Below are 113,524 nucleotides of genomic sequence, written 5' to 3'. Positions count from 1 at the left end.
GTAGTAGGTGTACCGCTTGCCAGCCTCGGCCGTCGTGTCCACCCAGGACTGGGTCCGGGTGTCCGCGTCGGCGCGGACCGTGTCGACCAGGTGCGCGGCGTCGGCGAAGTCGCACCGGCCGGCCAGGCCGGTCCCGTCGAAGCGGTAGATCGCGTACGAGGTGGCGGTGCCGAGCGGGCCCACGCCGTCGGCCGGCTGGAGCCAGCTCAGGCGGACCCCGTCGTCCTGCCGCGCGGCCTTGGTGACCACCGGCATGAGCAGCGGCTTCTTCGGCAGGTGCGTCATGGTCGGGACCAGCGCCGGGCGGGAGTAGTGCTCGGCGGCGTAGATGTCGGTCGCGCCGAGCCGGTTGGCCCGCACCTGAACGGCCGAGAAGTGGACGTTGCCCAGGACCTCCGGGTACTGCCGGTTGAGCGTCAGGTGGTTCGACAGCTCCTGCGGGTTCATCCAGAACGAGCCGTAGACCGGGTCACCGCTCTTGTAGTCGGCCTGCCCGATGTAGAGCTGCACCCGGGTGCCCTTGACCACGTCCGCCCACCACGGCACCAGCCGGGTGTAGTCGGCGGCCGGGTACTGGCCCATGTACCAGTAGAGCTGCGGCACGATGTAGTCGATCCACTCCTCCTTGACCCACTTGCGGGTGTCGGCGGAGATGATGTCGTATGACTGGCTGCCGGTGGTGTCCGAGCCCAGCGGGTCGGCCGACTGGTTGCGCCAGATGCCGAACGGGCTGACGCCGAACTTCACCCACGGCTTCTCGGCCTTGATCTTGGCGTTCATCTCCTGGACCAGCAGGTTGATGTTGTCCCGCCGCCAGTCGGCCTTGTTGGTGAAGCCCCGGTTGTGCGCCGCGAAGGTGGCGTCGTCGGGCACCTGGTGGGTGCCGCTCGGGTAGGGGTAGAAGTAGTCGTCGAAGTGCACGCCGTCGACGTCGTACCGCTTGACCGCGTCCATCATCGCGGTCTGCACGAACTCGCGGACCTCCGGGATGCCGGGGTTGTAGTAGAGCCGGCTGCCGGCGACCCCGGCCGGCGGGTAGGCGAAGGTCCACTCCGGGTGCTCGCGCACCGGGTGGTTGGGCGCGAGCTGGTTGATGTCGGCGCCGGCACCGCCCGGGGCGGGCATGGAGATGCGGTACGGGTTGAACCAGGCGTGGAACTCGAGGTTGCGCTTGTGCGCCTCGGAGACCACGAACTTCAGCGGGTCCCAGCCCGGGTTCTCGCCACGCACCCCGGTCAGGTACTCCGACCAGGGCTCGTGGGGCGACGGCCAGAGCGCGTCGGCGGTCGGCCGGACCTGGACGACCACGGCGTTGTGGTTGAGCCGCTCGGCGAGGTCGAGCAGCTGGCGGTACTCGGCCTGCTGCGCGGCGATGCGGTCGGGTGCGGTCTGGGACGCCTTGCTCGGCCAGTCGATGTTGACGACCGAGGAGATCCACATGGCCCGGAACTGCCGCTTCGGGGTGGCCGGGTCGGTGACGCAGGTGGTGGTGGAGGCGGCGGTGGTCGCCGCGTCGGGCGCCGCGCTCGCCGGGGTGGCGGCGACGAGCGCGCCGAGCAGTGCGGCGGCCAGCCCGGCGGCTCCGAGCCGAGTTGCCTTCATGCGGTGTGTCCCTTCGTTGGGGCTCCCGTGTCAGGGGTTCATCGCGGCGCAGACGGCAAGATTCGCCGTTGACAATCTGCCGCTGGTAGGAAATTTTCACACCTCACGGCTCTGCGCAAGAGTCTGGACGGGATCGATCCGTCCGTCCACGTCCGCTCGTCCCTGTGGCCGGGGCCACGGCGCGCAGGGTACTGGACCGCACACTGCGGGTGCCGGACCGATTAGCCCGAGATCGTCAGGATTGAGGAGGTTCCACGCTGGGTAGCGTCGCCGGTCACCGGCCGCCACGGGGGTGGTCCGGACGGTGGGAGGGGTGTCGGCCGCCGCGGTTCGGTCGCGCTTCCCCTGGTGTACGCCGACAGCGCGGCACCCGATCGGCAGGTGCCGCGCTGTCGCTGCCTCCGGGGCGTGCGTGCGGTGCTCCGGGCTGGCCGCCTTCCGGAAGGTCCCCGGTCAGGGCAGCCGCTGGGGCTCCCCCGTGGGGCCCTTGACCACCGGCTTGCCGTCGGTCCAGACGACCTCGTCGAGCCAGACCTGGCGGCCCGGGTCCACCGTGCCCTCCTGGCCCGGCGGCCAGGCGTGGTAGAGCAGCCAGGTGCGCCCGTCCTTGACCACCATCGAGGCGTGCCCCGGCCCGGACGCGACCTCGTTGGTCTTCAGGATGGGGTTCTCCGGGGCCTTCACGCACGGCCCGGCCGGCGACTCGCAGATCGCGTAGCCCTCCGCGTACTCGGCCCGGTCGTAGGCGTTCGCGGCGAAGAACAGGAACAGCCTGCCGTCGTGGCGGTGCAGGAATGGGCCCTCGATCAGGGTGCCCTCCCACGGCTCGGTCTGCTTCAGCAGCTTCGTCGGCTCGCCGACCAGGCGCAGCCCGTCGTCCGAGAGGCGCTGCGACCAGATCCAGGTGTCCACCCCGATGGCGTTGCCGTCGTTCTTCCACAGCAGCCAGAGGCTGCCGTCGGCGTCCCGGAACGGGCTGGCGTCGATCGCTCCGCCCAGCTCCGCCTGGCAGATCAGCGGACCGGTCGAGTCGTCCCGGTACGGCCCCTGCGGGGCGCCCGCCACGGCCCGTCCCACACACTGCCGCCCCGACTCGCGCCCGGCGACGGTGTAGTAGAGCGCGAACCGGTCCGGGGCCAGTTCGATCGCCTCGGGCGCCCAGGTCTTCCCGGCGTCCGCCCACCCCGGCAGGCCCGGCAGCGCGTCCCCGGCCGGCGTCCAGTCGACCAGGTCCGCCGAGGTGAGCACCGGGACGTTGCGGCCACCGGCGTTCGTGTGGAACAGGTACCAGGTGTCGCCCACCCGGATCGCCTGCGGGTCGGGCGCGTCGGTGCGTACGACCGGGTTGGTGAACATGCGTGCGTCGTCTCCCGTGTTCGAGGGTTCTTCTCCACCACCGCAACCGGCGGCGAACAGCGCGGCGGCGAGCACCGCCGCCGCGCCGCGCCGCCGGCTGGTTCCGACCGTCATCCCTTCAGCCCGCTGCGGGAGACGCCCTGGATGATGTGCCGCTGCGCGAGCACGAAGAGGACCAGCACCGGCACGCTGGCCAGCACCGCCCCCGCCATGATCACGGGGTAGTCGGTGACGTAGGCGCCCTGGAGCAGGCCCAGGCCCGGCGGCAGGGTGAGCGTCTCGGGGCTGAACAGCACGAAGATCGGCCAGAGGAAGTCGTTCCAGTTCGTGAGGAACGACAGCACCGCCAGGGTGGCCAGCGCCGGCCGGGACAGCGGCAGCACCACCCGCCAGAAGATCTGCCACTGGTTGGCCCCGTCCAGCACCGCGGCCTCCTCCAACTCCCGGGGGAGGGAGAGGAAGAACTGCCGCAGGAAGAACACCCCGAACGCGCTCGCCGCCCCGGGGACGATCACCACGGTCAGGGTGTCGATCCAGTTCAGCTCGTCGACGATCAGGAAGTTCGGGATGATCAGCGAGGTCGGCGGGATGAACAGCGTCCCGACGATCAGCGCGAAGAACACCCCGCGGCCGCGGAAGCGCATCCGGGCCAGGGCGTACGCGGCCATCGAGGCCGTCGCCAGCACCAGCAGCGCGTGCGCGGTGGCAGCCAGCATGCTGTTGGCGAACCAGCGCAGCACGGGGTTGGCCGAGTTGTTCAGGATCTGCTCGTAGCCGTACCCGGAGATCGGCTCCGGCAGCCAGGTCGGCGGGATCTGCTGGGCCCCGGTGTAGGTCTTCAGCGAGGTGATGACCATCCACACCAGCGGCAGCAGGAAGACCAGGGCGAGCACGACCAGGATGGCGTAGAGCGCGGTCCGGCGCAGCGCGGTGCCCGGTGCGCGCCCGGCCGCCGGGACACCGGCCCGGCCCGGCTCGGGGGCGCGCGTGGTGCGCGTGGGCGTCGTCATGGCGGTCCCCTCAGTCTTCCCGGTAACGGAAGAGGCGGAAGTTGGCGATGCTCACGACCGCCAGCATCAGGGCGAACACGATGCTCATCGCGGCGGCGCGGCCGGCGTCGTTGTCCCGCAGCCCCTCCTCGACGATGAACCAGACCACCGTGCGGGTCTCCGTGCCCGGCGCACCCTGGGTGATCAGGAACGACTGGCCGAACACGTTCGCCGAGGCGAGCACGGTCGTGGTGATCACGAAGAGCAGCACGGGACGCAGCCCGGGGAGCGTGACGTGCCGGAACCGTTCCCAGGCGCTCGCGCCGTCCACCTTCGCCGCCTCGTACAGCTCCTGCGGGATGTCCTGGAGCCCGGCCAGGTAGATCACGGCGTTGAAGCCGGAGGTCCACCAGACGGTCACCCCCACCAGCGAGACCCACGCCCACGGCACGTCCGTCACCCACGGGGTGTCGGCCGGCAGCCCGACCATCCCGGCGAGCCGGTTCACCAGGCCCAGGTTGGCGTCGAGCAGGAACCGCCAGAGCAGGCCGATCACCGCCACGCCCAGCACGTACGGCGCGAAGTAGACCGCCCGGAAGAAGGTCCGGCCGGGGAACGACCGGTTCAGCAGCAGCGCCAGCCCGAGGGGTACGACCACCAGCAGCGGCACCGCGAAGACGGTGAAGATCCCGGTCGCCCGTACGCTCTGCCACCAGTCGCCGTAGACGGCCGATTCGCTGGAGAACAGCTCGGCGTAGTTGTCCAGCCCGACGAAGGGCCGGTTGGGCAGCTGGAAGTCCCACTGGTGCACGCTGAGCCAGAGACCGAGCAGGATCGGCAGCAGGCCGAAGACCCCGAACAGCAGCAGGTACGGCGCGAGGAACAGGTACGGCGTGGCCCGCCCGGCCCGGCCGGGCCGGGTGCTCCGGCGGGCGGCGCCAGCCGCCGGGGGCGGCGCGTCACCGCGCGCCGCCCCGACCTCGATCACGTCCGCCACGGGAACTCAGCTCCCGTACTTCTTGCGGTTGTCCTCCAGCTGCTTGTTCGCCTTGGCCACCCCGTCGTCCAGCGCCTGCTTCGGCGACTTCTTGCCCAGCGCCGCCTCGTTGAACGAGTTGTAGAAGGTCGTCATGACCTCGCCCAGGCCCGGGGCCGCCGGCGGGAAGGCCGCGTACTCCAGCTCGGGGGCGAGCGCGTTGACCTCGGTCAGCGCCTTGAAGTCGGCGCTGTCGCGGACGGCCTTGCGGGCCGGGACCTGGCCGCCCTTGGCCCAGTCCAGGGAGTGCTGGCTGAGCCAGTTGATGAACACCTTCGCCGCCGAGACCTTGTTGGCGTCGTTGGCCCGCTGCTTGACGATCGTGAAGTTGTGCGAGTTGGCCCAGGCGGCCGGCTGCGAGCCGATCTGCGGCAGGGGCGCGACGCCCCACTGGATCTCCGGGCTCTTCTTCAGGTCGTTGATCTGCCAGATGCCGTTCCAGTTGAAGGCGTTCTTGCCGCTCTTGAAGGCCAGGTAGTCGGCGTCCTGCCCGACGTTGGCGGGGGAGTGGCCCTGCTTGATCAGGTCGGTCAGCCAGGTGCAGGCCTCGACGGCCTGGTCGGAGTTGAAGGTGGCCTTGGTGGCCTCGGCGTCGAAGACGCTGCCGCCCCACTGGTGCAGCAGCGAGTAGAAGGTCATGCCGCCGGTGAACTGGAACGGGCTGACCCAGAAGCCCTGCACACCGGACTTCTTCAGCTCGGTCAGCGCGGCGGTGTAGTCGTCCTTCGTCGCCGGCGGCTTGTTCGGGTCGAGTCCGGCCTTCTGCATGACCCCCTTGTTGTAGTAGAAGCCGAGGGGGTGCATGTCCAGCGGGATGCCGTACCGCTTGGAGTTGTAGAGCCCGCCCTTCCAGACGGTGGGGGCGAAGTCGCCCTCGGACAGCTCCAGGGTCTTGGCGACGTCGTCCAGCTCGGTGATCACGCCGCGCGCGGCGAACGTGGCGAGCTGGTCCATGTGCATGACCGCGATGTCCGGGCCGGCGCCGCTGGAGGCCGCGCCGGGGAGCTTGTTGTAGTAGTCCTCCCACTGGTACGTGGCGATCGCGACGGCGATGTTCTGGTGCTCGGTGTTGAACTGGTTCACCAGCGCCTTGAAGATGTCGCCGTCGCCGCCGGTGAAACCGTTCCACAGCTTCAGGTCCACCTTCGGGCCGGTGTAGTCCTTGCCGCCGTTGCCGGCCGCCGGGCCCGAGCTGTCGTCGTCGCCGCCGCACCCGGCCAGGGTCAGCGAGGCCGCGGCGCCGAGCCCGAGGCCGAGGCCGAGCAGCCGCCGCCGGCTCATTTCGTTCTGCATCATGGGATTTTGCTCCTTGGGGGACGGGATGAATTGTGCCTGCTCAGGACAGGTGCGGTGTCAGCCGCCGACGGGGGAGAAGCGCAGCATGTTCCAGGAGACGGCCGGCAGGCGCACGGAGCACCGGCCGCCGTCGGTGGTGGTGGTGGGTAGCTGCCGAGGCGTCACCCGGTCGGGCTCGGCCTCGGTGTTCGTCGCCGTCGGGTCGGCCCCGGCGGCGAGGCTCACGTGCGACGAAGCGGATAGTCCTGCGAGACCGCGCAGGTCGAGGTGCAACTCCAGGTCCGTGTCGCCCCGGTTGACCGCGAACACGGTGAGCCCGCCGGTCTCCTCGTCGTGCACGGCGACCGTGTCGAGCACCGGCACCTCGCCGTACCGCTTCGTCTCGTACGTCGGGCCGACCGGCTCCGTACGCAGCACCGTGCCGCGGGCGTGCCGGGCGGTGAGCGCGAACGGGTGGAAGATGCTCTGCCGCCAGGCGGGGCCGCCGGTGCGGGTGCGGATCGGGGCGATCACGTTGGCGAGCTGGGCCTGGCAGGCCACCCCGACCCGGTCGGCGTGCCGGAGCAGGGTGATCAGCAGGTCGCCGACCACCACCGCGTCGACGGCGGTGAAGTCGTCTTCGATCAGTGCCGGTGCCTCCACCCAGCCGCGCCGGTCCAGGTCGGCCTGGAGACGCGACTGGTACCAGACGTTCCACTCGTCGAAGGAGATCTTCAGCTTCCGCCGGTGCCGCTGCTTCGCGGCCACGTGGTCGGCGGTGGCGACGACCTCGCGGATGAAGTTGTCCATATCCACGGCGGAGGCCAGGATGCTGGCCCGGTCGCCGTCGGACGGGTCGTAGTAGGTGTGCGCCGAGATGTAGTCGACGTGCTCGTAGGTGTGCTCCAGCACCGTCGCCTCCCAGGAGGCGAAGGTGGACATCGTGCGGTTGGAGCTGCCGCAGGCGACCAGGCTGATCGACGGGTCGATCATCTTCATGGCGCGGGCGGTCTCGGCGGCGAGCCGGCCGTACTCGTCGGCGGTCTTGTGGCCGACCTGCCACGGGCCGTCCAGCTCGTTGCCCAGGCACCAGAGCCGCACCCCGTACGGCTCCTCGGCGCCGTGCTTGCGGCGCAGGTCGGACAGGTGGGTCCCGCCGGGATGGTTCGTGTACTCCAGCAGGTCGCAGGCCTCCTGCACGCCCCGGGTGCCGAGGTTGACGGCCATCATCGGCTCGACGTCGGCCGTGGCGGCCCAGGTCATGAACTCGTCGAGCCCGAAGGCGTTGGTCTCGATCGTCTTCCAGGCCAGGTCGAGGCGGCGGGGGCGGTCACCGACCGGGCCGACGCCGTCCTCCCAGCGGTAGCCGGAGACGAAGTTGCCCCCGGGGTAGCGGACCACCGACACGCCCAGCTCACGGGTCAGCTCCAGCACGTCGCCGCGCAGCCCCCGCGAGTCCGCGGTCCGGTGCCCGGGCTCGTAGACCCCGCCGTAGACGCAGCGCCCCATGTGCTCGACGAAGGAGCCGAAGAGCCGCCGGTCGGCCGGTCCGACGGCGAAGGCCGGGTCGATGGTGAGCTGCGCGGTCCGCAAGGGTGCCACCTTTCCTGGTTGCCGGGTACCGGGTGACCACGGTCACCCGGTGCCCATGGTTCCTACAACGTTGTAAGCAACGTTGTAAAGAGCCGTCCACGAGGTAAAGTGCGCACCCATGGGGGGAGGCGGAGTGGTGCGGCACAGGCTCAAGGACGTGGCGGAGCGCGCCGGCGTGTCGGTGAAGACCGTCTCCAACGTGGTCAACGGCTACGTGCACGTGCGCCCCGACACCCGCGCCCGGGTCGAGGAGGCCATCGCCGAGCTGAACTACCGGCCCAACCTCTCCGCCCGCAACCTCCGCAAGGGGCGCACCGGCGTCATCGCGTTCGCGGTCCCCGAGCTGGACATCCCCTACTTCGCCGAGCTGGCCCGGCACGTCGTCACGGCGGCGGCCGAGCTGGGCTGGACGGTGCTGATCGACCAGACCGGCGGCGGCCACGAGCAGGAGCGGGTGGCCGCCTCGGGCATCACCGAGCACCTCATCGACGGGCTGATCTTCAGCCCGCTGGCGCTCACCGCCGAGGACCTCACCGGCCTGGCCGGCACTCCGATGGTGCTGCTCGGCGAGCGCGTCGACCACGGTCCCGCCGACCACGTCGGGATCGACAACGTGGGCGCCGCCCGGGCGATCACCGCTCACCTGGCCGGTCTCGGCCGGCGCCGGATCGCCGCCATCGGCTCGCAACGCACCCCGGAGGGGGTCAGCGCCCGGCTCCGGCTCGCCGGCTACACCGCCGCGCTCGCCGACGCCGGGCTCGCCTACGACGATCGGCTGGTGGCGCCCGCGACGGCCTGGCACCGCGCGGACGGCGCCGCCGCGATGCGCGGCCTGCTGACCTCCGGCGTACGCCCCGACGCCGTCTTCTGCTTCAACGACACCCTCGCCCTGGGCGCCCTACGCGCGCTGCACGAGGCGGGCCTGCGGGTGCCCGAGGACGTGGCGGTGGCGGGCTTCGACGACATCGAGGACGGCCGCTTCTCCGTGCCCACCCTGAGCACCATCGCGCCCGACAAGGAGCGCATCGCCCGGCTGGCGGTGGAGCTGCTGGCCGGCCGCCTCGACGGCGACCGGGCCGCCCCGCCCCGCGAACTCTCCGCCCCCTGGACCCTGACCCCCCGCGAAAGCACCCAGGGCCCCTGACCCCCGCCCCACCCCCACCCCACCCCACCCCCCGCTCCCGCCCCCACCCCGCTCCCGCCTCGTCGATCATGAGGTTGGCGGCGATTTTGATCTCCAGAACCGCCGCCAACCTCATGATCGACGAGGGCAGCCGGGGCCGGGGTGGGTGGGGTGGGTGGGGTGGGTGGGCGGTGGGTCAGTCGAAGAAGCGGGCCAGGTGGGCGGGGGTGGGACCGTCCGCGTCCGGGGGCAGCGGGGTGAGGTCGGCGAAGATCGAGGCACCGTCGCAGCCGACGTGCAGCGGATACCAGCGCGGGGTGCCCGGCGGGCGCTGGAGGCAGATGCCCTTGACCGTCTGCACGTCGAGCAGCCGTACGTGGGTCGGGTCGGCGACGGCGTTCACGTGCCGCCACCACGGGCTCATCACGTGCAGCACCCCGCCCGGCCGGAGTGCCCGGTGGCACTCGTCGACCAGCGGCAGGAAGTCGATCAGGTGCTCCAGGATGTGCACCGCGAAGAAGACGTCCACCGAGTCGTCGGCCAGCGGCAGCGAGCCGGAGAGGTCCGCCACCGCGTCCACCCCGGGGGCCGGGAAGATGTCCAGCCCCAGGTTGCCCGGCCACTGCTTGGTGGCGCCGCAGCCCAGGTCGACCACCACCGGGTCGCGCCCGCCGACGCGTACCCGGCACCAGACGCCGAGCACCCCGGCGAGCCGGCCGACCCGGTCCCGGACCAGCCGCAGCTCGTCCTGCCCGGCGACCTCGCCGCCGAGGTGGGCCACCCCCCGGTCGAAGCGCACCTCGACCGCGAGGTCGCGCAGCCGGTCGTCGTGCCGGGCCTGGTCGGCCCACGCCTCGGCGAGGAATCCGTCGATCGCCCGCAGCCGCTCGGCCGAGGGCGGATGCTGTGCCAGCGCGACCATCCGGGCCACCTCCCGCCGGCCCATACCCGGATCCCCGCCCGTTATGCCCAGGGCACCCGCCCGCCGCCGCATCAGCCGGGTGGCCGTGCGGCGGAATGGCCCGCGGGGTCAGCGCAATGGCCGTGCGGCGGAACGGCCCGCCGGGTCAGCCGGTGATCGTGCGGCGGGGGCGGGCGCCGCCGCGCATGCGCTGCCGGGGCTGCGGCGCGGCCGGCTTGGGCCGCTTCAGGTGGTAGCGGTGCAACTCGTTGTTGCCGGGCAGGGACGGGTCCTCGCTCATCGCCACCAGCTCCCAGCCCTGGTCGCCGGCCCGGTTCAGGTGCGCCAGCGCGGTGTCGCCGTAGGGCGTCACGTCGACCATGGAGCCGTCCGGGCCGTACCAGACGAAGACGATCTCCCAGCCGATGTCGGTGGTGGCCGCCTGACGGCGGCGGACCAGCAGCGCGTACTCCCACTTGAGCATGGAGTCATTCTCACCCGCCACCGACGGGTCGGCACGGATCAATCCTCGGCGATCCGTCCGGCGGCCACCCGCAGCCGCCGGTTGGTCGTCACGGCGTCCAGCATCCGCCGGTCGTGGGTGACCAGCAGCAGCGTGCCCGGGTAGCTGGCCAGCGCCGACTCCAACTGCTCGATGGCGGGCAGGTCCAGGTGGTTCGTCGGCTCGTCCAGCACCAGCAGGTTCACCCCGCGCCCCTGGAGCAGCGCCAGCGCCGCCCGGGTCCGTTCGCCCGGCGACAGGGTCGCCGCCGGCCGCAGCACGTGCCCCGCGCGAAGACCGAACTTGGCCAGCAGCGTCCGCGCGTCCGCTGGCGACAGCTGCGGTACGGCGGCACCGAACGCGTCGATCAGCGGCACGTCGCCGAGGAACAGGCCCCGGGCCTGGTCCACCTCGCCGACGACCACGCCCGGGCCGAGCGCGGCGTGCCCGGCGTCGAGGGGGAGCCGACCCAGCAGGGCGGCGAGCAGGGTGGACTTGCCGGAGCCGTTCGCCCCGGTCACCGCCACCTTGTCGGCCCAGTCGATCTGGAGGGTCACCGGGCCGAGGGTGAAGTCGCCCCGGCGTACGACGGCGTCGCGCAGCGAGGCCACGACGGCGCCGGCGCGGGGTGCGGCGGCGATCTCCATCCGCAGCTCCCACTCCTTGCGTGGCTCCTCGACCACCTCCATCCGTTCGATCAGCCGCTCGGTCTGCTTGGCCTTGGCCGCCTGCTTCTCGGTCGCCTCCGCGCGGAACTTGCGGCCGATCTTGTCGTTGTCGGTGGCCTTGCGGCGGGCGTTCTTCACGCCCTTCTCCATCCAGGCCCGCTGCGTGCGGGCGCGCGCCTCCAGCCCGGCCCGGGTGTCGGCGTACTCCTCGTAGTCCTCGCGGGCGTGCCGGCGGGCGACCTCGCGCTCCTCCAGGTAGCCCGCGTACCCGCCGCCGTAGTGCCGGACCTGCTGCTGGTGCAGGTCCAGCTCCAGCACCCGGGTCACCGTGCGGGCGAGGAACTCCCGGTCGTGGCTGACCAGCACCGTGCCGGCGCGCAGCCCGGTGACGAACTCCTCCAGCCGCTCCAGACCCGCCAGGTCCAGGTCGTTGGTCGGCTCGTCGAGCAGGAAGACGTCGTAGCGGCTGAGCAGCAGCGAGGCCAGGCCGGCCCGGGCCGCCTGGCCGCCGGAGAGACCGGTCATCGGGTGGTCGAGGTCGACCGTGAGGCCCAGCTCGGCGGCCACCTGCTCGGCCCGCTCCTCCAGGTCCGCGCCGCCGAGGGCGAGCCAGCGCTCCAGCGCCTCGGCGTAGGCGTCGTCGGCGCCGGGCGCGCCGTCGGTGAGCGCCGTCGTCGCCGCGTCCAGGGCCGCCTGCGCGGCGGTCACCCCGGTGCGCCGGGCCAGGAACTCCCGTACGCCCTCGTCGGGCCGCCGCTCCGGTTCCTGCGGCAGGTGCCCGACGCTCGCCGTGGGCGGGCTGAGCGTCACGCTGCCGGCCTCCACCGGCAGCAGCCCGGCGAGGGTACGCAGCAGCGTCGACTTGCCGGCCCCGTTCGGCCCGACCAGCCCCACCACGTCCCCCGGTGCGACCACCAGGTCCAGCCCGGCGAACAGCGCCCGGTCCCCGTGCCCCGCGGCCAGCCCCTTGACGATCATCGTCGCGCTCATCAGTGTCCGACCCTATCCGCCCGATCGCCCACCCTTGCTCCCCGGCCCGGCAGGCGCGCGGCACACTGCTCGGGTGGTGACCACTCTGGCGATCGACTGTGGCGGCGGCGGGATCAAGGCATCCGTGCTGGACGAGGCGGGCACGATGCGCGCCCGGCCGATACGGGTGCCCACCCCGTACCCCCTGCCGCCGGCGCTCTTCGTCAAGACGCTGCTGGACCTCGCCGGCCGGCTGCCCACGGCGGACCGGATCACCGTCGGCCTGCCGGGCATGATCCGGCACGGGGTGGTGGTCGCCACCCCGCACTACGTGACCCGCTCCGGGCCCCGGTCGAAGATCGACCCGGGCCTGGTCGCCCAGTGGTCCGGGTACGACGCGCGGACCGCGCTCGCCGAGGCGTTCGGGGTGCCCGCACTGGTGCTCAACGACGCCGAGGTGCACGGCGCCGGGGTGGTCGCCGGGACCGGCTGCGAGCTGGTGCTGACCCTCGGCACCGGGCTGGGCAGCGCGCTCTTCGACGGCGGGGTGCTCGCCCCGCACCTGGAGCTGTCCCACGCGCCGGTGCGCTGGAACACCACCTACGACACGTACGTGGGGGAGCCGGAGCGGCGCCGCCTCGGGGACGCGTTCTGGTCCCGCCGGATCCGGCAGGTCGTCGAGGGGTTGCGGCCGGTGTTCCGCTGGGACCGGCTCTACCTAGGCGGCGGCAACTCCCGGCTGATCCGCCCCGAGCAGCTCGCCCGGATGGGCGACGACGTGGTGGTGGTGCCCAACACCGCCGGCATCGTCGGCGGCGTACGCGCCTGGGAGCTGGCCGCCAACCGGCACGGCGCCGCCACCTGACGCTTCATCCGCCTTCCGCCCCGTCCCCGCCCTGTCCTGCCGCCGTCCCGCCGGCTCCGGCGGCGTCGCGATTCGCCGGCCGGCCCACGCGGTCCCCGGTCGGGAACAGTCGCGGTACGGCGGATGTTGTGCCAGCGTCGGGACAGTGGCGCGACACGAGGGGGTGGGTCGGATGGACCTTCTGGCCGAGTACCGGCGGGCGACCATGTTCTTCGAGGCCGGGGACCCGAACGGGGCGGCCCGGCTGCTCGAACCGATCGTCGAGGCCGAGCCCGGCAACGCCTCGGTACGGCAGCTGCTGGCCCGGGCGTACTTCCAGTCGGCGCAGCTCAACCGGGCCGAGGCGCAGCTGCGGGAGCTGGTCGACCGGGACCCCGCCGACCACTACGCCCACCACGTGCTGGGCCGCACGCTGGAGCGGCTCAACCGGCACGCCGACGCGCTGCGGCACCTGCGCATAGCGGCGGCCATGCACAGCGGCAACGACGACTACCGCGTCGCCCTGGACCGGGTGCAGACCCGGGTCGAGGGCACCCGCTGACGGCGGACGAGGGCGGGGCAGCTCCATCGAGCTGCCCCGCCCTCGTGCTCGTCACGGGGACGCGCAACGCCGAGCGCGGGGGTGATCAGGACGCCATGGACGTCAAAGTCGTCGGATGACGTCCATGGCGTCCTGATCACCGGGCATCGCGGCGGGCGCCGCGAGGCGCCTACCATCGGCGTCATGGGACGTGAGCTGCCGGCGGGTGCGCGATGAAGCTGAAGCTGGACCTGCACGACATCTTCAACAAGGGCCAGGACATCGACCGGGCCCTGCGCGGGATCATGGACGAGGCGGTGGCGAAGAAGGCCACCCTCGTTGAGATCATCCCCGGCAAGGGCTCCGGCCAGCTCAAGAAGCGGGTGCTGCGCTTCCTCGACCAGAAGGACGTCAAGCAGCTCTACCACCGCGTCGAGAAGGACTCGAAGAACTTCGGCCGCCTCTTCGTGCACTTCCGCTGGAAGTAAGACCCCCGGCCGCCCGACCTCCCGCGCGATACCTGGCACGGCGTCTGACCTGCTGAAATGCCTTCCGCTGGTTTCCGTCGTCTTCCGCCGTTACTCGCGCTCGGTTGTGCCGGATCTGTGCCCGGCCTGAACTCGTGGATCGTCGGCGACGCGTTCGCTGACGGCCTGGCAGGCTCCAGCGTTAGCCCGTAGCCTGACGCCTCGCTTAAAAGAACCGTGCGCTTCCTCTGCCTGCGTCTGCATCCGTCTCCCGCTTCCGCCGACCGCCCACGTGACGCCGGGCGTGGTCGTCTTTGTTCCGGCTCGTAGCTGTCACCGTTGCTGTCGAACAGCCCGCCCGAACCGAAGGTCACAATTCCCCGTCCGCCTGACGTTTGAGCAGCCGGGCCAATGCCAGCGCCGATGAGGTGATTTCATTCGATCATGATGCAGCCCATACGCCATGGCGCCTACCGGCTCTACGCCCGCCGCCTCCATGCCCAGCTGGCCGGGAAATCGCTGCCACGGCACGTAGCAATGGTGATGGACGGGAACCGTCGGTGGGCCAGGCAGGTGGGCTTCGATGACCCCGGGGTGGGCCACCGGTACGGCGCGGAACACGTCCACGAGGTACTGAGCTGGTGTGCCGACATGGGCATCCATCACGTCACTCTGTTCATCGCCTCCGTCGACAACATGCGTAAGCGGGCATCCGAAGAGGTGGAGAACCTGATGCGGATGATCGAGGAGGTCGTCGCGGAGCCACTCCTCCGCCCGGCCAATCCCTGGCAGCTTCACCTGGCCGGCCGCGCGGACGTCCTACCCGACTCGACACGCCACGCCCTGAAACTCGCGGAAGACGCCACCCGCGAACGCGGTGCCGAGTTCCATCTTACGGTCGCCATCGGCTACGACGGCCGCGAGGAAATCGTCAGTGCAGTTCGTTCCCTGTTGGAACAGGAGGCACGAGCGGGCACCGCACTCGACGACGTCGCACAGCGACTAACCGCCGACGCTCTCGCGGCGCACCTGTACACCGAAGGCCAACCCGACCCTGATCTGGTCATCCGCACGAGCGGAGAACGCCGCATGTCCGGGTTTCTGCTCTGGCAGGCCGCCTACTCCGAGCTGTACTTCTGCGACGTGTACTGGCCCGGCTTCCGGAAGATCGACTTTCTCCGCGCCCTGCGCTCCTACTCGGCCCGCAGTCGACGATTCGGAGCGTGACAACCACGTTCCCCCCCCGGCTCCCCGGTTCCGTGGCGCGACTGCAAGACCGGCGACCGTCAGACGTTGAAGCGGAACTTATACGGGCGATCGCGTGACCTGCGGCGACACGGCCGGGGCGCTGGTCACGCCCCTTCTTCGACACACGTCATTCGTCGCTTCTTGACGACTTTTCACACTGCCTTGTGCCCCGTGTGTGCCCCCGGACCTGACGCCGCCGACCGCCTCGGCGGTGCCTGGGGTCGGACTCGGCTTTCGTGTCGCGGACCGTGCCCCCGGCGGACATCGCCACAGCGGCGCATTTGACCTGACCGGAACAGGCTACGGGGGTCGGCTCCTGGGTGGCCGGCCCAACCACGGCGGCCACCACCCCCTCCCAGGTGCGGGTTTTGATCTGACCTGGACTGCGGTAGTGGCTGGCGTGGGGGTCGTCGGCTCGGGCACCGCGGTCACCGCCCCCATGCTTGGGGCTTGCCGCGCGAGCCTGGCGGGGCGTTCTCGGGAGCCGAGCTCGGGCCCGGGTGCCACCTCGGCGTGGACGGCGGGCGGGTCGAGGAGCGCCAGGAGGAAGCCGACCAACCGATCGCCGTGAGTCGGGCTACCGACGGACGTTCACCGATGCTTGCGACCGCGCGGCAACATCATGATCCATGGAACTTCTACGGTGGCCGCTCCGCGTCGCGACCGCGGCGCTGCTGTGCGGACCGCTGCTGGCGCTGTACTGGATGGATCCCTGGGAACTGGCCTGCCTCGCCGTCACCGGGGTCCTGCACGTCGAGGTGGGGCTGCGGCTGTGGCGGGAACGCCCCGACAACCGTGTAGGGCCGCTGCTGGTGGCCTGCGGCCTGGTGTGGCTGCTGGACGCCTGGGGGCGCGTCACCCTGCCTTCCCTGTTCGCCGCCGGCATGATGCTGAGCATCGTGCACGACCCGATGCACCTGCACGCCGGTCTCGTCGTGTCGTCGGGCCGGCTGCGGGGACGCTGGGAGCGGCTCATCGCCGCGGCCGGCTACGCGTACTGGCCGGTGATCGTCGCCGGGGCCGTGGTGGCCGGGACGCTGAGCACCGGTCTCCTGCTACACCTGCGGGCGTTGTCCTATCCGCTGGTCGGCGTGTTCCTCGCCGGGTTGTTCATCGTGCGGTACCGCCGGGCCGACCGCGCCGAACGGCACGTGTACGCCCCGTTCTGGGCCGCGTTGGCCGTCAACGGCCTGTGTACGGCGATGCTGAGCACCGTCACCTACGGTTCCGGGCACTGGCCGACCGCGCTGTACGCCCTCGGTGCGGCGCTGATCCCGGTCGGAGCCGCGCTCAGCATGCACCGCGTCGAGCGCCGCCACCTGCGCCGGGCTCGCGATCGGGAGCGCCGCCGGGTGGAGCGTGACGTGCACGACGGGGTGCAACAGCGGCTGCTCGCCGCCGCCATGATGCTGCGGCAGGACGATCCCGCGCTGGTCGCGCGCGGCGCGGCGGAGGTCGAGCAGGCGATCGCCGACCTGCGCGATCTCGTCCGGGGCATGAACCCGGCGGCCCTGGTGTGCCACGGCCTGTCCGGGGCGGTGGCCGCCATCGCCGAGCGGGCCGCGGTCCCGGTCCTGGTCGACGATCGGGTCAGCCACCTCACGCTGCCCGAACCGGTCGCGGTCGCCGCCTACTTCGTCACCATGGAGGCGGTCACGAACAGTCAGAAGCACGCCCGGGCGGGCCGGGTGTCCGTCACGCTCGCCGCCAGCGGGGGCCGGGTCGAGGTCACCGTCCACGACGACGGGATCGGCGGCGCGCTCGCGGTGCCGGGTGGAGGGCTGCACGGCCTGCGGGAGCGTGTCGAGTCGTGCGGCGGGACCCTGCGGGTGTCGAGCATCCGGGGGCGTGGCACGGCGGTACGCGCCGTCATGCCCCTCGCGGCGTCATGACCCGGGCCTTGACGGCCGCCGCTCGGGACGGTGGGGTGCGGGCGGTTCTGGCCGACGACTCCGTACTGCTGCGCAGCGGCCTGGCACTGTTGCTTCAGCGGCACGGCATCACCGTCGCGGCTGAGGTCGGCGACGGTGAGCAGTTGCTGGCCGCTGTCGCCCAGCATGAGCCGGACATCGCGATCGTCGACATCCGCATGCCGCCCAGTTTCACCGTGGAGGGCGTCCGCGCCGCGCTGGCCGTACGCCGTCGTCACCCCGGTGTCGCCGTGCTGCTGCTGTCCCAGCACCTGGAGCACCGGGAGGCTCTGGCCCTGCTCCAGGAGCCCGGCGGCGGGGTCGGCTATCTGCTCAAGGACCGGATCACCGACGTCGCCGGGTTCCTTCGGGACGTGCGCGAAGTCGCGGCGGCGGGCACGGCGATCGACCCGATCGTGGTCGAGCGGCTGTTGCGCCGCCCGCGCGTGTCGGGCGGCGTCGGCGTGTTGTCACCGCGTGAGCGGGAGATCCTGGCCCGGATGGCGGCAGGTCGGGCCAACCGGGGGATCTCCGCCGACCTGCACCTCTCCGAGCGCACCGTGGAGACCCACGTACGCAGCATCTTCGCCAAGCTCGGGCTGGCCGACGAGCCGGACACCCACCGGCGGGTGCTCGCGGTGCTGACCTTCCTGGCCGACTGACCGCGGACCGCCCCCGGGCCGACAGCGACGCCCCGGGGGCCGACAGCGACCCCCGGAGCCGACAGCGACGACGCCTGGCCGACATCAATTACGTGCTGGCACTGAGGCGCCCTGACCTCCGGATTCCTAGTGTTGATCTCCGTAACGGCAACCATTTGGAGGGGGACGACATGAGGTTCCAGACGGTATCGGCCCGGTTCGCGGTGGCGGCGGCCGTGGCGGGCAGCGCGCTGGTCGGTGTGACGCCGGCCCAGGCGGCGACCACCAGCACCGTCGTCTGCCAGGAGACCAAGCAGGTCGAGGAGGCGTCGTACGACGTCAACTCCGGCTGCTGGTTGCAGGACGGCGACCGGGTCCAGATCAGCGCCTACGGGTCGATCTGGTCCGGCGTGTGGTTCACCGGGAACAACGGGCCGCAGGGCTGGACGAACATGGCCGGCGACTCGAAGTTCCCGATGTCGAACGCCCGCGCCTTCTCGCTGCTGGCCAAGTCCAACGGCAACTACCGGTACGCCGGGACCGGCACGACGTTCACCTACTACGGCTCCGGCAGCGCGCTGTACCTGCGGATCAACGACGACGCGCCGGGCAACGGCAGCGGCGCCTTCACCGCCGAGGTCACGGTCACCCGCGGCTGAGCTGGACACCTGACAGGCGCGGGGGTGGCCCGGAAAACGACCGTTTCCCGAGCCACCCCCGCCGCCTGCCCCGGAGCGGAGCCGCCTGCCTTCAGGCGGAGGCGTCCACCCTAGAGCGGATAGGTGCGGGCCACGGCCAGCATCTCCGAGCTGTGCGAGCCCACGACGCCCACGCCGGGCGGGCGCGGCCGGAAGCCGGGCAGGGCGTCCAGGCCGTCGCTGGCGTCCATCGCGCGCAGCGCCACCTGCCCCGCCTTCGGCGTGACGGTCAGCGTCACCTCGATGCCCTCCGGTGGCGGGGCGTGGAAGACCAGGCCGAAGCCCCAGCGCCCCTCCCGGGCCTCCACCGGCACCGCGCGGCCGGCCACCTCCGCCCGGAGCACCGTCGCCGTGGCCGCGTCCACGTGCAGGGTGGTGAGGCGGACCTGGCGCTGCGGGACCAGCCGCAGGCGCAGGGTGCGCTCGGCGCCGGCGGTGGTGTCGGCGAGCACCTCCAGCTTCGGGGCGGGCAGGTTCGCCGCCTGCGCCGGGCCGGCGCGCAGTTCCGCGTCGCCCAGGCCCGGGAAGTCGGCGACCTCGGTCACCCCGTCGACGTAGCCGTCGGTCCAGGGCTGCGGATCCTCCTCGTGGCTGAGCCAGCGGGCCTGCCCGGTGCCGGCGTCGAGGGCGTACATCAGGTGGGTGGGCGCGGGATGCGCGGCGTCGAAGCGGTCGACGGCGAGCCCGACCCCGGCGAACACCGCCATGGCCAGCGCGGCGGCCCCGGCCGGCAGCGCGCCCAGCCGGCGCGCGCGCAGGGCGCCCATCGCCCGCTGCCCGCCGGCCTGCGGGTGCAGCAGGTCGACCACCGGCAGCGCGGCCAGGCCGAGCAGCACCGCCACCAGCGCCGCTACCCCGCCCATCGCCATGCCGAGCGCCGGGAAGAGCAGGACGACGGTGGGCAGCAGGACCACCACGGCCACCGCCGCGGCCAGGGTCGCCGCGGCCACCGGCCACGGGCCGTCGATCCGCACGCTCAGCGCGACCAGCCCGGCCAGCGCGCCGGCCAGGGCCGGCAGGGTGACGAGGTACGCCCCGCCGGGCACCAGCACGGCGAGCAGCACCCCGAGCACGGCCAGCCAGCCCAGCCCGCCGACGGCGAGCGCGGCCGGGCCGACCCGGCGGCGGGTGAGCGCGTACCAGGTGAACAGGACGGCGGCGGCGAGCGCCACCACGGCCAGCCGGTACCAGGTCGGCCGGTACGGGTCGAGCAGCTCGGCGTAGCCGGGCCGCAGTGCGGTGATCGCCGCCCAGAGCAGCTGCGCGCCGAGCGGGGCGAGTACGAGCGGCAGCAGCGCCAGCCCGAAGCCGGCGGCGAGCCGGCCCCCGGTGGTCCGGCCCCGCCGCAGGGCGAGCCAGCCGAGGGCGGTCACGGCGGCGAGCGCCAGCAGCGCCAGGGGCAGCACCAGCCAGCCGGGGTAGCGGACCAGCCCGCCCGGGACGGGGAAGTAGGTGGCGTCGTGCCCGGCGTCCAGGGCGGTCAGGTCGACCCGGCCGAACTCGCGGGCGAGGCCGAGGGCGTTGTCGCCGTGGTGCTGGAGGCTGGCCCGGTCCATGGCGGCGGGGGTGTCCAGCGGGGTGTGGTAGATCGCCCCGCCGTCGATGTACGCCGAGTTCAGCCCGACGAAGTCCTCGTCGAGGAAGGCGGTGAAGTCGGTGTCGTTGGGCAGTGCGCGGTAGATCTCCACGGCGAACGAGGTGCCCACGGGGTGCGGGGCGGCCCGGCCGAAGGCGTCCACCAGGGCGGCGTTGTCCCGCGACGTCTCGAACATGATCACGGGGCCGGTGGAGCCGCGCGCCTCCAGGTTGAGCACCACGCCGCCGTCGGCGGCCAGCGGGTGGCTGGACGCGAACGCCGCCGCCCCGCACAGGCACGCCTCCTCGGCGTCGGTGAGCACGAAGACGATGTCGTTGCGCGGCCGGGGGCCGGCGGCCAGCGCGCGGGCCACCTCCAGGATGGTCGAGGTGCCGGCGGCGTCGTCGTTGCCGCCCGGGCCGGACTGCACCGAGTCGTAGTGCGAGACGAGGAAGACCTTCCCGGTGGGGTCGGTGCCGGGCAGCCGGGCCACCACGTTGCGTACCCGGGCCAGGGTTGCCCCGCCGGCCGCCCCGCTGAGCTGGCCGGCCTCGGGTGCGACGGTGTCCTGCACCTCGGTCTCCAGGCCGAGGCCGCGCAGCACCCCCTCGACGTGCGCGCGGACCTGGTCGTTCGCCGGGCTGCCCGCCACGTGCGTACGGGCGGCGACGACCTCGACGTGTTCGTACGCCCGGGTGGCGCTGAACTCGCCCGGCGGCGCGTCGGCCGGGCGTGGCTCTGGGGTGCGCAGGTCGAGCAGGGTGCCGGCGCCCACGGCGGCGAGCGCGGCGAGCGCCGCCACGGCGGCGGCCAGCCGGCGACGGGGCCGGGCCAGCGCGCGGTCGGCGGGGCGGATGGGGGGTGCGCCCACGGGGGTCTCCTCGGGAGGGGTCTCAGGTGGGCACCATCCTGCACCCCGGCGGCCGTCGGCGGGACTCCCGGTGTGGACCAGGGGGCCCGCCCGTCCGCCACGTCCCCCGCCGCGTAGTGATCCGACCCATCCCCCGCGCATGCGGAGCCCGTCGTGTTGTGTGCGAACGTTGTCTAATACAGGATCAGCAGGGCACTCGGAAGGAGCCCGACATCACCAGCGATCTCCCGCGTCTCGCGGCGGTGACCCGGCCGTACCGGGGGACCGGCCTGGCCGGTTCCTCCGTCGCGCCGTACCCGCACGGCGGGATGGGACGTCATCCCAACCTGCCTCCCGGCGAGCGGCTGCGGGTGCTGCTGGTCGAGGACGACGAGGGTGACGCCTTCCTGGTCGGTGAGCTGCTCGCCGAGACCAATTCGATGATCGACCTGCTCGTGGCGACCAGCCTCAGCGAGGCCCGGCAGCGCGTGATGGGCGTCGACTGCGTCCTGCTCGACCTGGGCCTGCCCGACGCGCAGGGCCTCGACGGGCTGCGTCAGGTGCTGGAGATGTCCAGCGGCGCCGCCGTCTGCGTGCTGACCGGCCGCTCCGACGAGCACCTCGGCATCGTCGCGGTCGCCGAGGGTGCCCAGGACTACCTCGTCAAGGGCCAGGTCGACGGGGTGCTGCTGACCCGGGCGCTGCGGTACGCGGTGGAGCGCAAGCGCGCCGACGAGAACGCCCGGCGGCTGCGCGAGGTGGAGCTGCGCCAGGCCGAGTCCGCCCGCCTCGAACGTGGCCTGCTGCCCCAGCCGCTGATGACCACCGACATGGTCGCGGTGCACACCTTCTACCGGCCCGGCCGGCACGCCGCCCTGATCGGCGGCGACTTCTACGACGTGGTGCAGACCCGGCCCGACCGGCTCGACCTGATCGTCGGCGACGTCTGCGGGCACGGTGTGGACGAGGCGGCCCTGGGCGTCGAGCTGCGGGTCGCCTGGCGGGCGCTGATCCTCGCGGGCGTGCCCGACGACGAGGTGCTTCCGGCGCTGGAGCAGGTGCTGATGAGCGAGCGCCGGCTCCAGGAGATCTTCGCGACCGTCGCCACCGTGCGGCTGGACCTCGACGGCAACCGGGCCACCGTCCGGCTGGCCGGGCATCCGCCGCCGCTGCTGCTCGCCGGGGGCAAGGTGGTGCCGGTCCCGGCGCGCGGCGGTCTGCTGCTCGGCGTACGACCCCGCCGGCCCGTGGCCTACGACCTGGAGTTCGACACCGATGACTGGTCCCTGTTGATGTACACCGACGGCCTGATCGAGGGCCGGACCGGCGAGGGCGACGAGCGCCTCGACGTGCCCGGCCTCAGCGGCCTGCTCGCCGACCCGGCGACCCTCGCCGTGCCGCTGGCCGAGCTGCCGGCCTGGCTGGTCGGGCGGGCCGAGCAGCTCAACGGCGGCCCGTTCGCCGACGACGTCGCCATGCTGCTGGTCAGCCGGGGCGGTGGCCGGTGACGGGCATCCGCGAGTGGACCCTGCGTCAGCGGGTCGTCATGCTGCTCACCGTCGTCGCCGTCCTCCTGATCGGGCTGGCGGGCGGCGCGGTGGCGGTGGCGACGAAGAACCGCCTGCACATCGACGCGATCCTCAACAAGACCGGGCCGCTGCGGGTGCAGGCGCAGGAGGTGCAGAACGCGCTGCTCGACCAGGAGACCGCGGTGCGTGGCTACGCGGTCAGCGGCAACGCGGCGGACCTGACGCCGTACGACGCGGGGCGCAAGCGGGAGCAGGACCTGGTCGTCTCGATGGAGCGGCTGCTCGGCGACTACCCGGAGATCCGGCAGGAGCTCCTGAAGGTGGAGCAGCGGGCCGAGGAGTGGCGCCAGGCGGTGGCGGTGCCGGTGGTCACCGCGACGCAGCAGCGCGGCACCGCCGCGGGGCAGGCGTTGATCACCGATCAGGCCCGGGAGCAGTTCGACGCGGTCCGCAGCGCGCTGGACGACCTCCAGTTCGAGATCTTCGAGGCCCGGCAGCGGAGCGCCGAGGACGTCCGGCGGACCAGCAACCTGCTGGTCGTCCTGCTGATCGTCGCGGTCGCGGTGGTGATCATCGCGGGCAGCATGCTGCTGGTCTCCCTGGACAAGATGGTGATCCGCCCGCTGACCGGCCTCGCCGACCAGGTCCGCGAGGTGGCCGAGGGCGACTACCAGCACGGCATCTCCGGCACCGGCCCACCCGAGTTCCTCCGGCTCGGCGAGGACGTCGACGCGATGCGGCGCAAGATCGCCAAGGACCTGGCCGAGGTGCGGGAGGCCCGCGAGCGCATCGAGTGGGTCAACAGTCAGCTCCAGAAGCAGGCCGAGGAACTCACCCGCTCCAACCGTGACCTGGAGCAGTTCGCGTACGTCGCCTCGCACGACCTCCAGGAGCCGCTGCGCAAGGTGGCCAGCTTCTGCCAGCTCCTCCAGCGCCGCTACGCGGGGCAGTTGGACGAGCGGGCCGACCAGTACATCGCGTTCGCGGTCGACGGCGCGCAGCGGATGCAGCGCCTGATCAACGACCTGCTCGCCTTCTCCCGGATCGGCCGGCTCACCACGGGCTTCACCGAGGTCGACCTGAACAAGGTCATGGGCGACGTGGCCGGCCAGACCGAGGCGGCCCGGCAGTACGCCGACGCGGAGCTGACCTGGGGCGAGCTGCCGGTCATCCGCGGCGAGGAGCCGTTGCTGACCAACCTGCTGGCCAACCTGGTCAGCAACTCGGTGAAGTTCCGCCGCCCGGACGTGCCCCCCAAGGTGCACGTCTCGGCCCGCCTCGTGGGCGACGAGTGGGAGATCAGCTGTCAGGACAACGGCATCGGGATCGAGCCGGAGTTCGCCGACAAGATCTTCGTCATCTTCCAGCGGCTGCACGCCAAGGACGCGTACCCGGGCACCGGGATCGGGCTGGCGATCGTCAAGAAGATCGTGGAATACCACGGCGGCCGGGTCTGGGTGGACACCGGCACCGAGGAGGGCACGGCGATCCGCTTCACCCTCCCGGCGCTGCCCGAGGACGTCGAGGCGGCGGCCGCCGCGTCCGCCGCGGCGGACGAGCCGCCGACCGACGAGCCCGCGACCGGGGACGGCGACGAGCCCGGCGGCGAGGCCGGTGCGGGTACCCCGGCACGGGCCGACCGACGCGCCGACGAGGCGGAGACCACGGACGGGCCCGACCGGGCACCGGAAGGCGGTAGAACGGGTGACATGAGGGAGACGGTGGGATGACCGCGCCGGCGGACGGCAAGAGCCCGATCGAGGTCCTGCTGGTGGAGGACGATCCGGGTGACGTGTTGATGACCCAGGAGGCGTTCGAGGAGCACAAGCTCCGCAACCGGCTGACCGTCGTCTCCGACGGCGCCGAGGCGCTCGCCTACCTGCGGCGGGAGGGCCGGTACGCCGACGTCGTGCAGCCGGACCTGATCCTGCTCGACCTGAACCTGCCCCGCCGCGACGGGCGGGAGGTGCTGGAGGAGATCAAGTCCGACGAGCAGCTCTGCCGGATCCCGGTGGTGGTGCTGACGACCTCCCAGGCCGACGAGGACATCCTGCGCAGCTACCAGCTGCACGCCAACGCGTACGTGACGAAGCCGGTGGACTTCGAGCGCTTCATCTCGGTGGTCCGGCAGATCGACGAGTTCTTCGTCAGCGTGGTGAAGCTGCCGCCGCGTGGCTGACACCCTGCTCGACGACGTCGGTGGTCTGCTGCGCGAGACCGCCGACCAGGTCGTGCTTCCCCTGTTCCGCAAGCTCGACGCCGCTGACATCAGCGAGAAGGCGCCGGGTGACCTCGTCACCGTCGCCGACCGCCGCGCCGAGGAGATCATCTCGGTGGCCCTGCGCCGGCTGCGCCCGGGCTCGGTCGTGGTGGGCGAGGAGGCGGTCGCCGACGACCCGGCCCTGCTGGAGCACCTGCGTGGCTCCGGCGACGTGTGGCTCGTCGACCCGGTCGACGGCACCTCGAACTTCGCGGCCGGCCGGCAGCCGTTCGCGCTGATGGTGGCGCTGCTGACCGACGGGGATCCGGTCGCCGCCTGGGTGCTCGACCCGCTCGCCGGGACGCTGGCCGTCGCGCGCGCCGGCGAGGGGACCCGGCTCGACGGCCGGCCGGTGCGGACCGGCGACCGCGCGCCCGCGCTCGACGCGGTGCGCGGCGCCGCGATGTCGCACGCCCTGCCGGCCGCGCCGCGCGCGCTCGTCGAGGCGGGCGGCGCGCGGCTGGGTGAGCTGCTGCCCGGCCTGCACTGCGCCGGCCGGGAATACCTGGACGTGCTGACCGGGGACCAGGACTTCGTGCTCTTCTGGAGCACCCTGCCGTGGGACCACGCCCCGGGCTCCCTGCTGGTGCGGGCGGCGGGCGGGGTCGCCCGGCGCTTCGACGGCACCGACTACCGCCCGGGCGACGACGGCCACGGCCTCCTGGTGGCCGCGAGCGAGCACGTCTGGGCGGAGGTACGCGAGGCGCTGCTCGGCGGTGCGTGACGTCGACGCGACACTGCGTCGAGGTTAGATGCTCCGGGCGTTCGTGGGCCTGGTCGGGACGGCTCCGTCCGGTATCCTGACCGCCGGTCTCCGCCAGCAGGCCGCCGTCCGGCGCCCGGCGGGGGCCGCCGCCGCGCCACGCCGTCGTCCGGGGCCGGCGGCCGACGGAAGGATGCTTTCGTGCGCAGGACCATGCCCGCCGGACCCGACGGCCGCCGCCCGCTGACCGCCGTGCGGCGTGCCCGCCGCCCGCTGGCCGCGCTGCTCGTCGCCGTGGCGCTGCTCCTCGGCGTCGGTGCCGTGCCGGCGTACGCGGAGCCCAACGAGGGCGGCACCAAGAAGCTGCGGGACGCCCTGGAGGCGACCGCCAAGGCGCATATCGAGGCCAAGGGGCGGCTGGACAACTCCAAGGCCCGGCAGAAGCGGCTGGTGGGGCAGCTGGGCGCCCTGGAGGTACGCCTGGTCGAGCTGACCGCGCAGGTCGGCGAGGTGGCCGCCCAGTCCTACCGGCTGGGCCGGCTGACGCCCACGTCGATGCTGCTCAACAGCACCTCGCCGGAGACGTTCCTGGAGCGGGCGGCCAGCCTCGACCTGATGGCGCAGCGCGACGGCAGGCGGCTGCGCAGCCTGACCGAGGCGCGCGAGCAGGCGCGGCAGGCCAAGATCGCCATCGACACCGAGGTCCGGGAGCAGCAGAAGCAGCTCGCGGTGATGGCGAAGAAGAAGAAGGAGGCCGAGGCGGCGCTCGCGGCGGTCAGCTCGGGCGGCAGCGGCGGCTTCAGCGGTGGCAACTCCGCCTCGGCGAGGCCGGCCCCCCGCAACTCGGACGGCTCGTGGCCGTCGGAGTCCTGCTCGGTGAACGATCCCACCACCTCCGGCTGCATCACCCCCCGCACGCTCAACGCCCTCAAGCAGACCCAGGCCGCCGGCTACAAGCGGCACGTCTCCTGCTACCGCAGCGGCGGCTCCGGCGAGCACCCCAAGGGCCGCGCCTGCGACTTCTCGGCCGCCACCAACGGGTTCGAGGACAGGACCGCCACCGGCGGGGACAAGGCGTACGGGGACAGTCTGGCCGCCTGGCACGTGCGCAACGCGAGCCGGCTCGGCGTGCTCTACGTGATCTGGTACCGGCAGATCTGGCACCCCGGCACCGGCTGGCGGGCGTACGGCGGCAGCGGCAGCCCCGCCGCCGACCACACGAACCATGTTCATCTCTCGATGTACTGACCCGGTGGCCCAGTTTTCCTGCGTACCATCGCGCGGGTGAGCTCCCCATCCTCCGACGTCACGGTCCCGCCCGCCACACCGGCGGCCTCGACCGCCCGGGCCCTGCCCAACGGCCTCGCCGCGTTCCTGGTCTTCTTCTCCAGCGGCGCCGTCCTGGTGCTGGAGACCGCCGCGCTGCGGCTGGTCGGCCCGTACGTCGGGGTGACCCTCCAGGTGACCAGCTCGGTCATCGGCATCGCCCTGGCCGCCATCGCCTACGGCGCGTGGACGGGCGGCTGGCTGGCCGACCGGCGCAACCCGCGGACCCTGCTGGCCCCGGCGCTGGTGCTGGCCGGCATCGCCACGGCGGTCACCCTGCCCGTCGTCCGGTACGCCGGCGAGGTGCTGCGCGGCGGGGCGGCCTCGGCCATCCTGCTGCTCGTCGCCCTCGCCGTCTTCGTGCCGGCGGCCCTGCTCGCCGCCGTCACCCCGCTGGTGGTCAAGCTCCAGCTCGCCGACCTGCGGCGCACCGGCCAGGTGGTCGGCCGGCTCTCCAGCGTGGGCACGTTGGGCGCGGTCACGGCCACCCTGGTCACCGGGTTCGTGCTGGTGGCCGCGCTGCCCAGCACGGTCATCCTGTTCGCCCTGGCGGCCTCCCTCGGGCTCACCGGCCTCGCCCTCGGGGTGTGGCTGCGCCGCCAGGACAGCGCGGAGCTGCCCGGTCCCGCCCGCGCCAAGGCGGCCCTGGCGGTGCTCGGGCTCGTCGGCGCCGGACTGACCACGGTCGCCCCGAACCCGTGCGACATCGAGACCGCCTACCACTGCGCCAGCGTCCAGGCCGATCCCGGCCGGGACTCCGGCCGCACCCTGCTGCTCAACTCGGCCCAGCACTCGTACGTGGACCTCGCCGACCCGACCCACCTGGAGTACGCGTACACGCGGTGGATCGGGGCGGTGGCCGACGTGGTCGCCCCGAAGGGGCAGCGGCTCGACGCGCTGCACCTCGGCGGGGGCGGGTTCACCGTGCCCCGCTACCTGACCGCCACCCGTCCGGGCACCGACAACGTCGTGTTCGAGATCGACGGCGGGCTGGTGGAGCTGGGCGAGCGGCAGCTCGGCGTACGCCAGGGGCCGGACCTGCGGGCGGTCGTGGGTGACGCCCGGTTGCTGGTCGCCGCGGAGGCCACCGACAGCCGCGACCTCGTGGTCGGCGACGCGTTCGGGCACCTCGTGGTGCCCTGGCACCTCGCCACCCGGGAGATGGCCGCCGAGGTCCGCCGGGTGACCCGCCCCGGCGGCGTCTACGTGCAGAACGTCATCGACTACCCGCCGCTGCGCTTCATCCGCAGCGAGCTGGCCACGGTCGCCGCCGAGTTCCGGCACGTCGCGTTGATCGCACCGGCGGCGGCGCTCGCCGGGCGGGAGGGCTCGAACTTCCTGATCGTCGCCTCCGACGCCCCGCTGCCGCTGGAGGCGGTCCGCGCCCGACTGGCCGAGCTGCGGGAGGACGCCAGCCTGCTGGCGGGCGCGGACCTCACCGCGTTCGTCGGTGAGGCGCTGGTGCTGACCGACGACTACGCGCCGGTGGACCAGCTCCTCGCCACCGCCTGAACGGGTGAATAGCTGACCGATTCCGACCCTTGAGGTGTAGCCGGGTCGGTGCGGGGCAACAACGACCTTCATGGGTGGAGCGAACCGGGACGGCGCACAACTGCTGGGTGAGCGGTACCGGCTGATCGAGCAGCTGGGGGCGGGCGGCATGTCCGTGGTCTGGCGCGGCTACGACGAGGTGCTCGGCCGGCAGGTGGCGGTCAAGGTGCTCGCGTCGCGGCTGGCCAGCGACCGCGCGTTCCGCCACCGCATCCGGATCGAGGCGCAGGCGGCGGCCCGGCTGTGCCACCCCAACATCACCAACGTCTACGACTACGGCGAGTCCGAGCAGGTCGGCCTGACCGTGCCGTACGTCGTCATGGAACTGGTCGACGGCGAGTCGCTGACCGGCCGGTTGCGCCGGGGCAGCCTGCCCTGGCGGGAGGCGGTGACGATCGGCGCGGAGGTCACCTCGGCGCTGGCCACCGCGCACGCCCGCGGCGTGGTGCACCGCGACGTCACCCCCGGCAACGTCATGCTGACCGCCACCGGCGTGAAGGTGGTCGACTTCGGCATCTCCGCCCTGGTGGGCGAGAAGGAGAAGGGGCCGGACGGCGCCCTGCTCGGCACGCCCGCGTACCTCGCCCCGGAGCGCCTCGACAACGGTCAGGTCTCCCCGGCCACCGACGTGTACGCGGTCGGTCTGCTGCTCTACCGGATGCTCACCGGCCGGCTGCCCTGGCAGGCGAGCACCACCACCCAGATGCTGCGCGCGCACATGTACAACGACCCGGAGCCGATGCCACCCGTGGCGGGGCTCCCCGACGAGGTGCGCGACCTGGTGAGCCGCTGCCTGGCCAAGCGTCCGGGGGACCGGCCCGCCACCACCGAGGTCGCGCGGACGCTCGCCGAGGCCGCCGGCATGGTGGCCGCGGTGCCGGTCTCCCCGGCGGCGGGACCCGTGGACGAGGCCGCGCTGGCCGCCGCCGGCACCACGATCCTGCCCTGGTCCGCCGCGACCGACGCGCTGCCGTTCTCCCGTACGCGCAACCGGCGCGCGGCGACCCGACGCCGGCGGATCGAGGCGGGGGTGGCCGCCGCCGGCCTGGTGGCGGTGACGGCGGGGCTGTGGGGTTTCACCTCCCGCAGCCCGGCCAGCGGGGGCGTCGACCAGCCCACCCAGGCGCGGATGGGGGCGCAGGCGCCGACGACCCCGCCGTGCCGGGTCGTGTACGCGCTGCGCACGGACTCCGGCAAGGACTTCGCCGCCGAGCTGACCCTGACCAACACGGGCGCGCGGGAGCTGCGGGACTGGCGGCTGAGCTTCACCTTCCCCGGCCAGCAGACGGTGACGAAGGCGACGCCCGCCCCCGTACGCCAGCAGGGGAGCACGGTGGTCGTGCAGCCCGCCCCGCAGCGTGCCGCGCTGGCCCCCGGCGCGTCGGAGAAGCTCACCCTGACCGGGCGGCACACGGGCGTCAACCCGCTGCCGTTGGAGTTCCGCCTCGGCGACGAGGCCTGCGGGGCGCAGGTCTCCGGGGTGGCCGGCGCGGCACCCGCCGTCGCACCCACGAAGGCCCCCGCCACGAAGGCCCCCACCGCGAAGGCGCCGACGAAGAAGGCCGGCACGTCCGCCGGAAGTTCGGGCGGCAGCTCTGCCGGGTCGAAGGCCAAGTCCGACAACTCCGGCAAGGGCAAGGGGTCGGGTGGTGGAAAAAAAGTAAGCCAGGAAAGGGAAAGGGAAAGGGGCACGGAAAGGGACGATGACGACGACGATGACTGAGCCCGCCGGGGTCAGCTGAGTTCCGCGAACCGTTGCACCTGCCCGATGTCCCCCTCGACGATCAGCATGCTGCCGGGGGTGACCACGGTGGCGTCCGTGGCGTACCGAAAACGTTCACCGGGCAGCTTCACGCCCACCACCCGCACCCCGTAGCGCTCGGTGGGGGTCAGCTCCCCGAGCGGTCGGCCGATCATCGTCTCCGGGGTGCACACCTTGGCGATAGCGAAGTCGTCGCCGAACTCGATGAAGTCGAGCATCCGGCTGACGATCAGGTGGGCCACCCGTTCGCCGGTCTCGGCCTCGGGGAAGACCACGTGGTGCGCGCCGACCGAGTCCAGGATCTTGGCGTGCTTCGTCGAGGTGGCCCGCGCCCAGATCTGCGGTACGCCCAGGTCGGCCAGCGCCAGCACGGTCAGCACGCTGGCCTCCACCGAGGCGCCGATGGCGACCACCGCCCGGCCGAAGTCCGCCACGCCGAGCTGGCGCAGCGCCCCCTCCTCGGTGGCGTCGGCCTGCACGACGCGGTCGAGCCGCGCAGACCACCGCTGCACCTGGTCCGGGTTGCGGTCGATGGCCAGCACCTCGTGGTTCAGCGCGGTCAACGCGCTGGAGAGGTGGCACCCGAACCGGCCCAGTCCGACCACCACCACGCTGCCCTCGTCCGTCTTCCGCCTAGCCGACAATGGGTTGCTCCTCCGGGTACCGGTACAGCCGTCGCCGGGTGTTCAGGGCGATCGCCGACCCGAGGGTCAGCGGCCCGATCCGGCCGACGAACATGAGAATGATCAGGGCGACCTGGCCGTTCTCCGGCAGCGATGCGGCGACCCCGACGCTGAGGCCGGTGGTGGTGAGCGCCGAGGTCACCTCGAACAGCGCGGCGTAGAGGGGGACCCCCTCGGTGAGGAAGATCAGCACCACCGTGCCGCAGGCCACCAACGCGAGGCTGAGCAGCGCGACCGTGATGGCCTGCCGCTGGCTGGCGGTGGCCACCCGGCGGTGCCCGACCGTCACGTCCGGCTCGCCCCGCAGCTCCGCCCACATGACGAAGGCGAGCAGGAAGAAGGTGGTCACCTTGATCCCGCCGGCCGTGCTGGCGCTGCCGCCGCCGATGAACATCAGCGCGATGATCAGCGGATAGCTCTCCTCCTCCAGGCTGTCCACGTCGACGACGTTGAAGCCCCCGGTGCGGATGAACGCGTTCTGGGCGAACGCCACCAGGAACCTGTCCGACCAGGCGTAGATGCCGAGCGTGCGCGGGTTGGACCACTCGATGGCCAGCAGACCGAGGAAGCCCACCACCAGCAGCGTCACGCTGCCCCAGACGGTCAGCTTGGTGGCCACCGCCCAGCGGTTCGGCTGCCGCCACTCGCGTACGGCCTCGAACAGCGCCGGGAAGCCGAGCCCGCCGACGATGGTGCCGATCGAGAGCGGCACCGTGACCCAGCCGTCGGTCGAGAAGGCGACCAGGCTGTCGGTGTAGAGGGCGAAACCGCCGTTGTTGAAGGCCTGCACGGCGTGGAAGACGCTGCCCCAGAGGGCCCGACCGAACGGGTAGTCGTAGGTGAGCCACAGCCGGGCGGTCAGGATCGCTGTGATGATCGCCTCGCAGACCAGCGCGAGGCCGGCGATGCGCAGCAGCAGCCGGCGTACGTCGCCGATGCCGAACTCGGCCGTCTCGGCCTGCACCAGCAGTCGGCTGCGCAGCCCCAGCCGCCGGGCCACCACGAGGATCACGAGGGTCGCTCCGGTCACGATGCCGAGGCCGCCGACCTGGGTGAGGACGGTGATCATCGCGAGGCCGAACTCGTTCCAGTAGTTCGGGGTGTCCACGACCGCCATCCCGGTCACCGATACCGCCGAGGTGGCGGTGAACAGGGCGGTCACGAAGGGGGTGTGCTGGTACTGGCTGGTGGCCCAGGGCAGCATCAGCAGACCGGTGCCGACCAGGATCGTCACCAGGAAGCCGACCGGCACCAGCCGTACGGGATGACGAAGAAGCCGGCGCACCAGACAATCTTCCTTTTCCACCGCGAGTCGGGTGTGGAAACCGGCATCCCGAGGGTTCACCCGCCGGCCAGGCACCGACCAACTCGCCGTCAACCCGGGCCTGTCTGCTGAGGCGGATTCCTCGACGACGACAAGGAGACGGCGTTGCGACGTACCCTTTCCGCCCTCGGCCTGGCCGGTGCCCTGCTCGCGGCGGCCGTGGCCGTGCCGGCGCTGACGGCCTCGGCCGCCCCGGCACCCGCCGCCGAGCGTGCCCGGCCGACGGACCGGCCCCTCGTGATCGGTCACCGGGGCGCCAGCGGCTACCGGCCCGAGCACACCCTGGAGGCCTACCGGTTGGCCATCCGGCAGGGCGCGGACTACATCGAGCCGGACCTGGTCGCCACCCGCGACGGCGCGCTGGTCGCGCGGCACGAGAACGAGATCAGCGGTACGACCGACGTGGCCGCCCGCCCCGAGTTCGCCGCGCGACGGGCCACGAAGACCATCGACGGCGTCGCGGTCACCGGCTGGTTCACCGAGGACTTCACCCTCGCGGAGCTGCGGACCCTGCGGGCCAAGGAGCGACTGCCCAAGGTGCGCGTCGCCAACACCGCCTTCGACGGCCGCTTCCAGGTGCCCACCCTCCAGGAGGTCATCGACCTGGCCCGGAGCGAGGGGCGGGCGCGGGGCCGGACGATCGGCGTCTACCCGGAGACCAAGCACCCGAGTTACTTCGCGTCCATCGGGCTGCCGCTGGAGGAGCCGCTGGTGGAGGTGCTGCGGCGCAACGGGCTGACCCGTCGCAACTCGCCGGTGATCATCCAGTCGTTCGAGACGGCGAACCTCCGCAAGCTGGACCGGATGACCGACGTCCGGCTCGCGCAGCTCCTCGACGCCACCGGCCGCCCGTACGACTTCACCGTCGCCGGCGACGCCCGCACCTACCAGGACCTGGCGAAGCCGGCCGGCCTGAAGTGGATCGCCTCCTACGCCGACGGCGTCGGCGCGAACAAGAACCTGATCGTGCCGCGGGGCGCCGCCGGCAGGCTGCTCGCCCCGACCACCCTGGTCCGGGACGCGCACCGCGAGCGGCTGATCGTGCACGCCTGGACGTTCCGGGCCGAGAACCAGTTCCTCCCGGCCGACCTGCGCATCGGCGCCGACCCGAACGCCCGCGGCGACATCCAGGCCGAGTACGAGCTGTTCCTCGCCCTCGGCCTCGACGGCGTCTTCACCGACCACCCGGACACCGCCGTCGCCGCCCGAGAGGGCCTCGCCCGGCGCTGACCGACTCCGCCGACACCCGCCGGCCCGCCACCCCCACTCCTCGGGGTGGCGGGCCGGCCCCGTTTCCGAGGCCCGCCAGTCCATGCCGCCGCCCACCGGGTCTGCTGGACCGGGCCGCCCCGCCACCTGGGCCTGCCGTCACCCGGGGACTGCCGGCACCTGGCTCGCCGGCACCCGGCCCGGCCAGATCGACTCGCGGTATCAGGCGGCGTGCCCCGAGATCTTGGTACGGAACCGCCCCTCAGGGGGCGCTAACGCACCAAGATCTCGCAGGAGCAGGAGCAGGAGCAGGAGCAGGAGCAGGAGCAGGAGCAGGCCGAGAGGCGGGTACCTCGCGGCGGTCGGGGCGGCCTGAGGGGCGGAGCGAGGGCGGGGGGTGGCGGGGCGGGAGGAATACGGCATTCGGTGGGTATCGGTGGCGTGCGGCGACACAGCATCACTCGCGTCGATGGTCGGGGCGCCCATGGCGGATGCGTGGGTTCGTTGCCGCGTCGTGATCCTTGTAACCTCCGGCCACCCCACCCCTGTTACTTGTGTGTTTCAGCCACATAGCCCGTGGGTGACGTCACTTCTAGCGTGAGCCGTCATATGAGTTCCCTACCTCCGAGTCCTCACGTGGAGTCGCAATGACGGTCCGGACGACGCGGCGGGTGTTCCTCTCCGCCGCCACGATGATGGCCGCGGCGCTCGCCGCCACGGCCTGTGGCAGCCCGCAGGACACCGCCTCCGGTGGCGGCGACGGCGCCGCCCCGGTGAAGGTTGGCCTGGTCTACTCCCAGTCGGGAGCCCTGGCCAGCTACGGCAAGCAGTACATCGAGGGGTTCAGGGCCGGCCTCGACTTCGCCACCAAGGGCACCAACAAGGTGGGCGACCGGGCCATCGAGGTCACCGAGGTCGACGACGCGGGTGACCCGGCGAAGGCGGTCTCCGCGGCCAAGGACCTGATCGGCAAGGGCAGCAAGATCATCGCGGGATCGACGGCCTCGGGCGTGGCCCTCCAGGTCGCCCCGATCGCCGCCCAGAACAAGGTCCTCTTCATCTCCGGCCCGGCCGCCACCGACGCGGTGACGGGCGCCAACAAGTACACGTTCCGCTCCGGGCGGCAGTCGTACCAGGACGTGGTCACCGCCAAGTCGTTCATCGGCGACCCGGCCGGCAAGAAGGTCGTGGTCTTCGCCCAGGACGGCGCCTTCGGCGACGCCAACGAGGCGGCCGTGAAGGCCGTCATCGGCGGCGCGGGCGCGGCCGTCAGCAGCGTACGGGCGCCGGCCAGCGCCACCGAGTTCACCCCGTTCGCCAGCCAGATCAAGTCCGCCAAGCCGGACCTGCTCTTCGTCGCCTGGGCCGGCACCACCGCCCCCGCGATGTGGCAGACGCTCGACCAGCAGGGCGTGCTCTCCTCCACCACGGTCGTCACCGGCCTGGACATCCGGGCCTCCTGGCCGACGTTCGGCGCCGCCGGCGCCAAGATCTCCTTCCTGTCGCACTACTTCGACGGGGCCTCCGACAACGAGGCCGTGAAGGCGCTGAAGGCCAAGGTCGGCACCGTCGACCTGTTCCACCCGGACGGCTTCGCGGCCGCGCAGATGGTCGTCCGCGCCATCGAAGAGGGCGGCGACGACGTCGAGAAGATGGTCAAGGCCCTGGAGGGCTGGAGCTTCGACGGGGTCAAGGGCAAGATGACCATCCGCGCCGAGGACCACGCGCTGCTCCAGCCGATGTTCCAGGCCAAGCTGTCCGGCAGCGGCACCGCGTTCACGGCCACCGCCCAGAAGGCGCTGACCGGGGACGAGTCCGCGCCGCCGGCCGTGGCGATGAAGGGCTGACAAAGATGCTCGCCACCCGCGGTCTGACCTGGCGGATCGGTGAGGTCGCCATCGTCGACGGCGTCTACCTCGACCTGGCGCCCGGGGAGTTCCTCGGCGTCATCGGGCCCAACGGCGCCGGTAAGACCTCACTGTTCAACCTGATCACCGGCGTACGCCGGGCCACGGAAGGTCGGATCACCCTCGACGGGCAGGACATCGGCTCCCTGCCGCCGCACAAGCGGGCCCGTCTCGGCCTCGGCCGTACCTTCCAGGCATCCTCGGTCTTCGGTTCGCTCAGCGTGCGGGAGAACGTCCGGCTCGCCGTGCAGGCGCACCGCGGGGGCTCGATGAAGCTGTGGCGGCGGGCGGCGGCCGACCGGGAGGTCGCCGCCGCCGCCGACGCGGCGCTCGACCGCGTCGGCCTCGCCCACCGGGGTACGGCGCTGGCCGGCACCCTCGCCCACGGCGAGAAGCGGAAGCTGGAGATCGCCCTGCTGCTCGCCGGGGAGCCCCGGGTCATGCTGCTCGACGAGCCGATGGCCGGGGTCAGCGCCGAGGACGTGCCCGAGCTGGTCTCGGTGATCCGCTCGCTCACCGGCGACAGCGGCCGGTCGGTGCTGATGGTCGAGCACCACATGGACGTCATCCTGGAACTGGCCGACCGGATCGCCGTGATGCACCACGGCGCGCTGCTGGCCTGCGACACCCCGGAGACGGTGATGGCCAACCCCACCGTGCAAGAGGCCTACCTGGGGGAGTCGCTCTAGTGGAACCCATTCTCAGTGTGGAGAACCTGTCGGTCCGCATCGCCGGGCTGCACATCCTCCAGGGGGTGTCCTTCACGGTCGCCCCGACCGGCGTCACCGTCCTGCTCGGGCGCAACGGCGTCGGCAAGACGACCACCCTGCGCGCGATCGTCGGCCTCACCCCGCCCGCCGGCGAGGTGCGCGGCGCCGTGCGGATGGGCGCCCAGAGCCTGCTGGCCCGGCCCACCCACCGGCTGGTCCGCGGCGGGCTGGGCTACGTGCCGGAGGACCGCTGCGTCTTCGCCGGGCTCACCGTCGCGGAGAACCTCCGGCTCGCCGAGCGGCGGGGCAGCATCCCGGCGTACGACAAGGTCTTCGCGCTCTTCCCGGAGCTGGACCGGCGCGGACGGCAACGGGCCGGCTCGCTCTCCGGCGGGCAGCAGCAGATGCTCGCGATCGGCCGGGTGCTGCTCAACGACAACCGGCTGCTGCTGGTCGACGAGCCGACCAAGGGGCTCGCGCCGAAGGTGGTGACCGAGGTGGCCGAGGTGCTGGAACGGGTCGCCGAGTCCGTGCCGGTGCTGCTGGTCGAGCAGAACCTGGCCGTGGTGCGGCGGCTCGCCCGGGACGCGGTCGTGCTGGCCGCCGGCCGGGTCGCCTGGACCGGTGACGCGCAGGAACTGCTGCTGGAGACCGCCTTGACGAAGTCGCTGCTGGGCGTCGGCTCGGCGGAGGGACACCATCCCGCCGGTACGCCGGCCGGGGCGCGGAAGGACCAGCACTGATGGACACCGTCATCCTGTTGACGCTCACCGGGCTCGGCCTGGCGGCGCTCTACTTCCTGGTCGCCAGCGGCCTCTCCCTGGTCTTCGGCCTGGCCGACGTGCTCAACTTCGCGCACGGCGTCTTCCTGGGCGTCGGCGCGTACGGGACCTGGTGGGCGGCGCACAACCTGCCCGGTGCCGGGTCGGACGGCCTCGGCTTCGTGCTCGCGGTCGCCTTCGGGGTTGCCGCCGGCACGCTGGTCGCGGTGCTCGTCGAGCTGGTGCTGATCCGGCCGCTCTACTCCCGCACCATCGAGCAGGTGCTGGTCACCGTCGGCCTCTCGCTGGCCGGCGTGGCGCTGCTCCAGGCCACCTGGGGTGCGGACGCCCGGCCGTTCCCGCGCCCCGAGTGGACCCGGCAGGTCACCTCGATCCTCGGCGCCAACGTGCCCAACGGCGGCCTGCTGCTGATCATCGCCGCGGTGCTGGTGCTCGGCGCGATCCTGGCCTTCCTCCGCTGGACCCGCTACGGCCTGATCATCCGGGCCGGCGTGGAGAACCGGGAGATGGTCACCGCGCTCGGCATCGACGTGCGCAAGGCGTTCACCCTCGTGTTCGCGATCGGCGGGGCGGCGGCGGCGCTGGCCGGCGCGCTCGGCGGCGTCTACTTCGGCACCGTCTCGCCCGGCCAGGGCAGCTCGCTGCTGATCTTCGCGTTCATCGTGGTGGTCATCGGCGGGATGGGCTCGGTGACCGGGTCCGCGTACGCGGCCGTCGCCGTCGGGCTGACCCAACAGTTCGTCAACTACTACGGCACCTCCGGGCTGGGCGACATCTGCGTGGTCGCGCTGCTGGCCGTGGTGCTGCTGCTGCGCCCGCAGGGCATCGCCGGAAAGGTGGCAACGGCATGACCGAGGTCAAGAGCCCCGAGGTTCCGGCGCCGCCGGCGGCGGTACCCGACGAGCTGACGCCGGGGCACCGGCGGTGGCACGGGCTGCGCCCGTACCTGCCGCTGGTCGCGCTGGTGGTGGCGCTGATCCTGCCCTACTCCACGCTGCACCTGCCGGGCGTCTTCGAGGGGGCGCTGAACTCCCCGGGCACCCTGCAACTGCTCGCCGTCTGCCTGGTCTTCGGGGGCCTGGCCGCCGGGTACGACCTGCTCTTCGGCCGGACCGGGATGCTCTCCTTCGGGCACGCCCTCTACTTCGCCGCCGGCGTGTACGGCACCGACATCCTCGTCACCAAGGCGGGACTGCCGCTGTGGCAGGCCGGGCTGCTCGCCGTCACCGGCGGCACGATCCTCGCCGCGCTGCTCGGGGCGGTGGCACTGCGTACCGTCGGCATCGCGTTCGCCATGGTGACGCTCGCCTTCGCCCAGGTCGGGGCGATCCTGGTGGCCCGCGACTTCGGCGGGCTCACCGGCGGCGAGGAGGGGCTGCCGCTGGACGTCTCCGGGCTGCCACAGGGGCTGGTCGGGGTCACCAACACCGTCAACCTCTACTGGCTGGCGTTGGCGTACCTGGTCGTGGTGGTCTTCGTGGTGCACCGGGTGTCGGGCTCGCCGACCGGGCGGGTGCTCGCCGGCCTGCGCGACGACGAGCGGCGCATCGGGGTGCTCGGGCTCGACCCGTACCGGTTCAAGCTGGTGGCGTTCACCCTGGCGGGTGGGCTCGCGGCGGCCGGCGGCGTGGTCTACGTCCTGATCGTCGGCGGTGCCTCGCCGCACATCACCTCCTCCGAGTGGACCCTGGCGCTGCTGGTCATGGTGGTGCTCGGCGGGCCGGGCACCCGGTGGGGCCCGGTGATCGGCGGCATCCTCTACATGTACCTGGACCACCGGCTGGTCGCGTTCGGCACGTCCGACGCGGTGGAGGCCCTGCCGGCGTTCCTGAGCAACCCGCTGTCGCAGCCGCTCTTCGTGCTCGGCACGGTCTTCATCCTGGCCGTCTACTTCTTCCCCGGCGGCCTGGCCAGCCTCGCCCCGCGCCTGGCACTGCTGCGGCACTCCCTGCGCACCCCGTCCCGCCGCCCCTGACGGTCGCGGGCCCGGCCCCGCTGATGACGACGTCGCCACCGCCTGGCGGCAGCTCGTCATCGGCGGGGCCTTGGTGGGGTCGCGGTCCCCTCGTACGACCGCGACCCCGTCCCCCGTGTCCCGGACGTCAGCCGTTCAGCAGCTCGTACGCCGAGGCCGGCGCCTTCTGCGCCTGGCTGCCCGTCGGCTCGGTGACCTTCGGGGCCTTGCCGAAGTCGAAGTACTTCACGACGTACTTCGTGGCCTTCCGCTTGCCGGCCGCCGGGATCTCCAGGGTGAGCGAGGTGAGGTTCCCGTCCGCCCCGACGACGGCCGTGAACGGGACCGCCTTCGCCGCCTCGCCGAGCGCGTCGACGTCCACGACGTCCGCCATGGCCTGGCGTACGTGCTCGCCGTGGGTCAGGTCCACGGTGCCGGTGTAGGCCCCGCCGCCCTGGTCCGTCACGGTGTCTCCCGCCGCCCCGAGGATCGCACCGGTGTTGCCCGGGTCGGCACCCTCGTAGTAGGGCACACTGGCCGGGTCGGTCAGCTTCGCGTGGTCCAGTTCCATCCACTTCGTCGGCAGCTTCAGCATGCTGCTGAGCTGGTCGGCGCCGTCGAAGCTCACCTTCATCCAGGAGCGTTGCTCGATGAGGCGGAAGGACATCTTCATCGTGAAGTCGAGTTCCTCGTCCTTCTCGGTGATGGTGAGGTCCATGCCCTTGCCCGCCGGGTCCACCACGCCGGTGACGGCGCCGCTCGGGTCGCTGCCGCTGAACCGGAAGGCCGGGTCCTCCTCGGTCGGCACCGCGGCCAGGAGCGTGCTCTTCGGGTTGGCCGAGGGGGACGCCGACGGGACCGGGGAGGAGGCCGCCGGGGTGTCCTGGGCGTCGTCGTCCCCGCCACACCCGGCCGCCAGGGAGGTCGCGGCCACCAGGGAGACGGCTGCCGCCGCGACCCGCCGGACCCTTCCGGCGGTGCCGGCCTGCTGCGTGATTCGCATGATTCTCTTTCCTAGCTGGACTGTTGCCGCCGCAGATCTTGGCACGCGCCCGTGCCGCCGCGTTGGCCCTGAGCCCGCCCGGGCGACCGCGCGGTCGCCTGGGGGCGTGCCCCCGGCCGGTCCGCCGCTCGCGGAAGCGGGGTACGTCCGTCGTAGCTGGTAGAAATGCCGGATGAGCCAGGATCGGACGGCGGTACGGGAGCGGGCCGAGGCGGTGCTGCGGCGGTTGGCCGGCGAGCACGCCCGACTCCGGGAGGACCAGTGGCGGGCGATCGAGGCGCTGGTGGTCGACCGCCGTCGGGTCCTCTGCGTGCAGCGCACCGGGTGGGGCAAGTCGGCGGTCTACTTCGTGGCCACCGCCCTGCTGCGCGAGCGCCCCGAAACAGCGGGCCCCACCGTGATCGTCTCGCCGCTGCTGGCGCTCATGCGCAACCAGGTCGAGTCGGCGGCCCGCGCCGGCATCCGGGCCCGCACCATCAACTCCGCCAACCTCGACGAGTGGGACGAGATCACCGCCGAGATCCACGCCGGCGCGGTGGACGTGCTGCTGATCAGCCCGGAACGGCTCAACAATCCGGACTTCCGGGACACCGTGCTGCCGAAGCTGGCGGCCACCACCGGCCTGCTGGTGGTCGACGAGGCGCACTGCGTCTCCGACTGGGGGCACGACTTCCGGCCGGACTACCGCCGGCTGCGTACGTTCCTGGGCAACCTGCCCGAACGCACCCCGGTGCTGGCCACCACGGCCACCGCCAACGCCCGGGTCACCGCCGACGTGGCGGAGCAGTTGGGCGACGCCCTCGTGCTGCGCGGCAGCCTCGACCGGGAGTCGCTGCGCCTCGGCGTGGTCGAGCTGCCGAGCCCGGCGCACCGGCTGGGCTGGCTCGCCGACCACCTGGACCGGCTGCCCGGCTCGGGCATCGTCTACACGCTCACGGTCGCGGCGGCGGGGGAGACCGCCGAGTTCCTGCGGTCCCGGGGCTACGCCGTCGCCTCCTACACGGGCCAGGCCGAGGACGCCGACCGGCGGGCCGCAGAGCAGGACCTGCTCGACAACAAGATCAAGGCGCTGGTCGCCACCAGCGCGCTCGGCATGGGCTTCGACAAGCCCGACCTCGGCTTCGTGGTGCACCTCGGCGCGCCGCCCTCGCCGATCGCGTACTACCAGCAGGTCGGCCGCGCCGGCCGGGCCGTCGCGCACGCGGAGGTGCTGCTGCTGCCCGGCGCCGAGGACGCCGCCATCTGGCGCTACTTCGCCTCGCTCGCCTTCCCGCCGGAGGAGCAGGTCCGTGCCGTCCTGGCCGCCCTGCACACCGACCGCCCGCTCTCCACCCAGGCGCTCGAACCGATCGTCGACCTGCGGCGGGCCCGGCTGGAGCTGATGCTCAAGGTGCTCGACGTCGACGGCGCGGTCCGCCGGGTGCGCGGCGGCTGGCTCGCCACCGGGGAACCCTGGGCCTACGACGAGGCCCGGTTGCGCCGCGTCGCCGAGGCACGCACCGCCGAGCAGCAGGCCATGCGGGAGTACGCGGCCACCGCCGACTGCCGGCTGCGCTACCTGCGCGAGTGTCTGGACGATGCGGGGGCCGCCGACTGCGGCCGGTGCGACCGCTGCGCCGGCCCGCTCTTCACGGCCGACGTGTCGGACGCCGCGCTGAGCGCCGCGCAGACCTTCCTCGGCCGGCCCGGGGTGGAGATCGCGCCGAAGAAGCTCTGGCCGACGGGGCTGGAGGCGGTGGGCGTACCCCTGAAGGGGCGGATCGCCCCGACGGAGCAGGCGTTGCCGGGGCGCGCGGTGGGGCGGCTGTCCGACCTCGGGTGGGGCGGTCGGCTGCGCGACCTGGTCGGGCCGGAGGCGGCGGACGTCGCCGTCCCCGACGACGTGGCCGCCGCCGTGGTCGAGGTGCTGAAGGCGTGGGCGCACGGCGACGAGCGGTGGCCGCGCCGCCCGGTCGGCGTGGTCGCGGTCGGTTCGCGCCGCCGGCCCCGCCTGGTCGGCTCGCTCGCCGAGCGGATCGCCGCCGTGGGCCGGCTGCCGCTGCTCGGGCAGGTGACGCCGGTCGGCGCGCCCGCCGGGGGTCCGCGCGGCAACAGCGCCCAGCGGGTACGCGCCCTGCACGGCACTCTCGCCGTGCCGGACGAGCTGGCCGACGCCCTCGCCGGGCTCGACGGGCCGGTGCTCCTCGTCGACGACCTGGTCGACTCGGGCTGGACGATGACGATGGCCGCCCGGGAGCTGCGCCGGGCCGGCGCCCCCGACGTGCTCCCGCTCGCGCTGGCCGTGGCCGGCTGAGCCGCCCGGGCCGCCCGACGCCGCCGGCGCTTCCTCGGAGAGGCCCCGGGCCGTGGCGACGCGTTCGGGCGGCCCGGGCTGCGGCGACGTGCTCCACGGATCGGCCGGGAAAGTTCCCGGTCGGAGCCGACTGCGACCGTCGCCACGCCGCACCGCCGGCGGGCCGGCGTCGGGCCGACGGGCGGTAGCGTGGGCGGCATGACCCACGAGCAGCACGGCCGTGACCGGGACGGCGGCGGTGCCTGAGCAGGTGTCGGCGGCGCCCGACCACGCAACGGACGTGCCGGACGGCGTGACCACCGCCCCGGAGCAGGTGTCGGCCGTGCCGGACCGGAGCACCCTCCGGCTGGCCCTGGTCGTCGGCGGGCTGGTGCTCGCCGTGCTGCTCGGTTTCGGCCTCGGCCGGCTCAACGGCGGCGGCCCCTCCGCAGCGGTGGGAACCGACAGCGCGCTCACCGGGCACAGCCACGCGCCGGGCACCGGCGCCCACGAGCACGGCGCCGACCAGGCCGCGGCGGCGCAGGCGGGCGGCCTCTCGGTCAGCTCGGCGGGCTACACCCTCACCCCGGCGGCCGCCGCGTTCACCGCCGGCCGTCCGGGCGAGTTGCGCTTCCAGGTGCGGGACGCGCAACGTCGGCCGGTGACCCGGTTCGCGGTCGTGCACGACAAGCCGATGCACCTGATCGTGGTGCGGCGCGACCTGACCGGCTACCAGCACCTGCATCCCACGATGGCGGCCGACGGCACCTGGTCGGTGCCGCTGACCCTGCCGCAGCCGGGTGTCTGGCGGGCGTACGCCGACTTCACCGCGCTCGCCGACGACGGCCGGCAGACCGCCGTGACCCTCGGGGTCGACCTGACCGCGCCGGGCGGCTACCAGCCGAGGCCGCTGCCGGCGGCGGCGTCCTCGGCCACCGTCGACGGGTTCACCGTCAGCTACCAGGGCACGCCGCAGGCCGGCGTGACCGTGCCGCTGGCGTTCCGCGTCGACTCGGCGGGCGGGCGCCCGGCGCTGGAGCGCTACCTCGGCGCGTACGGGCACCTGGTCGCCCTGCGCGAGGGGGATCTCGGCTACCTGCACGTCCACCCCGAACCGCAGCCGGTCGACGGGGCGGTGACGTTCTGGGTGACCGCGCCCGACCCGGGCCGCTACCGGCTCTACCTGGACTTCCAGGTCGCCGGCGTGGTGCGGACCGCCGAGTTCACGGTCACCGTGCCCTGACCTCGCTGATGCCGCCCGAAGCCGCACCAGCCAAAGCTGATCAGGACACCGTGGACCTCAAGGACGCCCGGTGACGTCCATGACGTCCTGATCACCGGATGGCGGGTGGGCGCCCGGAGGGTGGGGCTCAGCCGGCGCGGCGGATGGGGCGGCGGGCCAGGTAGCGGAGCAGGTCGCGGATGTGGTGCTTCTCCTCGGCCGGCACGGTGGGGTCGGCCAGCCGTTGCAGGATCACCCGGACGTCCGCCTCGACCGGGCCGTCGTCGACGCGGCGGCGGGGTGCGGCACCGGCGTCGGGCAGGCCGAGCGCGCGGAACGCCGCCGCGACCGGCAGGTCCAGCGCCGCGCAGAAGCCGCGCACCTTCGCCAGCTCGGGGTAGTCCTGCCAGTCCCCGGCGAGCCAACGGAACACGGTCGACCGACCGACGCCCGTGTGGGACGCCAGGTCGGTGACGGTCCAGCCGCGTTCCTCGCGGGCGTCGTCGATGGCGCGCCGCACGAAACGTGCGAAGGCCATCTGCGGCGAAACCTCTACGGAACCCATCCCTGCGGGTCTTCCCTCCCGACCGGCACCCGGCGGTGCGCCCTTGAGGGTAGTACGGAAAGGTAAGGAAACGATTGACTGACCGACCAGACCGTCTCGTGTATGGGATGTTCCGCCCTCCGGAATGGCGCGGATCACACCCCACGGGCCGCCGCTCAGGCGGGCGGGCGGTCCGGGCGACGTCCCGTCAGCGGGCGGCCGCGACGTCGTCGGGCACCGGGGCGTCGGGGGCGGTGTCCGGTGCGGGCAGCAGCGCCGCCAGCCGTGGGGTCACCGCCCACTGGTCGATGAGTTCCCGGTACTCCGCCCGCTGGGCGACGGTGGGCGCGGTGCCGGTGCGTCGCGCGCGGATGAGCAGGTTGCGCGGAGTGTGCCGGGAGTCGACGAACTCCACCACCTCGGCCCGGTAGCCGTGCAGCCGCAGCAGCCCGGCCCGCAGGGCGTCGGTGAGGACGTCCGCGAAGCGCTCGCGGAGGATGCCCTGCCGGGTCAGCAACTCGTACGGTGCCGGGGTCGGTCGGGCGCGGAGTTGGGCCGCGACGTCGTGGTGGCAGCAGGGCGCGGCGAGCACCCAGCGGGCCCCCCAGCGCACGGCCCGGGCCAGTGCCTCGTCGGTGGCGGTGTCGCAGGCGTGCAGGGCCAGCACCAGGTCGGGGGCGGGCTCCACGACGGCGTCGGCGATCGTGCCGGCCACGAAGCTGACCCGGTCCGCCCAGCCCAGCCGCTCGGCCAGCTCGGTGTTGCGTCGCCGCTGGTCCTCCCGGACGTCCACGCCGACCAGTTCGACGTCGAGCCCGCGCTGCGCGAGCCACCGGTACGCGGCGAAGGTCAGGTAGGCGTTGCCGCAGCCGAGGTCGACCACCCGCAGCGGGCCGGTCAGGTCGTCCGGCAGGGTCGCCGCCAGCGCCCGCAGGAACGCGTCGACCTGGCGGCGCTTCGCCGCCGAGCCGCCGATCTCGGCGAAGATCGGGTCGCCGGGATCGAGCAGGTACTCCTTTGCCCGGTCGTGCCCACCCGGCTCGGCGGCCGGCCGGCTCGCGGCGGCCCGGTGCACCTGCGCCTCGCCGGACTTGGTGACCCGCAACTGGAGCGTGGCGTCGGCCGTCTCCACGTGCCAGTTGCCGAACGGCTCGGCGAGCAGCGCGTCCACCGCCGCGTCCGCCTCCGGTCCCGGGGCCACGTTGCGGGTGTACGGGCGGGAGCCGTCGGAGGTGGAGATCTGCAACCGGGCGCCGGCCTTGAGCGCGACCGGCCGCAGTTCGGCGCGGACCATCGAGGGCCGGTGACCACGGCGTCGGCCGGCGGCGACCGCGCGGGTGAGTGCCGGGTCGAGCAGCAGTGCCCGGACCTCGGTCAGGGCGGCGTCCAGCGGTTCGGGCATTGCTCCATCTTCCTCGTCGACCGGCGGCCTCCCCGGCACGCGGGGTGCCCGCCGGGCCAGTCTGCGCCCAGGGCCGGTGTCCGCCGGGGCAAGTGTCCGTCCGGACGAGGAGATCCCCCGGACACCGGTCCGGGGGATCTCGGGTGACGTGCGTCGGTCAGTCGGCGGTCGCCTCGGCCGGCGTACCGGCGGCGGAGCCACCACCACGACGGCGCCGGCGGCGGCGGGGCTTCGCGGCCTCGCCCTCGGCGGCGGCCGGGGTCTCGCCCGCCTCGGCGGCGATCACCGTGGTCGGCTCGCCCGCGACGGTCTCGCCGGCACGGCGACGACGGCGGCGACGCGGGATGCGCGGGCCCTCCTCGGCGGCGTCGGCCGGCGCGTCGGTCACCGGCGCGTCGGTCGCACCACCGGCGCGGCCCGGACGGCGGTCGCCGCGACCGCGACCCTCGCCGCGCCGGGCGCCCCGGCCGCCACCCTCGCCCCGGCGGGACCGTCCGCCGCCGAGGTCCTCCTCGACCTCGGCCGACAGCCCGGCGCGGGTGCGCTCGGCGGTCGGCAGGGTGCCGCTGACGTCGGTGGGGATGTGCAGCTCGGTGTAGAGGTGCGGGGACGTGTGGTACGTCTCCTGGGGCTCCGGCATGTCCAGGCCCAGCGTCTTGTCGATGATCCGCCAGCGGGGCATGTCGTCCCAGTCGACGAAGGTCACCGCGACGCCCGTCGCCCCGGCCCGGCCGGTGCGGCCGATCCGGTGGGTGTAGGTGTCCTGGTCCTCGGGGCAGTCGTAGTTGATGACGTGCGTGACGCCGCTGACGTCGATGCCGCGCGCGGCCACGTCGGTGGCGACCAGGGTGTCGATCTTGCCGGCCCGGAACGCCCGCAGCGCCCGCTCGCGCGCGCCCTGCCCGAGGTCACCGTGCACGGCGGCGACCGCGAAGCCACGGAAGTCGAGGTCCTCGGCGACCCGGTCGGCGGCCCGCTTGGTGCGGGTGAAGATCATGGTCAGCCCGCGCCCCTCGGCCTGGAGGATCCGGGCCACGATCTCGACCTTGTTCATCGAGTGGGTGCGGTAGGCCAGCTGCTCGGTCTGCGGCGACGGACCGGTCTCGGCGGTGTGCCCGGCGTGGATCGTCATCGGCTGGCGCAGGAAGCGCCGGGACAGGGTGACGATCGGGTCCGGCATCGTGGCCGAGAAGAGCATGGTCTGCCGGTCCTCCGGCAGCATCGCCAGGATCTTCTCGACGTCGTCGAGGAAGCCCAGGTCGAGCATCCGGTCGGCCTCGTCCAGCACCAGCGCGCGGACCCGGTCCAGCCGCAGGTGCTTCTGCTTCTGCAGGTCCATCAGGCGGCCGGGGGTGCCGACCAGGATCTCCACGCCCTTGCGCAGCGCGTCGATCTGCGGCTCGTACGCCACGCCACCGTAGATCGGCAGCACCCGCACGCCCCGGGTCCGGCCCGCGGCGGCGAGGTCCTTGGCCACCTGGATGCCCAGCTCGCGGGTGGGTACGACGACCAGGGCCTGCGGCACGCCGTCGCTGCCCTCGCCCGGCGCGAAGACCCGCTCCAGCAGCGGTACGCCGAAGCCGAGGGTCTTGCCGGTGCCGGTGGGCGCCTGGCCGATCATGTCGATGCCGCGCATCGCGATCGGGATCGCGTACTCCTGGATGGCGAAGGCGCGGGTGATGCCGGCCGCGGCCAGCGCGTCGACGGTCTCCTGACGCGCGCCCAGCTCGGCGAAGGTGGGTGCCTCCGGGCGTACCGGAGCGGTGGCGGCCAGTTCCTGGCCGTCCATGAGGTCTTGAGTCGGTTCGCTCATGTGGATTTGGGGGTGCCCTCTCGTGGGTGCGCCCCGTCATGTCCTCAGGGCGCGTTCGGTGTGGCGCGGGCCACACGGTCGGCGGCAGACTGCCTTGCCGGACCGGGCCGCACGCGCGCCACGGGCCTCACACTCGACCGAACCGCCTGATCGCTCGGATCAGGCTGGCCAGGTCGGCGCCCGCGGCAACTGCTCCATGCTACCTGAACCGGCCCGGAGTCGTCCTGATTCCGTACGCACGCGCCACGCCGGGGGCGGTGGGTGTGACTTGTGTCACTTCCGGCTCGGGTTGTCGGCGGGCGGTAGCCTGCGCTCGTGTCCCAGACCGATCTGCCCGACCGTGCCGTCGTCGATCTGCTCGGCCTGGTGGCCGTCGGTGAGCTGCTCGCCTTCGAGCGGATGGCCGTCGACGCCCGGCTCGCCCCGGACCTGCGCCGGCGGGCGGCGCTGGGGGAGATGGCCGCCGCCGAGATCGGCAACTACCGGCGGCTGGCCGACCGGATCGCCGCGCTCGGCGTACTGCCCGACGACGCCATGGCGCCCTACGTGGGGCCGCTCCAGGCGTACCACGACTCGACCGAGCCACGGGACTGGGCCGAGGCGGTGACGAAGGCGTACGTGGGCGACGCCATCACCGACGACTTCCTCCGGGAGGTCGCCGCGACGCTGGCCGAGCCGGACCGTCAGCTCGTCCTCGACGTGCTGCACGACTCGTCGTACGCCGACTTCGCCGTCGCCGAGATTCGGGCGGCCGTCGAGGCGGACCCCAGGGTGGCCGGTCGGCTCTCGATGTGGGCGCGGCGACTGCTCGGCGAGGCGCTGTCGCAGGCCGGCCGGGTGGCCGCCGCCGAGGGCGGCGCGTTCGCCGCGCTCGTCACGCGCGGCGGGCGGGTGGACGTGCCGGAACTGTTCCGGCGGCTGACCGCGGCACACACCACGCGGATGACCGCCGCCGGGCTGAACAACTGACCGCGACCGGCGGTCCGCGACGGGCGATCGTCCGGCCACCCGTCGCGGCCGACCGGACCACTCAGCGGACGGTGAACCCGACCGCGCGCGGCGACGCCTCGGCGATCTCGACGTAGGCGACCTTGTTGACCGGCACGATGACCCGCCGGCCCTTCTCGTCGGTCAGGGAGAGGGTGCCCTCGTCCTTGCCGAAGGCGTCGGTCACGATCTGCTCGATCTCGGCCGGCGACTGCGCGCTCTCCAGGACCAGCTCACGGGGCGCGTACTGCACGCCGATCTTGACCTCCACTGTGCCTCCTCATTCGGGCGAAAGAGCCGCCGATGGGAAGGCTATCCGATCTCGGGGCCGGATGTTCAGGCTGACTCACCTTGCAGCGGGAAGCTGGCGATGCCCCGCCAGGAGAGCGCCGCGACCAGTGCCTCCGCCTCGGCCTTGGGCAGTTGCCGGCCCCGGGCCAGCCAGAACTGCGCGGCGGTCTCGGCCGCGCCGACGAGGCCGGAGGCGAGCAGCTCGGCGTGCGCCCGGCTGATCCCGGTGTCCGAGATGATGGTGTCGGTGATCGCCGCGATGCAGCCCTGCTCCACCCGCTCGACGCGCTGGCGCACCGCCGGGTCGTTGCGCAGGTCCGACTCGAAGACGAGACGGAACGCCTCGCTCTCGTGGTCGACGAAGTCGAAGTACGCGCGCACCGACGCGCCGACGCGCTCCTTGTTGTCGTTGGTGCCGCGCATCGCGTCGTCCACCTTCGCGAGGATCGCGTCGCAGTGCGTGTCCAGCAGGGCGAGGTAGAGCTCCATCTTGCCGGGGAAGTGCTGGTAGAGCACCGGCTTGGAGACCCCCGCCCGCTCGGCGATGTCGTCCATCGCGGCCGCGTGGTAGCCCTGGGCGACGAACACCTCCTGGGCCGCGGCGAGCAACTGCTTGCGGCGCGCGGAACGGGGCAGGCGGGTGGGCCGGCCGGCGGTCTGGGCACCGTTCCCCACAGCGGTCATGGGAACCTCCGAGTTCTTCGTACGAGCCGGCATTTCACCCGAACCGGTCGGGGCCCGGGACCCGTCGCGGAATTGGCCCGCCGCCGTAACTTATCGCCACTGTCACCACACGGTAGCCTCAGCGGGGGCGACCAAGGAGCGCGCGGTGAGTGAAACAGGGCAACCCGGTGCCGCCACCCCGGGAGAGCACGGCGACGGCACGGGTCCGCAGGACGACCTGGCCCGTTCCGGCAGCGGGTGGGCGCCCCCGGCGGCCGGTTGGGCCCGGGGCGGGGAGATCTCCGGCACCCGCGAGCCGGCTTCGCCGTGGGGTCCGCCCGAGCAGAACCCCGGCTGGGCCGCCTCGTCGCCGCGCCACGGCGACCTGCCGCCACCGCTGCCCGGCCTGCCGGCCGAGCCCCCGGCCCGGGTCAACGGCCACCGCGCCAACGGCGTCGACCACGCCGCCGACGACGCGCCGGTCAACCGCCAGGCCCCGGTGAGCGCCCCGCCCGGCATCCACGGCGAGCAGCGCCGCGACCCGGGCAACGACCGGCTGGTGGTGCCCGCGCAGCGCCCGGCGCCGGCGGCCGAGCAGCCGCAGCACGGGTGCACCGACCCCGAGCCCGGTCCGGTCCGGCGCTCCTCCGACGACCCGTCGACCGGCCGCCAGAACCGTTGGTCGGACCCTGGTCTGCCGACGTCGGCGCCCCCGGCCGTCCAGATCCCGCCCGTCGGCGCCGCCAGCGGCTTCGAGGTGCCGCCCGGCTTCCAGGCGCCGACCGTCGACCGCGCCGCCGAGGGGCCCCCGTCTGCCGCCGGCCCGGCGCGTGGTTGGAGCGACCGCTTCCCGCCGGAGCCGCCGACCCACGACCCGCGTCCCTTCCCGCCGCCGGCCGAGCCTTCGTCCACCGAGCGGCTCGACGCCGCAGCAGACCACGGGGGCGACCGGGTTGCCGGCGTCGACCGCGCGCTGGGCGCGGATCGCGCCTTCCGCGAGGACCAGAGCCCCTACCCGGTCGCCGCCGGCCCGGACGGCGCGTCCGGGGAACCCGGCCATGACCGCGCCCCCGGCGGGCCGGGCCAGAGCGGCCGCCGCGCCGAGCGGACGCCGGGCGCCGGCGGCCAGGACCGGGCGCCGGACGCGTACGACCAGGACCACACGGCGGCTGGGCCCCGGCAGGACCGCGCGTCGCGCGCCGCCGGGCAGGATCGCGCCGGCCGTGGCGTCGGCGTGGAGCCGAACCAGTCGCCGGCCGCCGATCCGGCCGCCGCTGCCGAGCACTCCGACCGGGCAGCGTCGTCCGACCCGGAGACGGGCGCCCCGCGGCAGTCGGCCGCCGAGTGGCCGCCGACGACCGAGCCCGACTGGACCGGCCCGAACTGGAACCGACCGAGCTGGGGTGCCGCGTGGGCGCCGCCCTGGTCCCGGGAGGAGTCCGAGTCGACGGGGCGGCGCTCCCGCGAGGAGGCCGCGCCCGTCGGCCGCCGCTCCCGGGAGGAGCCCGAGTCCGTCGGCCGTCGGTCCCGGGAGGAGCCCGAGCCGGCGGGGCGGCGCTCCCGCGAGGAACAGCCTCCGGCCTGGGCCAGCGAGCCGCATCGACCGTACGAGCCGCTGCGCGCCGAGCCCGCCCGGCCCTACGAGGCCGCCCCGACCGCGTCGGTGCCCCGACCGTCGTACGAGCGGCCGGCCGGGCCCGACGCCGAGCAGGCGGTTCCGACCGAGCGGCCGGCCTGGGCCGCCGGCGGTTCCGTCCCCGCGCCGGCGGGCGCGCCCCCGCTCGCGTACGCCCCGGAGGCGGCGCCCCGCGCGGAGGACGCGCCGGAGCGGGTGACCCGGCCGTTCCGGCTCCGGCCGGAGAGCGTCGAGCCGCCCCCCGCTGCTCCGGTCGGCCCCCAGGCCCCCGGCGCCGAGGCCGCCACCGGCGGGTTCGGGCGGCGTGACCGCGACCAGTCCGCGCCCGCCCCGACGGGCGCACCCTCCTACGCGGCCCGTCGATCCGCCTCCGAGCCGGTGCCGACGGCCCCGCCGGCCGCCGCCGACCAGGCGCCGGAGCCGGCGTCGGCGGTGTTGCCGCAGCGCGTCCCCGCCGAGCCGGACGTGCCCGTCGTGCCGGAGCCGCCAGCCGTGGAGCCACCCGCCGAAACCCCCGAACTCGCCCGCATCGCCACCCATCTGCGCCGCGACGACGAGCCCGCCCCGCTGCGGGAGCGCCCGGAGGGCTTCGACGTCAACGCCATCCTCGACGCCGTCCGCGGCGTGCCCGGCGTCCGCGACGCGGCGCTGCGTCGCACCCCGGCCGGAGCGCACAGCCTGCGGCTCGACCTCGCCGACGGGGCCGACCCGGCCGAGGTGAGCCGGCAGGTCGCCCGCCTGCTCCAGGACCGGATGGGGCTGGCCGCCGCGCCGCAGAACCTGCCCGGCATGCCGGCCGCGCCCGCCCCGCCGGTACGCCGCCGCTCGGCCGAGCCGCGTGGTGTCGAGCCCAGGTCAGCGGGCCCGGCGGCGCGCACCGGCGAGCCGTCCTCCGCCGAGCCCCGGGTGCCCGGCGGCAGGGTGGCCGGCAGCCCGCCGGAGGCCCCGCCGACCCGCACCGAACCGCGTCCCGAGACCGAGAGCCCGCGGCGGCGCCGGCAGCCCACGGCCCCGCACCGGGGCCGGGCCACCGTGGAGGAGCCGGGCTCGGTCTCGGCCGCCCCGGCCGGGGCGGCGTCCGGTGTCCCGGCGACCGTCGGCACGTCGTACTCCGGTGGGCAGGTGACGACGACGGAGACGGCGCCGTCGCGGCCGCTGGACACCGGCGGCGCGGTGGGTCCCCGGGTGGTGATCGACCACGTCCAGGTGAGCACCTTCGGGCTCGACGCCACGGTGGAGGTACGCCTGCTCGCGGGCGGGGAGAGCGCCGCCGGCTACTCGACCGGGCCGGCCGTCGACGGCTACGTGCTGCGGCTGTGCGCGGTGGCCGCCGCGGCGGCGGTCGACGAGCTGCTGCGCGGCGGTGAGCGGGCCTCCGACGCCGGCCCCGACCGGGGCCGCTGCTTCGTTGAGCACGCCGCCGTGGTGCCCTTCGGCAACTGCGACGTGGCGACGGTCGTGGTGCTGCTGGTCTGCGACGGCTGGGTGGAGCAGCTGGTCGGCTCCGCGCTGGTCGCCGGCGATCCCCGGCAGGCGGTCGTCCGGGCCACCCTGGCCGCGGTCAACCGCCGGCTCGAGGCGCTGCTGGCCTGAGCGCCCCGGGCAGCACCTCGGGCAGACTGGAGTCATGAAGCGCGCCACCCTTCGGCCGGACCACCTGCTCCCCGGGCATTCCGTGCCACCGCCCTGGCCGGGGCGGGAGGTACGCCTCGACGGCACGGTGACGTACGTGCGGGACACCCCGGCCACCGCGCCCGGCGCGGAGCCCGCGCTCTACGTGCACGGGCTCGGCGGCTCGTCGCAGAACTGGACCGATCTGGCGTACCTGCTCGCCGACCGCCTCGACGGGCAGGCCATCGACCTGCCCGGGTTCGGCCGCAGCGAGCCGGGCCGCCGGTACACCGTCCCGGCCTTCGCCGACCGGGTGATCCGCTGGATCGAGCACTCGGGTCGCGGGCCGGTGCACCTCTTCGGCAACTCGCTGGGCGGGGCGATCTCGGTGCAGGTGGCGGGGGCGCGGCCGGACCTGGTCCGGAGCCTGACGCTGATCTCGCCGGCCCTGCCGTTCCTGGACTTCCGGCGCTCGTTGCAGGGCCGGATGCTGCCGCTGCTGGCGATCCCCCGGGGCGAGCGCCTGGCCGCCTGGCGGCTGGCCCAGATCGCCCCCGAGGTGATGGCCCAGCAGGTGATGGATTCGTGCGTCGCCGACCTCAGCCGGATCTGCGACCAGCGCCGGGAGGAGGCGCTGGAGGAGATCCGGGTGCGCCACGAGGTCCCGCACTACGCCGCCGCGTACGTGCGGACGTTCCGTGGGCTGGTCTCCAGCTTCCTGCGGTCGTACCTGCCGGGGTCCGGTTCGCTGTGGCGGCTCGCCGCGACGGTCGCGGCCCCCACCCTGGTGGTGGGGGGCCGGGCCGACCGGCTGGTGGACGTGCGGGTGGCGCCGCAGACGGCGCGGGTCGTGCCGGACAGCCGGCTGCTGATGCTCGACGGTGTCGGTCACGTGGCCCAGTTGGAGGTGCCGCGCGTGGTGGCCCGGGCCGTGTTGGGCCTGCTCACCGAAACGGGGGACACCGCCGAGCGGTCCGACATGGCAGGCTGACCGGGATGCCCCCTGCCCGTCGCCCCACCCCGACCCGCCGTGCCCCGGCTTCCGCCGACGGCCGCCGCCGTGCCCCGGCCGGCTCACCCCCGCGCGATGCCGGCGTGGACCTGACCCGCGCGCGGCACCGTCGGCCGGCGCGCCGGCGACGGCTCGTGGAGCTGGTCGCGCTGGTGCTCGCGGTCGGCGCGGCGGTGGCGGTGATCGCCGACCGGCGTGCCGACGTGGGGGCGGAGGCGCTCACGCCCGAGGAGTTGGCCCCCGCGCCGATGCTCGCGCCGGCGGCGGCCTCGCCGTTGCCGGCGTCGCCCGCCGCGTCGCCCTCGGCCGCCGCGCCCCCGGCGGCCGTGCTCCGGCTGCCCGGGCCGGTGCCGTCGGCGGGCCGGGGCAGCTTCGGCTACGACGACCGGACGGGCCCGGTACTGGGCGACGCGGGCACGCTGCGCCGCTACCGGGTCGCCGTGGAGTCGGGCGCCGGCGAGGACGCGGGCCAGTTCGCCGCCGCCGTCGAGCGGGCGCTCGCCGGGCCGGGGAGCTGGGTCGACGGCGAGTTGCGGTTGCAGCAGGTGGGTGCCGCCTCCCGACACGACTTCACGGTCTACCTCGCCACGGCGAGGACGGCGGGTCGGATGTGTGCGGCCGGAGGGGTCGACATCCGGGTGGGCGGGCGGCCCTACACGTCCTGCCGGGCACCCGGCAAGGTGATCGTCAACCTGGAGCGCTGGCGGCTCTCGGTGCCGCACTTCGTGAGCGCGAAGGTGCCGCTGTCGGTCTACCGGACGTACGTGGTGAACCACGAGGTGGGGCACCAGTTGGGGCACCGGCACGAGCGCTGCCCCGGCAGGGGGCGGGTGGCGCCGGTCATGATGCAGCAGACGCTCTTCCTCAACGGCTGCGTGGCCAACCCCTGGCCGTACCGGGACGGGCGCCGGTACGCGGGGCCCCGGCTCTGACGCGGGCCCGCCGGCCACGGCGGGGAGGAACGAGCCGCGGCGCAGTCGAGGGTTGAGCGGGATTCGCGTTTACGCGGCGTATGCCCGATTGGTGTGCAACGCTCGGCTCATGACGTCGTCGTCCCCTTGCGACCCGCCTGGCCCGGCCCGTCGCCCGACCCCGCCCCGACCGCCGGCCCCGCTTAGCAGCCGGCGCGTGGTGGGGCTCGGCGTACTTCTGCTGCTCGCGGCGACCGCCACCGTGACGCTGGCCCGGGCCGGCGACCGCGCGAGCGTGCCGGCCACCGGCGACGGGCCTCGCACGTCGTACGCGGCGGGGACGGACGAGCGGCCCAGGCCCTCCGTCTACCCCCGCGCGGGTACGGGCGACTTCGTCACGGCGCCCGGCGAGTCCCCGGTGCGGGGCACCGACGGGCCGCTCCTGCACTACCGGGTGGCCGTGGAGCAGGGCACCGGTCAGGCCGTCGACTCCTTCGCCGTGGCCGTCGACGAGGTGCTGGGCGACCCCCGGAGCTGGATCGCCTCGGAGGAGCTGCGGCTGCGGCGGGTGGCGGAGGCGGACGACGCCGACTTCACCGTCTACCTCGCCACCCCGGACACCTCCGAGCGGATGTGCGCCGAGGGTGGGCTGAGCACCGAGGGCTACACCTCGTGCCGGCTCCCCGGGCAGGTGATCATCAACCTGGCGCGCTGGCTGGAGGCGGTTCCCGACTACGGGGCGCCGCTGGCGATCTACCGCGCCTACGTGGTCAACCACGAGGTGGGCCACGAGCTGGGCGAGGGGCACCAGGCGTGTCCGGGGCCCGGCGAACCGGCGCCGGTGATGCAGCAGCAGACGTACGGCCTGGACGGCTGCGCCGCCAACGCCTGGCCGTACGTGGACGGCTCCCGCTACGACGGCGAGGTCGTTCCCGGCACCTGAGTTATTCCCCTTCCCGCAGTTCGGGCGACGTGTCGCTCCTCATGGCCGATCGAGGCCGGTGCGAGCGACAATGGCTCGGTTCGCCTTCAGCCGATCCCGGGGAGTCCACCGTGTCGTTGCCCCCGCTCGTCGAGCCCGCCGCCGAGCTGACCGTTGACGAGATCCGCCGCTACTCGCGCCACCTGATCATCCCGGACGTCGGGGTGGAGGGGCAGAAGCGGCTGAAGAACGCCCGGGTGCTCTGTGTCGGCGCCGGCGGTCTCGGCTCGCCGGCGCTGATGTACCTCGCCGCCGCCGGGGTCGGCACGCTCGGCATCATCGACTTCGACACCGTCGACGAGTCCAACCTCCAGCGCCAGATCATCCACGGCGTCTCCGACGTCGGGCGCTCCAAGGCCGAGTCGGCCGCCGCCTCGATCCGCGAGATCAACCCGCTGGTGCACGTGGAGATCCACAACACGGCGCTGGACCGGGAGAACGTGCGGGACATCTTCTCCCGCTACGACCTGATCGTCGACGGCACCGACAACTTCGCCACCCGCTACATGGTCAACGACGCGGCGGTGCTGCTCGGCAAGCCGTACGTCTGGGGGTCGATCTACCGCTTCGACGGCCAGGCGTCGGTGTTCTGGGCCGAGCACGGCCCCTGCTACCGCTGCCTCTACCCGGAGCCCCCGCCGCCCGGCATGGTCCCCTCCTGCGCCGAGGGCGGCGTGCTCGGCGTGCTCTGCGCGTCGATCGGCTCCATCCAGGTCAACGAGGCGATCAAGCTGCTCGCCGGCATCGGGGAGCCGCTGGTCGGCCGGCTGATGGTCTACGACGCCCTGGAGATGAGCTACCGCAAGATCAAGGTCCGCAAGGACCCGGACTGCGTGCTCTGCGGCGAGAACCCCACGGTCACGGACCTGCTGGAGGACTACGAGGACTTCTGCGGCGCGGTGTCGGTGGAGGCCCAGGAGGCGGTGGTCGACGCGACCATCACCGCGCTGGAGCTCAAGGAGTGGCAGGACGCGGGCAAGGACATCTTCCTCGTCGACGTGCGCGAGCCGGCCGAGTACGAGATCGTCCGGATCCCCGGCGCGACCCTGATCCCCAAGGGCGAGATCATCTCGGGCGAGGCGCTGGCCAAGCTGCCGCAGGACCGGCAGATCGTGCTGCACTGCAAGTCCGGCGTCCGCTCGGCGGAGGCGCTCGCCGCGCTCAAGTCGGCCGGCTTCCGCGACGCCGTGCACGTGCAGGGCGGCGTGCTCTCCTGGATCAAGCAGATCGACCCGTCGCTGCCGGCGTACTGACCGGCGCCGGCCGAGGTCGCGGCGGGCCGTCCCATCCCCGCGACCTCGGCCGATTCGCCGAGGCGCGATCACGTTTACGCAGGTAGCGTTGCCGCCGTGGTCGACATTGATGCGGCGGTGGGGTTCGTCGTGGCGCACGGGGACGCGGTGGACCGCGCCCGGCTGTCCCGGCTGCGCACCGGCGCGCCGCCCCCCCGCCGAGCTGCTCGACGACGCGGAGGTCGGTCAGGCGCCCGACGGCGGCTGGCCGGCGACGCTGGGCGGGGAGGTCTCCTCCGTGGACGCCACCTGCTTCCGCCTGTCCGAGTTGGACGATCTGGGCGCGCTGGGCCGTCCCGCCGCCCGTCGGGCGCTGGACTGGCTGGCCGCGCGGCAACTGCCCGACGGCGGCTGGGAGGAGGACCCGGCGCTGGCCGGGGTCGCCCCCGAGTGGGCCCGGCCGGGCGACCCCGAGGCGGCGTTCCACCTGACCGCGAACGCCGGGTTCTGGCTGACCGTCGCCGGCCTGGACGCGCGGGCCGCCGGGCCGCTCGACCACCGCGTCGGCGGCGCGTACGCGGGCGTCGTGCACGCCGCCGCGCAGTCGCTCGTCGCCCGGCTGCGCCCGGACGGCAGTTGGCCGTCCTTCCTGCCCGCCGGCTGGCTCAGCGCGGCCGTCCTGCACCGGCAGGAGATGTTCCACGAGGCGGCGCGGATCCAGGTGATCCTCGCCGAGCGGATCCCGGAGCTGTCCCCGGGCGACGTGGCCTGGCTGGCCGCGACGCTGCGCCGCGTCGGCATCGTCTCCGACGAGTGGTTGCTGGCACGGGCACGGCGGCGGCTGGCCGAGACCCAGCGCAGCGACGGCGGCTGGGAGAGCGACGACGGGCCCCAGTTCGACGTGCACGCCACCCTGAGCGCCATCCGCGCCTGCCGCTGACCGCGACTGACCTGCCCGCCGCCGGGCCGGGGCGCGTCGTCTGCCGGCCCGTCGCCGTCGGCCCGTATGCCCCGGGCCGCCTCCCGTCCGACCTACTTGAGCTGGCTGATCACCAGCGGCCACCAGGCGTCCGGGGCGAACGCGGCGCGGTCGATGCTCTCCAGGACGGTGCGCAGCGTCTCCGCCCGCTCGGCCCGGCCCGGCTTGCCCTCGTCGGCCTCCACGAAGAGCGCGAACTGGTAGAGGAACTCCACGAAGGTGCGGAAGTTGCTGTTGACGGCCTGGACGTCCTGCTGGTCGAGGTCGAACTGGAGGATCTCGCCGGTCTTCGGGTCGAGCACGTAGAGCAGGTCGGGGTTGTCGGCGACCGCCCCCACCACGATCAGCCGGACGTCCAGCGAGCCGTCCTCGGTGCTGAGCTGGATCGTGTCGAACAGCTCGATGTCGCCTTCGAGGAACGCGGTGTAGACGACCGCCACGTCCAGCGGGATCTCGTCGCCGGCGGGCAGCAGGCCGGGGTCGAATCCCCCCTCCAGCCACGCCTCGCGGGGGTACGGGATGAGCTCGTCCTCGTTCCACAGTGAGCGGAACCGGGGGTCAGCGGCCATCGTTGGTCCTTCGCGTCTCGGGAGCGGACGGCGTGCGGGCGCCGGGAAATGGCGGCGTGGGGGCGCCGGGTGCGGGGCGGCGTCAGGACGCCAGGTCGGCGGCGATCAGCAGGCGTCGCCAGTTGTCGGCGTACTCGCCGGCGTGCCGGTCGGAGCGGACCCGCCGGTCGCGCACGCCGGGGCCGAGGACGAGGGCGACGAGCTCCGGGTAGGCGGGGCCCAGCACGTGCTCGTCGAAGAACGTGGCCACGTCGGGCGCGACGACGGTGAACTCCACGTCCTCGTCGGGGTGCTCGTACTGGAAGACGTAGTCGTCCGGCTCCATCCAGTAGACGTCGAGATCCTCGGGGTCGAGATAGATGGGCGCCCCCGCCCCGATCTCGCCGCGTAGCCGTTCCGGGATGCTGTGCACCTCGTGGCCGACCGCGAGCGGGCTGCCCATCGGGTCGTCCTCGTCCACCGCGCGGGCCGCCCAGGCGGCCGGGCTGCGGATCTCCTCGGGCGGGGCGAACCGGAAGTTGTCGCCGGCCAGCCGGCCGAAGAGGCCGTAGACCTCGGCCACGCCGGGCAGGTCGGGGATCGGTTCCAGCGGGGTCGGCTCGCCGATCACCACACCGAAGCCGCGCTCGGCCTCCAGGCGCCGCAGCAGCGCGAGCTTCTCCCGGATGCGCTCCAGGCGTGCCGGGTCCTGCGGGCTGGTCACGGGATCACCTTCACGATGACCGGGGTGCCCTCGGGAACGTCCCGCAGCGCGACGGAGATGTCGCTGCCGAGCTGGCGATTCGTCCAGGCGTCCATCGGCCTGAGGTTATCGTACGTGTCCGTTCCGTCCAGTTGTAGCTCCTGGATGTGGTCGGGGTCGTAGCCCTGGCCCCGGGCCGTGATCGGCCCCTTGCCCGCGTAGAGGCGCTCCACCACGTTCTTGTTGGCCAGGTACTTGTTGGTCTCCGGGGTGCCCACGTCCTGGGTGAGACGGCCGTCCTTGGTCAGGCTGCGGATCATCCGGTCCCGGTAGACGTTGGTGCGGGTGCGGCGCTTGCCCGTGGAGGGGTCGTAGACCTTGTTGCTGTCGCGGTCCGACGGGGCCTTCTTCAGCGCCCCGTCCTGGCCGAGCCGTTGCAGGTCGCGGGCCTTGCGGTCGAAGTCGCGCTTGTCGAAGTCCGGCCGGTTCTTCAGCACCAGCACCGCCGGGCCCTTCGGCTTCGTGCCGGCCGACTTGGCGGTGCGGAAGACGTCGGCGTTCTCCAGGTAGGCCGAGACGACGCGGGCGCCCTTGGCCTGCGTCTGCCGGGGCGGGTTGGTCCGCTTCCTAGCCATTGAGCACCGTCTCCACGGCCATGCCGATGAGCTGGTCGATGATCATCCCTGTGATCATCTTGAAGATCGGGATCTGGAGCAGGGACGCCCCGAAGGTGACCGCCGCCGTCACGATGGCCTGCGCGATCTGGATCGCCAGCAGGGCCAACTGGACGATCACCTGGATCTTCAGGGCCAGCACCACGCCCGCCGCGACCATCAGCCCGACGCCGATGACGGTGGCCGGGCGGGCGACGTCGGCGATGTTGCGGGCGGCTGACTCGCCGTCGTTCCACTCGCCGGCGAAGGCGGTGAAGCTCTCGCCCCGGTTGTTGTCGAGCACCGTGCGCGCCGCCGACTCCAGCTGCGCCACCGAGCCGGAGATCTGGCCGGCCATGCCGGTCCACTCCCCGGCGAGCTGGAAGATCGCCGTCTCGTCCGACTGGGGCCACTCGTAGCCGAGCATCGAGAGCAGGGAGGCGAGCTCGCCCGGGAGCGTCAGACCCACCGCGACTCCTTTCCTAGGTCGGGCGGTTCAGGCGCCCAGTGAGCCGAGGATCGAGCGGAACGACGCGGCCGCGTTCTCCTCGGCGGCGCGGTAGCCGTCGGCCATCCCGCGCAGCCCGTCGACGTAGCTCTCCAGCTCGGTGATGTTCGTGCCCAGGCACTCGGCCAGCGCGTCCACGCACGCCTGGTGGGCGACCCCCAGCAGCGAGCCGATGTCGTCGCCGCCGAAGGCCGCGGCGTAGCCGCCGACCGCCGCCTGGAAGCCCTCGAAGACCTGGCGGACGGACTCCTTGGCCTGCTCCAGTTCGTTCGCGCCACGACCCAGCGCGTCGAGGTCGACGTCGAGGCTCTCCACGCTCAGCTCCCGTGCAGTTTCCGCATTGTCTCGCTGACGGCCTGGCTGATCTCCCGCATCTGCCGCAGGCCTTGGTCCTGAAGGCGTTCGATGGTGGCGGTCATCGCGGCGAGGTCGGGCATCGGCTCGGTGGCGGCAACTCCGTCGTCCTGGCCGTCGAGCGCCGCGTTGACCGCCTGGCGCAGCTCGGCCGCGAGGTATTCCGAGCCCTCCCGGAGCACCCGGGGGTCGATGTCGACGGCGCTGACCCGGCCGTCGGTGCCGAGCGTGACGCGGATGCGGCCCTCGGCGGCCTCGGCCACCGACTCCGTGCGCTCCCGGGGCGCGGCGGCGCCACCCACCTCGCGCAGCGCGGCCCGCGCCTGTGCCAGTTGCTGTTCCAGGGCACTCTCGCCCAGCATGCCGCCTCCCCAAGACAAGCCGTGCCGAACCCGACCCAGACTAGCGGTCACCCGCAATCCGGCGGTGGCCCCGCCCACGGCCGCCCGGGCATCCGCGAGCGTCGGCGATGGATCAGCCGCGCAGGTGGCCGTCCCCGGTCACCACGTACTTGGTGGAGGTCAGCTCGGGCAGACCCATCGGCCCGCGCGCGTGCAGCTTCTGCGTGGAGATGCCGATCTCGGCGCCGAAGCCGAACTCACCCCCGTCGGTGAACCGGGTCGAGGCGTTGACCATCACGGCCGCCGCGTCGACCCGGGCCACGAACTCCCGGGCGGCGGTGGTCGAGTCGGTGACGATCGCCTCGGTGTGCCCGGTGCCGTACCGCCGGATGTGCGCGACCGCCGCGTCGAGCGAGTCGACGACGGCGACCGCGATGTCGGCGGAGAGGTACTCGGTCGCGAAGTCCTCGTCGGTGGCCGGCCGCACGGCGGCCGAGTGGGCGGCGACCCGCTCGTCGCCGTGCACGGTGACGCCGGCCTCGGCGAAGGAGGCCAGCATCGGCGGCAGGAAGGCGTCGGCGACCGCCGCGTGCACGAGCAGCGACTCGGCGGTGTTGCAGGTGGACAGCCGCTGGGTCTTCGCGTTGAGCGCGATCGCGACGGCCTTGGCCAGGTCGGCGGCGGCGTCCACGTAGACGTGGCAGTTGCCCACGCCGGTCTCGATCACCGGCACGGTGGACTCCTCGACGACAGTGCGGATCAGGGACGCGCCGCCGCGCGGGATCAGCACGTCGACCAGGCCCCGGGCGCGCATCAGCTCCTTGACCGAGTCGCGGCTGCTGGCGTCGAGCAGCTGCACCGCGTCCGCCGGCAGGCCGGCGTCGCCCACCGCGTCGCGCAGCACGGCGACCAGGGCGGCGTTGGAGTTGGCCGCCGACGACGAGCCGCGCAGCAGCGCCGCGTTGCCCGACTTCAGGCAGATGCCGGCGGCGTCGACGGTCACGTTCGGCCGGGCCTCGTAGATGATGCCGACCACCCCGAACGGCACCCGGATCTGGCGCAGCTCCAGCCCGTTGGGCAGGGTCGAGCCCCGGACCACCTCGCCCACCGGGTCCGGCAGCGCCGCCATCTGCCGCAGCGCGTCGGCGATGCCCGCCACCCGCCCCGCGTCGAGGGCGAGCCGGTCCAGCACGGCCGCGCTCAGCCCGGCCCCGCGCCCGGCCGCCAGGTCCGCCGCGTTCGCGGCCAGGATCTCCGGCGTACGCGCCACCAGCGCGTCGGCCATCGCCACCAGCGCGGCGTCCTTGGCGGTACGCGTGGCGACGGCCAGCGCCTCCGCCGCCGTACGCGCCCGCCGGGCCTGCTCGCTCACGCTCATCGCGCACTCCTCACAGCAGTACGAGGTCGTCGCGGTGGACGACCTCCCGTTCGTACGCCGGGCCGAGCGCCGCGGCGAGTTCCGTGGTGGAGCGGCCGAGCAGCCCTGGCAGCTCGACCGCGTCGTAGTTGACCAGTCCCCGGGCGACCGGCGCGCCTCCGGCGTCCACCAGGTCGACCGGGTCGCCGGCGGTGAACGCCCCGTCCACGGCCGTGATGCCGGCGGGCAGCAGCGACTTGCGCCGGCCCACCACCGCCGCGACGGCGCCCGGGTCGAGGTGCAGCCGGCCCCGGGGCGAGGTGGCGTGGGCGAGCCAGAAGAGCCGGGCGGTCGGGCGCCGGCGGCTGGGGTGGAACAGGGTGCCGACGGGCTCGCCGGCCAGCGCCGGGGCGGCCAGCGGCGCGGCGGTCAGCACCACCGGGATGCCGAACCCGGTGGCGATCCGGGCCGCCTCCACCTTCGTCACCATGCCACCGGTGCCCACGCCGGCCCGGCCGGCGCCGCCGATGGCGACCCCGGTCAGGTCCCGCTCGTCGTGCACCTCGCTGATCCGGCTGGAGCCCGGGCGGGCGGGATCGCCGGTCCAGAGGGCGTCCACGTCGGAGAGGAGCACCAGCAGGTCGGCGTGGACCAGGGCGGCGACGAGGGCGGCCAGCCGGTCGTTGTCGCCGAACCGGATCTCCTCGGTGGCGACCGTGTCGTTCTCGTTGACGATCGGCACCGCCCGCAGGTCGAGCAGCTTGCGCAGGGTGCGGTACGCGTTGCGGTAGTGCGCCCGCCGGGTCACGTCGTCGACGGTGAGCAGGACCTGCCCGACGGTCAGCCCGTGCCGGGCGAAGGCGGTCGCGTACCGGCCGATCAGCAGGCCCTGCCCGACGCTGGCGGCGGCCTGCTGGGTGGCCAGGTCGCGCGGGCGCCGGGACAGCCCCAGCGGTGCGAGGCCGGCGGCGATCGCGCCGGAGCTGACCAGCACGACCTCCCGGCCCTCGGCGGCGAGCGCGCCCAGGGTGCCGACGAGCGCGTCGACCCGCCCGTCGTCCAGCCCGCCCTCGGCGGTGGTCAACGAGGAGGATCCGATCTTGACGACGACCCGCCGGGCCGCCGTGACCATGTCGCGCACCCGCCCATTCTGCGTGGTCGGTCCCGGCGGACTCCGGCGCCTTCTCATATCGTGGCCGGTCGTGAGACCTGACGAGTACGTCGAGGCGGTGCTGGAGCTCGTCGAGCGGATCCCGCCCGGCCGGGTGATGTCGTACGGGGCGGTCGCCGACGCGCTGGCGGAACGCTCGGGGCGGGCGTCGGCGCGGCTGGTCGGCTCGATCATGGCCCGGCACGGCGGGGGAGTGCCCTGGCACCGGGTCGTGAACTCGGCCGGCCGCCTGCCGCCCGGGCACGAGCGGGAGGCGCGGGAGCGGCTGCGCGCCGAGGGCACGCCGCTGCGCGGCACCGGGGTGGACATGACGGCGAGCTGGTCCCCCGAGGAGGGGATGTGACCCGCGCCATAACGTGAGTAACATTCGGCGCCATGGACGCGCCGTCGGGTGGAGCAGGTCCGGTCGCTGGCGCACTGCCGCGCCGGGTGCACGCCGGTTACGCACTCGGATCGCTGGCCACCGGCGCCTTCGGCACGGTGCCCGGCCTGCTCCTGCTGCCGTACCTGACCGACACCCTCGGCGTCGCGGCGGGCGCGGCCGCCCTGCTGGTGCTCCTGCCGAAGGCGTGGGACGTGCTGGTCAACCCGGTCGCCGGCCGGATCTCCGACCGCACCCGCTCGCGCTGGGGCGCCCGCCGGCCGTACCTGCTGGTCGCCGGGCTCGCCCTCGGCGTGCTCTTCGCCGCCATCTTCGCCGCGCCCTTCGGCGCCGGGCCGGCCGCCGGGGCGTACGTGGCGGTCGCCTTCCTCGCCACGGCCACCGCGTTCGCCTTCTTCCAGGTCCCGTACGTGGCGATGCCGGCGGAGCTGACCGACGACTACGCCGAACGTACCCGGCTGATGAGCTGGCGGATCGCGGTGCTGGCGCTGGCCATCCTGGTCTCCGGCGCGGTGGCCCCGCTGGTGCGCGACGCCGGCGGCGGAGGCCTGCCCGGGCACCGCTGGATGGGCCTCTTCGTCGCCGGGCTGATCGCGCTCGGCGCGGTCGGCGCGTTCCTCGGCACCCGGTCCGCCCCCGGCGGCACGGTGGCGGAGAGTGAGCCGACGCTGCGCGCCCAGCTCGCCGTCGTCGCCGGCAACCGGCCGTTCCGGGCGCTGCTGGTCTGCTTCGTGGTGCAGTCCGCCGGGGTCGCCACCGTCCTCGCCGGGGTCAACTACTTCGCCGAGCAGATCCTGCGCGACCCCGAGGGCGGGCCGACCATCCTGTTCGCCTGCTTCGTCGCGCCGGCGCTGCTGGTGATGCCGCTCTGGACCCGGGTCGGTGCGCGGGTCGGCAAGCTCGCCGCCCTGGTCGCGGCGTCGCTGATCTTCGCAACGGGCGCGCTGACCCTGGTCGCCGCCCCGGTGCTGCCCGCCCTCGCGGTCTACCCGCTGGTGGCGCTGATCGGCGTCGGCTACGCCGGGCAGCAGGTGTTCGCCCTGGCGATGCTCCCGGACTGCATCGCGTACGACACGGCACGCACCGGCCGGCGCCAGGCCGGCGTCTTCACGGGGGTCTGGACGGCCGGCGAGACCTTCGGGCTGGCCCTCGGGCCGGGCATCTTCGGCCTGGTGCTCCAGCTCACCGGCTACGTCTCCTCCGACACCGGCACGGCGGCCACCCAGTCCGACACCGCCCGACTGGGCATCCTGATCGGCTTCACGGTCCTCCCCGCCCTCCTGGTGGGCCTGGCGGTCCTCTTCCTCCGCCCCTATGACCTGTCCTCGGCCCGCCTGGCCGCCGAGCCCGACCCGACCCCCCACACCCACCCGGCCGATCGTGCGGTTGTGGTGGGGGACGAAAGCCGCTGACCCGCATGGAAAGGGCACCGCAACTCCATGATCGACGACGAAACTGACCGGCGGGCGCTGCCCGGGAACGGCCTGCCCGCCGAGCGGGTGCTGGCGGAGGTACGCGCCCTGCGGGACGCCGACCGGCCCACGCACGGGGGGCGGCTGTTCGCCTACGTCTACGACCCGGCGGTGCCGGGGCTGGACGAGCTGGCCGCCGCCGCGTACGCGGGCAGCGCCCACGTCAACGGGCTCGACCCGACCGCCTTCCCGTCGCTGCTGGCCATGGAGAACGCGCTGGTCGGTGCGGCCGCGCGGCTGCTCGGCGGCGGCCCCGGCAGCGCCGCGCCGGACGTCGTCGGCAGCGTCACCAGCGGCGGCACCGAGTCGCTGATCCTCGCCGTCAAGGCCGCCCGCGACGCCCACCCGGAGATCGCGGCGCCCCGGATCGTGGTGCCGGCCAGCGCGCACGCCGCCTTCGCCAAGGCGGCGCACTACCTGCGGGTGGCCGTGGACACGGTGCCCGTGTCGGCGTCGACGCTGCGGCCGGCCGCCGCCGACGTGGCAGCCGCCATCGGCCCCGACACGGTGCTGGTGGCCTGCTCCGCCCCCTCGTACGCGCACGGCGTCGTCGACCCCGTCGCCGGGATCGCCGAGGCCGCCGCCACGGCCGGGGTGCGCTGCCACGTCGACGCCTGCTTCGGCGGCTGGACCCTGCCGTACCTGCGCCGGCTCGGGGCGGACGTGCCGCCGTTCGACTTCGCCGTCGCGGGGGTCACCTCGATCTCCGTGGACCTGCACAAGTACGCGTACGCGCCGAAGGGCGTGTCGGTGCTGCTGCACCGCGACGCGGCGCTGCGCGCCCCGCAGTACTTCGCGTACGCCGACTGGCCCGGCTACACGATGGTGAACCCGGTCATCGCGTCCACCCGCTCCGGCGGGCCGATCGCCGCCGCGTACGCCACCCTGCGGCACCTCGGCGACGACGGGTACCTGCGGCTCGCGGCGGCCACCCGGGACGCCGTCGCCGGCCTGGCCGACGCCGTGCGCGCGGCCGACGGGCTGCGGCTGATGGCCGAGCCGGAGTCGACCGTGGTCTGTTTCACCGCCACCGACGCGGGTCTCGACCTCTTCGTGCTGGTCGACGAGCTGGCCGCCCGCGGCTGGCACACCCAGCCCCAGCTGTCGTACGCCGACCTGCCGCCGAGCGTGCACCTGACGGTGACGGCCGCGGTGGCGCCGCGGGTGGCCGAGTTCGGCCCGGACCTCGCCGCCGCCGTGGCCGCCACCCGGGCCGCCGGGCCGGTGGCGCTCCCCGCCGAGCTGCTGGCCCTCGCCACCACGCTGACCCCCGACGCGCTCACCCCCGACCTGGTCGCCGGCCTGGCCGCCGGACTGGGCCTGACCGGCCCCGCACCCGCTGCCGACTCCACCGGTGGCGAAGACGCTGCCGACTCCATCGACCCCGCCGCCTCCGGCGACGGCGCCGGGACCGCCGGGCCGCCGCCCGGGCGGATGGCGGTGGTGAACACCCTGCTCGACGCCGCGCCGCCGGCGCTGCGGGAACGGCTGCTGGTGGAGTTCGTCGGCCTGCTGCAACGCCCCACCTGGTGAGCGACGGCGTCCACCGCGCCGGGTGGACGCCGCCGGATCACCCGTCCACCCGCAGGTCGATCTGGTTGTCCCCGGGTGCCAGGTCCGGCCAGTAGCGGTGGTCGGCACTGTGGTGGACCACCCGGGCCGACACGTCCGCCCCCGGGCCCTCCGGCTCGACGCGGAAACGGAAGGTCCAGCTCCGGCGCTCCCCGGCCGGCACCCCGTCGGTCAGGCACGGCGGCCAGTCCGACCTTCCCCGGGCCGGCTCGCACCGGTCCCAGTCGCCGCCGTCGGGCGTACCGACGCGCTCCAGCTCGTGGAAGGCGACACGGTCCGCGTCGACGGTCCCCCGGTTGGTCACGGTCACCGTCACCGTGCCCCGCCGCCGGCCGAGCTGGTCCGGCGGCTCGAGGACGAGCGGCCCGGCCGTGACCGCCAGGTCGGTGAGGCGCGAATCCCGCCCCCAGGTGGTCGGGCCGCCGGTCTGGGTGAACCGCTCGCCCTCCCAGCCGTACGTCCGCCACTGCTGTCGCGCCCAGTACGCCGGAACGCTGCAACAGGGCTGGATGTCGGCGACCTCGACGCGGACCTTCCCACCGGCGACGGCGACGGCGCGGACGTCCTCGAAGCCGCCGGCAGCCTCCTCGTGGGTCCGGGCCACCCGCCCCAGCGTGACGATCCGCCCGGCGGCGTCCCGGTCGAAGGCGACCACCTGCTTCGCCGACGCCTCGCCGATGCGGCAGCCGAGCAGGGCCAGCGTCTCGGTGGCGCCGTCGGCGTCGACGTCGCCGTGCGTGACGCTGATCAGGTACGGCCGGTCCACCTCCGTCGTGGCGGCGGGAAGCAGGGTGACCCGCGTGGTGTCGGCGCAGCTCCGGCCGGCCCACGCCGGCAGGTCGAGCGCGGCGGCGCGCAGCTGCCGTCCGGTGATCCGGCCGTCCGGCGCGGTCGGCGCAGGCGGCGACGACGGCGACCGCGACGCGTCGGGCGAGGGCTCGGGCGAGGGTGACGAGGTCGGCCCGGCCGTCGGCGTGGACGCGGGCGGTCCCGGGGGCGCGGCGTCCCGCAGCGCCGCGACGGCGGCGATCGGGGCCACCACCAGCGCGACGGCGAGGGCCGCCGTCGCGACGGTGGCGCGGCGGCGACGCCGCAGCGTGCGCCGGGCCGCGTCCGGACCCGGACCGTCGATCCGGTCCGTCAGATCTCCGCGGTACGCGGCGAAGCGCGCCCGCAGCGGATCCTGCTCAGGCATGACCGACTCCCTCCGGGTTCTCGTCGAGCAGGGTGGCCAGGGCGGTGCGGCCCCGGTGCAGCCACGACTTGACCGTGCCCTCCGCGACCCCCTCCTGCGCCGCGATCTGGGCGACGGACATGTCGGCCAGGTAGTGCAGGACGACGGCCCGCCGGTGGTTCGCCGGCAGCGCCGCGAGTGCCCTCTCGATGTCCACCCGGTCCGGCGTCGGTCCCGCGACCTGCGTCTCCACCCGCCGCTGTCGCAGCAGGTGGCCGCGGGCGGTACGCAGCCGACGCCACCGGCTGCGCGCGAGGTTCCAGGCCACCCGCCGGATCCAGGCCACCGGGTCGTCGTAGCGGGCCAGCCGGTCCCACCGGGCGAGCGCCCGGCAGAACGCCTCCTGCGCCAGGTCCTGGGCCTGGCCCAGGTCGCCGGTGTACGCGCAGAGCTGCGCGGTGACACCCCGGAAGTGCGCGTGGTAGAAGTCGTCGAAGGTGATCGGCGCACCGCCCTCGGCGGCCCGCGCGTCGACCGTCGGGGGTGGTTCGTTGGCGCGGGCTCCCATCGTCACTGTCACTGTCCCTCCCCGTTCGAGCCACCGTGGCTGTCTGGCGGCGGTAACACTCCACCGGGCTCCGGCCGGTTGCGGCCGGCGCGGTCGTGGATCCGACGGCGCCCCTCGGCCGTCGACGGGTCGACCGGTGTCGCCGGGGGCTGTGGTTGACTTGGGGCGGTGCTCGGGAAGGGGGCGGTCGTGCAGGTGCCGGGAGTGCTCGGTGAGCCGATCCGGTTCGTGCTGAACTGGGGCCGCCGCTACTCGCTCTGGGTCTTCAACTTCGGCCTGGCCTGCTGCGCGATCGAGTTCATCGCCACCAGCATGGGCCGGCACGACTTCATGCGCCTCGGCGTGATCCCGTTCGCGCACGGGCCCCGGCAGGCCGACCTGATGGTCGTGTCCGGGACGGTCACCGACAAGATGGCCCCCGCGATCAAGCGGCTCTACGACCAGATGCCCGAGCCGAAGTACGTCATCTCGTTCGGCGCGTGCTCCAACTGCGGCGGCCCCTACTGGGACTCGTACTCGGTGACCAAGGGCGTCGACCAGCTCATCCCGGTCGACGTCTACGTGCCCGGCTGCCCGCCCCGGCCCGAGGCGCTGCTGCATGGCATCCTGCGCCTCCAGGAGAAGATCGCCGCCGAGCAGTCCGGCATCGGCGGCGTGCCCCGGCCCGACGCGCTCGCCGCGCCGGTCGACGCCGCGCCGTCCGACGGCGGCGTGCCGCCGCGCTCGGCGGAGTCGCTGACCGCCCCGCCGGTGCGCCCGCCCGCCCCCTGAGCCGTACCGTCCGGTCGGACGAGGGCCCGGGTTGGCCGGCGGGGGCTAGCCTGCGCACCATGAACCACTCCGCCGACCAGCGTTCCGCCCACATCGTCGACGTACTCACCGAGGAGTTCGGCGCGTCGATGGCTCTCGACCCGGCCGCCTTCCGGCGCAAGTTCCGCAAGATGGCCGCGTCGCCGTTCGCCTTCTACCGGGGCAGCGCCTCGCTCTTCTACGCCGACCAGGTCGGCGACTTCGCCGACGACCGGTTCCTCGACGACCGCACCAGCCGGGTGTGGATCCACGGCGACCTGCACGCGGAGAACTTCGGCACGTACATGAACGCCTCCGGGCAACTCGTGTTCAACGTCAACGACTTCGACGAGGCGTACGTGGGGCCGTTCAGCTGGGACCTGAAGCGGCTCGCGGCCAGCGTGGCGCTGCTCGGCTACGCCAAGGCGCTCTCCGACCGGGCGATCAGCGACCTGGTCACCGGCTTCGCGCAGTCGTACCTGACCGAGCTGCGGGCCATCGCCGCCGGTGGCGACGACGCGATCGGCTCGATCACCCTGGACAACGCCGACGGCGTGCTGCGCCGGGTACTCCAGCAGGCGCGGCTCAGCACCCGGGTCGACCTGCTCGCCACGCAGACCACCATCGACAACTACGAGCGCCGGTTCTCGCTGGGCGACGGCGTCTTCGAGATCGACGCGGAGACCCGGGAGCGGGTCTGCGCCGCGTTCGAGGACTACCTCGGCACGCTGCCCACCTCCTCCGCCCAGTCCCGTCCGGTGGCCACGCACATCAAGGACGTGGTGCTGCGCAAGGGCGTGGGCATCGGCTCGGCCGGGCTGCCGTCGTACAACCTGCTGCTGGAGGGGCACACCGAGGCGCTGGAGAACGACGTCGTCATCTACATGAAGCAGGCCCAGGTGCCGGCGGTGGCCCGGCACATCGCCGACGAGTCGATCGCGGGCTACTTCCAGCACCAGGGGCACCGCACCGCCGAGTCGCAGCGCGCGCTCCAGGCGCACGCCGACCCGTGGCTGGGCTTCACCGAGCTGGACGGGGCCGGCCAGCTCGTCGCCGAGGTCTCCCCGTACGCGGCCGACCTCGACTGGGCCGACGTGAACGAGCCGGAGGAATTGGCCGGGGTGCTGGCCGACCTGGGCCGGGCGGTCGCCCGGATGCACTCGGTGGCCGACGACGAGTCCAGCCACGACCTGGTCGACTACTCCACCGAGGAGGCGATCGTGGCGGCCGTGGACGCCGACGAGGCGGGCTTCGTGGCGCACCTGGTCGACTTCGCCCACGCGTACGGCGTGCGCGCCCGGCAGGACCACCAGCTCTTCGTAGACCTGTTCCGCAACGGCCGGCTGCCCGGCCTCTGAGCGGGTCAGGAGCTGAACTCCAGCACCACCTTGATGTCGTCCGGCTCGGGGGTGTACGCCTCGGCGTACCCCTCGACCGGCACCCGGCGGGTGATCAGCGCGTCGAGCCAGGACGGGTCGGCGCGGGCCAGCGCGGCGGCGGCGAGGTCCCAGTGCCGGCGGTTGGCGTTCACCGAGCCGAACACCACGTTGTTCTCCAGCACCAGGGAGCGGTTGAGCGCCCCGGCGTCGAGGTCGATGGTCCGCCCGCCGCTGGAGACGCCGGTCAGGCAGACGATGCCGGTCGGCGCGATCTTGTACATCACGTCGAGGACGACGACCGGCGCCCCGGTGCACTCCAGCACCACGTCCGGCTCGAAGTCCAGCTCACAGACGGACTCGGTGTGGTAGGTCGCCCCGAGCGCGCGTACCAGACCCGGCTTCGGCCCGGTGGTGTTGCGGTCCAGCACGTGTACGGCGAGCCCGCGCTGCGTGGCCAGCAGCGCGGCGAGCAGGCCGATCGGCCCGGCCCCGGTGACCAGTACGCTGCGCGGCTGCCACTCGGCGCGGGCACCGATGCGCTCGATGTGCTCCCACGCCTTCGCCACCACGCTGGTCGGCTCCAGCAGCATGCCGACCGGGGCGAGGGACGGGTCCAGCCCCACGGCGAACCGGGGTTGCAGCCGCCAGCGGTCCCGGGCGAAGCCGGGCAGGGCCTTGATCCCGTGCTCGGTGAACTGGCCGTTGCGGCACATGTCCCACTCGTCGACCGCGCAGTTCGGGCAGGGCACCGGGTCGGGGTGCCGGACGATGCCCGCCACCAGGTCGCCGGGTTGCAGGGTGCCCGACGGGTCCTCCAGCACCCGGCCCAGCGACTCGTGCCCCAGCACCAGCCGGTCCGCACCGGGTGGCGCCTCGCCGTACTCGCCAGCGATGATCTCGTGGTCGGTGCCGCAGATGCCCACCGCCAGCGCCTCGACCAGGATCGCGCCCTCCTCGGGCGGCGGCTCCGAATGGTCCTCGACCAGCCGCAGTGAGTCGGCGATCCCCGGTTTGACAGTCACAGCGCGCACGCCCCCATCCTTCCCCGCCGCCCATCCCCCCGCCACCAAAGCGCCCAGATCCCCACCCCGCGTCCCCCCGCCTCCCCGCCCCGTCCGGGACGCGGGGGAAGGAAGGTGGGTGGGGCGTTCGGTTGGGTGGGGGGTGCGGGGGAGGACCTAGGATCAGCGGCATGACTCCGGAAGAGGTCGGCCAGCGGATGGTCGCGCTGCTCGCGCCCGTCGAGGTGACCCCCTCGGTCTCCGGTGGCCAGGCGCACGCCCGCGCCACCGTCGACGTACCGCCGGCGAACTGGCCGGACGCGCTCCGCGCCGCCCGCGACGACGCCGAGCTGGCCTGCGACTACTTCGACTGGCTCTCGGCGGTCGACGAGCTCGCCGAGGGCTTCGACGTGGTCGCGCACCTGTGGTCCACCACCCGCCGGCACGGCGTCCTGCTGCGTACCCGGGTGCCCCGGGAGTCCCCGGCCGTCGCGTCGGTCGTCGACGTCTACCCGGGTGCCGCGTGGCACGAGCGGGAGACGCACGAGATGTTCGGCATCGACTTTCCCGGCCACGGCGGGCTGGCGCCGCTGCTGCTGCCGCCCGAGTTCGAGGGGCACCCGCTGCGCAAGGAGTTCGTGCTCGCCTCCCGGGTGGCGAAGCCGTGGCCGGGCGCCAAGGAACCGGGCGAGTCCGAGGCCGGCGGCGGGCGCCGGCCGATCCGCCCGCCGGGCGTGCCCGCGCCGGGGGAGTGGGGTACGACGCCGACGCCGGCCGGCGCGGGCGGGGTCGGGGAGGGGCCGCGCGGCGGCACCCCGGCCCGCCCGGCCCGGGAGCGGCCCGCCCGGCCGGCCCCGGGGGCCCGTCCACCCCGTACCGCCCGGCCCGCCGGTGCCGTCGACGACCCGGCGCCGACCGGTCCGCCGGCCTCCGGCACGGGCCCGGCGTCGGTTGGTCCGCCGGCCTCCAGCACGGGCCCGGCGCCGGTTGGTCCGCCGGCCTCCAGCACGGGCCCGGCGCCGCGCGGCCCGGGCGCCGACCGGCCGGCGCCCGACGACCGCGCTGGCGACGACGGAGGTACGCCCTGATGCCACTGTGGTTGGAGCTGGTCATCCGGGTGGGGGGCGTGCTCGTCGCCTTCCTGACCCTGCCGCTGCTGGTCGGGCAGGCCGAGCACAAGGTGATGGCGCACATGCAGGGCCGGCTCGGCCCGATGTACGCGGGCGGCTTCCACGGCTGGGCCCAGCTGGTCGCCGACGGCGTGAAGTTCGTGCAGAAGGAGGACGTCACGCCCCGCGAGGCGGACCGGGCGGTGTTCCGGCTCGCCCCGGCGGTCGCGCTCGTGCCCTACCTGCTGGTCCTGCTGGTGATCCCGCTCGGCCCGGACGACCTGGTCGGGCAGCCGCTGGACATCGGGCTGTTCTTCGTGCTGGCCGTCGTGGGCGTGGGCGTCGTGGCGGTGCTGATGTCGGCGTGGGCGTCGGCCAACAAGTACAGCCTCCTCGGCGGGATCCGGGGCGCGGCGCAGCTGCTCGGCTACGAGCTGCCGCTGGTGCTGGCCGCCGCCTCGGTGGCGATGGCGGCTGGCACGCTCAGCCTCTCCGGCATCGTGGAGGCGTGGCAGCCGTGGTGGCTGCTCTGGCAGGCACCCGCCATGGTCGTCTTCTTCCTCGCCGGGCTCGCGGAGATCCGCCGCCCGCCGTTCGACATGCCGGTCGCCGACTCGGAGCTGGTCTTCGGCTACATGACGGAGTACACGGGCCTGCGGTTCGCGTTCTTCCTGCTCGCCGAGTACGTCGGCATCGTGGTGATCGCCGCGCTCACCACCGTGCTCTTCCTCGGCGGTTGGCAGGGCCCGTTCGCCGACGCGCAGCTCGGCTGGCTGTGGACCCTGCTGAAGGTCTTCGCAGTCTCGTTCCTGATCATCTGGATCCGGGTCTCCTACCCCCGGCTGCGCGAGGACCAGCTCCAGCGCCTCTGCTGGCTCGTCCTGGTCCCCGTCTCCCTGGGGCAGCTCGTCCTCACGGCCGCCGTCCGCGTCGCGCTGTAGGAACGCGCCGCCCGGCACACCCGGGTTGCGGGGCGGTCCGTCAGGGCAGCGGGGTGTGGGCGGGGTCGACGCGCTCGGCGGGCGGGGGCGGCGGGGGCGGCGTGCCGTCGCCGAAGGGACGGCCGCCGAGGGCCTCCCGGCCGTGCGGGGTGAGCCAGTTCGCCAGGTCGGGGCCGAGCGGCACCACCCCGGTCGGGTTGATGTCGCGGTGCACCTCGTAGTAGTGCCGCTTGATGTGGTCGAAGTCGATCGTGTCGCCGAAGCCCGGCGTCTGGAACAGGTCCCGGGCGTACGCCCAGAGCACCGGCATCTCGGTCAGCTTGCTCCGGTTGCACTTGAAGTGGCTGTGGTAGACCGGGTCGAAGCGGACCAGGGTGGTGAACAGCCGAATGTCCGCCTCGGTGATGGTGTCCCCGACCAGATAGCGCTGCCCGGCCAGCCGCTCGCCCAGCCAGTCCAGCCGGTCGAAGAGCCGGTGGTACGCCTTCTCGTACGCCGCCTGGTCGCCGGCGAAGCCGCACCGGTAGACGCCGTTGTTGACGTCCCGGAACAGCGCCGCGCTCACCTTGTCGATCTCGTCGCGCAGCGGCTCCGGGTAGAGGTCGGGCGCCCCCTCCCGGTGGTACGCCGTCCACTGGGTGGACAGGTCGAGGCTCATCGGCCCGAAGTCGTTCGTGACCACCTGCCCGGTCGGCACGTCCACGATCGCCGGCACGGTGATGCCCCGCTCGTAGCCGGGAAAGCGGGCGAAGTACGCCTCGGCCAGCCGCTCGATGCCGAGCACCGGGTCGCGCCCGCCCGGATCGAGGTCGAACGTCCAGCTCCGCTTGTCGTGGGTGGGGCCGGCCACCGCCATCGAGATCGCGTCCTCCAGCCCGAGCAGCCGCCGTACGATGATCAGCCGGTTCGCCCAGGGGCAGGCTCGGCTGACCGCCAGCCGGTACCGGCCGGGCTCCACCGGCCAGCCGTCCCGGGCGTCGGCCGTGATCCGGGTGGCGATGTAGCGCTGGTCGCGGGTGAACTCGCCGCCCGGCTCGACGTACCTGCCGCCGGTCCGCATCAGCACCTCGTCGCCGCTGGTGGCGGTGCCTCCCGCGTCAGCCGTCGTGCCGCCCTCGGTCGTGCCGCCCATGCCCCACCCCTCCGCCGTCGCCCGTCGCTCGTCCCATCATGGCGGCTGCGCCGCCCGCAGGCGCGCCGAGTGCCGACCTGGGCCGTCGCGCCGTCCGACGGTGGCGGGCCGCGGCCGGCGGTTAGGCTGCCGCGATGATCGATGTGGAGGTGGCGGCCCGGCGCTTCATCGCCGACGTGTGGAACGGCGCGCGGGAGGAGTCCGCGTACGAGCTGGTGTCGCCGGAGTGCCCGGGGCTGGGCGGGGCCGGCCCGGAGGCGACGCTGGCGTGGCACCGGGAGCGCCGCGCCGCCTTCCCCGACCTGCGCTACAAGCTCGTGGACGTGGTGGCCGCCGGGGACCGGGTGGCGGTGCACTGGCGGGCGGCGGGCACCCAGGCCGGGCCGTTCGGTCCGGTGCCGCCGACCGGGCAGGTGGTCAGCTATTCGGGGGCGAGCTTCCTGCGTTTCGACGACGCGGGCCGGATCGTCGACGTGTGGAGCTGCAACGAGCTGTTCCAGCTCCTCCAGCAGTTGGGCGTGGAGATGCTCCCGCCCGCGCCCGGCGGGATCAGCGGGACCGGGGCGTGATCCTGCTCAGCGGGATGTCGATCTCCCACGGCTCCGGGACGAGGATGCCGTCGGTCATCCGGGCCTGCTCGACGTAGACGCGCTTCGCCGGGTCGAGCCTGTGGGCGTGCACGACGATCCCCGACTCGGTCTCGATGCGCCAGAAGTAGGGGATGTCGGCCTCGGCGTAGAGCGCGGGCTTGAGCACCCGGTCGATGCTCCGCGACCCCTCGGAGACGATCTCGACCACCAGCATCACCTCGTGGGGCCGGTAGTGCGACGGGTTGCGCGAGGCCGCGTCCAGCTCCGTGACCAGCACGTCGGGAATGAAGGCCCGGGTGCGGGAGAGCCGCACCTCGACGCCCTGCGTGACGTCGAGGTCGGCGGGGCAGGTCTCGTCGAGCGCGGCCATGAGGCGACCGGCGACGGACTGGTGGAGTCGCGTGGGGGAGGGCGACACGAGGAGGTTTCCGTCCAGGAGTTCGTGGCGGCGGCCGTCGTCGGGCAGGCGGTCGAGGTCGTCGACCGTCCACCCGCCCGGCGGCGGATGGTCGCCCTGCAGCGCGGCGGTCATGGCGAGCCCTTTCCGGTGCGTCGTTCTCCCCGCCCCACCGTACCGCCGGCAGACCGCGGGGGGTGGTCGCGCGCGCCGCGGCCACAGGGCAGGATGGTCGGCATGACCGACCGCAGCGAGCGCAGCGAGCCGGGCGGCGCCGGCGGAGACCGTGGCCTGCCCGGCGCGGGCCTGGTGAAGGGGCTCGCGGTCACGTTGAAGACGATGACCCGCCGCTCGACCACCCAGCAGTACCCGGACGTCGCCCCCGAGCTGCCGCCCCGCTCGCGCGGGGTGATCGCGCTGCTGGAGGAGAACTGCACGGTCTGCATGCTGTGCGCCCGGGAGTGTCCGGACTGGTGCATCTACATCGACTCGCACAAGGAGGAGGTGGCGGTGCCCGGCGCCGCCCGCCCCCGCCAGCGCAACGTGCTCGACAAGTTCGACATCGACTTCTCGCTCTGCATGTACTGCGGCATCTGCGTGGAGGTCTGCCCCTTCGACGCCCTCTACTGGTCGCCGGAGTTCGAATACTCCGAGTACGACATCAAGGACCTGCTGCACGACAAGGACCACCTCGGGCAGTGGATGGGCACCGTGCCACCGCCGCCCGCGCACGACCCCAACGGTGAGCCGGCGAAGGAGGAGACCGCCGCCGCGCGCAAGGCCGCGGTCCCGGCCGCGCCCGCCGCCCGTCCCGCCGCCCCGGCCGTACGCCCCGAGCCCGAGGCCGGCGCATGACCGGTGCGGACGTGCTGCTGCTCGCCCTCGGCGCGCTGGCGGTCGGCTCGGGGGTGCTGGTGGTGGCCACCCGCCACCTGGTCCGGGCCGGCCTCTACCTGGTGCTCTGCCTCGGCGCGCTGGCCGGCATGTACCTGGTGCTCACCGCCGAGCTGGTGGCCTGGGTGCAGGTGCTGATCTACGTCGGCGCGGTGGTGGTGCTGCTGCTCTTCGCGGTGATGCTCACCCGTGCCCCGATCGGCGCCTCCGACGACCTGGACCGGCCCGGCTGGGCGGCGGCGCTGATCGGCGGCGGCACCGGGCTCGGGCTGGCCGCCCTGCTCGTCGACGCGTACCGGTGGACGGCCGTGGAACTGCCCGACACGGGCACCGCGGAACGCCTCGGCGACCAGATCTTCCGCAGCTGGGTGCTGCCCTTCGAGGTGCTCTCGGTGCTGCTGTTGTCCGCCCTGGTCGGCGCCATCGTGATCTCCCGCCCCGACATCGGCCGGCCGAAGGCCGGTGAGCCGGGCACCGCCCGGTCCCGCACCGGCGGGCCGGGCCCCGGGGGCTCCGGCACGGTGGTCGGCGGCGGGCGTCCGGGCGACGACGGCGGGCGGTCGCGGTGAGACCCGTCATCCCGTACGTAACGGCCGCCCTGCTGTTCGGCCTCGGCGTCTACGGCGTGCTGCGCCGGCGCAACGCGGTGCTGGTGCTGATGGCCGTCGAGCTGATGCTCAACGCGGTCAACCTGATCCTGGTCACCGCCGACACCACCGTGCGCGCGCAACTGCCGCACGGCGGGCAGGTCTTCGCGCTCTTCGTGATCGTGCTGGCCGCCGCCGAGATCGGGGTCGGCCTGGCGATCGTGCTCCAGCTCTACCGGCTGCGGGCCACCGTCGCCGTCGACGAGGTGCCGCTGGCCGAGCCGGTCACGGTCGGCACCACTGCCGGGGCTGACGCCCGGCCCGGGTCCGCCGAACGCCCGGAGGTGGAGCGGTGAGCACGACCACGCTGCTCGGCGCGCTGCTGCCGGCCGTACCGCTGGTGGCGGGCCTGCTCGGCCTGCTGCTGCCGCCGGCGCCGCGCGCCGCCGGGACGGGCGCTGACCGGGCCCGGCGGGTGGCGATCGCGCTCGGCGTGGCCGGGGCCGCCGGTGCGCTGGCGCTCGCCGTCGCCCTGCTGGTCACCCTCGACCGGCCCGCCGAGGCGTCCACGACCTGGGTGGACCTGGGCGGGCTGACGGTGAGCCTCGGGGTGCGGCTGGACGGCGCCGCCGCGCTGGTCGCCGTCGCGGTGGCCGCGGTGGCCCTGGCCGTGCAGGTCTACTCGGTCGGCTACCTGCGCCGGGGTCCGCACGACGACGTCGACACCGACCACCGCTACCCGCCGTACGCGGCGCAGATCAGCCTCTTCACCGCCGCCATGCTGCTGGTGGTGGTCGCCGGCGACCTGATCCTGCTGCTGGTCGGCTGGGAGGTGATGGGCATCTGCTCCTACCTGCTCATCGCCCACGACCGCCGGCTGCCCGAGGCGCCGGCCGCCGCCATGAAGGCGTTCCTGGTGACCCGGGTCGGCGACGTCGGCTTCCTGCTCGGCATCGCGCTGCTCGGCGTCTCGGCGGGCAGCTTCCGGATCGCCGACGTGCTCGCCCACGACCACGCCACCGGCACGCTGACCGCCGCCTGCCTGCTGCTGCTCGCCGGGGTGGCCGGCAAGAGCGCCCAGTTCCCGCTGCACACCTGGCTGCCGGACGCGATGGCCGGCCCGACGCCGATCTCGGCGCTGATCCACGCCGCCACGATGGTCGCCGCCGGCGTGTACGCCGTCACCCGGCTCTACCCGCTGTTCGAGGCGACGCCGACCGCGTTGGCCGTGCTCGGCGTCATGGCCTCGGTGACCCTGCTGCTCGGCGCGTTCGCCGCCACCGCCCAGGACGACCTCAAGCGCGTACTGGCCTGGTCGACGGTCTCCCAGATCGGCTACATGACGGGCGCGCTGGCGGTCGGCTCCACCCCGGCCGCGCTGTTCCACCTGCTCACCCACGCCGCGTTCAAGGCGCTGCTGTTCCTCGCCGCCGGTGCGGTCATCCACGCCGTCGGCACCACGCTGATGTCCCGCATGGGCGGGCTGCGCCACAGCATGCCGGTCACCTTCTGGTGCACGGTGGTCGGGCTCGGGGCGCTCGCCGGGGTGCCGCCGCTGTCGGGCTTCTGGAGCAAGGACGGCGTGCTCACCGTCGCCCAGGAGGCCGCCCTGCACGGCACCGGCCCTGCCCCGACCTGGGTCGGCTGGCTGGTCTGGCTGGCGGGGCTCGTCGGCGTCGCGGTCACCGCCTGGTACGCCACCCGCCTGCTGCTGCGCACCTTCTTCGGTGCGGCGCGGATGCCGCTGGCCCACCCGCACGACCCGCCCGCCGTGATGCGCTGGCCGCTGCTGCTGCTCGCCGTACCGGCCGCCCTGCTGGGTCTCGCCGGCTTCGACTGGGCCTTCGCGCGCCGGCTGCTGCTCACGCACACCGCCGGTGTGCCGGCCGGCGAGCATCTCCTGATCCACGTCGGCCCCGAACTGCTGCTGCCGCTGGCGCTACTGGCCGTCGGGGCGGGGCTCGCCTGGCTGCGCTGGCGGCGGGACCCGGCCGCCGACCCGGCGACCGCGCTGGGCCCGCTGCGGCCGGTCCTCGCCGCCGCGTTCCGGCTCGACGACGTCCAGCGCGCCCTGGTCGTACGCCCGACGAAGGCGCTGGCTCGGGCGGCGCGTACGGCCGACGAGGTGGCGGTGGACGGCGCGGTCGAGGGCAGCGGCCGCGCCGCGCTCGGCCTCGGTGGCGGCCTGGCGGCGCTGCACCGCGCGGCGCTGCCGCGCGCGGCGGTCGGCGTGCTGGCCGGGGCGCTGCTGATCGGCCTGGCGGCCGTCGTGATCGGAGTCTCCGCATGAGGTTGGGGGAGTTCCTGCTGGTGGCGGTGCTGGCGCTGCCGGCGCTGGGCGCGCTCGCGGTGGCGGCGACGCCCCGGGACCGGGCGGCCCGGGCGCTCGGCACGGCTGTCGCCGGCCTGACCCTGGTGGCCGCCGCGCTGCTCTTCCTCGGCGACCGCTCCTGGACCACCTACGCGGCCGGCACCCCCGCCGTGCGCCCGTGGCACCGGCTCGACCTGCCCTGGGTGCCCGGCCTCGACCTGCGCTTCCACCTCGGCGTGGACGGCATCTCCTGGCCGCTGGTGGTGCTGACCGCGCTGCTCACGCTGCTCTGCTGCGCGTACACGCTGTGGAAGGTCCCCGACGGCGGCAGCGGGCGGGCCCTGGTGGCGCTGCTGCTGGTCGTCGAGGTCGGCATCCTCGGCACCTTCCTCGCCCTCGACCTCGTGCTCTTCTTCGTCTTCTTCGAGGTCGTCCTGCTCCCGATGTACGCGATCATCGCCGGCTGGGGTGGCGCGGACCGGCGGCGGGCGGCGGCGAAGTTCGCCCTCTACACGCTGTTCGGCTCGGTGCTCCTGCTGGTCGGCGTCTACGTGGTGGTGTCCGCCGCCGGCACGGCCGACATCGTGGCGCTCACCGGCGGGACGGGGCTGTCCCGGGGCACCCAGCTCGCGGCGTTCACGCTGCTCGCGCTGGCCTTCGCGGTGAAGAGCCCGCTGTGGCCGCTGCACTCCTGGCTGCCCGACGCGCACACCCAGGCACCCACCGTCGGCAGCGTGGTCCTCGCCGGGGTGCTGCTCAAGATGGGCACGTACGGGCTGATCCGGATCGCGGTCGGGGTGGCCCCGGAGGGCGCCCGCTGGGCCGCCCCGGTGCTCGGAGTGCTGGCCGTGGCGGCGATCCTGGTCGGGTCGCTGGTCTGCCTCGCGCAGCGGGAGCTGAAGCGGCTGATCGCGTACTCCAGCGTCGGGCACATGGGCTTCGTGCTGCTCGGGGTCGCCACGCTCACCGCCACCGGCATCCAGGCGGCCCTGATCGGCAACGTCGCGCACGGGGTGATCACCGGCCTGCTCTTCTTCCTCGCCGGGGCGATCAAGGACCGTACGCACACCGGGTCGCTGGACGAACTCTCCGGGCTGCGGGAGACCGCCCCCCGGCTCGCCGGGCTGCTCGGCTTCGCCGCCGTCGCCTCGCTCGGCCTGCCGGGGCTGGCCGGCTTCTGGGGCGAGGCGTTCGCCGTGGTCGCCGCCGTCGAGGTCGGCGGGGCGCTCTGGACCACCCTGGGCGTGCTGGCGGCGATCGGCGGGGCGCTCACCGCCGCGTACCTGCTGCGGCTGCTGCGCCGGGTGACGCACGGGCGGCCCAGCCCGGCGGTCGGGCGGCTGACCCCCGGCCTGGCCGGCGTGGAGCTGGTCGCGTGGGTGCCGCTCGTGCTGCTCGCCCTCGCGGTCGGCCTGGCCCCGACCCTGGTGCTCGGCGTCGCGGAGGCACCCGTCGACGCCCTGGTGGAGGTACTGCGGTGAGCGTGGTGCAGAGCGTCGACAACGTGGCGCTGCTCCCGGCGTACCTGGCGGCCGGGACGGCCGTGCTGGTGCTGCTGGCCGACCTGCTGGTGGCCCGGGGCCGGGTCACGCTGGCGACGGCCGCCGTCGGTGCGGCGGCCACGGCGCTGGGCGCGGTCCTGGTCGGCACCGGGGGTGAGCGCCGCACGTTCTGCGTCGGCGCCGACTGCTCGTACGTCTTCGGCGGCCGGGCCGCCCTGGTCGCCGTCGTCGTCGCCCTGCTCACCCTCGGCGTGCTGGCCCTGTCCGGCCCGCTGCTGCGGGCGGGCCAGTCGCCGACGGGGGAGTACTGCTTCCTGCTCGCCTGCTCGATGACGGGCGGCGTCGTGCTCGGCGCGGCGGGCGACCTGATCACCCTGATCGTGGCGCTGGAGACGCTCACCCTCCCGCTGTACGTCCTCGTCGGGCTGCGCCGCGACAGCCTGGCCAGCGCCGAGGCGGCCGTCACCTTCTTCGTGGTGAGCGTGGTCGCCACCACGCTGACGCTGCTCGGGGTGGCGCTGCTCTACGCGGCCACGGGCGGCCTGCACCTGGGCCGGATCGGCGCGATCCTCACCGACCGGCCCGACCTGCTGGACCTGCCGCTCACCACCGCCGCCGTGGCGCTGGTGGTGCTGGGGCTGGCGTTCAAGGTGGCGGCGGTGCCGTTCCACGCCTGGGCGCCGACCACCTACGACGGCGCGCCGCTGCCGGTGGCGGCGTACCTGTCCACCGCCTCGAAGCTGGGCGGCGTGGTGGCCCTGCTCGCCGTCGTGCAGTACGCGCTGCCGGCCGACGTGACCGGCCCGGTGCTCGCCCTGCTCGCGGTGCTGACGATGACCGTCGGCAACCTGGTGGCGCTGCGCCAGCGGCGTACGGTCCGGCTGCTCGCCTGGTCCTCGGTCGCCCAGGCCGGCTACATCCTCGCCCCGCTCGGCGCGCTGGCGCTGGCCGCCGGGCGCACCGCCGACGCCCGCACCGCCGCGTACGCGGCCGCCGTCGCGTACGCCGTCTTCTTCGTGGTGCTGGAGCTGGCGGCCTTCGCGGCCGTGGTGGCGCTGCGCCCGGCGGGCGCGGACGGCGGCACCCTCGACGACCTGCGCGGGGCGGCCCGGAGGCACCCGTGGCGGGCGGCGGCGCTCGGGCTGGCGCTGGTCGGGCTCGCCGGCCTGCCGCCGGGTCTGGCCGGCCTCTTCGCCAAGGTGACCGTGGTCCGTTCGCTGCTGGACGGGGGCGCGGGCTGGCTCGCCGTGGTGGTGGCCGTGAACGCGGTGATCGGCCTCGCCTACTACCTGCGCCTCGCCGCCACCCTCTGGGCCGCGCCGGCCGCCGAGCGGGCCACCGTGGCCACCGTGGCCCCCGTGCGGGCCCGGACGGTCGGGGTGGTGCTGGCCGTGGCGACGGCGGTGGCCGTGGTGCTGGGCTTCGCCCCGCAACTCGTGCTGGGCCTCGCGGCCCGCTAGAAGGCTGTCGCACAGGGGTTCGTCCGAGCGGGTCGAGGTCCTTGTCGGGAGCGGGGAAGGAATGTCGTCGCGATACCTGTCAGGCATTTAGATGCCTGACAGGTATCGCGCACCAGGAGGTCACGCCCCCGCCGACACCCCGACCGCGCGCCGCCTCCGGCGAACCGGCAGCGGTCGCATTCCCGAATTCCGGTGGGACACTCGCGACGGGCACTCCGGACATCTCAGGCAACTCTCAGCCATGAGACGGATGGTTGACGGGTACCGGGTTGTTGAACCGGTCAGCGGATCCCGCGCGATCCGTGCTGCACCGAAGGAGTGATCGTGCACCACAACCGTCTGAAGACCGCCGCGCTGCTCGGCCTGCTCACGTCGCTGATCCTGGCGGTGGGCTACTGGTTCGGCGGCAGTGGCGGCCTGGTCATCGCCGTCGTCGTCTCGCTGCTCATGAACGGCGTCACCTACTTCTACTCCGACAAGCTCGCGCTGCGCTCGATGCGGGCGCAACCGGTCAGCGAGGCACAGTTCCCCGAGCTGTACCGGATGGTCCGCGAGCTGGCGACCGAGGCCGGGCAGCCCATGCCCCGCCTGTACGTGAGCCCGACGTCGCAGCCCAACGCGTTCGCCACCGGGCGGAACCCGCAGCACGCGGCCGTCTGCGTCACCCAGGGGATCACCGAGATCCTCGACTACCGCGAGCTGCGCGGCGTGATCGGGCACGAGCTGTCGCACGTCTACAACCGGGACATCCTCATCTCCAGCGTGGCGGCCGGTCTGGCCGGCATCATCACCATGCTGGCGAACATCGCCTGGTTCATCCCGCTGGGCGGTGGCGACGACGAGGACTCCCCGAACCCGGCCGTGCTGCTGCTCACCATCATCCTCGGCCCGATCGCGGCCACCGTGATCCAGCTGGCGATCAGCCGCAGCCGGGAGTTCCAGGCGGACGCCTCCGGCGCCCAGCTCACCCGGGACCCACTGGCCCTGGCGAGCGCCCTGCGGAAGATCCACATGGGTGCCCAGCGCCGGCCGCTGCCGGCCCAGGGGCAGCTCACCAGCACCGCCCACCTGATGATCGCCAACCCGTTCAAGGGCGGCGGCGTGGCGGCGCTCTTCTCCACCCACCCCAAGATGGAGGAGCGGGTCACCCGGCTGGAGCGGATGGCCGCCAACAGCGGCCCCGTGCAGTTCCAGCGCTGAGGCACTGATCACCTTTCCGCCCGTGTCCGGTCCGCCGGACACGGGCGGAACGCCGTGTGAGCGCGTTAACCGTTCCTCTCGCGCCGTCGGCGGCGTTAGGGTCGAAAGGTTCCCCACTCGTTACATCCCCTGGAGGTCGACCGTGGCCGCACTGCGCCAGTACCTGGGCGTCTGGCGGATCCCCGGAGCACCGATGCTGCTGCTCACCGGCATCCTCGGCAGGCTCGGGATCGGCATGACGCCGCTGGCGCTGCTGCTGGTCGTCGAGCAGGTCACCGGCCGCTACTCACTGGCCGCCGTCGCCGGGGCCATCTACGCCCTCTCCGGCGCCGCGCTCAGCCCCGTGGCGGGCCGGATCGCCGACCGGATCGGCCCCACCCCGGTGCTCGTGGGCACCGCCGTCGCCCACCCGTTCGCCCTGCTCGCCCTGCTCTGGTCCGCCCGCTCCGAGGCCGGCAGCCTGGCGCTGGTCTTCGTGGCGTCCGGCGTCGCCGGGGCCACCTACCCGCCGCTTACCGCCGCGATCCGCGGCGCCTGGAACGACCTGACCTCCCCGGCGTCCGGCCGGTGGCACCTGCGTAACACCGCACTCGCCGCCGAGACCACGCTCTTCGAGATCGTCTTCGTGCTCGGTCCGCTGCTGGTCGCCGGCTTCATCCTGTTCGCCGACGCCGGGGCCGCCCTGATCGGCGCCGCCGTGGTGACCCTGGTCGGCACGATGGCGGTGGCCCTCGGCCGCGTGATGCGCGGCTGGCAGCCGCACCCGCGCGAGCACCGCACCACGGGGCTCGGCCCGTTGCGCGTGTCCGGCTTCCCGGCGCTGCTGCTCTGCGTGGCCACCCTCGGCATCGCCTTCGGCGCGGCCGGCGTGACCGTGCCGGCGTTCGCCTCCGCCTACACGTCCGACGACCCCGACAGCCTCGCCGGGGTGCTGCTGGCCGTCTGGGGCGTCGGCAGCGCCGTGGGTGGCTTCTGGTTCGGTGTCCGCAAGCCCGCCCGGAACATGACCCGGCAGTTCTCGCTGCTGCTCGGCGCGGTGGCGGCCAGCTTCGCCGTCTTCGCGGTGATGCCCACCCCGGTGGCGCTGGGCACGGCCCTCGTGATCGGGGGCGCCACGATCGCACCCGCGCTCACCCTGGAGAACACCCTGGTCGGCCGGGTCGCCCCGACCAGCATGCTGAACGAGGCGTACACCTGGGTGGTGACCATGTCGGTGGGTGCCAGCGCCGCCGGCGGCGCGGTGGCCGGCCTGATCGTCGACCACGGCGGCGGGCCGCCCTGGGCGTTCGTCTTCGCCGGGGCGGCGGTGGCCGTCGGGGCCGGGGTGGCGGCCCTGCCCGCCGGGCCCATCGCCCGCGCGGAGGCCACGGCGGTACGCAGCGAGGAGCTGCTGCCCGCCTGACGCCTACGGGGTTCCCGTCGCGTCGGAGGGGTACCCCCGGGCATGTTCGTCTTCTTCTCGAACCGGGTGGGCTGCCTCGGATCCCTGCTGATCAGCGCGATCCTGACGGTCGTGCTGCTGCTCGTCTTCTCCCGCTGAACCGGCATGGTCCTCTCGACCCGGGTTGTCAGGGTCGGCCGTCCGCCGTCCGGTCGGCCCCGCCGCGGCGGGGCCGACCGGACACCGTCAGCGGTAGTTGGTGAACTGGAGGGCGACGCCGAAGTCCTCGCCCTTGAGCAGTGCGATGACGGCCTGGAGGTCGTCCCTCTTCTTGCCGGTGACGCGCAGCTGGTCGCCCTGGATCTGGGCCTGGACGCCCTTCGGGCCCTCGTCGCGGATCTTCTTGCTGATGGCCTTGGCCTTCTCCGAGTCGATGCCCTGGATCACCTTGCAGTCGATCTTGAAGATCTTGCCCGACGACCGGGGATCGCCGGCGTCCAGCGACTTCAGCGAGATGTTCCGCTTGATCACCTTCTCCTTGAAGACCTCCAGCGCCGCCCGCACCCGCTCCTCGGTCTCCGCCTGGAGGCTGATGGCCTCCTCACCCGACCAGGAGATCTCGGCGCCGGTGCCCCGGAAGTCGAACCGCGTCGCGAGCTCCTTCTCCGCCTGGCGGAGAGCGTTGTCGACCTCCTGGCGGTCGACCTTGCTCACGATGTCGAACGACGGGTTCGCTGCCATGCTCATGCTCCTGCTGTCCGGCGGTCTGTGGTCCTTCGTCCCCCGCTGACCAGCGGTACGACCCCCTGACGGTACCCGGTTGCGCCGGTGCCGGGGTGAGCCGCTATCCTTGCTTCCGCTGCCGCGTTACGACGCGGTGGGGTGCCCTGGCGGGTTGCCCGAGCGGCCAATGGGAGCGGACTGTAAATCCGTCGCGAAAGCTACAGAGGTTCGAATCCTCTACCCGCCACCAGGTACACAAAGAGGCACCTGACCAGCGCGCACGCCGGTCAGGTGCCTCTTTCGTGAGTCCCGCTCGGTCCAGCTCCAACCCGCTCGATCTCGCTGGCTGTGTCACATGCGTGTCACCGAGATCGACGGGGAACCCGGCGCGGGCGAGCGATGTCTAGGCTGCAAGCCATGACGTTCGATACCCCGCCCGAGCAGTTGGTGGCAGTCCTCGTCAGTTGGGCAATCGGACTTGCAGTCCTCTATTGGGTGATCCGGCTGGCCGTGCGTCACGCCATCGCGGATGCCGACAGTCGCAGGGCCAAGACCCGTCATTGAGCGCGCCGTGCTGCCTTAGCCGGCGGGGTGGTAAGGCCGAGCGCGGCCTCCACCCGGCGGCGGGCGGCTTTCTCCTGGCCGTAGACGCACTTCGCATAGACCCGCATGAGCACATGCGCGCTGTGCCCGGCCCACTCGGCGAACCGGGTTGCCGGTACCCCGGCGTTGAGCCAGAGCGACACAGCCACGTGCCGCAGGTCGTACGGTCGCCGGGCCAGGGGTGAGCGCTGCTGAGCCGGGGTGAGCACCTTCGCCCGCACGTCGCGCCACGCCTTCCCGTAGGCACGCCGCAGTCCCTCGCCGATGCGGCGGGGCGTAAGAGCTGGGACTCGACCAGCGCCGGCCCTCAGCAGCATGCGGCTGGGTCGTGGAAACGGGTGATCTGAGACTGAGAGCGGCATTTCCGTCGGACGTCGCCGGTGCCGCACCTCCTGCGCTGCTTGCCGGGCGGTTCCGGGGCGCTTTCCGTCGCGGCGGCGTGCGATCCTCTTCGCGGCTGATAATCGCCGCCTGTCCATCATGGGGAGACCACGTGGGTAACGCTCCGCGCGCTCGTCAGCGTGCCATGGCTCTGATCATGGCCTCGACACTTGGCTGCGGAACGATCGTGGGGCTCACCGCGGCCCCGGCCGCCGCGGCCGCGGGCGCACCCACCGACCTGAAGACCGCCAACCAGTCGTGCGCCATTGCCGCACCGGGGCCGTACCTGAGCCCGGTCCTGCTCAACGCCGCTCAGGCCGTCGTGCTGAAAGGCACCTTCGACCGTACGGGTGCGGGCCCCCAGCTTGAGGCCGACTTCCAGGTGTGGGACGTGGCCGACCCGGAGCACCCGCAGCAGTGGCTCCGCACCATAGGCGAGCAGAGCAACGAGGTCTACGTCCAGCTCGAGGACGAGGCGAAGCAGCTCGACGGCGTCACGTACGCCTGGCGGGTGCGGGTCCTCGACGGCGCGTCGGCGTCGGCGTGGAGCGACACGTGCCATTTCACCGTCGATCGCAGCGGTGGCCCGGCACCCACCGTCACCTCTGCCGAATATCCCGCAGGCAGCTGGGACGACGCCAGCGGCGCGATCGGCGTCCCCGGGGCGTTCGCGCTGGCCCCGGTCTCCGCCGACACCGTCAGTTACCGGTACCGGTTCTACTCGGGCGAGCTGCCGGAAGACACCGTGGAGGGCACGGTGAACGCCGAAGGTCTCGGCGGGCCCGCAACCGTCCGCTGGAGCCCGCGAGCTGCCGGCCACCACTCGCTCACCGTCCGAGCCATCGACCGGGCTGGCAACGCGTCAGAGCCGACCTACCACGAGTTCTACGTCAAAGAGACCCGGCCGTCGGTCTTCTCTGCCGCGTACCAGGACCTGGCTCCGAACCTCGACTACAACGTCGGCGTGCCCGGCGCGTTCGAGTTCACCGCCACGGTCGCCGGCACGGCGTCGTTCGCATGGCGGATCGACGAGGGCGGACCATCGGGAACCGTGCCCGCGGACGCCGCCGGAAAGGCGACGGTCATGATCGCTCCGACGCGCGGCGGCTGGCAGACCCTCTACGTGCACAGCGTCACGCACGACGGCACGGCGCACGCTGACCGCGCCTACCGGTTCATCGTCGACAACGGCCCGACGCTCACCGGGGACACGCGCGGCGACGTGGTCATCGGGTCGTCGCTCACCTTCCGCCTCGCGCCCCGGATGCCGAACGTCGAGGCGTACGTCTACTGGGCGGAATACTCGAGCCTGGAGCAGCGGCCGATCGAGAAGATCACCGTTCCCGCTCGGCCGGACGGCACCGCCGACCTGACCTGGACGGCCACCGAGACCGGCGTCGCCGGCCTGCGGATCCAGAGCCGGAGCGCCGACGGCACCCTCTCCCATCCGCGCTGGCAACCGATCTCCGTCGACGGAGCGGCACCGACGGTGACCCGCACCGGCGGCACCGACCTGGGCACGCCGGCGGCCTTCACGGCCCGCAGCCGGATGGCCGACGTGGTCGACTACGTGGCGACGCTCCACTACGACGAGGCCAGCAGCCAGGTCGTCAAGCCGGCCGCCGACGGCATCGCCACCTTCAGCTTCACCCCGACCAGGAGCGGCTACAAGGCCGTCACCGTCGTCGCCCGCAACGCCGCCGGCGTGCAGACGGAGTCGGACGGCGTGACCTGGACCGTGACGGACGGGCCCCGGGTCGCATCGACCGACTTCCCGGCGACCGGCAGCGGTCACCTCGCCCCGGGCACCTTCAGCTTCACGCCGCGCATGTCCGGCTCGAGCTCGTACCAATGGTGGGTCAACGACGGCTCGGGCGGCACCGTTGCCGCCAAGGCCGATGGCAGCGCGGCGCTGACCTGGACACCGCCGGGCGCCGGCAGGTACGTCCTGAGCGTCCGCAGCTTCACGGCCGACCGCACCGCCTCCATGGTCACCATGTACGGCTTCACCGTCGAGGGCCCACCGATGGTGTCGAACTTCAAGGCGACCGGTGGTGTCGGCTCGGCCGCGCTGTCCTGGACGCTGCCGTCGATCACCGATCTGGACCAGGTGATCGTGCGAAGTGCCACGGGCCCGACGGCGCCGTCGTCACCAACCGCCGGCACGGCGGTGTACGGGGGCACGGGCGGCAGTGTCACGGCGACGGGGCTGGCGCCGGGTACGACGTACACGTTCGCGGCGTGGGTCAGGGACAGCAGCGGGAAGCTGTCGGCCGCGCCGAGTGTGACCCTGGTCGGCAGCACGACCACGATCACGGCCAGCGCCACCTCGCTCGCGCACGGCTCGGCGGTGACGGTGTCGGGCGCGGCAGTCCGCGCGGACACCGGTGCGGGCATCGCGGACGCTCCGATGCAGCTCTACGGCAGGCGTAAGGGCACCAGCCAGTGGACGTTGATCACCACGTCGACCACTGACAGCTCAGGCGAGGTGAGCTACAGCCACCAGCCCTCGTGGGGCCTGGACTACAAGTGGCGGCACCGCGGCTCGACGGCCCACCTGGGTTCGGAGAGCGGCCTCACGACGGTCTGGGTGAAGACAGCCGTCACCGCCACGCTGTCGAAGACGTCCGTCCCCCTCGGCGGCTCGGTCACCCTGTCGGGCAGTGTCTTCCCGGCCCACCCGGGCAGGACGGTGCACCTGGAGCGTTACGTGAACGGAAGCTGGTCCCCGGTGAGCAGCGCGGCGTTGTCGTGGACCGGCGCCTACTCGTTCACCGTCCAGCCGTCCGCGAAGGGCACCCACCACTACCGGGTTCACATGCCGCCCGACCTCGACCACCTGGCCAGCTACAGCGACACCCGCAGCTTCGAGGTCTTCTGACCCGATCGGCGTGGCCCCGCTGCTTCACCGAAGCAGCGGGGCAGACCGACAGGTCCAGGCGTTGGCGCAAGTACCTGACCCGGTGCCGCCAGCGGTGGTGCTCGACTGAAGCGGCGGATGTCGCGGGAACGGCTGCGACAGCGTCCGTCCCGATCCTTAGGCTCTTGGCGTGTCACTGAGTCGCCGTGCCATCCGGGGCCGGAGGCTCCGGTCCTGTGCCGACCCGCGTCGGTGCTCGGAGGTTGGTGTGACGGATTGGCGGACCCTGAGCGAGCAGGTGCGGTCGCGAGTGCTGGCTGCCAACGCTGGTACGGCGGTGGCATTCGCCGCTCTCACAGCAGAGCGGCTGATGCGGCTGGACCCGCAAGGGCTGCCGTTCACGCAGGGCCTGCGACCTTTGCTTGACCTGGTGTGGCGTGCTGCTGCCGGCGATCAGACTGCCTTCAAGCCGATTGCCGTTGCCCTCGGCGGGTTCTACATGAGCGAGTACTGCCACAACGACGGACAGACCGGTCCGGCTGACGCCGACGATGACCCGGCTGCCGCGACTCTCTTCGCGGCGGAGTGTTTCCTTCATGCGGAGCCAGTCTTCGCCGCACATGTCGCGGGCCGGGCCATCGACGCCGCCGACTACCGTGTGGAGCTGGGTTCCGGGGACTACACGGGTGATGAGGCCATCGGCTTTGATCCCGATGCCGCGATAGGTGCGGAAGTGCGGCAACAACTTGCCGATCTCGACGCCCTCGCTCCGTATGCCACGAAGCTCTCGCATGCCCGTTTTGGTCTCCCTGTTGACGAGCATGAGCTTCTCCTGGATGCGCTGCGCGACCTGGTCACCGCACCGACTCCCACGCCAAGCGCCAGCAAAGACTGACACCATCCGTTCGGGGGGTTGTCGCGTCGCCGGTCTGCGGGCCGGCGTGCGGCTGTGGGGCAATCGGGAGCATCCGCGCTATGCATCGGGCATGGTCCGCCGGGAGCCGACGTCGTCTCAAGATATCCGCACGCCGAGCAAGAATGCCTGAGTGATCTTCAGGCTGGCGTTCGTATGTCTGGTGCTGATGGCGTTGGGCCTGGCGGCGGTCTTCGCTCTGTGGTACCTGACGAGTTGGCTGTGGTGGTCGGTGAAACGAGTGGCTGTAGCTGTACCTCGCTGGGCGAGGTCACTGACGGTCGAGCCACCGCCGGGACCGGCGTTCGACGACTCGCGAGACGTCTGGCCTATGCCACCGGGGGTCTGGGGAAGCGACGCGAAGCCCAGCTGTCCGGAGTTCTTCCGATGAGGGAGCTGAAGGTCCTCACCGGACGATCGACAAGGCGTGAGGTGCTTCCCTCGCTTCTTGCGGGAGTCGCCCTGGGGATGGCGGCGTTCGCTGCCGACCTCGTGCCGGAAGCTGTGGGCAGGTTCCTCGTGCCAGCCTTCAGTTCGGGATTCGCCTGGGGCGTGGTGGCCCTCGCCGTGAGCTACCACGCCCTGACCTTGAGGTCAGCTCTCGTTGCTGGGGTCGGCACACTCGTCCTGGCGACCCTGACCTACTACGGCCTCGTTGGCTCGCTCAGCCGGCAGTGGCTCAGCGATTCCGGGCCAGCGCTACCAGCGGAGGGGCTCTCCTCCGTCACGCGTGCGTCGGCCTTCTGGTTGGTCGGCGCGTTGTTCGGCGGACTGGGGCTCGGTCTGCTCGCGCACGTCGTCAGGATGGGCACGGTCCGCAACGCCAGTGTTGCTCTGGGCATCGCGTTCGGGCTGCTCACCGGGGAGGCAATCTATGCCATCTTCCACGTCGTCTTCATCTGGGTCGGGCCTGTGGGCTCCTTGGTCTGGGCCAGGCTTGGAGCGGCGGCGGTGCAACTTCTCCTAGCCGCAGTAGTTGCGTTCTTGCTCCACCGGCCGCCGGTCTCACTACGGATCTTTCTGCTGAGCGCCACGGTGTCGACGGCGGCGAGCGCCGCGAGTTGGCGTCTCGTCGAGTCGGTCCGGATGACGCTGTAGCGCGCGATCGGCTCGGATCCTCTACCCGTCGAGCAGTGCCAACGGCTCCGACCAGCGGGAATGAGGTTGGACTCGGTCTCGGCCGCGTACGTCTCGGCGAAGCTGTCGTAGTCGTTGGCCAAGGCACGGCCGGCCCGGGGGCGCTCGGGTCAGGAGACATGCGGCCGCTCCGGCAGGTTACGAGGTCCCGTAGGGTCGGTCGCCGGCGATGGCACCGCTCGCCGCCGCTCGGCTACCGGAACTCGTGCACCACCTCGATCGTGCCGACGAGGTGGGCGTTGAACTCGTCCAGATCCTCGGCCGGCACCCACAGCTCCAGGATCGTGTGGCCACCGGCCTGCCGTACGGGGTAGCGGCGGAGGAAGTCGGTCTCGACGTGGAAGCGGGTCACGTAGCCCACGCCGGAGGCGGGCACGTTCCAGTCCCGGGCGATCATGATCGCGTAGTCCTCGTTGAGGACCGGATAGAAGATGGGCTGGTCCGGCAGGCGCGGCGGCCATTTCCGCCATCCCGATTCGCGAACGAGGTCGAGTTCCTTCGGTCCGGTCGGGCGCCACAGCATCGTCGTTCCGTCACCGCTGCCCATCTCGACCTCACCGCCCGCTGTCATGGTGGCCCGGACGGTACCGGCGGGTCACCGATGAACACCACCGCATTCGGCTCCCGGTGGGTCGGGCTTGAGACGGCGCCACCGGAGCGGCCTGCGACGGCGCCCGCGACGCGATCGACAGCACCGTCTACGCCGGCTCCCACGGCCAGGCTGGCTCCCAGGGCCGAGCCGGGCGGCCGGTGCCTGTCCCGTCCGCGCACGAGGTCTGTCGGGCCGCCGGCAGAAGCTGTGGCATGCTGGCGCAGAACGAGTATGGTGGTCGATGTCCGGTCGAGTCTTCCGTCGGCGGGGGGTCGCCGACAAGGGGTGGTGGGTACGTCTGGACTCCCGGGCCTTCCCCCAATTGCGTGGAAGGTCGCAATCCGCAATGTGCGAAGTGCATGGTGCCCGCTCAGCCCCGTGATCAGGGCTCGGTCGGGGCGGCCCGGTGGCCGAACGGCGCAACGTCGTCGACGCTCGGTCCGGCGGTACGCGCACCGCTTTTCTGGGTACCTGCCTTGTGGCACGATCGTGGAACCTCCACCATCCCCGTGAGACTTCCCCGACAGGAGCAAACATGTCTGGTCGAAGGCTGGGCCGGCTGCTTGGCTCGCTTTTCGTACTCGCAGCCCTCGCGAGCGTCGTCTGGGTCGGTGACGCCTGGGGCTCCGCAGAAGCCCAGCTCGGCGACATCATCTGGAACATGCCCGCACCTCGTTGAGCAACCACCGCTCGATGACGTGAGACCGGCGGGCCGGTAAGGGGGCACGGGATGGCGGGTCGTGGCCCCACCGGCCCCCGCTCGACTGAGTACGCGTGGCTGATCACCGGGCCGTTGGCCCTGATCGCCATCGTCTGCACGACGGCGGTCGGCCTCGTCGCGCCGCAGCCGTTCGGCGGGTGGTCGCTAGCGCTGCCACTCCTCGTGGCCATGGTGGCCGCCGGGCTCCCGGTGCTGAACTTCACCGTCCGGCGGCAGTCCCTCGGCGTCACCCTGACCGAGATCCCGCTGGTCCTCGCGTTCTTCCTCGTCGAACCGCTGACGGTCGTCGTGATCTACACGGTCGCGTCGGCGGTGACCCACCTGCGGCACCGCTTCGGCGCGACGAAGTTCTGGTTCAACGTGGGCCGGGCGGCCGCGGGTTCGTCGCTGGCCGTCCTCGTGCTCGAGGCGATGCCGCCCGTCGAGGGCGTCGGCCCGGCCACCTGGCTCAAGCTGTCCCTCGCGGCCAGCATGGTCAACCTGTTGAGCCTCGCCTCGGTCGCCGGCGTGCACACGCTGTTGCAGGGCTGGCAGGCCGGCCGGGGCGCGCTCCGGCAGTCGCCGCCCGCGCTCCTGGCCGCGATGATCAACGTCGCCAGCGGCATGATCGTCCTCATCCTCATCGCGGCCACCTGGTGGTCGCTGCTGCTGCTGGGGACCCTCCTCGTCGCGCTGGCCCTCGTCTACCGGGCGTACGCGCAGTTCTTCCGGCAGCACCGCACCCTCACCGACATGTACGAGCTGAGCCGCGCGGTCAGCGAGAGCGGCGAGTACGGCACCCTGCCCGACGCCCTCCTGGGCCGCGTGCGCGCGCTCATGCAGGCGGAGTACGCGACGCTCTGGCTGCCCGCGCAGGGCAGGCACCCCGAGGTGCTGCTCACCGCCCGCAACGACGCCCCCGGTCTGCTCGACTTCGCCAAGACCCCGGTCGTCCTGCGGGAGCGGGCCCGGGACGCGGGCCGCACCGTGGCCGTCGGCCGGGGGTTGACGACCGACGGCGACCTGCGCGCCCCGTTGTCGGCGCACCGGGTCAAGGACGTCATCGTCCTCCCTCTGCGCTCCGGTCAGGCGGTCATCGGGACGCTGGAGGTGGCCAACCGGCTGGGGGACAGCAACTACTTCGTCCGCACCGACGTGCCGCTCTTCGAGACGGTGGCGGCGCACGCGGCGGTGGCGCTGGAGAATTCGCGGCTGGTCGACCGGCTCCGGCACGACGCCAGCCACGACACGCTCACCCGGCTGCCCAACCGGCGGCGGATCACGGGCGCACTGGAGGAGGCCGTCAAGATCCGGGCGCCCGGCGAGGTCGTGGCCCTGCTGCTGTTCGACGTCGACCGGCTGCGCCAGGTCAACGAGTCGCTCGGGCACGCCGCCGGCGACAAGGTCCTGGTGGAGGTCGCCAACCGGCTGCGTGCCTGCGTACCCTCGTCGGCCCTGGTCGGACGGGCCGGCGGGGACGAGTTCCTGGTGACGCTGCGGCTGGAGAGCGCGGAGGCGGCGGTGGAGCTGGCCGCGCAGCTGCGCGAGCAGATCCGCGACGAGATGGTCTTCGACGCGCTCACCCTCGACGTGGACACGGCCGTCGGTGTCGCCGTGCATCCCGACCACGGCAGCGACGCGGCGTCCCTGCTGCAACGGGTAGACCTGGCGGCGACGGCGGCCAAGTCCGTGCCGGGCAGCGTGCAGCTGTTCAGCCCGGCGCTGGAGTCGCGGTCGCTGCGGCGGCTCGGCCTCGCCGGCGACCTGCGGCGGGCCCTGGACGACGGCGAGCTGGAGGTCTACTTCCAGCCCAAGGTGACGCTGCGCGACCGTCGGCTGGTCGGCGTGGAGTGCCTGGCCCGCTGGGAGCACCCGGCGCACGGCACGGTCGCGCCGGAGGACTTCGTGGCGGTGGCCGAGCACACCGGCCAGCTCGGCCGGTTCACCGAGCTCGTGCTCCGGGAGGGGCTGCGGCGCAGCCGGGACTGGACGCACGCCGGCCAGCCGCTCGCCGTCGCGGTCAACCTCTCCGCCCGTACGCTGACCGACCAGCACTTCCCGGCCCGCGTCAAGGAGCTGCTCGACGAGTACGGCGTAGCGCCGCAGCTGCTCACGCTGGAGATCAAGGAGGCCGGGGTGCTGGACGGCACCGACCGGCCCATCCCGACCCTGCGGCGGCTGCGGGACCTCGGCGTACGGCTGTCGGTGGACGACTTCGGCACCGGCGACTCGTCCCTGGCCCACCTGCGCCGGCTGCCGGTGCACGAGGTGAAGGTCGACCGCTCGTTCGTGCAGGGCATGGCGACGGACCCGGGCGATCTGGCGATCGTCAACGCGGTGGTCACGCTCTCCCAGCAGTTCGGCCTGGCCGTGGTCGCCGAGGGCGTGGAGAGCGAGCTGACGCTGGAGTTGCTCCAGGACATCGGCTGCGAGATCGGCCAGGGCTTCCTGTTCAGCCGCCCGCTGCCGTACGAGCGGCTGGAGGCCTGGTTCGGCGCCCAGGTGGACCCGGAGACGATCTCGCCGGGGGAGCTGCCCCGGCTGCGGGCCGTGCCCTGATCTGCGGAAACGCCCTGGTGGGGGATCCGATTTCATCTCCGCCGCACGGCCGTGTAATGTATCCCCTGCGCGTCACCCCTCGGGGAGATCGCGCAGGCCCCCTTAGCTCAGTCGGCAGAGCGTCTCCATGGTAAGGAGAAGGTCTACGGTTCGATTCCGTAAGGGGGCTCAGAGGGTCCGGCTGGACCCGCCACGGCGGTGTAGCTCAGATGGCAGAGCAAGCGGCTCATAATCGCTGTGTCGCCGGTTCAAGTCCGGCCACCGCTACTCTCGTCCACCGGGCCAGCTCCCGGCGGTCGGTGGGATGGGCGCCACAGGCGCCCACTTTGCATGTCCGCGCCGTCAGCGCGTAGGCTGATGCGCCGTAGTTGTTACCCGTAGCGAGGAAGGCACTCCGCCGTGGCGAAGGCGACCGATGTCCGGCCGAAGATCACTTTGGCGTGTGTGGAGTGCAAGGAGCGCAACTACATCACGCGCAAGAACCGTCGTAACGACCCCGACCGCATCGAGCTGAAGAAGTTCTGCCCGCGGGACGGCAAGCACACGGTCCACCGCGAGACCCGCTGACCCACGGCCGGCTCCGCCGGTCAGGTCCTCAGGCACTTCCCGATCGCCGGTCCGTACGGGACGGCGCGGCTCCGGCCGCCGCCGACCGTACGGACCGGCGATCGGCGTATGCGTGTAGGTTCGCGGGCATGTCCCTGGACCCGTCCTTCGTCGGCCGGACGTATCCGCCGACCGCCCCCTACCAGGTGGGCAGAGAAAAGATCCGCGAATTCGCCACGGCGATCGGCGCCGCCGATCCGGCCCACCACGACCCGGCGGCCGCCCGTGCGCTGGGCCACCCGGACGTGGTCGCCCCGCCGACTTTCCCCATCGTGCTGACCCTGGCGGCCAACCAGCAGATCATCGACGACCCGGATCTCGGCGTCGACTACAGCCGCGTCGTCCACGGCGACCAGCGCTTCGCCTACACCCGTCCCGTGGTGGCGGGGGACGAGCTGGTCTGCGTCAGCGTCATCGACGACGTCAGCAGCCGTGGCGGGCACGGCTTCCTGACCACCCGCACCGAGGTCGCCACCGCGGCCGGCGAGCCGGTGGTCACGGTCTGGTCGAAGCTCGTCGTACGTGGGGAGGGCTGAGATGGAGCTGCCAACCAGGACGTTCCGGGTGACGCGCGCGGACCTGGTCCGCTACGCCGGCGCCTCCGGGGACTTCAACCCGATCCACTGGAGCGACCGGACCGCGACGAAGGTGGGTCTGCCGGGCGTGATCGCCCACGGCATGTTCACCATGGCGCTGGTGGGCCGCGCGGTGGCGGAGTGGGCCGGGGCGCCCGACGCGATCGTCGACTACAACGTGCGTTTCACCCGGCCGGTGGTCGTCCCCGACGACGACGAGGGCATCGAGATCGAGGTCTCGGCAAAGGTCCGGGAGGTCACCGAGGACGGCCTGACCAGGCTCGACGTGACCGCCGTCTGCGGTGGCGAGAAGGTGCTGTCGCAGGCGCGGGCGACCGTCCGGACGGCCCGCTGACCAGGCTCTCGACGCGCGAGGGGCAGACCGGTTGGGAAAGTCGTGCCGCTACCCGTACACTGGTCCGCCGTGGGGCAAGTAACCCCTGCACGGTCGTGCATGACCGGGTGGGGCGAGCATTGCCGCACAGGGGTGTAGCTCAATTGGCAGAGCAGCGGTCTCCAAAACCGCAGGCTGCAGGTTCAAGTCCTGTCACCCCTGCGCCTCAGGCCTGACCGTTCCCGTGGGTCGCGCCGCCGTACGGCGGCGTCCGGCCCGTGGTGGTGGCATCGGCGGGGTGGCCCCGAGGCATTCGGGCCCTCCCGGCTGATCCGCCGGCCGCGGCCCGTCGCGGGACGGTTGGTCCGGCCGGCGTGACCAAGCGCCGCGCACGCCCGACAGCGTGCGACCCCGACATCCCGCGACGGAGGGCGAAGTGGCCGACAAGAAGCGGCGCGGCGAGGACGCCGGCGACGACCGTCTGCACGACGAGGTCGTCGACGACGTGGCCGACGACGACGCCACCGACGCGGAGGAGCCGGTTTCCCGCGGCGGCACCGCGACGCGGTCGCGGGCGAAGGCGGATTCGGCGGACAGCAAGCCGAAGACCAAGGCGGAAACCGACCGGGTCGGTCTGTTCGGCCGCATCGCCCGATTCATCCGCGAGGTCGTGGCGGAACTGCGTAAGGTCATCTGGCCGACCCGCAAGGAGCTGCTGACCTACACGGCCGTGGTGGTCGCCTTCGTCGCGGTGATGCTGACGATCGTGGCCGGCCTTGACTTCGCCTTCGCGAAGGGCGTGCTGTGGGTCTTCGGCAACCCCAGCTGACCGGCCGACTGAGCCGATAGTGACGGAAGTGAGCGAGCGTGCCTGAGTACGACGAGACCGCCGAGACCACGGACGAGCAGTCCACGGTGGCGACGGCGGCTGGTGACGAGTCGGTCGAGGCCGCCAGCGAGCCGGAGTTCCCCACCACCGAGCCCGCGCCGGACGAGGACTACGACCCGGTCGCCGAGCTGCGGCAGAAGCTGCGCTACGCGCCGGGCGACTGGTACGTGGTGCACTCGTACGCCGGCTACGAGAACAAGGTCAAGACCAACCTCGAGACCCGGATCACGAGCCTCGACATGGAGGACTACATCTACCAGGTCGAGGTGCCGACCCGGGAAGAGGTGGAGGTCAAGAACGGGAAGCGGTCGCAGATCCAGGCCAAGGTCTTCCCGGGCTACATCCTCGTCCGGATGGAGCTGACCGCCGAGTCCTACTCCTGCGTTCGCAACACGCCGGGCGTCACCGGCTTCGTGGGCGCCACGGACCGGGCCGACCGGCCGGCCCCGCTCTCCCTCGACGAGGTGCTGAAGTGGCTGGCGCCGGCGGTCGAGACCGAGCAGAAGAAGGCCAAGCCCGAGATCAAGGTCCTCGACTTCGAGGTCGGCGACTCGGTCACCGTCACCGACGGCGCCTTCGCCTCGCTGCCGGCGACGATCAGTGAGATCAACGCCGACCAGCAGAAGCTCAAGGTGCTGGTGTCGATCTTCGGCCGCGAGACGCCGGTGGAGCTGAACTTCAACCAGGTCGCCAAGATCTGACGTCCGGAGCGCCGGCGGTGGGCAGCGGCCCGCCGCCGGCGTACCCGTTCCGCCCTCGCGCCCGACCTCGGCGCAGGCGACGGCGGGACGCTGCGCTACTCTAGAACGTCGCCGCTGTCGCATCGCGCTGACCGTGCGCGCCCGCGGCCGGCACCTTTCCCAGTTTCAAGCCCCAGGAAGAGACATGCCTCCGAAGAAGAAGCTCGTCAAGACGTTCACGCTTCAGCTGCCGGCGGGCCAGGCCACTCCGGCGCCGCCGGTCGGCCCCGCGCTCGGCCAGCACGGCGTGAACATCATGGAGTTCTGCAAGTCCTACAACGCGCAGACCGAGTCCCAGCGGGGCGACATCGTCCCCGCCGAGATCAGCGTCTACGAGGACCGCAGCTTCACCTTCGTGCTGAAGACCCCGCCCGCCGCCCGGCTGCTGATCAAGGCCGCCGGTGTGCAGAAGGGCTCGGGCGTCCCGCACAAGGAGAAGGTCGGCTCGGTCAGCCGCGCCCAGCTGCGTGAGATCGCCGAGAAGAAGATGGCCGACCTCAACGCCAACGACATCGACCAGGCTGAGAAGATCATCGCCGGCACCGCCCGGTCGATGGGCCTCAACGTCACCGACTGACCTCGGTAACCACCAGATCCAGTTCGTGGGAGGGCGCGCGGACCCCGCAGCCCGCCATAGACCACAGGAGTACGCAGAACATGCAGCGCAGCAAGAGCTACCGCAAGGCCGCCGAGGTCATCGACCGGTCGAAGCTCTACACCCCCGCCGAGGCCGTGAAGCTGGCCAAGGACACCACCACCGCCAAGTTCGACGCCACGGTCGAGGTCGCCATGCGCCTCGGCGTCGACCCCCGCAAGGCGGACCAGATGGTCCGTGGCGTGGTCAACCTGCCGCACGGCACCGGTAAGACCGCCCGCGTGATCGTCTTCGCCGCCGGCGCGAAGGCCGAGGAGGCCGTCGCCGCCGGTGCGGACGAGGTGGGCACCGACGAGCTGGTCGCCCGGATCCAGGGCGGTTGGCTCGACTTCGACGCGGCGATCGCCACGCCGGACCAGATGGCCAAGATCGGTCGGATCGCGCGGATCCTGGGCCCGCGCGGTCTCATGCCGAACCCGAAGACCGGCACGGTGACCATGGACGTCACCAAGGCCGTCTCGGACATCAAGGGCGGTAAGATCACCTTCCGGGTGGACAAGCACTCCAACCTGCACCTGATCATCGGCAAGGCCTCGTTCTCCGAGTCCCAGCTGATCGACAACTACGCGGCGGTCCTCGACGAGGTCCTGCGGGCCAAGCCGTCCGCCGCGAAGGGCAAGTACCTCAAGAAGGTCACCCTCACCACCACCATGGGCCCGGGCGTCCCGGTCGACCCCAACGTGGTGAAGAACCTTCAGGAGGCCTCGGCCGAGGGCTGATCCTCAAGCACCCGTGACGGGGCGTCGCCACATCGTGGCGGCGCCCCGTTCCGTGTCCGTTGTGGCATGCTCGGCCGGTGCGCCTGGAGAACGTCTGGCTGCGCTACCGGCGGCGGGGACCGTGGGTGCTGCGGGAAGCCGCGGTGCGGGTCGGCCCCGGTGAGGTCGTGGTCGTGCTCGGTCGCAACGGCGTGGGCAAGTCGACCCTGCTCCAGGTGGCCGCCGGGGTGCTGCGCCCGAGCCGGGGGCGGGTGACCGGTCGACCCCGGCACGTCGGGTGGGTGCCGGAGCGCTTTCCGGTCGACCAGCCGTTCACCGTCGCGCACTACCTGACCGCCATGGGCCGGGTCGCCGGCCTCGACCCGGCCGCCGCCGCCCACGCGGTCGACCACTGGACGTCCCGGCTGGGCCTGGCCGGGTTCCACCGCGTCCGGCTGCCGGAGCTGTCCAAGGGCACCGCCCAGAAGGTCGGCCTGGCCCAGGCGATGCTGCGTACGCCCGGCCTGCTGGTGCTCGACGAACCGTGGGAGGGCCTCGACGCCGCGACCCGGGACCTGGTCCCCGCGCTGATCGACGAGGTGGCCACGGCGGGCGGTTCGGTGCTGGTCAGCGACCACCGTGGCGAGATCGCCCGGCTGCCCGGCGCCCGCCGCTGGACGGTGGCGGACGGCACCGTCACCGAGGCCGCGCCGTCGGCGGACGCGCCGCTCGCGGTGGTCGAGGTCGCGGTCCCGGCCGCGCGGGTCGAGGGCACCGTCGCCCGGTTGCGCGCCGAGGGCCACCGGATCGTCGGCGTACGCCGGCCCGCCGCGCCCGCCCCCGACGGGTCGTTGCCGGGGGCCGTGGACGCGGTGGGAGCCCCGGAGGCCACGGGCGGGACCACCGGAGGGTCGTCGTGACCGCGCTGCTCCGGCTGCGACTGGCGGGCTTCCTGCGTACGGGACGCGCGCTGGCCCCGGTGCTGGCCGGCCTGGTGGCGCTCGGCGTCCTCTACGGCGGCGGGCGGGCGCAGCCGGGGGAGGCATACGGCGTCTCGGCGGTGGTGCTTTTTCCGGTGCTCGCGTGGCAGACCAAGGTGCTGCTGGACGTCGAGCCGGACGTGCAGCGCCGGCTGGCCCAGGCGGTCGTCGGGGTACGCCGGGAGCGGCTGGCGGGGCTGCTGGCGGCCGGCGTGGCCGGGCTCGGCACGGTGGCCGTCGCGCTGGTCTTCCCGTGGCTCGTCGGCGGGGTCACCGGCCCGGTCGAGCCGGGTGACCGGTCGGTGCCGGTGGGCGTCGCCGTCGGGCTGTGGGCGCACCTGCTGGCCGTACCCGCGGCGGTGGCGCTCGGGGCGCTGGCCAGCCGCGCGTCGACGGGCAGCGCCGGCTACGGCGTCGCGGTGCTCGCGCTCGGCTGGGTCGGCGCGGTCGTGCTCGGCCTGGGCGGGTCCGTGGCGCCGTGGCTGGCGCCGCCGGTGATGGCGACCGCGCGGGCCGCCGCCGACGGGCTGGCCGCGTCGACCGTGGTGCTGCACACCGCCTGGGCGGCGGCCTGGAGCGCGGCGGCCGGCGCCGCGTACCTGTGGCGGCGGCGCACCCGGCCCTGACGGTGCCCCGCCCCGGCGCGTGGGGGAGGTCGGGGCGGTCGCCCGGACGGGTCGGCGTGCGGGGGTGACCGGGGCCACGTCGGGGGCGATTTGGTGGTCGCGGGGGTCCTCGCGTAACCTGGGCCGCGAAGTTCCACCCAGAGACCGCTGGTCACCGTGCCCCGGCACGGTCGAAGGTCCCGCGACTACGGGCGACCCGCGCAGGGCGGTAAGCGAAAATCGGTGCTGAGCATGGTCCGCCGACCGTGTCCTCGTCCCGGCCCTCGCCCCGTGCGCCCTGCGCCGGGGCTTTTCTCGTTGTCGTGGCGCCTCCGCCCCCGTCGAAAGCTCCGGCCGACGACGGTGACCGGCCTCGAGTAACGAGAGAGGAGGGACATGGCGGACAAGCCGATCCGGGCCGACAAGGCCACGGCCGTCGCTGAGCTGACCGAGAGCTTCCGCAACGCGGGTGCCACGGTGCTGACCGAGTACCGCGGTCTGACGGTTTCCCAGCTCACCCAGCTGCGGCGCTCGCTCGGCCAGGAGACCAGCTACACGGTCGCGAAGAACACGCTCGCGAAGCGTGCCGCGACCGACGCTGGCATCTCCGGCCTCGACGAGATGTTCACCGGTCCTACCGCGCTGACTTTCGTTTCGGGCGACGTCGTCGAGGCGGCGAAGGGGCTTCGCGACTTCGCGAAGGCCAACCCGAAGCTCGTCATCAAGGGCGGTGTCTTCGAGGGCAGGGCCATTACCGCGGCCGAGGTCACGAAGCTCGCCGACCTGGAGTCCCGTGAGGTGCTGCTGGCCAAGCTGGCCGGCGCGATGAAGGGCAACCTGAGCAAGGCCGCGGCCCTGTTCCAGGCCCCGCTGTCGAAGACCGCCCGTCTGGCGGCCGCCCTGCAGGACAAGCGCGAGAAGGAGGGCGCCGAGGCGGCCTGAGGCCCCGCGGCGCACCCAGTTCTTACCTAACAGATTCAGGAAAGGACGCCAGACATGGCGAAGCTCAGCACCGACGAGCTGCTCGACGCGTTCAAGGAGATGACGCTGATCGAGCTCTCCGAGTTCGTGAAGCAGTTCGAGGAGACCTTCGAGGTCACCGCCGCCGCTCCGGCCGCGATGATGGTTGCCGGCCCGGGTGCCGGTGCCGCTGCGGCCGAGGCCGAGCCCGAGAAGGACGAGTTCGACGTCATCCTCGAGGCTGACGGCGGCAAGAAGATCCAGGTCATCAAGGTCGTGCGCGAGCTGACCGGCCTGGGCCTCAAGGAGGCCAAGGACCTGGTCGAGGCCGCTCCGAAGGCCGTCCTGGAGAAGGCCAACAAGGAGACCGCCGACAAGGCCAAGGCCAAGCTCGAGGGCGAGGGCGCCAAGGTCACCCTCAAGTGACCTGACGTACCACCAGGCGCGCGTCCGGCTCGGGTGAGCCTGGGCACACGCGCCACGGCGGGCGGTGATCCGACACTGGATCGCCGCCCGCCGTCTTGGTGGATCCGGCGGCAGGCGCGGTGAGCAGGGCGTGGGCGTTCCGAAGCGGTCGGTTGCCGCGCCCCGGCGGTAGCCCGTGGGTGGGAAAGAAGCAGCGACCCGGATGCCGGGCCTTGACGCGGCCCCGGGCTGACAGGCACGCTGACACAGCAAGACCTTCCGCGCTTGCAACGGCCACCACTTGGGTAATGGCAGCGGCGACACCGTCGGCTGCGACACCTGAGCGGCCCGGCAGGAACGTCGCGTTCCGAGCGGCCCGGTGAGACCCTCTTCGAGGGGTCCCGAGGCACGTTCCGCGACGACCTGCGGGGTGGGCTGGACAGCGGTTAGCCTCTCGGCTACACTGCTAGTTTGCGCTGCCTTCCGACTTGACCCCTGCTCGGAAATGTCCGTTTACGGATATTTCTGGTGGGGTCATTGGAGTGCACGCGTACCAGCCGTTATGCAGCACCGGTCCTCGGAAGGACGCATCTTGGCAGCTTCCCGCCCTGCGAAGACCAGTCGTACGTCGAGCGCATTCGCTCCCCGCCGAGTTTCATTCGGCAGGATCACCGAACACCTCGAGGTCCCCAACCTCCTCGCCATCCAGAACGAGTCCTTCGACTGGCTCGTCGGCAACGAGGCTTGGCAGGGCCGGTCGGCGGACGACCCGCACGCACGCTCGGGTCTCGCGGAGATCCTCGACGAGATCAGTCCCATTGAGGACTTCTCCGGCACCATGTCGCTCTCCTTCTCGGCTCCGCGCTTCGACGAGGTCAAGGCCTCGATCGAGGAGTGCAAGGAGAAGGACCTGACCTACTGCGCCCCGCTGTTCGTGACCGCGGAGTTCACCAACAACACCACCGGCGAGATCAAGAGCCAGACGGTGTTCATGGGTGACTTCCCGATGATGACGCCGAAGGGCACCTTCATCATCAACGGCACCGAGCGCGTCGTGGTCAGCCAGCTCGTCCGTTCGCCGGGCGTCTACTTCGACAAGCAGCCGGACAAGACCTCCGACCGCGACCTCACCAGCGTCAAGGTCATCCCCAGCCGGGGTGCCTGGCTCGAGTTCGACATCGACAAGCGCGACACCGTGGGCGTCCGCATCGACCGCAAGCGCCGGCAGGCCGTCACGGTCCTGCTCAAGGCCGTCGGTTGGTCGGCCGAGCGGATCCGCGAGCGGTTCGGCTGGTCCGAGCTGATGATGACCACGCTCGAGAAGGACCACATCGCCGGCGCGGACGAGGCGTTGCTCGACATCTACCGGAAGCTCCGCCCTGGCGAGCCGCCGACCCGCGAGAACGCCCAGACCCTGCTCGACAACCTCTTCTTCAACCCGAAGCGGTACGACGTCGCCAAGGTCGGTCGTTACAAGTTCAACAAGAAGCTCGAGCTGGAGGTGCCGATCACGACCGGCACCCTGACCGAGGACGACATCGTCGCCACCGTGGAGTACCTCTGCCGGCTGCACGCCGGTGAGGACGGCTACGAGGCCGACGACATCGACCACTTCGGCAACCGGCGCCTGCGTACCGTGGGCGAGCTGATCCAGAACCAGGTCCGGGTCGGTCTGTCCCGGATGGAGCGCGTCGTCCGCGAGCGGATGACGACCCAGGACGTCGAGGCGATCACGCCGCAGACCCTGATCAACATCCGTCCCGTGGTGGCGGCGATCAAGGAGTTCTTCGGCACGTCGCAGCTGTCCCAGTTCATGGACCAGACCAACCCGCTGGCGGGTCTGACCCACCGGCGCCGGCTGAGCGCGCTCGGCCCGGGTGGTCTGTCCCGGGAGCGGGCCGGCTTCGAGGTCCGCGACGTGCACCCGTCCCACTACGGCCGGATGTGCCCGATCGAGACGCCCGAAGGCCCGAACATCGGTCTGATCGGCGCGCTGTCCACCTTCGCCCGGGTCAACCCGTTCGGCTTCATCGAGACGCCGTACCGGAAGGTCGTCGACGGTCGGGTCACCGACCAGATCGACTACCTGACCGCGGACGAGGAGGACCGGTTCGTCAAGGCGCAGGCCAACGCGCCGCTGAAGGCGGACGGCACGTTCGCCGAGGACCGCGTCCTGGTGCGTCGTAAGGGCGGCGAGACCGAGGACGTCGCGCCGTCGGCCGTGGACTACATGGACGTCTCGCCGCGGCAGATGACCTCGGTCGCGACCGCGATGATCCCGTTCCTCGAGCACGACGACGCCAACCGCGCACTGATGGGCGCGAACATGCAGCGCCAGGCGGTGCCGCTGGTCAAGGCCGAGTCCCCGCTCGTCGGCACCGGCATGGAATACCGTGCCGCGGTCGACGCCGGTGACGTGGTCGTCGCCGAGGTCGGTGGCGTCATCGAGGACCTCTGCGCCGACTACATCACGATCCACCAGGACGACGGCCACCGCCGCACGTACCTGCTGCACAAGTTCCGCCGCTCCAACGCCGGCTCCTGCGTCAACCAGAAGCCGGTCGTCTTCGAGGGCGACCGCGTCGAGGCCGGCCAGGTCATCGCCGACGGTCCCTGCACCGACGAGGGCGAGATGGCGCTCGGGCGCAACCTGCTCGTGGCGTTCATGTGCTGGGAGGGCCACAACTACGAGGACGCGATCATCCTGTCGCAGCGCCTCGTGCAGCAGGACGTCCTCACCTCGATCCACATCGAGGAGCACGAGGTCGACGCGCGGGACACCAAGCTCGGCCCGGAGGAGATCACCCGCGACATCCCGAACGTCAGCGAGGAGATGCTCGCCGACCTCGACGAGCGCGGCATCATCCGGATCGGCGCCGAGGTCGTCCCCGGCGACATCCTGGTCGGCAAGGTCACGCCCAAGGGTGAGACCGAGCTGACCCCGGAGGAGCGGCTGCTCCGCGCGATCTTCGGTGAGAAGGCGCGCGAGGTCCGGGACACCTCGCTGAAGGTGCCGCACGGCGAGACCGGCACGGTCATCGGTGTGCGTACCTTCTCCCGCGAGGACGGCGACGAGCTGCCGCCGGGCGTCAACGAGCTGGTCCGGGTCTACGTCGCCCAGAAGCGGAAGATCCAGGACGGCGACAAGCTCGCCGGCCGGCACGGCAACAAGGGCGTCATCTCCAAGATCCTGCCGATCGAGGACATGCCGTTCCTGGAGGACGGCACCCCCGTCGACATCGTGCTCAACCCGCTGGGTGTGCCGTCCCGGATGAACATCGGCCAGGTGCTGGAGACGCACCTCGGCTGGGTGGCGAAGACGGGCTGGAGCGTCGACGGCGACGACGCCGAGTGGAAGCGCCAGCTGCGCTCCATCGAGGCGCACGAGTCGGAGCCGGACACCAACGTGGCCACGCCGGTCTTCGACGGTGCCCGCGAGGAGGAGATCTCCGGCCTGCTGTCGTCGACCCTGCCCAACCGGGACGGCAAGCAGCTGATCGGTTCCACCGGCAAGGCGCAGCTGTTCGACGGTCGCTCCGGCGAGCCGCTGCCGGACCCGATCGCGGTCGGCTACATCTACATCCTGAAGCTCAACCACCTGGTCGACGACAAGATCCACGCCCGGTCGACCGGTCCGTACTCGATGATCACGCAGCAGCCGCTGGGTGGTAAGGCGCAGTTCGGTGGCCAGCGCTTCGGTGAGATGGAGTGCTGGGCGATGCAGGCGTACGGCGCCGCCTACGCCCTGCAGGAGCTGTTGACGATCAAGTCCGACGACGTCCTCGGCCGGGTGAAGGTCTACGAGGCCATCGTCAAGGGCGAGAACATCCCGGAGCCGGGCATCCCGGAGTCGTTCAAGGTGCTGCTCAAGGAGCTCCAGTCGCTGTGCCTCAACGTCGAGGTGCTCTCCAGCGACGGTGTGGCCCTGGAGATGCGCGAGACCGACGACGAGGTGTTCCGCGCTGCGGAGGAGCTGGGCATCGACCTGTCCCGGCGCGAGCCGAGCTCGGTCGAAGAGGTCTGAGGTGGTGGTCCGGGGCAGGGTCACCCTGCCCCGGACCCCGCCGGTTAGCTAGCAGTACAGACGACGACATAGGGGACATAGTGCTCGACGTCAACTTCTTCGACGAGCTGCGCATCGGCCTCGCCACCGCTGACGACATCCGTCAGTGGTCGCACGGTGAGGTCAAGAAGCCTGAGACGATCAACTACCGCACCCTGAAGCCGGAAAAGGACGGGCTCTTCTGCGAGAAGATCTTCGGTCCGCAGCGGGACTGGGAGTGCTACTGCGGTAAGTACAAGCGGGTCCGGTTCAAGGGCATCATCTGCGAGCGCTGCGGCGTCGAGGTGACCCGGTCGAAGGTCCGCCGTGAGCGGATGGGCCACATCGAGCTCGCCGCGCCGGTGACCCACATCTGGTACTTCAAGGGCGTGCCGAGCCGGCTGGGCTACCTGCTGGACCTCGCCCCCAAGGACCTCGAAAAGATCATCTACTTCGCCTCGTACGTCGTGACGAGCGTGGACGCCGAGTCGCGTCACCGTGACCTCTCGACGATCGAGAACGAGATCCTGGCCGAGAAGCGGCAGGCCGAGAACAGCCGCGACTCGGAGATCGAGAAGCGGGCCACCAAGCTCGAGGCCGACCTGGCCGAGCTGGAGGCCGAGGGTGCCAAGGCGGACGTCCGGCGCAAGGTCAAGGAGGGCGGAGAGCGCGAGATGCGCCAGATCCGCGACCGGGCCCAGCGCGAGATCGACCGCCTCGACGAGGTGCTGGACACCTTCCGCAAGCTGGAGCCGAAGCAGCTCGTCACCGACGAACTGCTCTACCGCGAGCTGCGCGACCGCTTCGGCGAGTACTTCACCGGCGGCATGGGCGCCGAGGCCATCAAGGCGCTGGTCCAGAACATGGACCTCGACGCCGAGGCCGAGAACCTGCGCGAGACCATCCGCTCCGGCAAGGGGCAGCGGAAGATCCGGGCGCTCAAGCGGCTCAAGGTCGTCGCGGCGTTCCTGAACACCCGCAACTCGCCGCTCGGCATGGTCCTCGACTGCGTGCCGGTCATCCCGCCGGACCTGCGCCCGATGGTGCAGCTCGACGGTGGCCGCTTCGCGACCTCCGACCTGAACGACCTGTACCGCCGCGTGATCAACCGGAACAACCGCCTCAAGCGGCTGATCGACCTCGGCGCGCCCGAGATCATCGTCAACAACGAGAAGCGGATGCTCCAGGAGGCCGTCGACGCGCTGTTCGACAACGGCCGCCGCGGCCGGCCGGTCACCGGGCCGGGCAACCGCCCGCTGAAGTCGCTCTCCGACATGCTCAAGGGCAAGCAGGGCCGGTTCCGGCAGAACCTGCTCGGCAAGCGCGTCGACTACTCCGGCCGTTCCGTCATCGTCGTCGGCCCGAAGCTCAAGCTGCACCAGTGCGGCCTGCCCAAGCAGATGGCGCTGGAGCTGTTCAAGCCGTTCGTGATGAAGCGGCTGGTCGACCTCAACCACGCGCAGAACATCAAGTCCGCCAAGCGGATGGTCGAGCGGCAGCGTCCGGTCGTGTGGGACGTGCTGGAAGAGGTCATCGGCGAGCACCCGGTGCTGCTGAACCGGGCGCCGACCCTGCACCGCCTGGGCATCCAGGCCTTCGAGCCGCAGCTCGTCGAGGGCAAGGCCATCCAGATCCACCCGCTGGTCTGCACCGCGTTCAACGCCGACTTCGACGGTGACCAGATGGCGGTGCACGTGCCGCTGTCCGCCGAGGCCCAGGCCGAGGCGCGGATCCTGATGCTGTCGTCGAACAACATCCTCAAGCCGGCCGACGGCAAGCCCGTCACCATGCCCACCCAGGACATGGTCATCGGCCTCTACCACCTCACCCACCTCACGGCGGGCGAGAAGGGCGAGGGCCGGGCGTTCAGCTCGGACGCCGAGGCGCGGATGGCGTACGACAACGGCGAGCTGCACCTCCAGGCCCCGGTGAAGATCCGCCTGCGGGGCGTGGTCGGGGTCGACAACGGCGCCGGCGCCGAGGCGTGGACCGCCCCGGAGGGCTGGGTCGAGGGCGACCCGCTGACCGTCGAGACGACCCTCGGCCGGGTGCTGTTCAACGAGACGCTGCCGCAGGGCTACCGCTTCGTGAACTACGAGATCCGCAAGGGTCAGCTCTCCGCGATCGTCAACGACCTCGCCGAGCGCTTCCCCAAGGTGGCGCTTGCCGCCACCCTGGACGGGCTCAAGGAGGCCGGTTTCCACTGGGCCACCTGGTCCGGCGTGACGATCGGCATGGAGGACGTCATCGCCCCGCCGCGCAAGCGGGAGATCCTGGAGCGGTACGAGAAGGAAGCCGACCAGATCGACAAGCAGTACCAGCGCGGTCTGATGACCCCGGAGGAGCGTCGCGGCGAGCTCATCCAGATCTGGACCAAGGCGACCAACGAGGTCGCCAAGGAGATGGACACCGCCCTGCCGCAGGAGAACCCGCTGTGGAAGATGATCAACTCGGGTGCCCGCGGTAACCTCCTCCAGCTCCGGCAGATCGCGGCGATCCGTGGTCTGGTGGCCAACCCGAAGGGCGAGATCATCCCGCGGCCGATCAAGGCCAGCTACCGGGAGGGTCTGTCCGTGCTGGAGTACTTCATCTCCACGCACGGTGCCCGTAAGGGTCTCGCGGACACCGCCCTGCGTACCGCCGACTCGGGTTACCTGACCCGTCGTCTGGTGGACGTCTCGCAGGACGTCATCATCCGCGAGGAGGACTGCGGCACCGACCGCGCCATCCCGATGCAGATCGGCGAGCGGATCGACGGCAAGCTGGTCGTGCACGAGCACGCCGAGACCAGCGTGCACGCCCGGACGCTGGCCGACGACATCAAGGGGCCGGACGGCGTCGTCGTCGCCGAGCGGGGTCAGGACATCAACTCGATCCTGGTCGACAAGATCGTCGCCGCCGGGACGGAGACGGTCCGGGTGCGCAGCGTGCTCACCTGCGAGTCGAAGCTGGGCGTCTGCGGTGCGTGCTACGGCCGCTCGCTGCCGACCGGCAAGACCGTGGACGTCGGCGAGGCGGTCGGCATCATCGCCGCCCAGTCGATCGGTGAGCCGGGTACGCAGCTGACGATGCGTACCTTCCACACCGGTGGTGTCGCGGGTGAGGACATCACCCAGGGTCTGCCCCGTGTGCAGGAGATCTTCGAGGCCCGGGTCCCGAAGGGCAAGGCGCCCATCGCCGACACCCCGGGTCGGATCCGGATCGAGGACGGCGAGCGTTCGCGGAAGATCATCGTGGTGCCGGACGACGGCAGCGACGAGATCGTCTACGACAAGATCTCCAAGCGGGTCCGGCTGCGTACCCACGACGGCGGTCACGTCGCGGTCGGCGAGAAGCTGACCGAGGGCACCATCGACCCGCACGAGCTGCTGCGGATCATGGGTCCGCGGGCGGTCCAGGTCCACCTGACCAGTGAGGTCCAGGAGGTCTACCGCTCGCAGGGTGTGCTCATCCACGACAAGCACATCGAGATCATCATCCGCCAGATGCTCAAGCGGGTGACGGTCATCGACTCCGGCTCGACCGAGTTCCTGCCGGGCGTGCTGGTCGACCGGGCGCTGTTCGAGTCGGAGAACCGCCGGCTCGTCTCCGAGGGCGGCGAGCCCGCCGCCGGCCGTCCGGTGCTGATGGGTATCACCAAGGCCTCGCTGGCCACCGACTCCTGGCTCTCGGCGGCCTCCTTCCAGGAGACCACCCGGGTGCTGACCGACGCGGCGATCAACTCGCGCAGCGACTCGCTCGTCGGCCTCAAGGAGAACGTGATCATCGGTAAGCTCATCCCGGCCGGTACGGGCATCAGCAAGTACCGCAACGTCCGGGTCGAGCCGACCGAGGAGGCGAAGGCCAAGGTCTACTCGATGACCGGCTACCCGGAGACCGACTACGGCTTCGGGCCGGCCAGCGGCCAGGCCGTTCCGCTGGACGACTTCGACTTCGGGTCGTACCGCTAGGCAGCATGATCGACGAGGCCCCCGGCACACGCCGGGGGCCTCGTCGTGTCCGGGCCCGGGGTGGCCCGTGCGGGCGCCGCGGCGCGGCGGACCGGGGCATGATGGGGGCATGACGACCGCACCCGGGCAGGCACCCGTCGCCCAGCCGGGGCCGCCCCGCCATCCGCTCGATCCGGACCCGGTCCGGGCCACGAAGGCGCGCGCGGTCTTCGCGCTGGGCCTGATCGGCGCGTTGACCGGCCTGTTCATCGGCGGCATCGTGCCGGCCACGGTGGCGCTCCAGCTCGCGCGCCAGGCGCGCCGGGAGGCGTACGCCTCGGGGGGTTTCCTCACCGGCGCGGCCTGGCTGCGTCGGGGGGAGCGGCTGGCCTGGGCGGGCCTGGTGCTGGCCGCCGTCAGTGTGGTGGCCGCGGTGGTCCTCGGGGTGGTCCGGCTCGCCGACACGCCCTACGGGCAGGACTTCGCACCGAACGTGGACTAGCCCGACCGTCGGGGACGTGTCCGCGCCGGGCGCGGACGGTCGGCCGGCGGCGGTAGCCTGGCCCGGGTGTCCGTCGCGCGGCGGTGGACGCCGACACGTCGACAGGAGGACCCGTGACGGAACCGGCGCGCCACCCCGGCGATCCCGTGGCGCCCCCCGCCGCGAATCCCGACGCCCCGCCCGGCGGGCAGTGGGCGCGGCCCGACACGGCCCAGAGCGGCCCGTCCGCGCCGGGCTACCCGCCGCCGGTGTCGCCCTGGAGTGCCCCGCCGGCCGCGGGGGAGCCGGGTCCGTCGCCGGTGTCGCCCTGGGGCGCGGGGGAGTCGGGCCCGCCGTCCGTGTCGCCCGGGGGCACCCCGGCTGCGGCTCCGTCGCCGGCTGCGGGCTGGGGCCCGGGCCCGGCCGCCCCGCCCCCGCCCCCACGCGAGGCCGCCCGGCCGCCGAAGCGGGTCGACCCGGTCGCGGGTACGCCGTTCGGCGTCGTGCACCTGGACGTGCCGCCGGTCACCTCCGGCCTGGCCGTGGGCTCGCTGGTGGCCGGCATCGTGTCGACCCTGGTCTCGCTGCTGGTGATCTGCGTCGGCGCGGTCGGCGGTGTCGGCGGCGCGTGGGCGGCTGGCGCGTTCACGGTGCTGGGCGTCCTGGCCGGCGCGGGCGCCGTCGTCGCCGGCCTGCTGGGGATGCGGCAGATCCGGCGCCCCGCGCCCCCGCCGGCCGTCCGGTTCACCGGGCGGGGCCTGGCGGTGGCCGGGGTCTGCTGTGGCGGCGCGGGGCTGGTGCTCAGCCTGCTCGGCCTGGGGCTGGCGTTGCTGTTGGGGCTCGGGTGACGGCCGCGCCCGGCCGGGGGGCCTGACACCGCCGTGACGGGGTCGACGGGCCGCTCCACGGGGAAGCCGGTACACTGGGATCCGTAGGTGCCCACCACGGGCGGGTAGGCGCGACGGACTGGATCGGGCGGGCGGTGGACGCTCCGCCAGCCGCTCCGTTTTGACCTGTGCGGTTGTGGTAGGTACTCTTTCCCCTTGTGCCCGGGCAAGCCCGGGCAACTCGTGCGTGCGCTGGATCCGGTGAGCCGGAGATCGCGTGGGAGCACGACAAAGCCACAGAACCGGCGCGCGGCCTGCCGTGTGCCAGTGCAAGACCCGGTCGACACGCGCGAGCGTCGGCACCGGGACCGTGAGCTGGGCGACACGCCCGACCGCGGGTGCCGGGCCATCGCGAGGTGGCCCTGGTCGGAATGTAGGAGAGTCGGCCATCAGGTCGGCTACGGCAGACGGTGCGGCCGCCACCAGGCGGTCGAAGGGAGCGGAGAAACCCGGTGCCCACGATCCAGCAGCTGGTCCGAAAGGGCCGCCAGGCGAAGACGAGTAAGACCAAGACCCCGGCGCTGAAGGGTTCCCCTCAGCGGCGCGGCGTGTGCACCCGCGTGTACACCACCACCCCGAAGAAGCCGAACTCGGCGCTGCGCAAGGTCGCTCGTGTCAAGCTCAGCAGCCAGATCGAGGTGACCGCCTACATCCCGGGCGTCGGCCACAACCTGCAGGAGCACTCGATCGTGCTCGTCCGTGGCGGCCGTGTGAAGGACCTCCCCGGCGTGCGTTACAAGATCGTTCGCGGTTCGCTGGACACCCAGGGCGTCCGCAACCGCAAGCAGGCGCGCAGCCGTTACGGCGCGAAGAAGGAGAAGAGCTGACATGCCGCGCAAGGGACCCGCTCCGCGGAAGCCGCTGGTCGCTGACCCGGTGTACAACTCGCCGTTGGTCACCCAGCTGGTGAACAAGATCCTCCTGCGCGGTAAGCGTCAGCTCGCTGAGCGCATCGTCTACGCCGCCCTCGAGGGCTGCCGTGAGAAGTCCGGCACCGACCCGGTCGTCACCCTCAAGCGGGCGATGGACAACGTCAAGCCGACCCTCGAGGTGCGCAGCCGCCGCGTCGGTGGCGCCACCTACCAGGTTCCGGTCGAGGTGCGCCCCGCCCGGGCGACCACCCTGGGCCTGCGCTGGCTGGTCACCTACTCCCGCGCCCGTCGCGAGAAGACGATGATCGAGCGCCTGATGAACGAGCTGCTGGACGCGAGCAACGGCCTCGGTGCCGCCGTCAAGCGGCGCGAGGACACGCACAAGATGGCCGAGTCCAACAAGGCCTTCGCGCACTACCGCTGGTAACACCCTGGTTCCGGCGCCCCCGGGCGCCGGAACCGCCACCAGTTGTGTCGAGACGACGATAAGTAGGGATTGAAGTGGCCGCCGCAGACGCGCTCGCCAACGTACGCAACATCGGCATCATGGCCCACATCGATGCCGGTAAGACCACCACCACCGAGCGGATCCTGTTCTACACCGGCATCACGTACAAGATCGGTGAGGTCCACGAGGGCGGTGCCGTCATGGACTGGATGGAGCAGGAGCAGGAGCGTGGTATCACCATCACCTCCGCTGCTACCAAGTGTGAGTGGAAGGGCCACACGATCCAGATCATCGACACGCCCGGCCACGTCGACTTCACGGTCGAGGTCGAGCGTTCGCTGCGGGTGCTGGACGGCGCGGTCGCGGTCTACGACGGTGTCGCCGGCGTGGAGCCGCAGACGGAGAACGTCTGGCGGCAGGCGGAC

Annotated in this window: 100 protein-coding genes, 4 tRNA genes and 3 pseudogenes (2 of these 107 cut by a window edge); 73 read left to right on the top strand and 34 right to left on the bottom strand. The window is 72.9% G+C overall.

Translation table 11 applies throughout. From position 1 onward, the window contains the following. From CLT72_RS18490 to arfA, 6 genes are all read right to left on the bottom strand, one after another. Nucleotides 1–1,602, bottom strand: partial view of a glycoside hydrolase family 10-like protein gene (locus CLT72_RS18490; protein WP_101412872.1) — the 5' portion only. Its footprint begins 63 nt before the window's first position; the window shows 1,602 of its 1,665 coding nt (coding positions 1–1,602); it begins with the start codon at nucleotides 1,600–1,602; its stop codon lies beyond the left edge, outside the window. Nucleotides 1,603–2,055: 453 nt separating this feature from the next. Then, a complete protein-coding gene (locus CLT72_RS18485; RefSeq protein WP_101412871.1) occupies nucleotides 2,056–3,072 on the bottom strand; it encodes a glycoside hydrolase family 43 protein in 1,017 nt (338 codons plus the stop codon). Continuing rightward, nucleotides 3,069–3,968 (bottom strand): carbohydrate ABC transporter permease, encoded by a 900-nt coding sequence (locus CLT72_RS18480; protein ID WP_101412870.1) that lies wholly within the window; start codon nucleotides 3,966–3,968, stop codon nucleotides 3,069–3,071. Before CLT72_RS18480 ends, CLT72_RS18485 begins: the two co-directional genes overlap by 4 nt. Before the next feature lie 10 nt (nucleotides 3,969–3,978). Then, entirely contained in the window at nucleotides 3,979–4,944 is a 966-nt protein-coding gene (locus CLT72_RS18475; RefSeq protein WP_101412869.1) for a carbohydrate ABC transporter permease, read from the bottom strand. Nucleotides 4,945–4,950: 6 nt separating this feature from the next. Next, entirely contained in the window at nucleotides 4,951–6,279 is a 1,329-nt protein-coding gene (locus CLT72_RS18470; RefSeq protein WP_101412868.1) for an ABC transporter substrate-binding protein, read from the bottom strand. A 57-nt stretch (nucleotides 6,280–6,336) separates the two neighbouring features. Beyond that, nucleotides 6,337–7,851, bottom strand: a complete 1,515-nt coding sequence (gene arfA / locus CLT72_RS18465; protein WP_101412867.1) for an arabinosylfuranosidase ArfA — start codon at nucleotides 7,849–7,851, stop codon at nucleotides 6,337–6,339. A gap of 136 nt (nucleotides 7,852–7,987) precedes the next feature. On the opposite strand from arfA, the gene CLT72_RS18460 reads away from it, so the two are divergent. Continuing rightward, nucleotides 7,988–8,995 (top strand): LacI family DNA-binding transcriptional regulator, encoded by a 1,008-nt coding sequence (locus CLT72_RS18460; protein WP_101415250.1) that lies wholly within the window; start codon nucleotides 7,988–7,990, stop codon nucleotides 8,993–8,995. Between the two features lie 175 nt (nucleotides 8,996–9,170). On the opposite strand, the gene CLT72_RS18455 is transcribed toward CLT72_RS18460, so the two are convergent. The 3 genes from CLT72_RS18455 to CLT72_RS18445 form a co-directional block, all read right to left on the bottom strand. Next, entirely contained in the window at nucleotides 9,171–9,896 is a 726-nt protein-coding gene (locus tag CLT72_RS18455; RefSeq protein WP_101415249.1) for a methyltransferase domain-containing protein, read from the bottom strand. 145 nt (nucleotides 9,897–10,041) lie between these two features. Then, entirely contained in the window at nucleotides 10,042–10,359 is a 318-nt protein-coding gene (locus CLT72_RS18450; RefSeq protein ID WP_101412866.1) for a hypothetical protein, read from the bottom strand. Nucleotides 10,360–10,397: 38 nt separating this feature from the next. Then, nucleotides 10,398–12,035, bottom strand: a complete 1,638-nt coding sequence (locus CLT72_RS18445) for an ABC-F family ATP-binding cassette domain-containing protein (RefSeq protein ID WP_101412865.1) — start codon at nucleotides 12,033–12,035, stop codon at nucleotides 10,398–10,400. 73 nt (nucleotides 12,036–12,108) lie between these two features. Between CLT72_RS18445 and CLT72_RS18440 the strand changes: the two genes are divergently transcribed. The 7 genes from CLT72_RS18440 to CLT72_RS18410 all read left to right on the top strand — a co-directional run bounded on the left by CLT72_RS18440 (nucleotide 12,109) and on the right by CLT72_RS18410 (nucleotide 18,324). Continuing rightward, nucleotides 12,109–12,879, top strand: coding sequence for an ROK family protein (locus CLT72_RS18440; protein ID WP_101412864.1), 771 nt, complete (start codon nucleotides 12,109–12,111; stop codon nucleotides 12,877–12,879). Nucleotides 12,880–13,051: 172 nt separating this feature from the next. Beyond that, a complete protein-coding gene (locus CLT72_RS18435; RefSeq protein WP_101412863.1) occupies nucleotides 13,052–13,420 on the top strand; it encodes a tetratricopeptide repeat protein in 369 nt (122 codons plus the stop codon). 212 nt (nucleotides 13,421–13,632) lie between these two features. Then, complete coding sequence (locus CLT72_RS18430; RefSeq protein ID WP_088987488.1) at nucleotides 13,633–13,887, top strand: Smr/MutS family protein; 255 nt, start codon at nucleotides 13,633–13,635, stop codon at nucleotides 13,885–13,887. A gap of 423 nt (nucleotides 13,888–14,310) precedes the next feature. Then, nucleotides 14,311–15,093, top strand: coding sequence for a polyprenyl diphosphate synthase (uppS, locus tag CLT72_RS18425; protein WP_308220796.1), 783 nt, complete (start codon nucleotides 14,311–14,313; stop codon nucleotides 15,091–15,093). A 650-nt stretch (nucleotides 15,094–15,743) separates the two neighbouring features. Continuing rightward, nucleotides 15,744–17,006, top strand: coding sequence for a sensor histidine kinase (locus CLT72_RS18420; protein WP_101412862.1), 1,263 nt, complete (start codon nucleotides 15,744–15,746; stop codon nucleotides 17,004–17,006). 35 nt (nucleotides 17,007–17,041) lie between these two features. After that, nucleotides 17,042–17,686, top strand: coding sequence for a response regulator transcription factor (locus CLT72_RS18415; protein WP_101415247.1), 645 nt, complete (start codon nucleotides 17,042–17,044; stop codon nucleotides 17,684–17,686). A gap of 170 nt (nucleotides 17,687–17,856) precedes the next feature. Then, entirely contained in the window at nucleotides 17,857–18,324 is a 468-nt protein-coding gene (locus CLT72_RS18410) for a hypothetical protein (RefSeq protein ID WP_101412861.1), read from the top strand. Between the two features lie 110 nt (nucleotides 18,325–18,434). Here CLT72_RS18410 and CLT72_RS18405 read toward each other — a convergent pair whose 3' ends face one another. Then, entirely contained in the window at nucleotides 18,435–20,810 is a 2,376-nt protein-coding gene (locus CLT72_RS18405; protein ID WP_101412860.1) for a M28 family peptidase, read from the bottom strand. Between the two features lie 308 nt (nucleotides 20,811–21,118). Here CLT72_RS18405 and CLT72_RS18400 point away from each other — a divergent pair, with 308 nt between their 5' ends. The 7 genes from CLT72_RS18400 (at nucleotide 21,119) to CLT72_RS18370 (ending at nucleotide 29,881) form a co-directional block, all read left to right on the top strand. After that, nucleotides 21,119–22,297 (top strand): PP2C family protein-serine/threonine phosphatase, encoded by a 1,179-nt coding sequence (locus CLT72_RS18400; protein WP_101415246.1) that lies wholly within the window; start codon nucleotides 21,119–21,121, stop codon nucleotides 22,295–22,297. A 38-nt stretch (nucleotides 22,298–22,335) separates the two neighbouring features. Further along, nucleotides 22,336–24,048, top strand: a complete 1,713-nt coding sequence (locus tag CLT72_RS18395) for a sensor histidine kinase (RefSeq protein ID WP_284040031.1) — start codon at nucleotides 22,336–22,338, stop codon at nucleotides 24,046–24,048. Beyond that, the gene (locus CLT72_RS18390) at nucleotides 24,045–24,497 is read left to right on the top strand and encodes a response regulator (RefSeq protein ID WP_088998277.1); all 453 of its coding nucleotides are present in this window, start codon (nucleotides 24,045–24,047) and stop codon (nucleotides 24,495–24,497) included. Before CLT72_RS18395 ends, CLT72_RS18390 begins: the two co-directional genes overlap by 4 nt. Continuing rightward, a complete protein-coding gene (locus CLT72_RS18385; protein WP_101412858.1) occupies nucleotides 24,490–25,302 on the top strand; it encodes an inositol monophosphatase family protein in 813 nt (270 codons plus the stop codon). Before CLT72_RS18390 ends, CLT72_RS18385 begins: the two co-directional genes overlap by 8 nt. 192 nt (nucleotides 25,303–25,494) lie before the next feature. Continuing rightward, complete coding sequence (locus tag CLT72_RS18380; RefSeq protein ID WP_101412857.1) at nucleotides 25,495–26,529, top strand: coiled-coil domain-containing protein; 1,035 nt, start codon at nucleotides 25,495–25,497, stop codon at nucleotides 26,527–26,529. A 36-nt stretch (nucleotides 26,530–26,565) separates the two neighbouring features. Next, nucleotides 26,566–28,119: a fused MFS/spermidine synthase gene (locus CLT72_RS18375; RefSeq protein WP_101412856.1), complete on the top strand. Its 1,554-nt coding sequence runs from the start codon at nucleotides 26,566–26,568 to the stop codon at nucleotides 28,117–28,119. Between the two features lie 70 nt (nucleotides 28,120–28,189). Further along, on the top strand, nucleotides 28,190–29,881 hold the full coding sequence (locus tag CLT72_RS18370) for a serine/threonine-protein kinase (RefSeq protein WP_101412855.1): 1,692 nt from the start codon (nucleotides 28,190–28,192) through the stop codon (nucleotides 29,879–29,881). A gap of 11 nt (nucleotides 29,882–29,892) precedes the next feature. On the opposite strand, the gene CLT72_RS18365 is transcribed toward CLT72_RS18370, so the two are convergent. Together CLT72_RS18365 and CLT72_RS18360 are read right to left on the bottom strand one after the other, a co-directional pair. Continuing rightward, nucleotides 29,893–30,564, bottom strand: coding sequence for a potassium channel family protein (locus CLT72_RS18365; protein WP_101412854.1), 672 nt, complete (start codon nucleotides 30,562–30,564; stop codon nucleotides 29,893–29,895). Beyond that, entirely contained in the window at nucleotides 30,554–31,888 is a 1,335-nt protein-coding gene (locus CLT72_RS18360) for a potassium transporter TrkG (protein WP_101412853.1), read from the bottom strand. Before CLT72_RS18360 ends, CLT72_RS18365 begins: the two co-directional genes overlap by 11 nt. Nucleotides 31,889–32,032: 144 nt before the next feature. Here CLT72_RS18360 and CLT72_RS18355 point away from each other — a divergent pair, with 144 nt between their 5' ends. The 6 genes from CLT72_RS18355 (at nucleotide 32,033) to CLT72_RS18325 (ending at nucleotide 38,510) form a co-directional block, all read left to right on the top strand. Next, nucleotides 32,033–33,157, top strand: coding sequence for a glycerophosphodiester phosphodiesterase (locus CLT72_RS18355; protein ID WP_101412852.1), 1,125 nt, complete (start codon nucleotides 32,033–32,035; stop codon nucleotides 33,155–33,157). Between the two features lie 626 nt (nucleotides 33,158–33,783). Continuing rightward, entirely contained in the window at nucleotides 33,784–34,983 is a 1,200-nt protein-coding gene (locus tag CLT72_RS18345; RefSeq protein WP_101412851.1) for a substrate-binding domain-containing protein, read from the top strand. 5 nt (nucleotides 34,984–34,988) lie between these two features. Then, nucleotides 34,989–35,732 carry an ABC transporter ATP-binding protein gene (locus CLT72_RS18340; RefSeq protein ID WP_088998286.1) on the top strand — a complete coding sequence of 248 codons (744 nt, stop codon included), beginning with the start codon at nucleotides 34,989–34,991 and terminating at the stop codon, nucleotides 35,730–35,732. Further along, nucleotides 35,732–36,496, top strand: a complete 765-nt coding sequence (locus tag CLT72_RS18335; protein WP_101412850.1) for an ABC transporter ATP-binding protein — start codon at nucleotides 35,732–35,734, stop codon at nucleotides 36,494–36,496. Before CLT72_RS18340 ends, CLT72_RS18335 begins: the two co-directional genes overlap by 1 nt. Next, nucleotides 36,496–37,386, top strand: a complete 891-nt coding sequence (locus tag CLT72_RS18330; RefSeq protein WP_101412849.1) for a branched-chain amino acid ABC transporter permease — start codon at nucleotides 36,496–36,498, stop codon at nucleotides 37,384–37,386. The genes CLT72_RS18335 and CLT72_RS18330 overlap by 1 nt, the downstream gene beginning before the upstream one ends. Next, nucleotides 37,383–38,510, top strand: a complete 1,128-nt coding sequence (locus CLT72_RS18325; RefSeq protein WP_101412848.1) for a branched-chain amino acid ABC transporter permease — start codon at nucleotides 37,383–37,385, stop codon at nucleotides 38,508–38,510. The genes CLT72_RS18330 and CLT72_RS18325 overlap by 4 nt, the downstream gene beginning before the upstream one ends. Before the next feature lie 127 nt (nucleotides 38,511–38,637). On the opposite strand, the gene CLT72_RS18320 is transcribed toward CLT72_RS18325, so the two are convergent. After that, a complete protein-coding gene (locus tag CLT72_RS18320) occupies nucleotides 38,638–39,492 on the bottom strand; it encodes a hypothetical protein (RefSeq protein WP_101412847.1) in 855 nt (284 codons plus the stop codon). A gap of 172 nt (nucleotides 39,493–39,664) precedes the next feature. Between CLT72_RS18320 and CLT72_RS18315 the strand changes: the two genes are divergently transcribed. Both CLT72_RS18315 and CLT72_RS18310 read left to right on the top strand, forming a co-directional pair. Next, nucleotides 39,665–41,785, top strand: a complete 2,121-nt coding sequence (locus CLT72_RS18315; RefSeq protein ID WP_101412846.1) for a DEAD/DEAH box helicase — start codon at nucleotides 39,665–39,667, stop codon at nucleotides 41,783–41,785. Nucleotides 41,786–42,023: 238 nt separating this feature from the next. Further along, nucleotides 42,024–43,007: a hypothetical protein gene (locus CLT72_RS18310; RefSeq protein ID WP_486484277.1), complete on the top strand. Its 984-nt coding sequence runs from the start codon at nucleotides 42,024–42,026 to the stop codon at nucleotides 43,005–43,007. A gap of 127 nt (nucleotides 43,008–43,134) precedes the next feature. Here the strand turns inward: CLT72_RS18310 and CLT72_RS18305 are convergent, their stop codons facing one another. From CLT72_RS18305 to CLT72_RS18295, 3 genes are all read right to left on the bottom strand, one after another. Beyond that, a complete protein-coding gene (locus tag CLT72_RS18305) occupies nucleotides 43,135–43,551 on the bottom strand; it encodes a helix-turn-helix domain-containing protein (protein ID WP_101412845.1) in 417 nt (138 codons plus the stop codon). A gap of 187 nt (nucleotides 43,552–43,738) precedes the next feature. Continuing rightward, on the bottom strand, nucleotides 43,739–44,932 hold the full coding sequence (locus tag CLT72_RS18300) for a class I SAM-dependent methyltransferase (RefSeq protein ID WP_101412844.1): 1,194 nt from the start codon (nucleotides 44,930–44,932) through the stop codon (nucleotides 43,739–43,741). 157 nt (nucleotides 44,933–45,089) lie between these two features. Next, nucleotides 45,090–46,745, bottom strand: a complete 1,656-nt coding sequence (locus tag CLT72_RS18295) for a DEAD/DEAH box helicase (protein ID WP_101412843.1) — start codon at nucleotides 46,743–46,745, stop codon at nucleotides 45,090–45,092. Between the two features lie 315 nt (nucleotides 46,746–47,060). Between CLT72_RS18295 and CLT72_RS18290 the strand changes: the two genes are divergently transcribed. Further along, nucleotides 47,061–47,714 (top strand): ferritin-like fold-containing protein, encoded by a 654-nt coding sequence (locus CLT72_RS18290; protein WP_101412842.1) that lies wholly within the window; start codon nucleotides 47,061–47,063, stop codon nucleotides 47,712–47,714. A 61-nt stretch (nucleotides 47,715–47,775) separates the two neighbouring features. On the opposite strand, the gene CLT72_RS18285 is transcribed toward CLT72_RS18290, so the two are convergent. Both CLT72_RS18285 and CLT72_RS18280 read right to left on the bottom strand, forming a co-directional pair. After that, nucleotides 47,776–48,003: a DUF3107 domain-containing protein gene (locus tag CLT72_RS18285; RefSeq protein ID WP_088960194.1), complete on the bottom strand. Its 228-nt coding sequence runs from the start codon at nucleotides 48,001–48,003 to the stop codon at nucleotides 47,776–47,778. A gap of 65 nt (nucleotides 48,004–48,068) precedes the next feature. Then, nucleotides 48,069–48,707, bottom strand: a complete 639-nt coding sequence (locus tag CLT72_RS18280) for a TetR/AcrR family transcriptional regulator (protein WP_088998297.1) — start codon at nucleotides 48,705–48,707, stop codon at nucleotides 48,069–48,071. A gap of 145 nt (nucleotides 48,708–48,852) precedes the next feature. Between CLT72_RS18280 and CLT72_RS18275 the strand changes: the two genes are divergently transcribed. The 6 genes and pseudogenes from CLT72_RS18275 to CLT72_RS18250 all read left to right on the top strand — a co-directional run bounded on the left by CLT72_RS18275 (nucleotide 48,853) and on the right by CLT72_RS18250 (nucleotide 57,010). Next, nucleotides 48,853–51,915 carry a hypothetical protein gene (locus CLT72_RS18275; RefSeq protein ID WP_101412841.1) on the top strand — a complete coding sequence of 1,021 codons (3,063 nt, stop codon included), beginning with the start codon at nucleotides 48,853–48,855 and terminating at the stop codon, nucleotides 51,913–51,915. Between the two features lie 34 nt (nucleotides 51,916–51,949). Next, nucleotides 51,950–52,924, top strand: coding sequence for an alpha/beta fold hydrolase (locus CLT72_RS18270; protein ID WP_101412840.1), 975 nt, complete (start codon nucleotides 51,950–51,952; stop codon nucleotides 52,922–52,924). A gap of 104 nt (nucleotides 52,925–53,028) precedes the next feature. Beyond that, nucleotides 53,029–53,877: a DUF3152 domain-containing protein gene (locus CLT72_RS18265; protein WP_486484276.1), complete on the top strand. Its 849-nt coding sequence runs from the start codon at nucleotides 53,029–53,031 to the stop codon at nucleotides 53,875–53,877. A 196-nt stretch (nucleotides 53,878–54,073) separates the two neighbouring features. Then, nucleotides 54,074–54,799, top strand: a complete 726-nt coding sequence (locus tag CLT72_RS18260; RefSeq protein WP_486484275.1) for a zinc metalloprotease — start codon at nucleotides 54,074–54,076, stop codon at nucleotides 54,797–54,799. A gap of 110 nt (nucleotides 54,800–54,909) precedes the next feature. Next, nucleotides 54,910–56,091 (top strand): adenylyltransferase/sulfurtransferase MoeZ, encoded by a 1,182-nt coding sequence (gene moeZ, locus CLT72_RS18255; RefSeq protein ID WP_088998301.1) that lies wholly within the window; start codon nucleotides 54,910–54,912, stop codon nucleotides 56,089–56,091. Nucleotides 56,092–56,124: 33 nt separating this feature from the next. Next, nucleotides 56,125–57,010, top strand: a pseudogene (locus CLT72_RS18250) (prenyltransferase/squalene oxidase repeat-containing protein). A gap of 92 nt (nucleotides 57,011–57,102) precedes the next feature. Here the strand turns inward: CLT72_RS18250 and CLT72_RS18245 are convergent. From CLT72_RS18245 to proB, 8 genes are all read right to left on the bottom strand, one after another. Further along, nucleotides 57,103–57,618: an SUKH-4 family immunity protein gene (locus CLT72_RS18245; RefSeq protein ID WP_101412837.1), complete on the bottom strand. Its 516-nt coding sequence runs from the start codon at nucleotides 57,616–57,618 to the stop codon at nucleotides 57,103–57,105. A gap of 82 nt (nucleotides 57,619–57,700) precedes the next feature. Then, nucleotides 57,701–58,321, bottom strand: a complete 621-nt coding sequence (locus tag CLT72_RS18240) for a hypothetical protein (RefSeq protein ID WP_101412836.1) — start codon at nucleotides 58,319–58,321, stop codon at nucleotides 57,701–57,703. Then, nucleotides 58,318–58,935, bottom strand: coding sequence for a hypothetical protein (locus CLT72_RS18235; protein ID WP_101412835.1), 618 nt, complete (start codon nucleotides 58,933–58,935; stop codon nucleotides 58,318–58,320). Before CLT72_RS18235 ends, CLT72_RS18240 begins: the two co-directional genes overlap by 4 nt. After that, nucleotides 58,928–59,422, bottom strand: a complete 495-nt coding sequence (locus CLT72_RS18230; RefSeq protein ID WP_101412834.1) for a WXG100-like domain-containing protein — start codon at nucleotides 59,420–59,422, stop codon at nucleotides 58,928–58,930. The genes CLT72_RS18235 and CLT72_RS18230 overlap by 8 nt, the downstream gene beginning before the upstream one ends. Before the next feature lie 27 nt (nucleotides 59,423–59,449). After that, a complete protein-coding gene (locus CLT72_RS18225; protein WP_101412833.1) occupies nucleotides 59,450–59,776 on the bottom strand; it encodes a WXG100 family type VII secretion target in 327 nt (108 codons plus the stop codon). A 2-nt stretch (nucleotides 59,777–59,778) separates the two neighbouring features. Then, nucleotides 59,779–60,177, bottom strand: coding sequence for a YbaB/EbfC family nucleoid-associated protein (locus tag CLT72_RS18220; RefSeq protein ID WP_101412832.1), 399 nt, complete (start codon nucleotides 60,175–60,177; stop codon nucleotides 59,779–59,781). Between the two features lie 112 nt (nucleotides 60,178–60,289). Beyond that, nucleotides 60,290–61,534, bottom strand: a complete 1,245-nt coding sequence (locus tag CLT72_RS18215) for a glutamate-5-semialdehyde dehydrogenase (protein WP_101412831.1) — start codon at nucleotides 61,532–61,534, stop codon at nucleotides 60,290–60,292. Nucleotides 61,535–61,544: 10 nt separating this feature from the next. Further along, on the bottom strand, nucleotides 61,545–62,654 hold the full coding sequence (gene proB / locus CLT72_RS18210) for a glutamate 5-kinase (protein WP_199184595.1): 1,110 nt from the start codon (nucleotides 62,652–62,654) through the stop codon (nucleotides 61,545–61,547). Between the two features lie 61 nt (nucleotides 62,655–62,715). Here proB and CLT72_RS18205 point away from each other — a divergent pair, with 61 nt between their 5' ends. From CLT72_RS18205 to CLT72_RS18195, 3 genes are read left to right on the top strand one after another with little or no spacing between them, the layout of a single operon-like run. Next, nucleotides 62,716–63,027 carry an MGMT family protein gene (locus CLT72_RS18205; protein ID WP_101412829.1) on the top strand — a complete coding sequence of 104 codons (312 nt, stop codon included), beginning with the start codon at nucleotides 62,716–62,718 and terminating at the stop codon, nucleotides 63,025–63,027. Between the two features lie 32 nt (nucleotides 63,028–63,059). Further along, the gene (locus CLT72_RS18200; protein ID WP_101412828.1) at nucleotides 63,060–64,478 is read left to right on the top strand and encodes an MFS transporter; all 1,419 of its coding nucleotides are present in this window, start codon (nucleotides 63,060–63,062) and stop codon (nucleotides 64,476–64,478) included. Nucleotides 64,479–64,505: 27 nt separating this feature from the next. Then, nucleotides 64,506–66,071 carry a pyridoxal phosphate-dependent decarboxylase family protein gene (locus CLT72_RS18195; protein WP_101412827.1) on the top strand — a complete coding sequence of 522 codons (1,566 nt, stop codon included), beginning with the start codon at nucleotides 64,506–64,508 and terminating at the stop codon, nucleotides 66,069–66,071. A 37-nt stretch (nucleotides 66,072–66,108) separates the two neighbouring features. Here the strand turns inward: CLT72_RS18195 and CLT72_RS18190 are convergent, their stop codons facing one another. Together CLT72_RS18190 and CLT72_RS18185 are read right to left on the bottom strand one after the other, a co-directional pair. After that, nucleotides 66,109–67,305 (bottom strand): hypothetical protein, encoded by a 1,197-nt coding sequence (locus tag CLT72_RS18190; RefSeq protein ID WP_101412826.1) that lies wholly within the window; start codon nucleotides 67,303–67,305, stop codon nucleotides 66,109–66,111. Continuing rightward, nucleotides 67,298–67,852, bottom strand: a complete 555-nt coding sequence (locus tag CLT72_RS18185; RefSeq protein ID WP_101412825.1) for a SigE family RNA polymerase sigma factor — start codon at nucleotides 67,850–67,852, stop codon at nucleotides 67,298–67,300. The genes CLT72_RS18190 and CLT72_RS18185 overlap by 8 nt, the downstream gene beginning before the upstream one ends. A gap of 189 nt (nucleotides 67,853–68,041) precedes the next feature. On the opposite strand from CLT72_RS18185, the gene CLT72_RS18180 reads away from it, so the two are divergent. Continuing rightward, a complete protein-coding gene (locus CLT72_RS18180) occupies nucleotides 68,042–68,623 on the top strand; it encodes an NADH-quinone oxidoreductase subunit B (RefSeq protein ID WP_101415244.1) in 582 nt (193 codons plus the stop codon). Nucleotides 68,624–68,682: 59 nt separating this feature from the next. Next, nucleotides 68,683–69,999 (top strand): DUF2252 domain-containing protein, encoded by a 1,317-nt coding sequence (locus CLT72_RS18175; RefSeq protein WP_101412824.1) that lies wholly within the window; start codon nucleotides 68,683–68,685, stop codon nucleotides 69,997–69,999. A 5-nt stretch (nucleotides 70,000–70,004) separates the two neighbouring features. Here the strand turns inward: CLT72_RS18175 and CLT72_RS18170 are convergent, their stop codons facing one another. Continuing rightward, entirely contained in the window at nucleotides 70,005–71,051 is a 1,047-nt protein-coding gene (locus tag CLT72_RS18170) for a glucose 1-dehydrogenase (RefSeq protein WP_101412823.1), read from the bottom strand. A gap of 161 nt (nucleotides 71,052–71,212) precedes the next feature. On the opposite strand from CLT72_RS18170, the pseudogene CLT72_RS18165 reads away from it, so the two are divergent. Continuing rightward, nucleotides 71,213–71,809 (top strand): annotated as a pseudogene (locus tag CLT72_RS18165) (NADH-quinone oxidoreductase subunit C); the annotation flags it as partial. A gap of 299 nt (nucleotides 71,810–72,108) precedes the next feature. Further along, on the top strand, nucleotides 72,109–73,071 hold the full coding sequence (locus tag CLT72_RS18160; RefSeq protein WP_101412822.1) for a complex I subunit 1/NuoH family protein: 963 nt from the start codon (nucleotides 72,109–72,111) through the stop codon (nucleotides 73,069–73,071). A 40-nt stretch (nucleotides 73,072–73,111) separates the two neighbouring features. Here CLT72_RS18160 and CLT72_RS18155 read toward each other — a convergent pair whose 3' ends face one another. After that, entirely contained in the window at nucleotides 73,112–74,203 is a 1,092-nt protein-coding gene (locus CLT72_RS18155; RefSeq protein ID WP_101412821.1) for a glutathione S-transferase family protein, read from the bottom strand. Nucleotides 74,204–74,337: 134 nt separating this feature from the next. On the opposite strand from CLT72_RS18155, the gene CLT72_RS18150 reads away from it, so the two are divergent. Then, a complete protein-coding gene (locus tag CLT72_RS18150; RefSeq protein ID WP_101412820.1) occupies nucleotides 74,338–74,772 on the top strand; it encodes an ester cyclase in 435 nt (144 codons plus the stop codon). Here CLT72_RS18150 and CLT72_RS18145 read toward each other — a convergent pair. Continuing rightward, nucleotides 74,753–75,325, bottom strand: coding sequence for a Uma2 family endonuclease (locus CLT72_RS18145; RefSeq protein ID WP_101412819.1), 573 nt, complete (start codon nucleotides 75,323–75,325; stop codon nucleotides 74,753–74,755). The two genes, CLT72_RS18150 and CLT72_RS18145, sit on opposite strands and share 20 nt — an antisense overlap. 93 nt (nucleotides 75,326–75,418) lie before the next feature. On the opposite strand from CLT72_RS18145, the gene CLT72_RS18140 reads away from it, so the two are divergent. The 8 genes from CLT72_RS18140 to CLT72_RS18105 all read left to right on the top strand — a co-directional run bounded on the left by CLT72_RS18140 (nucleotide 75,419) and on the right by CLT72_RS18105 (nucleotide 84,546). Further along, entirely contained in the window at nucleotides 75,419–76,045 is a 627-nt protein-coding gene (locus tag CLT72_RS18140) for a NuoI/complex I 23 kDa subunit family protein (RefSeq protein WP_101412818.1), read from the top strand. After that, on the top strand, nucleotides 76,042–76,653 hold the full coding sequence (locus tag CLT72_RS18135) for an NADH-quinone oxidoreductase subunit J (protein WP_101412817.1): 612 nt from the start codon (nucleotides 76,042–76,044) through the stop codon (nucleotides 76,651–76,653). The genes CLT72_RS18140 and CLT72_RS18135 overlap by 4 nt, the downstream gene beginning before the upstream one ends. Then, nucleotides 76,650–77,027, top strand: coding sequence for an NADH-quinone oxidoreductase subunit NuoK (gene nuoK / locus CLT72_RS18130; RefSeq protein ID WP_250101633.1), 378 nt, complete (start codon nucleotides 76,650–76,652; stop codon nucleotides 77,025–77,027). The genes CLT72_RS18135 and nuoK overlap by 4 nt, the downstream gene beginning before the upstream one ends. Further along, nucleotides 77,024–78,961: an NADH-quinone oxidoreductase subunit L gene (locus CLT72_RS18125; protein WP_101412816.1), complete on the top strand. Its 1,938-nt coding sequence runs from the start codon at nucleotides 77,024–77,026 to the stop codon at nucleotides 78,959–78,961. The genes nuoK and CLT72_RS18125 overlap by 4 nt, the downstream gene beginning before the upstream one ends. Beyond that, entirely contained in the window at nucleotides 78,958–80,463 is a 1,506-nt protein-coding gene (locus CLT72_RS18120) for a complex I subunit 4 family protein (RefSeq protein ID WP_101412815.1), read from the top strand. Before CLT72_RS18125 ends, CLT72_RS18120 begins: the two co-directional genes overlap by 4 nt. Further along, nucleotides 80,460–81,944, top strand: a complete 1,485-nt coding sequence (locus tag CLT72_RS18115) for a proton-conducting transporter transmembrane domain-containing protein (protein WP_101412814.1) — start codon at nucleotides 80,460–80,462, stop codon at nucleotides 81,942–81,944. The genes CLT72_RS18120 and CLT72_RS18115 overlap by 4 nt, the downstream gene beginning before the upstream one ends. A 324-nt stretch (nucleotides 81,945–82,268) precedes the next feature. Further along, on the top strand, nucleotides 82,269–83,144 hold the full coding sequence (gene htpX / locus CLT72_RS18110; RefSeq protein ID WP_101415243.1) for a zinc metalloprotease HtpX: 876 nt from the start codon (nucleotides 82,269–82,271) through the stop codon (nucleotides 83,142–83,144). Nucleotides 83,145–83,286: 142 nt separating this feature from the next. Next, the gene (locus CLT72_RS18105) at nucleotides 83,287–84,546 is read left to right on the top strand and encodes an MFS transporter (protein ID WP_101412813.1); all 1,260 of its coding nucleotides are present in this window, start codon (nucleotides 83,287–83,289) and stop codon (nucleotides 84,544–84,546) included. A 225-nt stretch (nucleotides 84,547–84,771) separates the two neighbouring features. Here the strand turns inward: CLT72_RS18105 and CLT72_RS18100 are convergent, their stop codons facing one another. Beyond that, complete coding sequence (locus CLT72_RS18100) at nucleotides 84,772–85,266, bottom strand: YajQ family cyclic di-GMP-binding protein (protein ID WP_101415242.1); 495 nt, start codon at nucleotides 85,264–85,266, stop codon at nucleotides 84,772–84,774. 148 nt (nucleotides 85,267–85,414) lie between these two features. Here CLT72_RS18100 and CLT72_RS18095 point away from each other — a divergent pair. After that, nucleotides 85,415–85,498 (top strand) — tRNA-Tyr (locus CLT72_RS18095). Between the two features lie 167 nt (nucleotides 85,499–85,665). Then, nucleotides 85,666–85,812: a hypothetical protein gene (locus tag CLT72_RS31965; RefSeq protein WP_158242040.1), complete on the top strand. Its 147-nt coding sequence runs from the start codon at nucleotides 85,666–85,668 to the stop codon at nucleotides 85,810–85,812. Here the strand turns inward: CLT72_RS31965 and CLT72_RS32875 are convergent. Beyond that, a pseudogene (locus CLT72_RS32875) lies at nucleotides 85,806–86,093 on the bottom strand (integrase); the annotation flags it as partial. The gene CLT72_RS31965 and the pseudogene CLT72_RS32875 overlap by 7 nt on opposite strands. Nucleotides 86,094–86,179: 86 nt before the next feature. Between CLT72_RS32875 and CLT72_RS18085 the strand changes: the two are divergent. The 3 genes from CLT72_RS18085 to CLT72_RS18075 all read left to right on the top strand — a co-directional run bounded on the left by CLT72_RS18085 (nucleotide 86,180) and on the right by CLT72_RS18075 (nucleotide 91,103). After that, nucleotides 86,180–89,113, top strand: coding sequence for a hypothetical protein (locus CLT72_RS18085; RefSeq protein ID WP_158242039.1), 2,934 nt, complete (start codon nucleotides 86,180–86,182; stop codon nucleotides 89,111–89,113). 289 nt (nucleotides 89,114–89,402) lie between these two features. Further along, complete coding sequence (locus CLT72_RS18080; RefSeq protein WP_486484274.1) at nucleotides 89,403–89,987, top strand: hypothetical protein; 585 nt, start codon at nucleotides 89,403–89,405, stop codon at nucleotides 89,985–89,987. 405 nt (nucleotides 89,988–90,392) lie between these two features. Continuing rightward, entirely contained in the window at nucleotides 90,393–91,103 is a 711-nt protein-coding gene (locus tag CLT72_RS18075) for a hypothetical protein (RefSeq protein ID WP_144082269.1), read from the top strand. Nucleotides 91,104–91,335: 232 nt separating this feature from the next. Here CLT72_RS18075 and CLT72_RS18070 read toward each other — a convergent pair whose 3' ends face one another. Then, entirely contained in the window at nucleotides 91,336–91,689 is a 354-nt protein-coding gene (locus CLT72_RS18070; protein WP_101412809.1) for a hypothetical protein, read from the bottom strand. Nucleotides 91,690–92,464: 775 nt separating this feature from the next. Here CLT72_RS18070 and CLT72_RS18065 point away from each other — a divergent pair. From CLT72_RS18065 to fusA, 22 genes are all read left to right on the top strand, one after another. Further along, nucleotides 92,465–94,993 (top strand): putative bifunctional diguanylate cyclase/phosphodiesterase, encoded by a 2,529-nt coding sequence (locus CLT72_RS18065; RefSeq protein WP_101412808.1) that lies wholly within the window; start codon nucleotides 92,465–92,467, stop codon nucleotides 94,991–94,993. Between the two features lie 96 nt (nucleotides 94,994–95,089). Further along, nucleotides 95,090–95,162, top strand: a tRNA-Thr gene (locus CLT72_RS18060). A gap of 25 nt (nucleotides 95,163–95,187) precedes the next feature. Then, a tRNA-Met gene (locus CLT72_RS18055) sits at nucleotides 95,188–95,260 on the top strand. 132 nt (nucleotides 95,261–95,392) lie between these two features. After that, complete coding sequence (gene rpmG, locus CLT72_RS18050) at nucleotides 95,393–95,560, top strand: 50S ribosomal protein L33 (protein ID WP_013288652.1); 168 nt, start codon at nucleotides 95,393–95,395, stop codon at nucleotides 95,558–95,560. Between the two features lie 128 nt (nucleotides 95,561–95,688). Beyond that, nucleotides 95,689–96,135, top strand: coding sequence for a MaoC family dehydratase N-terminal domain-containing protein (locus tag CLT72_RS18045; protein ID WP_101412807.1), 447 nt, complete (start codon nucleotides 95,689–95,691; stop codon nucleotides 96,133–96,135). Nucleotide 96,136: 1 nt separating this feature from the next. Continuing rightward, nucleotides 96,137–96,529 (top strand): MaoC family dehydratase, encoded by a 393-nt coding sequence (locus tag CLT72_RS18040; RefSeq protein ID WP_101412806.1) that lies wholly within the window; start codon nucleotides 96,137–96,139, stop codon nucleotides 96,527–96,529. 128 nt (nucleotides 96,530–96,657) lie between these two features. Continuing rightward, nucleotides 96,658–96,730: transfer RNA gene (locus CLT72_RS18035), tRNA-Trp, on the top strand. 214 nt (nucleotides 96,731–96,944) lie between these two features. Further along, nucleotides 96,945–97,337, top strand: coding sequence for a preprotein translocase subunit SecE (secE, locus tag CLT72_RS18030; RefSeq protein WP_088998337.1), 393 nt, complete (start codon nucleotides 96,945–96,947; stop codon nucleotides 97,335–97,337). Between the two features lie 38 nt (nucleotides 97,338–97,375). After that, complete coding sequence (gene nusG, locus CLT72_RS18025) at nucleotides 97,376–98,098, top strand: transcription termination/antitermination protein NusG (RefSeq protein ID WP_088998338.1); 723 nt, start codon at nucleotides 97,376–97,378, stop codon at nucleotides 98,096–98,098. A gap of 184 nt (nucleotides 98,099–98,282) precedes the next feature. After that, nucleotides 98,283–98,714, top strand: coding sequence for a 50S ribosomal protein L11 (gene rplK / locus CLT72_RS18020; protein WP_088998339.1), 432 nt, complete (start codon nucleotides 98,283–98,285; stop codon nucleotides 98,712–98,714). A gap of 80 nt (nucleotides 98,715–98,794) precedes the next feature. Then, nucleotides 98,795–99,511 carry a 50S ribosomal protein L1 gene (gene rplA, locus CLT72_RS18015; protein WP_088998340.1) on the top strand — a complete coding sequence of 239 codons (717 nt, stop codon included), beginning with the start codon at nucleotides 98,795–98,797 and terminating at the stop codon, nucleotides 99,509–99,511. A gap of 77 nt (nucleotides 99,512–99,588) precedes the next feature. Beyond that, nucleotides 99,589–100,410 carry an ATP-binding cassette domain-containing protein gene (locus tag CLT72_RS18010; protein WP_101412805.1) on the top strand — a complete coding sequence of 274 codons (822 nt, stop codon included), beginning with the start codon at nucleotides 99,589–99,591 and terminating at the stop codon, nucleotides 100,408–100,410. After that, entirely contained in the window at nucleotides 100,407–101,096 is a 690-nt protein-coding gene (locus CLT72_RS18005) for a hypothetical protein (protein ID WP_101412804.1), read from the top strand. Before CLT72_RS18010 ends, CLT72_RS18005 begins: the two co-directional genes overlap by 4 nt. Before the next feature lie 375 nt (nucleotides 101,097–101,471). After that, nucleotides 101,472–102,017 (top strand): 50S ribosomal protein L10, encoded by a 546-nt coding sequence (gene rplJ / locus CLT72_RS18000; protein ID WP_088998343.1) that lies wholly within the window; start codon nucleotides 101,472–101,474, stop codon nucleotides 102,015–102,017. Between the two features lie 54 nt (nucleotides 102,018–102,071). Then, nucleotides 102,072–102,461, top strand: coding sequence for a 50S ribosomal protein L7/L12 (gene rplL / locus CLT72_RS17995; RefSeq protein WP_101412803.1), 390 nt, complete (start codon nucleotides 102,072–102,074; stop codon nucleotides 102,459–102,461). 571 nt (nucleotides 102,462–103,032) lie between these two features. Next, nucleotides 103,033–106,464, top strand: a complete 3,432-nt coding sequence (rpoB, locus tag CLT72_RS17990) for a DNA-directed RNA polymerase subunit beta (RefSeq protein ID WP_088998345.1) — start codon at nucleotides 103,033–103,035, stop codon at nucleotides 106,462–106,464. Nucleotides 106,465–106,544: 80 nt separating this feature from the next. Beyond that, nucleotides 106,545–110,432 carry a DNA-directed RNA polymerase subunit beta' gene (locus CLT72_RS17985; RefSeq protein WP_088998346.1) on the top strand — a complete coding sequence of 1,296 codons (3,888 nt, stop codon included), beginning with the start codon at nucleotides 106,545–106,547 and terminating at the stop codon, nucleotides 110,430–110,432. Nucleotides 110,433–110,541: 109 nt separating this feature from the next. Further along, entirely contained in the window at nucleotides 110,542–110,913 is a 372-nt protein-coding gene (locus CLT72_RS17980; RefSeq protein WP_101412802.1) for a hypothetical protein, read from the top strand. Nucleotides 110,914–111,395: 482 nt separating this feature from the next. Beyond that, the gene (locus CLT72_RS17975) at nucleotides 111,396–111,740 is read left to right on the top strand and encodes a hypothetical protein (RefSeq protein ID WP_089003199.1); all 345 of its coding nucleotides are present in this window, start codon (nucleotides 111,396–111,398) and stop codon (nucleotides 111,738–111,740) included. Between the two features lie 491 nt (nucleotides 111,741–112,231). Next, nucleotides 112,232–112,606 (top strand): 30S ribosomal protein S12, encoded by a 375-nt coding sequence (rpsL, locus tag CLT72_RS17970; protein ID WP_014440718.1) that lies wholly within the window; start codon nucleotides 112,232–112,234, stop codon nucleotides 112,604–112,606. A gap of 1 nt (nucleotide 112,607) precedes the next feature. Then, entirely contained in the window at nucleotides 112,608–113,078 is a 471-nt protein-coding gene (gene rpsG, locus CLT72_RS17965; protein WP_077938296.1) for a 30S ribosomal protein S7, read from the top strand. A gap of 74 nt (nucleotides 113,079–113,152) precedes the next feature. Then, nucleotides 113,153–113,524, top strand: the start of a protein-coding gene (fusA, locus tag CLT72_RS17960; protein WP_088998348.1) for an elongation factor G. 1,725 nt of this gene lie beyond the right edge of the window; only the first 372 of its 2,097 coding nucleotides appear in the window; the start codon lies at nucleotides 113,153–113,155; its stop codon lies beyond the right edge, outside the window.

The organism is Micromonospora sp. CNZ309 (assembly GCF_002846525.1).
Note: the sequence above shows the minus strand (reverse complement) of the source record. Positions and strands in the feature narration are given on the sequence as shown.

Bases quoted from the DNA above. Each gene is read 5' to 3' on its own strand.
- CLT72_RS18400 (WP_101415246.1), top strand. From the start codon at position 21,119: ATGGGACGTCATCCCAACCTGCCTCCCGGCGAGCGGCTGCGGGTGCTG.
- CLT72_RS18200 (WP_101412828.1), top strand. From the start codon at position 63,060: ATGGACGCGCCGTCGGGTGGAGCAGGTCCGGTCGCTGGCGCACTGCCG.
- CLT72_RS31965 (WP_158242040.1), top strand. From the start codon at position 85,666: ATGACGTTCGATACCCCGCCCGAGCAGTTGGTGGCAGTCCTCGTCAGT.
- CLT72_RS18100 (WP_101415242.1), bottom strand. From the start codon at position 85,266: ATGGCAGCGAACCCGTCGTTCGACATCGTGAGCAAGGTCGACCGCCAG.
- CLT72_RS17980 (WP_101412802.1), top strand. From the start codon at position 110,542: ATGACGACCGCACCCGGGCAGGCACCCGTCGCCCAGCCGGGGCCGCCC.
- rplK (WP_088998339.1), top strand. From the start codon at position 98,283: ATGCCTCCGAAGAAGAAGCTCGTCAAGACGTTCACGCTTCAGCTGCCG.
- CLT72_RS18300 (WP_101412844.1), bottom strand. From the start codon at position 44,932: ATGCCCGAACCGCTGGACGCCGCCCTGACCGAGGTCCGGGCACTGCTG.
- CLT72_RS18040 (WP_101412806.1), top strand. From the start codon at position 96,137: ATGGAGCTGCCAACCAGGACGTTCCGGGTGACGCGCGCGGACCTGGTC.
- CLT72_RS18380 (WP_101412857.1), top strand. From the start codon at position 25,495: ATGCCCGCCGGACCCGACGGCCGCCGCCCGCTGACCGCCGTGCGGCGT.
- CLT72_RS18155 (WP_101412821.1), bottom strand. From the start codon at position 74,203: ATGGGCGGCACGACCGAGGGCGGCACGACGGCTGACGCGGGAGGCACC.
- CLT72_RS18140 (WP_101412818.1), top strand. From the start codon at position 75,419: ATGGTCGGCATGACCGACCGCAGCGAGCGCAGCGAGCCGGGCGGCGCC.
- CLT72_RS18340 (WP_088998286.1), top strand. From the start codon at position 34,989: ATGCTCGCCACCCGCGGTCTGACCTGGCGGATCGGTGAGGTCGCCATC.
- rpsG (WP_077938296.1), top strand. From the start codon at position 112,608: ATGCCGCGCAAGGGACCCGCTCCGCGGAAGCCGCTGGTCGCTGACCCG.
- CLT72_RS18390 (WP_088998277.1), top strand. From the start codon at position 24,045: ATGACCGCGCCGGCGGACGGCAAGAGCCCGATCGAGGTCCTGCTGGTG.
- rplA (WP_088998340.1), top strand. From the start codon at position 98,795: ATGCAGCGCAGCAAGAGCTACCGCAAGGCCGCCGAGGTCATCGACCGG.
- CLT72_RS18185 (WP_101412825.1), bottom strand. From the start codon at position 67,852: ATGGGAGCCCGCGCCAACGAACCACCCCCGACGGTCGACGCGCGGGCC.
- CLT72_RS18270 (WP_101412840.1), top strand. From the start codon at position 51,950: ATGAAGCGCGCCACCCTTCGGCCGGACCACCTGCTCCCCGGGCATTCC.
- CLT72_RS18305 (WP_101412845.1), bottom strand. From the start codon at position 43,551: ATGGGTTCCGTAGAGGTTTCGCCGCAGATGGCCTTCGCACGTTTCGTG.
- CLT72_RS18065 (WP_101412808.1), top strand. From the start codon at position 92,465: ATGGCGGGTCGTGGCCCCACCGGCCCCCGCTCGACTGAGTACGCGTGG.
- CLT72_RS18220 (WP_101412832.1), bottom strand. From the start codon at position 60,177: ATGCTGGGCGAGAGTGCCCTGGAACAGCAACTGGCACAGGCGCGGGCC.
- CLT72_RS18315 (WP_101412846.1), top strand. From the start codon at position 39,665: ATGAGCCAGGATCGGACGGCGGTACGGGAGCGGGCCGAGGCGGTGCTG.
- CLT72_RS18295 (WP_101412843.1), bottom strand. From the start codon at position 46,745: ATGAGCGAACCGACTCAAGACCTCATGGACGGCCAGGAACTGGCCGCC.
- rplL (WP_101412803.1), top strand. From the start codon at position 102,072: ATGGCGAAGCTCAGCACCGACGAGCTGCTCGACGCGTTCAAGGAGATG.
- CLT72_RS18190 (WP_101412826.1), bottom strand. From the start codon at position 67,305: ATGCCTGAGCAGGATCCGCTGCGGGCGCGCTTCGCCGCGTACCGCGGA.
- CLT72_RS18175 (WP_101412824.1), top strand. From the start codon at position 68,683: ATGAACCACTCCGCCGACCAGCGTTCCGCCCACATCGTCGACGTACTC.
- CLT72_RS18195 (WP_101412827.1), top strand. From the start codon at position 64,506: ATGATCGACGACGAAACTGACCGGCGGGCGCTGCCCGGGAACGGCCTG.
- CLT72_RS18245 (WP_101412837.1), bottom strand. From the start codon at position 57,618: ATGGCCGCTGACCCCCGGTTCCGCTCACTGTGGAACGAGGACGAGCTC.
- CLT72_RS18480 (WP_101412870.1), bottom strand. From the start codon at position 3,968: ATGACGACGCCCACGCGCACCACGCGCGCCCCCGAGCCGGGCCGGGCC.
- CLT72_RS18070 (WP_101412809.1), bottom strand. From the start codon at position 91,689: ATGGGCAGCGGTGACGGAACGACGATGCTGTGGCGCCCGACCGGACCG.
- CLT72_RS18485 (WP_101412871.1), bottom strand. From the start codon at position 3,072: ATGACGGTCGGAACCAGCCGGCGGCGCGGCGCGGCGGCGGTGCTCGCC.
- CLT72_RS18370 (WP_101412855.1), top strand. From the start codon at position 28,190: ATGGGTGGAGCGAACCGGGACGGCGCACAACTGCTGGGTGAGCGGTAC.
- CLT72_RS18455 (WP_101415249.1), bottom strand. From the start codon at position 9,896: ATGGTCGCGCTGGCACAGCATCCGCCCTCGGCCGAGCGGCTGCGGGCG.
- CLT72_RS18120 (WP_101412815.1), top strand. From the start codon at position 78,958: ATGAGGTTGGGGGAGTTCCTGCTGGTGGCGGTGCTGGCGCTGCCGGCG.
- CLT72_RS18320 (WP_101412847.1), bottom strand. From the start codon at position 39,492: ATGCGAATCACGCAGCAGGCCGGCACCGCCGGAAGGGTCCGGCGGGTC.
- CLT72_RS18345 (WP_101412851.1), top strand. From the start codon at position 33,784: ATGACGGTCCGGACGACGCGGCGGGTGTTCCTCTCCGCCGCCACGATG.
- CLT72_RS18325 (WP_101412848.1), top strand. From the start codon at position 37,383: ATGACCGAGGTCAAGAGCCCCGAGGTTCCGGCGCCGCCGGCGGCGGTA.
- CLT72_RS18395 (WP_284040031.1), top strand. From the start codon at position 22,336: ATGCTGCTCACCGTCGTCGCCGTCCTCCTGATCGGGCTGGCGGGCGGC.
- CLT72_RS18160 (WP_101412822.1), top strand. From the start codon at position 72,109: ATGCCACTGTGGTTGGAGCTGGTCATCCGGGTGGGGGGCGTGCTCGTC.
- CLT72_RS18045 (WP_101412807.1), top strand. From the start codon at position 95,689: ATGTCCCTGGACCCGTCCTTCGTCGGCCGGACGTATCCGCCGACCGCC.
- CLT72_RS18445 (WP_101412865.1), bottom strand. From the start codon at position 12,035: ATGAGCGCGACGATGATCGTCAAGGGGCTGGCCGCGGGGCACGGGGAC.
- CLT72_RS18150 (WP_101412820.1), top strand. From the start codon at position 74,338: ATGATCGATGTGGAGGTGGCGGCCCGGCGCTTCATCGCCGACGTGTGG.
- CLT72_RS18420 (WP_101412862.1), top strand. From the start codon at position 15,744: ATGGAACTTCTACGGTGGCCGCTCCGCGTCGCGACCGCGGCGCTGCTG.
- uppS (WP_308220796.1), top strand. From the start codon at position 14,311: ATGATGCAGCCCATACGCCATGGCGCCTACCGGCTCTACGCCCGCCGC.
- CLT72_RS18135 (WP_101412817.1), top strand. From the start codon at position 76,042: ATGACCGGTGCGGACGTGCTGCTGCTCGCCCTCGGCGCGCTGGCGGTC.
- CLT72_RS18410 (WP_101412861.1), top strand. From the start codon at position 17,857: ATGAGGTTCCAGACGGTATCGGCCCGGTTCGCGGTGGCGGCGGCCGTG.
- CLT72_RS18075 (WP_144082269.1), top strand. From the start codon at position 90,393: ATGAGGGAGCTGAAGGTCCTCACCGGACGATCGACAAGGCGTGAGGTG.
- CLT72_RS18145 (WP_101412819.1), bottom strand. From the start codon at position 75,325: ATGACCGCCGCGCTGCAGGGCGACCATCCGCCGCCGGGCGGGTGGACG.
- CLT72_RS18435 (WP_101412863.1), top strand. From the start codon at position 13,052: ATGGACCTTCTGGCCGAGTACCGGCGGGCGACCATGTTCTTCGAGGCC.
- CLT72_RS18430 (WP_088987488.1), top strand. From the start codon at position 13,633: ATGAAGCTGAAGCTGGACCTGCACGACATCTTCAACAAGGGCCAGGAC.
- CLT72_RS18280 (WP_088998297.1), bottom strand. From the start codon at position 48,707: ATGACCGCTGTGGGGAACGGTGCCCAGACCGCCGGCCGGCCCACCCGC.
- rplJ (WP_088998343.1), top strand. From the start codon at position 101,472: ATGGCGGACAAGCCGATCCGGGCCGACAAGGCCACGGCCGTCGCTGAG.
- CLT72_RS18330 (WP_101412849.1), top strand. From the start codon at position 36,496: ATGGACACCGTCATCCTGTTGACGCTCACCGGGCTCGGCCTGGCGGCG.
- CLT72_RS18470 (WP_101412868.1), bottom strand. From the start codon at position 6,279: ATGATGCAGAACGAAATGAGCCGGCGGCGGCTGCTCGGCCTCGGCCTC.
- CLT72_RS18215 (WP_101412831.1), bottom strand. From the start codon at position 61,534: ATGAGCGTGAGCGAGCAGGCCCGGCGGGCGCGTACGGCGGCGGAGGCG.
- CLT72_RS18450 (WP_101412866.1), bottom strand. From the start codon at position 10,359: ATGCTCAAGTGGGAGTACGCGCTGCTGGTCCGCCGCCGTCAGGCGGCC.
- CLT72_RS18235 (WP_101412835.1), bottom strand. From the start codon at position 58,935: ATGGCTAGGAAGCGGACCAACCCGCCCCGGCAGACGCAGGCCAAGGGC.